103 protein-coding genes, 1 tRNA gene, 2 pseudogenes, 2 riboswitches and 2 other annotated features (2 of these 110 cut by a window edge) are annotated in these 115343 nt (G+C 35.9%); of the genes and pseudogenes, 82 read left to right on the top strand and 24 right to left on the bottom strand.

What is annotated here, in order from left to right; genetic code table 11:
• A protein-coding gene (locus HMPREF2767_RS04930) for an aldehyde dehydrogenase family protein (RefSeq protein ID WP_070622795.1) crosses the window boundary here: on the top strand, nucleotides 1-182 show its final stretch. Its footprint begins 1234 nt before the window's first position; 182 of the gene's 1416 nt are visible here — the last part of the coding sequence; the start codon falls outside the window, past its left edge; it ends in the stop codon at nucleotides 180-182.
• Between the two features lie 51 nt (nucleotides 183-233).
• On the opposite strand, the gene HMPREF2767_RS04925 is transcribed toward HMPREF2767_RS04930, so the two are convergent.
• Complete coding sequence (locus HMPREF2767_RS04925; protein ID WP_068129290.1) at nucleotides 234-734, bottom strand: universal stress protein; 501 nt, start codon at nucleotides 732-734, stop codon at nucleotides 234-236.
• Between the two features lie 199 nt (nucleotides 735-933).
• On the opposite strand from HMPREF2767_RS04925, the gene ald reads away from it, so the two are divergent.
• The gene (gene ald / locus HMPREF2767_RS04920; RefSeq protein WP_040928732.1) at nucleotides 934-2046 is read left to right on the top strand and encodes an alanine dehydrogenase; all 1113 of its coding nucleotides are present in this window, start codon (nucleotides 934-936) and stop codon (nucleotides 2044-2046) included.
• On the opposite strand, the gene HMPREF2767_RS04915 is transcribed toward ald, so the two are convergent.
• Nucleotides 2038-2607, bottom strand: a complete 570-nt coding sequence (locus HMPREF2767_RS04915; protein WP_070622794.1) for a hypothetical protein — start codon at nucleotides 2605-2607, stop codon at nucleotides 2038-2040. The genes ald and HMPREF2767_RS04915 overlap by 9 nt on opposite strands.
• A gap of 89 nt (nucleotides 2608-2696) precedes the next feature.
• On the opposite strand from HMPREF2767_RS04915, the gene HMPREF2767_RS04910 reads away from it, so the two are divergent.
• Nucleotides 2697-3386: a metal-dependent hydrolase gene (locus HMPREF2767_RS04910; RefSeq protein ID WP_070622793.1), complete on the top strand. Its 690-nt coding sequence runs from the start codon at nucleotides 2697-2699 to the stop codon at nucleotides 3384-3386.
• Nucleotides 3387-4051: 665 nt separating this feature from the next.
• Here HMPREF2767_RS04910 and HMPREF2767_RS04905 read toward each other — a convergent pair.
• Nucleotides 4052-4738: a phosphoribosylaminoimidazolesuccinocarboxamide synthase gene (locus tag HMPREF2767_RS04905; RefSeq protein WP_070622792.1), complete on the bottom strand. Its 687-nt coding sequence runs from the start codon at nucleotides 4736-4738 to the stop codon at nucleotides 4052-4054.
• 113 nt (nucleotides 4739-4851) lie between these two features.
• Entirely contained in the window at nucleotides 4852-5190 is a 339-nt protein-coding gene (locus tag HMPREF2767_RS04900; protein ID WP_068129297.1) for a YtpI family protein, read from the bottom strand.
• Nucleotides 5191-5262: 72 nt separating this feature from the next.
• On the opposite strand from HMPREF2767_RS04900, the gene HMPREF2767_RS04895 reads away from it, so the two are divergent.
• The 44 genes from HMPREF2767_RS04895 (at nucleotide 5263) to HMPREF2767_RS04680 (ending at nucleotide 51817) form a co-directional block, all read left to right on the top strand.
• Entirely contained in the window at nucleotides 5263-6222 is a 960-nt protein-coding gene (locus HMPREF2767_RS04895) for a DHH family phosphoesterase (RefSeq protein ID WP_070622791.1), read from the top strand.
• An 18-nt stretch (nucleotides 6223-6240) separates the two neighbouring features.
• Nucleotides 6241-9384: a DNA polymerase III subunit alpha gene (locus HMPREF2767_RS04890; protein WP_070622790.1), complete on the top strand. Its 3144-nt coding sequence runs from the start codon at nucleotides 6241-6243 to the stop codon at nucleotides 9382-9384.
• A 65-nt stretch (nucleotides 9385-9449) separates the two neighbouring features.
• The gene (locus HMPREF2767_RS04885) at nucleotides 9450-9860 is read left to right on the top strand and encodes a FadR/GntR family transcriptional regulator (RefSeq protein WP_068129303.1); all 411 of its coding nucleotides are present in this window, start codon (nucleotides 9450-9452) and stop codon (nucleotides 9858-9860) included.
• Nucleotides 9861-9880: 20 nt separating this feature from the next.
• Nucleotides 9881-10723, top strand: coding sequence for an acetyl-CoA carboxylase, carboxyltransferase subunit beta (gene accD / locus HMPREF2767_RS04880; protein WP_040928723.1), 843 nt, complete (start codon nucleotides 9881-9883; stop codon nucleotides 10721-10723).
• A gap of 10 nt (nucleotides 10724-10733) precedes the next feature.
• Nucleotides 10734-11678, top strand: a complete 945-nt coding sequence (locus tag HMPREF2767_RS04875; protein WP_068129304.1) for an acetyl-CoA carboxylase carboxyltransferase subunit alpha — start codon at nucleotides 10734-10736, stop codon at nucleotides 11676-11678.
• A 75-nt stretch (nucleotides 11679-11753) separates the two neighbouring features.
• Nucleotides 11754-12713 (top strand): 6-phosphofructokinase, encoded by a 960-nt coding sequence (gene pfkA / locus HMPREF2767_RS04870; protein WP_068129306.1) that lies wholly within the window; start codon nucleotides 11754-11756, stop codon nucleotides 12711-12713.
• Between the two features lie 9 nt (nucleotides 12714-12722).
• Entirely contained in the window at nucleotides 12723-14483 is a 1761-nt protein-coding gene (pyk, locus tag HMPREF2767_RS04865) for a pyruvate kinase (RefSeq protein WP_070622789.1), read from the top strand.
• Nucleotides 14484-14498: 15 nt separating this feature from the next.
• The gene (locus tag HMPREF2767_RS04860; RefSeq protein ID WP_070622788.1) at nucleotides 14499-15179 is read left to right on the top strand and encodes a hypothetical protein; all 681 of its coding nucleotides are present in this window, start codon (nucleotides 14499-14501) and stop codon (nucleotides 15177-15179) included.
• A gap of 244 nt (nucleotides 15180-15423) precedes the next feature.
• Nucleotides 15424-16542 carry a citrate synthase gene (gene citZ / locus HMPREF2767_RS04855; protein ID WP_070622787.1) on the top strand — a complete coding sequence of 373 codons (1119 nt, stop codon included), beginning with the start codon at nucleotides 15424-15426 and terminating at the stop codon, nucleotides 16540-16542.
• Between the two features lie 27 nt (nucleotides 16543-16569).
• Nucleotides 16570-17832, top strand: coding sequence for an NADP-dependent isocitrate dehydrogenase (gene icd / locus HMPREF2767_RS04850; protein WP_070622786.1), 1263 nt, complete (start codon nucleotides 16570-16572; stop codon nucleotides 17830-17832).
• Nucleotides 17833-17919: 87 nt separating this feature from the next.
• Nucleotides 17920-18408, top strand: a complete 489-nt coding sequence (queF, locus tag HMPREF2767_RS04845; protein ID WP_070456760.1) for a preQ(1) synthase — start codon at nucleotides 17920-17922, stop codon at nucleotides 18406-18408.
• Nucleotides 18409-18417: 9 nt separating this feature from the next.
• Entirely contained in the window at nucleotides 18418-19059 is a 642-nt protein-coding gene (gene queC / locus HMPREF2767_RS04840) for a 7-cyano-7-deazaguanine synthase QueC (RefSeq protein WP_070622785.1), read from the top strand.
• Between the two features lie 94 nt (nucleotides 19060-19153).
• Nucleotides 19154-20710, top strand: a complete 1557-nt coding sequence (locus HMPREF2767_RS04835) for an AbgT family transporter (RefSeq protein ID WP_070622784.1) — start codon at nucleotides 19154-19156, stop codon at nucleotides 20708-20710.
• Nucleotides 20711-20799: 89 nt separating this feature from the next.
• On the top strand, nucleotides 20800-23397 hold the full coding sequence (polA, locus tag HMPREF2767_RS04830) for a DNA polymerase I (protein WP_070622783.1): 2598 nt from the start codon (nucleotides 20800-20802) through the stop codon (nucleotides 23395-23397).
• 5 nt (nucleotides 23398-23402) lie between these two features.
• Nucleotides 23403-24263 carry a bifunctional DNA-formamidopyrimidine glycosylase/DNA-(apurinic or apyrimidinic site) lyase gene (gene mutM / locus HMPREF2767_RS04825; protein ID WP_070622782.1) on the top strand — a complete coding sequence of 287 codons (861 nt, stop codon included), beginning with the start codon at nucleotides 23403-23405 and terminating at the stop codon, nucleotides 24261-24263.
• Nucleotides 24264-24267: 4 nt separating this feature from the next.
• The gene (coaE, locus tag HMPREF2767_RS04820; protein ID WP_070622781.1) at nucleotides 24268-24858 is read left to right on the top strand and encodes a dephospho-CoA kinase; all 591 of its coding nucleotides are present in this window, start codon (nucleotides 24268-24270) and stop codon (nucleotides 24856-24858) included.
• Nucleotides 24859-24903: 45 nt separating this feature from the next.
• The gene (gap, locus tag HMPREF2767_RS04815) at nucleotides 24904-25911 is read left to right on the top strand and encodes a type I glyceraldehyde-3-phosphate dehydrogenase (RefSeq protein ID WP_070456743.1); all 1008 of its coding nucleotides are present in this window, start codon (nucleotides 24904-24906) and stop codon (nucleotides 25909-25911) included.
• 104 nt (nucleotides 25912-26015) lie between these two features.
• A complete protein-coding gene (gene nrdR, locus HMPREF2767_RS04810) occupies nucleotides 26016-26480 on the top strand; it encodes a transcriptional regulator NrdR (RefSeq protein ID WP_068129326.1) in 465 nt (154 codons plus the stop codon).
• Complete coding sequence (locus HMPREF2767_RS04805) at nucleotides 26473-27750, top strand: replication initiation and membrane attachment family protein (protein WP_070456741.1); 1278 nt, start codon at nucleotides 26473-26475, stop codon at nucleotides 27748-27750. Before nrdR ends, HMPREF2767_RS04805 begins: the two co-directional genes overlap by 8 nt.
• Before the next feature lie 9 nt (nucleotides 27751-27759).
• A complete protein-coding gene (gene dnaI / locus HMPREF2767_RS04800) occupies nucleotides 27760-28692 on the top strand; it encodes a primosomal protein DnaI (RefSeq protein ID WP_070622780.1) in 933 nt (310 codons plus the stop codon).
• Between the two features lie 296 nt (nucleotides 28693-28988).
• The gene (gene thrS, locus HMPREF2767_RS04795) at nucleotides 28989-30923 is read left to right on the top strand and encodes a threonine--tRNA ligase (RefSeq protein ID WP_068129331.1); all 1935 of its coding nucleotides are present in this window, start codon (nucleotides 28989-28991) and stop codon (nucleotides 30921-30923) included.
• 15 nt (nucleotides 30924-30938) lie between these two features.
• Nucleotides 30939-31373 (top strand): PH domain-containing protein, encoded by a 435-nt coding sequence (locus tag HMPREF2767_RS04790; RefSeq protein ID WP_070622779.1) that lies wholly within the window; start codon nucleotides 30939-30941, stop codon nucleotides 31371-31373.
• 52 nt (nucleotides 31374-31425) lie between these two features.
• Nucleotides 31426-31548, top strand: a sequence feature (ribosomal protein L20 leader region).
• Between the two features lie 13 nt (nucleotides 31549-31561).
• Complete coding sequence (infC, locus tag HMPREF2767_RS04785; protein ID WP_179853829.1) at nucleotides 31562-32089, top strand: translation initiation factor IF-3; 528 nt, start codon at nucleotides 31562-31564, stop codon at nucleotides 32087-32089.
• 25 nt (nucleotides 32090-32114) lie between these two features.
• Entirely contained in the window at nucleotides 32115-32318 is a 204-nt protein-coding gene (gene rpmI / locus HMPREF2767_RS04780) for a 50S ribosomal protein L35 (protein WP_040928701.1), read from the top strand.
• Nucleotides 32319-32337: 19 nt separating this feature from the next.
• Nucleotides 32338-32694, top strand: a complete 357-nt coding sequence (gene rplT / locus HMPREF2767_RS04775) for a 50S ribosomal protein L20 (protein ID WP_040928700.1) — start codon at nucleotides 32338-32340, stop codon at nucleotides 32692-32694.
• 130 nt (nucleotides 32695-32824) lie between these two features.
• Nucleotides 32825-33895 (top strand): M42 family metallopeptidase, encoded by a 1071-nt coding sequence (locus tag HMPREF2767_RS04770; RefSeq protein WP_070622778.1) that lies wholly within the window; start codon nucleotides 32825-32827, stop codon nucleotides 33893-33895.
• The gene (locus tag HMPREF2767_RS04765; RefSeq protein ID WP_070622777.1) at nucleotides 33889-34605 is read left to right on the top strand and encodes a TrmH family RNA methyltransferase; all 717 of its coding nucleotides are present in this window, start codon (nucleotides 33889-33891) and stop codon (nucleotides 34603-34605) included. Before HMPREF2767_RS04770 ends, HMPREF2767_RS04765 begins: the two co-directional genes overlap by 7 nt.
• Before the next feature lie 297 nt (nucleotides 34606-34902).
• The gene (gene pheS, locus HMPREF2767_RS04760; RefSeq protein WP_070623020.1) at nucleotides 34903-35955 is read left to right on the top strand and encodes a phenylalanine--tRNA ligase subunit alpha; all 1053 of its coding nucleotides are present in this window, start codon (nucleotides 34903-34905) and stop codon (nucleotides 35953-35955) included.
• Complete coding sequence (pheT, locus tag HMPREF2767_RS04755) at nucleotides 35942-38341, top strand: phenylalanine--tRNA ligase subunit beta (RefSeq protein WP_070622776.1); 2400 nt, start codon at nucleotides 35942-35944, stop codon at nucleotides 38339-38341. The genes pheS and pheT overlap by 14 nt, the downstream gene beginning before the upstream one ends.
• A 119-nt stretch (nucleotides 38342-38460) precedes the next feature.
• The gene (locus HMPREF2767_RS04750; RefSeq protein ID WP_040928696.1) at nucleotides 38461-38718 is read left to right on the top strand and encodes a cell division protein ZapA; all 258 of its coding nucleotides are present in this window, start codon (nucleotides 38461-38463) and stop codon (nucleotides 38716-38718) included.
• Between the two features lie 3 nt (nucleotides 38719-38721).
• Complete coding sequence (locus HMPREF2767_RS04745) at nucleotides 38722-39249, top strand: CvpA family protein (RefSeq protein ID WP_070456726.1); 528 nt, start codon at nucleotides 38722-38724, stop codon at nucleotides 39247-39249.
• A gap of 46 nt (nucleotides 39250-39295) precedes the next feature.
• Nucleotides 39296-40987 carry a DNA polymerase/3'-5' exonuclease PolX gene (gene polX, locus HMPREF2767_RS04740; protein WP_070622775.1) on the top strand — a complete coding sequence of 564 codons (1692 nt, stop codon included), beginning with the start codon at nucleotides 39296-39298 and terminating at the stop codon, nucleotides 40985-40987.
• Nucleotides 40988-40993: 6 nt separating this feature from the next.
• Nucleotides 40994-43315, top strand: coding sequence for an endonuclease MutS2 (locus HMPREF2767_RS04735; RefSeq protein WP_070622774.1), 2322 nt, complete (start codon nucleotides 40994-40996; stop codon nucleotides 43313-43315).
• Between the two features lie 177 nt (nucleotides 43316-43492).
• Nucleotides 43493-43807, top strand: a complete 315-nt coding sequence (gene trxA / locus HMPREF2767_RS04730; protein WP_040928688.1) for a thioredoxin — start codon at nucleotides 43493-43495, stop codon at nucleotides 43805-43807.
• 54 nt (nucleotides 43808-43861) lie between these two features.
• A complete protein-coding gene (gene uvrC / locus HMPREF2767_RS04725; RefSeq protein ID WP_070622773.1) occupies nucleotides 43862-45646 on the top strand; it encodes an excinuclease ABC subunit UvrC in 1785 nt (594 codons plus the stop codon).
• A gap of 92 nt (nucleotides 45647-45738) precedes the next feature.
• Complete coding sequence (locus HMPREF2767_RS04720) at nucleotides 45739-46350, top strand: succinate dehydrogenase cytochrome b558 subunit (protein ID WP_068129345.1); 612 nt, start codon at nucleotides 45739-45741, stop codon at nucleotides 46348-46350.
• Between the two features lie 13 nt (nucleotides 46351-46363).
• Nucleotides 46364-48109 (top strand): succinate dehydrogenase flavoprotein subunit, encoded by a 1746-nt coding sequence (sdhA, locus tag HMPREF2767_RS04715; RefSeq protein ID WP_070622772.1) that lies wholly within the window; start codon nucleotides 46364-46366, stop codon nucleotides 48107-48109.
• Between the two features lie 18 nt (nucleotides 48110-48127).
• Nucleotides 48128-48889, top strand: a complete 762-nt coding sequence (gene sdhB, locus HMPREF2767_RS04710) for a succinate dehydrogenase iron-sulfur subunit (protein WP_040928684.1) — start codon at nucleotides 48128-48130, stop codon at nucleotides 48887-48889.
• A gap of 91 nt (nucleotides 48890-48980) precedes the next feature.
• On the top strand, nucleotides 48981-49427 hold the full coding sequence (locus HMPREF2767_RS04705) for a MarR family winged helix-turn-helix transcriptional regulator (protein ID WP_070622771.1): 447 nt from the start codon (nucleotides 48981-48983) through the stop codon (nucleotides 49425-49427).
• Entirely contained in the window at nucleotides 49417-50217 is an 801-nt protein-coding gene (gene racE, locus HMPREF2767_RS04700) for a glutamate racemase (protein ID WP_070622770.1), read from the top strand. The genes HMPREF2767_RS04705 and racE overlap by 11 nt, the downstream gene beginning before the upstream one ends.
• Before the next feature lie 9 nt (nucleotides 50218-50226).
• The gene (rdgB, locus tag HMPREF2767_RS04695) at nucleotides 50227-50817 is read left to right on the top strand and encodes an RdgB/HAM1 family non-canonical purine NTP pyrophosphatase (protein ID WP_070622769.1); all 591 of its coding nucleotides are present in this window, start codon (nucleotides 50227-50229) and stop codon (nucleotides 50815-50817) included.
• Nucleotides 50818-50825: 8 nt separating this feature from the next.
• Nucleotides 50826-51305: a metallophosphoesterase family protein gene (locus tag HMPREF2767_RS04690; protein ID WP_246828766.1), complete on the top strand. Its 480-nt coding sequence runs from the start codon at nucleotides 50826-50828 to the stop codon at nucleotides 51303-51305.
• 85 nt (nucleotides 51306-51390) lie between these two features.
• A tRNA-Arg gene (locus tag HMPREF2767_RS04685) sits at nucleotides 51391-51464 on the top strand.
• Nucleotides 51465-51607: 143 nt separating this feature from the next.
• Complete coding sequence (locus HMPREF2767_RS04680) at nucleotides 51608-51817, top strand: hypothetical protein (RefSeq protein WP_068129357.1); 210 nt, start codon at nucleotides 51608-51610, stop codon at nucleotides 51815-51817.
• Nucleotides 51818-51853: 36 nt separating this feature from the next.
• On the opposite strand, the gene HMPREF2767_RS04675 is transcribed toward HMPREF2767_RS04680, so the two are convergent.
• Complete coding sequence (locus HMPREF2767_RS04675; RefSeq protein ID WP_068129359.1) at nucleotides 51854-52312, bottom strand: QueT transporter family protein; 459 nt, start codon at nucleotides 52310-52312, stop codon at nucleotides 51854-51856.
• 5 nt (nucleotides 52313-52317) lie between these two features.
• A riboswitch (PreQ1 riboswitch) is annotated at nucleotides 52318-52362 on the bottom strand.
• Nucleotides 52363-52435: 73 nt separating this feature from the next.
• On the opposite strand from HMPREF2767_RS04675, the gene HMPREF2767_RS04670 reads away from it, so the two are divergent.
• The 13 genes from HMPREF2767_RS04670 (at nucleotide 52436) to HMPREF2767_RS04610 (ending at nucleotide 68196) form a co-directional block, all read left to right on the top strand.
• The gene (locus HMPREF2767_RS04670) at nucleotides 52436-53047 is read left to right on the top strand and encodes an NUDIX domain-containing protein (protein WP_070622767.1); all 612 of its coding nucleotides are present in this window, start codon (nucleotides 52436-52438) and stop codon (nucleotides 53045-53047) included.
• Complete coding sequence (locus tag HMPREF2767_RS04665; RefSeq protein WP_070622766.1) at nucleotides 53040-54035, top strand: hypothetical protein; 996 nt, start codon at nucleotides 53040-53042, stop codon at nucleotides 54033-54035. Before HMPREF2767_RS04670 ends, HMPREF2767_RS04665 begins: the two co-directional genes overlap by 8 nt.
• A 77-nt stretch (nucleotides 54036-54112) precedes the next feature.
• On the top strand, nucleotides 54113-55405 hold the full coding sequence (tig, locus tag HMPREF2767_RS04660) for a trigger factor (RefSeq protein WP_070622765.1): 1293 nt from the start codon (nucleotides 54113-54115) through the stop codon (nucleotides 55403-55405).
• Nucleotides 55406-55519: 114 nt separating this feature from the next.
• Nucleotides 55520-56776 carry an ATP-dependent Clp protease ATP-binding subunit ClpX gene (gene clpX / locus HMPREF2767_RS04655; RefSeq protein ID WP_070622764.1) on the top strand — a complete coding sequence of 419 codons (1257 nt, stop codon included), beginning with the start codon at nucleotides 55520-55522 and terminating at the stop codon, nucleotides 56774-56776.
• 49 nt (nucleotides 56777-56825) lie between these two features.
• Nucleotides 56826-57413, top strand: a complete 588-nt coding sequence (gene yihA / locus HMPREF2767_RS04650; RefSeq protein ID WP_070622763.1) for a ribosome biogenesis GTP-binding protein YihA/YsxC — start codon at nucleotides 56826-56828, stop codon at nucleotides 57411-57413.
• A 100-nt stretch (nucleotides 57414-57513) separates the two neighbouring features.
• The gene (hemA, locus tag HMPREF2767_RS04645) at nucleotides 57514-58863 is read left to right on the top strand and encodes a glutamyl-tRNA reductase (RefSeq protein WP_070622762.1); all 1350 of its coding nucleotides are present in this window, start codon (nucleotides 57514-57516) and stop codon (nucleotides 58861-58863) included.
• 7 nt (nucleotides 58864-58870) lie between these two features.
• Complete coding sequence (hemC, locus tag HMPREF2767_RS04640; protein WP_040928670.1) at nucleotides 58871-59794, top strand: hydroxymethylbilane synthase; 924 nt, start codon at nucleotides 58871-58873, stop codon at nucleotides 59792-59794.
• Nucleotides 59772-60473 carry a uroporphyrinogen-III synthase gene (locus tag HMPREF2767_RS04635; RefSeq protein WP_083302057.1) on the top strand — a complete coding sequence of 234 codons (702 nt, stop codon included), beginning with the start codon at nucleotides 59772-59774 and terminating at the stop codon, nucleotides 60471-60473. Before hemC ends, HMPREF2767_RS04635 begins: the two co-directional genes overlap by 23 nt.
• Entirely contained in the window at nucleotides 60463-61443 is a 981-nt protein-coding gene (hemB, locus tag HMPREF2767_RS04630; protein ID WP_070622761.1) for a porphobilinogen synthase, read from the top strand. The genes HMPREF2767_RS04635 and hemB overlap by 11 nt, the downstream gene beginning before the upstream one ends.
• A gap of 2 nt (nucleotides 61444-61445) precedes the next feature.
• Nucleotides 61446-62729, top strand: coding sequence for a glutamate-1-semialdehyde 2,1-aminomutase (gene hemL / locus HMPREF2767_RS04625; RefSeq protein ID WP_070622760.1), 1284 nt, complete (start codon nucleotides 61446-61448; stop codon nucleotides 62727-62729).
• A 262-nt stretch (nucleotides 62730-62991) separates the two neighbouring features.
• Nucleotides 62992-64014, top strand: a complete 1023-nt coding sequence (locus tag HMPREF2767_RS04620) for an AbrB family transcriptional regulator (protein WP_168162122.1) — start codon at nucleotides 62992-62994, stop codon at nucleotides 64012-64014.
• 33 nt (nucleotides 64015-64047) lie between these two features.
• Nucleotides 64048-64258 (top strand) — a binding site (T-box leader).
• Nucleotides 64259-64301: 43 nt separating this feature from the next.
• A complete protein-coding gene (locus HMPREF2767_RS04615; RefSeq protein ID WP_070622758.1) occupies nucleotides 64302-66929 on the top strand; it encodes a valine--tRNA ligase in 2628 nt (875 codons plus the stop codon).
• A gap of 1 nt (nucleotide 66930) precedes the next feature.
• Complete coding sequence (locus HMPREF2767_RS04610; RefSeq protein WP_070622757.1) at nucleotides 66931-68196, top strand: bifunctional folylpolyglutamate synthase/dihydrofolate synthase; 1266 nt, start codon at nucleotides 66931-66933, stop codon at nucleotides 68194-68196.
• A 40-nt stretch (nucleotides 68197-68236) separates the two neighbouring features.
• Here the strand turns inward: HMPREF2767_RS04610 and mscL are convergent, their stop codons facing one another.
• Nucleotides 68237-68641 carry a large conductance mechanosensitive channel protein MscL gene (gene mscL / locus HMPREF2767_RS04605; protein WP_070456671.1) on the bottom strand — a complete coding sequence of 135 codons (405 nt, stop codon included), beginning with the start codon at nucleotides 68639-68641 and terminating at the stop codon, nucleotides 68237-68239.
• Between the two features lie 225 nt (nucleotides 68642-68866).
• On the opposite strand from mscL, the gene acnA reads away from it, so the two are divergent.
• Nucleotides 68867-71560: an aconitate hydratase AcnA gene (gene acnA, locus HMPREF2767_RS04600; protein WP_070622756.1), complete on the top strand. Its 2694-nt coding sequence runs from the start codon at nucleotides 68867-68869 to the stop codon at nucleotides 71558-71560.
• Nucleotides 71561-71599: 39 nt separating this feature from the next.
• On the opposite strand, the gene plsY is transcribed toward acnA, so the two are convergent.
• Nucleotides 71600-72196, bottom strand: coding sequence for a glycerol-3-phosphate 1-O-acyltransferase PlsY (plsY, locus tag HMPREF2767_RS04595; RefSeq protein ID WP_070622755.1), 597 nt, complete (start codon nucleotides 72194-72196; stop codon nucleotides 71600-71602).
• A 195-nt stretch (nucleotides 72197-72391) separates the two neighbouring features.
• Between plsY and parE the strand changes: the two genes are divergently transcribed.
• The 11 genes and pseudogenes from parE (at nucleotide 72392) to HMPREF2767_RS04540 (ending at nucleotide 84985) form a co-directional block, all read left to right on the top strand.
• Entirely contained in the window at nucleotides 72392-74365 is a 1974-nt protein-coding gene (gene parE, locus HMPREF2767_RS04590; protein ID WP_371440759.1) for a DNA topoisomerase IV subunit B, read from the top strand.
• On the top strand, nucleotides 74358-76772 hold the full coding sequence (gene parC, locus HMPREF2767_RS04585; protein ID WP_070622753.1) for a DNA topoisomerase IV subunit A: 2415 nt from the start codon (nucleotides 74358-74360) through the stop codon (nucleotides 76770-76772). The genes parE and parC overlap by 8 nt, the downstream gene beginning before the upstream one ends.
• A 66-nt stretch (nucleotides 76773-76838) precedes the next feature.
• Nucleotides 76839-77639 (top strand): gluconate 2-dehydrogenase subunit 3 family protein, encoded by an 801-nt coding sequence (locus HMPREF2767_RS04580; RefSeq protein ID WP_070622752.1) that lies wholly within the window; start codon nucleotides 76839-76841, stop codon nucleotides 77637-77639.
• Nucleotides 77632-79386, top strand: a complete 1755-nt coding sequence (locus tag HMPREF2767_RS04575) for a GMC family oxidoreductase (RefSeq protein WP_070622751.1) — start codon at nucleotides 77632-77634, stop codon at nucleotides 79384-79386. Before HMPREF2767_RS04580 ends, HMPREF2767_RS04575 begins: the two co-directional genes overlap by 8 nt.
• A 194-nt stretch (nucleotides 79387-79580) precedes the next feature.
• Nucleotides 79581-80453 (top strand): Abi family protein, encoded by an 873-nt coding sequence (locus tag HMPREF2767_RS04570; RefSeq protein WP_168162121.1) that lies wholly within the window; start codon nucleotides 79581-79583, stop codon nucleotides 80451-80453.
• Nucleotides 80454-80670: 217 nt separating this feature from the next.
• Nucleotides 80671-81057, top strand: a pseudogene (locus HMPREF2767_RS04565) (acetamidase/formamidase family protein); the annotation flags it as partial.
• Nucleotides 81058-81148: 91 nt separating this feature from the next.
• Nucleotides 81149-81601 (top strand): hypothetical protein, encoded by a 453-nt coding sequence (locus HMPREF2767_RS04560; RefSeq protein ID WP_070622749.1) that lies wholly within the window; start codon nucleotides 81149-81151, stop codon nucleotides 81599-81601.
• Between the two features lie 340 nt (nucleotides 81602-81941).
• Complete coding sequence (locus HMPREF2767_RS04555; RefSeq protein ID WP_070622748.1) at nucleotides 81942-82385, top strand: LytTR family DNA-binding domain-containing protein; 444 nt, start codon at nucleotides 81942-81944, stop codon at nucleotides 82383-82385.
• Nucleotides 82386-82760 carry a DUF3021 family protein gene (locus HMPREF2767_RS04550; RefSeq protein WP_070622747.1) on the top strand — a complete coding sequence of 125 codons (375 nt, stop codon included), beginning with the start codon at nucleotides 82386-82388 and terminating at the stop codon, nucleotides 82758-82760.
• Between the two features lie 126 nt (nucleotides 82761-82886).
• Nucleotides 82887-83784 (top strand): annotated as a pseudogene (locus HMPREF2767_RS04545) (ABC transporter ATP-binding protein).
• The gene (locus HMPREF2767_RS04540) at nucleotides 83777-84985 is read left to right on the top strand and encodes an ABC transporter permease (RefSeq protein WP_070622746.1); all 1209 of its coding nucleotides are present in this window, start codon (nucleotides 83777-83779) and stop codon (nucleotides 84983-84985) included. Before HMPREF2767_RS04545 ends, HMPREF2767_RS04540 begins: the two are co-directional and overlap by 8 nt.
• Before the next feature lie 36 nt (nucleotides 84986-85021).
• On the opposite strand, the gene HMPREF2767_RS04535 is transcribed toward HMPREF2767_RS04540, so the two are convergent.
• Nucleotides 85022-85993 carry a DUF1002 domain-containing protein gene (locus HMPREF2767_RS04535; RefSeq protein WP_070622745.1) on the bottom strand — a complete coding sequence of 324 codons (972 nt, stop codon included), beginning with the start codon at nucleotides 85991-85993 and terminating at the stop codon, nucleotides 85022-85024.
• Nucleotides 85994-86133: 140 nt separating this feature from the next.
• Between HMPREF2767_RS04535 and HMPREF2767_RS04530 the strand changes: the two genes are divergently transcribed.
• The 4 genes from HMPREF2767_RS04530 (at nucleotide 86134) to HMPREF2767_RS04515 (ending at nucleotide 91328) form a co-directional block, all read left to right on the top strand.
• The gene (locus HMPREF2767_RS04530) at nucleotides 86134-87396 is read left to right on the top strand and encodes a Y-family DNA polymerase (protein ID WP_070456634.1); all 1263 of its coding nucleotides are present in this window, start codon (nucleotides 86134-86136) and stop codon (nucleotides 87394-87396) included.
• A 134-nt stretch (nucleotides 87397-87530) separates the two neighbouring features.
• Nucleotides 87531-88769 (top strand): aminoacyltransferase, encoded by a 1239-nt coding sequence (locus HMPREF2767_RS04525; protein ID WP_070622744.1) that lies wholly within the window; start codon nucleotides 87531-87533, stop codon nucleotides 88767-88769.
• 16 nt (nucleotides 88770-88785) lie between these two features.
• Nucleotides 88786-90063 (top strand): peptidoglycan bridge formation glycyltransferase FemA/FemB family protein, encoded by a 1278-nt coding sequence (locus HMPREF2767_RS04520; protein ID WP_070622743.1) that lies wholly within the window; start codon nucleotides 88786-88788, stop codon nucleotides 90061-90063.
• Between the two features lie 17 nt (nucleotides 90064-90080).
• Nucleotides 90081-91328, top strand: a complete 1248-nt coding sequence (locus tag HMPREF2767_RS04515) for a peptidoglycan bridge formation glycyltransferase FemA/FemB family protein (protein ID WP_070622742.1) — start codon at nucleotides 90081-90083, stop codon at nucleotides 91326-91328.
• 54 nt (nucleotides 91329-91382) lie between these two features.
• Here HMPREF2767_RS04515 and thiW read toward each other — a convergent pair whose 3' ends face one another.
• Nucleotides 91383-91895: an energy coupling factor transporter S component ThiW gene (gene thiW, locus HMPREF2767_RS04510; protein WP_068130025.1), complete on the bottom strand. Its 513-nt coding sequence runs from the start codon at nucleotides 91893-91895 to the stop codon at nucleotides 91383-91385.
• Entirely contained in the window at nucleotides 91896-92567 is a 672-nt protein-coding gene (tenA, locus tag HMPREF2767_RS04505; protein ID WP_070622741.1) for a thiaminase II, read from the bottom strand.
• A gap of 73 nt (nucleotides 92568-92640) precedes the next feature.
• A riboswitch (TPP riboswitch) is annotated at nucleotides 92641-92736 on the bottom strand.
• 502 nt (nucleotides 92737-93238) lie between these two features.
• Between tenA and trpB the strand changes: the two genes are divergently transcribed.
• The gene (gene trpB / locus HMPREF2767_RS04500) at nucleotides 93239-94417 is read left to right on the top strand and encodes a tryptophan synthase subunit beta (RefSeq protein WP_148129003.1); all 1179 of its coding nucleotides are present in this window, start codon (nucleotides 93239-93241) and stop codon (nucleotides 94415-94417) included.
• Nucleotides 94418-94825: 408 nt separating this feature from the next.
• Here trpB and rarD read toward each other — a convergent pair whose 3' ends face one another.
• Entirely contained in the window at nucleotides 94826-95761 is a 936-nt protein-coding gene (gene rarD, locus HMPREF2767_RS04495) for an EamA family transporter RarD (RefSeq protein ID WP_070622740.1), read from the bottom strand.
• A gap of 246 nt (nucleotides 95762-96007) precedes the next feature.
• On the opposite strand from rarD, the gene pepF reads away from it, so the two are divergent.
• Together pepF and HMPREF2767_RS04485 are read left to right on the top strand one after the other, a co-directional pair.
• The gene (gene pepF / locus HMPREF2767_RS04490) at nucleotides 96008-97795 is read left to right on the top strand and encodes an oligoendopeptidase F (protein ID WP_070622739.1); all 1788 of its coding nucleotides are present in this window, start codon (nucleotides 96008-96010) and stop codon (nucleotides 97793-97795) included.
• Between the two features lie 92 nt (nucleotides 97796-97887).
• The gene (locus tag HMPREF2767_RS04485; protein WP_070456606.1) at nucleotides 97888-98646 is read left to right on the top strand and encodes a MarR family winged helix-turn-helix transcriptional regulator; all 759 of its coding nucleotides are present in this window, start codon (nucleotides 97888-97890) and stop codon (nucleotides 98644-98646) included.
• A 39-nt stretch (nucleotides 98647-98685) separates the two neighbouring features.
• Here the strand turns inward: HMPREF2767_RS04485 and HMPREF2767_RS04480 are convergent, their stop codons facing one another.
• Complete coding sequence (locus tag HMPREF2767_RS04480) at nucleotides 98686-99561, bottom strand: CvfB family protein (RefSeq protein ID WP_070456600.1); 876 nt, start codon at nucleotides 99559-99561, stop codon at nucleotides 98686-98688.
• 85 nt (nucleotides 99562-99646) lie between these two features.
• On the opposite strand from HMPREF2767_RS04480, the gene HMPREF2767_RS04475 reads away from it, so the two are divergent.
• The gene (locus HMPREF2767_RS04475) at nucleotides 99647-101254 is read left to right on the top strand and encodes an ABC-F family ATP-binding cassette domain-containing protein (protein ID WP_070622738.1); all 1608 of its coding nucleotides are present in this window, start codon (nucleotides 99647-99649) and stop codon (nucleotides 101252-101254) included.
• Nucleotides 101255-101310: 56 nt separating this feature from the next.
• On the opposite strand, the gene HMPREF2767_RS04470 is transcribed toward HMPREF2767_RS04475, so the two are convergent.
• Nucleotides 101311-101511, bottom strand: a complete 201-nt coding sequence (locus HMPREF2767_RS04470) for a cold-shock protein (RefSeq protein ID WP_040928095.1) — start codon at nucleotides 101509-101511, stop codon at nucleotides 101311-101313.
• A gap of 106 nt (nucleotides 101512-101617) precedes the next feature.
• A complete protein-coding gene (locus tag HMPREF2767_RS04465) occupies nucleotides 101618-101914 on the bottom strand; it encodes a DUF1033 family protein (protein ID WP_068130041.1) in 297 nt (98 codons plus the stop codon).
• A gap of 115 nt (nucleotides 101915-102029) precedes the next feature.
• Here HMPREF2767_RS04465 and HMPREF2767_RS04460 point away from each other — a divergent pair, with 115 nt between their 5' ends.
• Both HMPREF2767_RS04460 and HMPREF2767_RS04455 read left to right on the top strand, forming a co-directional pair.
• The gene (locus HMPREF2767_RS04460; protein WP_070456591.1) at nucleotides 102030-102746 is read left to right on the top strand and encodes a 5-bromo-4-chloroindolyl phosphate hydrolysis family protein; all 717 of its coding nucleotides are present in this window, start codon (nucleotides 102030-102032) and stop codon (nucleotides 102744-102746) included.
• Nucleotides 102733-103884 (top strand): toxic anion resistance protein, encoded by a 1152-nt coding sequence (locus HMPREF2767_RS04455; protein ID WP_070456588.1) that lies wholly within the window; start codon nucleotides 102733-102735, stop codon nucleotides 103882-103884. Before HMPREF2767_RS04460 ends, HMPREF2767_RS04455 begins: the two co-directional genes overlap by 14 nt.
• Nucleotides 103885-103914: 30 nt before the next feature.
• On the opposite strand, the gene brnQ is transcribed toward HMPREF2767_RS04455, so the two are convergent.
• From brnQ to HMPREF2767_RS04405, 10 genes are all read right to left on the bottom strand, one after another.
• Complete coding sequence (gene brnQ, locus HMPREF2767_RS04450; protein WP_070456585.1) at nucleotides 103915-105252, bottom strand: branched-chain amino acid transport system II carrier protein; 1338 nt, start codon at nucleotides 105250-105252, stop codon at nucleotides 103915-103917.
• A gap of 134 nt (nucleotides 105253-105386) precedes the next feature.
• Complete coding sequence (locus tag HMPREF2767_RS04445; protein ID WP_040928100.1) at nucleotides 105387-105587, bottom strand: DUF6501 family protein; 201 nt, start codon at nucleotides 105585-105587, stop codon at nucleotides 105387-105389.
• Nucleotides 105588-105633: 46 nt separating this feature from the next.
• Nucleotides 105634-106860: a 2-oxoglutarate dehydrogenase complex dihydrolipoyllysine-residue succinyltransferase gene (gene odhB, locus HMPREF2767_RS04440; RefSeq protein ID WP_070622737.1), complete on the bottom strand. Its 1227-nt coding sequence runs from the start codon at nucleotides 106858-106860 to the stop codon at nucleotides 105634-105636.
• 16 nt (nucleotides 106861-106876) lie between these two features.
• The gene (locus HMPREF2767_RS04435; RefSeq protein ID WP_070456580.1) at nucleotides 106877-109657 is read right to left on the bottom strand and encodes a 2-oxoglutarate dehydrogenase E1 component; all 2781 of its coding nucleotides are present in this window, start codon (nucleotides 109655-109657) and stop codon (nucleotides 106877-106879) included.
• A 95-nt stretch (nucleotides 109658-109752) separates the two neighbouring features.
• Nucleotides 109753-111078, bottom strand: coding sequence for a sensor histidine kinase (locus tag HMPREF2767_RS04430; protein WP_246827349.1), 1326 nt, complete (start codon nucleotides 111076-111078; stop codon nucleotides 109753-109755).
• Nucleotides 111079-111101: 23 nt separating this feature from the next.
• Nucleotides 111102-111770, bottom strand: coding sequence for a response regulator transcription factor (locus tag HMPREF2767_RS04425; RefSeq protein WP_068130063.1), 669 nt, complete (start codon nucleotides 111768-111770; stop codon nucleotides 111102-111104).
• 97 nt (nucleotides 111771-111867) lie between these two features.
• The gene (locus HMPREF2767_RS04420) at nucleotides 111868-112491 is read right to left on the bottom strand and encodes a GNAT family N-acetyltransferase (RefSeq protein ID WP_083286822.1); all 624 of its coding nucleotides are present in this window, start codon (nucleotides 112489-112491) and stop codon (nucleotides 111868-111870) included.
• A 21-nt stretch (nucleotides 112492-112512) separates the two neighbouring features.
• Nucleotides 112513-113130, bottom strand: coding sequence for a phosphatase PAP2 family protein (locus HMPREF2767_RS04415; RefSeq protein WP_040928105.1), 618 nt, complete (start codon nucleotides 113128-113130; stop codon nucleotides 112513-112515).
• Between the two features lie 2 nt (nucleotides 113131-113132).
• A complete protein-coding gene (locus HMPREF2767_RS04410) occupies nucleotides 113133-114203 on the bottom strand; it encodes an undecaprenyldiphospho-muramoylpentapeptide beta-N-acetylglucosaminyltransferase (protein WP_070622736.1) in 1071 nt (356 codons plus the stop codon).
• 60 nt (nucleotides 114204-114263) lie between these two features.
• Nucleotides 114264-115343 carry the 3' portion of a S41 family peptidase gene (locus HMPREF2767_RS04405; protein ID WP_070622735.1) on the bottom strand. The gene runs 465 nt beyond the window's last position, so the window shows 1080 of its 1545 coding nt (coding positions 466-1545); the start codon falls outside the window, past its right edge; its stop codon occupies nucleotides 114264-114266.

Genomic DNA, 115343 nt, shown 5'->3' with positions numbered 1-115343 from the left:
AAAATGACGAAGAAGCATATGACGTTGCCAAAAAATTACGCACAGGTAGTATCATTATAAACGGTGCAGCAAGAAATCCAGCCGCACCATTCGGTGGTTATAAACAGTCTGGTATCGGTAAAGAAATCGGTTGGATCGGTATCGAAGAATATACAGAAACAAAAGTGTTATTTAAGGAGTAATATAAAAATAAGCCTCTACTTTTTAAAAAGTAGAGGCTATTTTCATGGGAATTAATTTACTTCATTTTGAACGAGCTCATCTGTTGCGACTGTCGGTTCAAAATCTTCAGGTAAAGTTTCAGTTCTTACAACTAATACATCACATGGTGCATGACGTACAATAGCTTCAGAGACCGATCCAATAATGAATCGTTCAACTGCGTTTAAACCTGTAGAACCAACGACAACTAAGTCTGCATTTGTGTCTTTAACAATTTTTTTAGGAATCACTGATTTCGGTGAACCGTATTCTACGAGTGTAACGACATCTAATACACCGTCAGCCAGTGCTTTTTCTTTATAGCCTTGTAAAAGCTTATCTGCAAAGTTTTTAGCACGTGCTGAAATCGTACGATCATACGCTTCAACTGATGCGTAACTTCTCGTATCAATAACGTTTGCGACGATTAAACGTGCGTCCGTTTTCTTAGCTAAGTTAACAGCTTTTTCAAATGCCCACTCTGCTTCGTGTGATCCATCGACTGCGATTAAAATGTTTTTGTAATCTAACATGTCATTTCCTCCTTAACTTTCAGTACACTATACCCTTTAGCGACTAAAAATAATCAAATAGTAATTAAAATTTGCTAACTTGTACTGTTAATTTTATTTTACCAAATTTTGTATGATAACGATAACATTTTTATGAATGAGTATGTTAATATAAAATAAAGAAAGAGTTTTCATAACAAAAGAAAAGGGGTTATACTTCATGATTATTGGTGTACCTAAGGAAATTAAAAACAACGAAAACCGTGTTGGGCTTACGCCGGATGCAGCATATGCATTTGTCCAAGCAGGACACGAAGTGCGTATTGAATCTGATGCTGGTGTTGGTTCTTTCTTCACTAATGAAGAGTATGTAGAAAAAGGAGCAACAATTGTTTCATCAGCAAAAGAAGCATGGGACGTTGATATGGTCGTTAAAGTTAAAGAACCACTTAAAGAAGAGTTCGATTTCTTTAAAGAAGACCAAATTATCTTTACGTACTTCCACTTAGCACCAGAGGTCGACTTAACGAAGGCGTTAATTGATAAAAAGGTTACAGCGATTGCTTATGAAACAATCGTCGACAGATTTGGTGGATTACCACTATTACAACCGATGAGTGAAGTTGCTGGACGTATGGCAACTCAAGTGGCGGTAGAAAATTTATCAGCAATTAAAGGTGGACGTGGTATTTTACTTGCAGGTGTACCTGGAGTAGACCGTGGTAAAGTTACGATTATCGGTGGAGGTAACGCAGGTACAAACGCAGCGAAAATTGCGGTTGGACTCGGTGCGAGAGTTACAATTTTAGATTTAAACCCACATCGTTTAAGAGAGTTAGATGAGTTATTTGGTGATTCAGTGCAGACGTTAATGTCTACACCGATGAACATTAAAAAAGAAGTTGAGTCGAGTGACGTCGTCATTGGATCAGTGTTAATTCCAGGTGCAAAAGCTCCTGTATTAGTGACTGAAGAAATGATTAAAAACATGGGTGACGGTTCAGTCGTTGTTGACATCGCAATCGACCAAGGCGGTAACTTTGAAACATCTGACCGCATTACAACTCACGACGACCCAACGTACGTGAAACACGGTGTAATTCACTACACAGTTGCGAACATGCCAGGTGCAGTACCTAGAACGTCAACAATCGCATTAACAAACGCTACGTTACAATACGGTCTTCAAATCGCAAACTTAGGTGCTGAAGAAGCGGCAAAACGTAACGCAGGACTTAAAGAAGGCTTCAACGTGTATAAAGGTCACGTGACTTATAAAGCTGTTGCAGAAGCACAAGATTTAGAATACGTTGAAATTGATTCATTAATCTAATATACAGACTGTTTGAAAAGGGATGAGTGATAGTAGCTCATCTCTTTTTTCTACGGATTCAACGACTGGGATAATTTCAATACGCTTTCTCGCAAATGACTTTAGTTTTGCGAGCGGCTTTAATTCGTTATAGTTTTTAAAATCTATATTTCTCACATCATACATGACTGCAGTTGCGTTATGTTGAATAGCTATTTCTAAATTCTTAGATTGTAAAAAGTATGGGATATTGGAAAACGACGGGCCGATAATTAGGTGTTTATCCTTAACCATCGTTGACAGTTCTCTTAAAAAGTTACTGTCTAATTCATTCTTGACGATACATTGATCCGTCACGTAACCATCGATGCTATCCGTTTCTTTTATCGTTTCATAATGAATGTTTTGAATAATAAAAGGATCTAATTCATTTAAATAGTTGAGTGAAATTAGAACAGTCGAATTTTGATGCATTATTTTATACATCTTTGCAACGAGTGGATTAGATTCTAATTGGTGATTTGTAAAAAAAACGAAGTCCTCAGATTCAGTCAATGAATTAACTTTAAAAATAGTATTCATAACAACACCTCTAACATAATATAGCACACCTATATGGTTAATCTTTTAAAAATTCGGTTATAAATACAGTATATAAAGGAGGAAATATAATGACAAAAGTAACGTATCACGGACATTCAGTCGTTCAGTTTGAACACGATGGTGTAAAAGGGATTTTCGATCCTTTCATCACTGGAAATGAATTAACAGATTTAAAAGTTGAAGACGTAAAGGTAGATTATATTTTACTCACGCATGCACATAATGACCACGTTGGAGACACGGTTGAAATTGCTAAAAACAACGATGCAACAGTTATTGCGCCAGTTGAATTAGCGGGATATTTAGAAACTCAAGGATTAAACACGGTAGGCATGAACATCGGAGGAGAGAAGTCGTTTGATAGTATCAAAGTAAAATTCGTGCAAGCATTCCATTCATCAAGCTATACAGACGATGACGGAAACGTTCATTACGGCGGAATGCCTACAGGAATCATTTTAACTCTTGGCGATAAAAAGATATATCATGTAGGGGATACAGCAATCTTTAGTGATTTAAAACTCATCAATACATTAAATGGTGAGATCGATGTTGCATTCGTACCAATCGGTGACCACTTTACAATGGGAATTAGCGACGCGATTCACGCAACAGACGAATTAATTCAGCCACGTGTTGTAGTGCCTGTACATTACAATACATTCCCACCAATTGAACAAGATCCGGAAAAATTTAAACAAGCGCTCAAAACAGAGTGCCAGATTTTAAAGCCAGGTGAAGCGGTGACATTTAAATAATCTCGAGGTGAGGTTAAGGTCGGGTGGACTTTGTGTTTTTTCATCTTAATTAACAAAAATTAGTCATGTAGGTGAAAATTTGTTAAATATATTAGGATAATTAACAAAAATCGGCTGTGGCGGGCAAAATTTTGTTAGATAAAAAATTATATTTAACAAAAATGAGACGTGGAGTTTGAAATTTGTTAAATAAATCAGGATATCTAACAAAATCGCGAAATTTTTGTTAATTAAATTTCGGCGAAAGAGCGTTTATATTAATTTAGAGATTAATTACACAATCGAAACCGGGCTTTTCATCCTTATTTACAAAAATGCATCATTTAGCTGAAATTTTGTTAAATATATTAGGATAATTAACAAAAATCGGCTGTGGCGGGCAAAATTTTGTTAGATAAAAAATTATATTTAACAAAAATGGGGCGTTGAGTCTGAAATTTGTTAAATATATCCGGATATCTAACAAAATCAGGAAATTTTTGTTAAATATATTTGGCGGAAGCAGTATTTTCATTCTTAAGAAGAATAAATACACAAAAAGACCGGCTTTTTAACACGAAACACCACAGCAATAGTTTTTTTAAAAAAACAAGATAAAACACCCCATCACCGAGGTGAAGTGTCAGATCACGTCGCTGGTTGGGGTGTTTTTATTGTGAATTAAATTAATTAAATAAAATCTTACCGATATCAAGTGGGTGGATATTTTCGTCGCCTTTATAAACGCGCATGTTTCCACCAGAGATTTCGTCGATTAATAAGATGTCGCCTGTTTCTTTATCTCTACCGAATTCGAGTTTAATGTCGTAGAGTTCTAAGTCTTTTTTGAGTAGCTCGTATTTAATGATGTCACAAATTTGGATCGTGAGTGATTCGATTTCGTCGTACTCTTCGTTTGTGAGGAGTCCTAATATATCGAGCGTTTCTTTTGATGCGACTGGATCTTGTCGTTCATCGTCTTTTAACGTAAATTCTACGACAGGTGATTTTAATACTGTGCCGTTTTCAATGTATTTACCATAGCGTCTGTAGTAACTACCAACCGCAACGTATCGGCAGATGACTTCTAATCCATCTCCGAAGTTTTCGATTTCATTTACGCGCATTTCTTTTTTGTCTAAGTCGCTTGAAATGTAGTGTGTTGGGATTTTTTTATCTTCTAAAATTTTAAAGAAGTGAGAAGTCATTTCAAGACCAGCACGACCTGAACCTTCTACAGTCAGACCAACTTGGTTTTCACCTGGATCAAACACTCCGTCTTTACCTGTCATATCATCTTTAAAATAGAGGACGATATCTCCGTTCGTATCTTTAAATACATCTTTCGTTTTACCAGTATAAATACGTTCCATAACAAACTCCTTACAAATCAGTGATATATTAATCATATAAAAAAATTACGCTATTGTCATTTTAAAATTTAAAAAAACCACCTAACTTTTTGTTAGATGGTTTCTACATAATCTTATTGTTTATTGAGTTTGTCGTATGCTTCATCTTCAATCGGTAAGTTTGATTTAAAGTATTTACGTGCTTTGTTAAAGTGTGTCACGTTAATAATTCCTAAAGCGATAAAAATACCACCGATTATATATGTCACAACCGTATTAAACTGAACGATTGAGTTTGTACCGAAGATGATTAAAAACACGCCAAACCATAATCTAGCCATCGCGTTATAGTAAGCTTTTCTCACGTCACGTTTCGTACGAATTTGACGTACTTTGTAGATGAAGAACATTAAGAAACTTACGATTAGCGCTGTGACTAATGTAGTAATTAACAATTGAAAACCAGTGCTCATTATTACAACTCCATTCTACTGTAGTATAATTGCTTAAAGGGAATATCACAACTATTAATGAGGTGTTTTTATATGTTTAAAAAATTTTTAAATCAATTATCATCACTAAATCAATATAAAAATGAAGCGTTTCAAAAAATTGAATCCGCAAATTCGATTGTGATTTTACGACATATTCGTCCAGATCCAGATGCTTTAGGATCTCAACTCGCTTTAAAAAAGTTTTTACTCAATAAGTTTCCAGAGAAAAAAGTACGCGCTCTCGGAAGTACTGAAGAGAACTTAGAATTTATGGGTGAACTTGACGATGGCGAAATTACTAACGAAGATCTCGTTATTATTTTAGACACGGCTAACGTCGAAAGAATCGACTACGACGGAGATTATAGAAATGGTCAGTACGTTATTAAAATCGACCACCATCCAAATGTCGAGCCATACGGAGATGTTAATATCGTAGAAACATCTGTGTCTTCAACGTGTGAACTGTTATATATGTTTTTATCGTTATTTGATAGTGACGCTATTAATGAGGACGTTAAGTCACTCGCGTATTTAGGAATTGTCGGAGACACTGGTCGATTTTTATATAATTCACATGAAACGACTTATGACGTCATGAGTGACATTTCTAAAGGGGGTTTAGACACGAATAGTCTATTACTAGAACTGTACAAAAAATCGTTAGAAGACTTTAAATTTACTGGGTTTTTAATCAGCAACTTTAACTTAACAGATAGAGGTGTACTCAGTGTCTTTGTGTCGATTGAAGACCGTGAAAAGTACGGGGTAGATGAGGCGAATGCTGCGTTACAAGTGAATGTGTTTAGAGAAGTTGAAGAAGTTAAAGTTTGGTTTATGGCACTTGAAACAGAAAATGATATCCGTGTACGTCTACGTTCTAAAGATGTGCCGATTAATGACGTTGCGCAGCATTTTGGAGGGGGCGGACACAAACACGCAAGTGGCGTTCGTTTCAGAAGAAGAGAAGATTTACAGCTGTTAATTGAAAAGTTAGAAGAAAAATTATAAGAGGCGGAGTGAATACGAATGATCAATTTAAATGTGCATAGTAGCTATGAATTTTTAAATAGTAATATTCAAATTGATCGCCTTATAAATATTTTAAAAGAAGACGACCAGTGTTCTGTTGCGATTACGGACTTCAATAGTATGCACGGTGCATATGAGTTTTTACAAAAAGCACAGACAAATGATATAAAACCTATCGTTGGACTAGAGATTAGTATAGAAGATGATTTTAAGACGAGCGATATTGTGTTGTATGCAAAAAGTTTAAAAGGTTTTTATTTTCTATCTAAACTATCTTCTAGAATTAGTTATAAAAAAACTGAAGTCATTCCATTATCATTTCTAAGCGATATTACAGACTGTATTGCGGTTCTTAAAAATGATGAAGGACTTAACATCTTTGAATATATAAACATCCCTGACGAGGATAAGTATACTGCGCATACTGTGAATAGTACGTATAAAAAAGCCTACATTCGTCCGAGTTACTACTATAAAAAAAGTGATGCTGCAGTCGTTAACGTATTAAATGCTATTAAAGAGAACGAAAAAATAGACTTACAATATTTAAACGAAACAGACGGTGACGACTTTATTAAACTACAAGCGGATATCGTTAAATATAGTGATTATTTAGAAACGAACAAAGAAATCGTCGATAAATGTGACGTCTATCTGCCGAAAGTGGAATATACACTACCGAAGTTTACAGAAGGGTCAAGTGAAGAGTTATTAAAAGAAGAATTAAAAGATGCGGTAAAACGTAAAATAGGACATATGACAGACGCATACCGTGACCGACTAAATAAAGAATATACAACAATCGTCAACATGGGATTTGCAGATTATTTTTTAATCGTTTCAGATCTCGTCAGATATTGTAAAAACAATGAAATTTATGTCGGTCCAGGTCGTGGGTCATCTGGAGCGAGTTTAGTCGCGTATTTACTTGATATTACTGACATTGATCCGATCGAGTACGATTTACTATTTGAACGATTTTTAAACGAAGAGCGTGTCACGATGCCAGATATCGATATAGACTTTGCATCTGTCGATCGTCCGAAAGTAATCGATTATTTACAGCAAAAATACGGCGAAATGCACGTTGCGAACATTTTAACTTATAACAATATGACAGCTAAAAGTGCTGCGCGTGAAGTGGGCCGTATATTTAGCTTTAATGACAGTGAACTAAAAGAAATTTCAAACATTATCGATGAAAATAATGTTGACCTTGAACAAGCATTTAACTCTGACAGATTTAACAACTTAATTGAAACAAATGTTAAATATAAGCTGTTAAAAAAATACGCATTAAAAATAGAAAACTTACCACGAAACACTTCAATTCATGCTAGTGGGGTACTGCTTGGTAGAAATCCTTTAAACGAAGAAATACCAATCATGTTTAATGAAACAGGTGTCATAAGTCAGTGGCCGATGGAAGACTGTGAAAAAGTTGGGCTTTTAAAAATCGACGTCTTAAGTTTACAGACGCTGTCGTTAATTCGCTATATGAGTACTCGTATCAAAACACGTAATCACGATTTTGACGTAAATAAAATACCTTTAGACGATAAAAAAACATTTCGACTATTATCTGCTGGAATGACAGCTGGTATATTCCAATTAGAATCTGATGGAATTACGAAAGTAATCGAACGTTACAAACCGAATAGTTTACTCGATCTTGCGCTCGTTCTTGCGATGTACAGACCAGGTCCGATGGAACAAATCGACCATATCATCGACATTAAACATTCTTCAAAAAAAGTCATTTATCCGCATGATGATTTAAAAGAAATTTTAAAAGATACGTACGGAGTCATGATATTTCAGGAACAAATTATGCAGACGACTCGAAAAATTGCAGGGTTTAGTTTGCAAGAAGCGGATATTACACGACGCGCGATGGCGAAAAAGAACCGCGACGAGTTAATGCGTGAAAAAAGTAAGTTCATTGAAGGCGCTGAGCGGAATCACTATAGCCGTGAAGTGAGTGAACACTTATTTGATTTAATTTTAAAATTCGCTGATTACGGTTTTCCAAAAAGTCACGCGCTCGTCTATGCGTTAATTACGTACAGAATGGCGTATATAAAAGCACATTTCCCGGAAGAGTTTTATGCGGTCATGCTGCTTGACCATAAGACGAAAGAAGAAAAACTTGCAAATACGTTACGTGAGTTAAAACGATTAAAGGTTCATATAAAACGACCAAGTATTCATGAGTCGTTTTATAACAATACGAGCAAAGACGGATTACGTCTCGGATTTTCGATGATTAAATATATAACGAAAGATATCTCAAATGGAATTGTTGAAGCAAGAAAAGAGAAACAGTTTGAAGACGTGTACGATTTTGTATCACGTATGAATCAGTTAGGTATAAGATTAAACGAAAGACAACTTCGCGCTTTAATTCTTTCAGGTGCGTTCGATGACTTTAATCGCTCGAGAAAGTCGTTATTACAACAATCTAAAAAAGCATTAGATTCCATTAAAGATGGCGTAGACCAAATTAATTTACTCGACATGGTGCTCGGTTTAACAATAATTCGCCCTGAGGATGAAGACGTCGAAGAAATGACCCAACAAGAACTCATCGATGGAGAAATCGAAATGCTTGGATTTAATATTTCAGAGCATCCAATCATTACAAAACATAATGATGTTCAATATATTCCGTTTTCATTACTCGATCATAAGTCTAATAAACAACGAGGTATTTTTCTCGTTTCTATACTTAGTGTGAGACAAATAAGAACGAAGAAAAATGACGACATGGCTTACGTATCAATCACAGACGGGCATACTGAAATGGATGCGGTACTTTTCCCGAAAGATTATATGATCAACTTATCAAAACTTCAACAAGATATACTCGTAATCGACGGTCGGATGGATGAGTACAGAGGTAAAAAACAATTAATCATCTCTAGGGTTTATATTGTGGATGATTTTATAAGAAATTATATTAAAGATACGAAGTATGTCTATGTAAGAAATTACGAAGATACGCAGTTTAAAAAGCTGTTGTCATCGGAAGGAATTCCAGTTTTTGATATGGAACAAACGAAACTTGGACACATGCGACATAAGAATTTAAATCGACTTATTAATCTGTTAGGAAAAGAAAATGTACGTTTGATGAAATGAAAATTGCTTGAAAATTTAAATCATGTTATTATCAGTGGTACGACCACTGAAATGGCAGGTATAAAATGAACCAGAAAACTAGATTTGAATATATTTTAACTGAACTAGAAAAAATCATTCGTGAGACGAATATTCAACCTGGAGACCGACTTCCAAGTGAACGATATTTAAAAGAAGAGCTAAACGTTTCGCGTCAAAGTGTACGTGAAGCTTTAAGAGCGTTAGAAATGTTAGGTGTCGTTCACGTGAAAATTGGAGAAGGTACATATCTCGCTGATTTTAAAGAACATCGATTATTTGATATCATCGGACGATTTTTAATTAAAACGGATGCACAACGTGATGAGTTAATGGAAATCAACGAATTATTCGAACGATATATTGATGAAAAATATGACGGCAAAAAAACGGTTGAAGAATCGGATAATTTAATATTATCTACAATTTATACGATCATTAAAAAATATACAGATTAACAAAATGTCGAGGGGAAATTATGTTAAAAGACTTATTTTATAAACTTAACAAAAAAGTAAACGAACCGACCAAAAAAGGAACATATAAAGATTCAGAACCAGTAATGACAAAATGTCCACAGTGTAAAAGCTTACTCTATACAAAAGAGTTAGTAAGTAATGTCCACGTGTGTCCAAAATGTGAGTATCATTTCCCAATCACTAGTGACGAGCGTCTCGACGCATTATTCGATAAAAATAGTAAAAAGTTATTATTCACAAATATTACGTCGAAAAACCCATTAAACTTCCCGAATTACGTGTCAAAATTAGAAAACGATAAACGTCGAACGGGGCTCAATGAAGCGCTTCGTGTTGCACATGGAGAAATTGACGGACACGAAGTCGTGATCGCTGTGATGGATACACGCGTCCGCATGGGTAGTATGGGAAGTGCGGTTGGTGAAATGCTCGCACAAGCATTTAACTATGCAACGGACCATCGTTTACCCGTCATCGTGTTCACAGCAAGTGGTGGAGCGAGAATGCAAGAAGGTATTTTATCGTTAATGCAGATGGCAAAAGTATCTGTAGCGATAGAGCGCCATTCTAGTCACGGGTTATTATATGTCGCATATATGACGCATCCAACAACAGGTGGAGTCAGTGCGTCTTTTGCATCTGTCGGTGATATTAACTTAGCGGAAAGCGGTGCGTTAATTGGATTTGCTGGGCGCCGAGTAATTGAAGAGACGATCAAAGAGAAATTGCCGAAAGATTTTCAAACGGCAGAGTTTTTAATCGAACACGGTCAACTCGACAAAGTGGTAGACCGAACGGAAATGAGATCTGTATTAGCTCAAATATTAAGGTTGCATAGTTAGGGGTGAGTGTATGTCTGAAACGAGAAGAGATACTGTACAAGATTTAAAAGACAGAATCGAAGAGTTAAAAGGTTATGAAGAAAAAAACAATATCGATTTATCAAAAGAAATCGATGCACTAAACGATAAAATTAAGATGATGACACGCACACTAACACCTTGGCAGCAAGTAGAGCTTGCTAGAAAGTTAGAGCGTCCAACGACGTTAGAATACATCGAAGCAATTTGCGATGAATTTATCGAGTTTGCTGGAGACCGTGCGTATGGAGATGACCGTGCAATTATCGGTGGTGTCGCAAGCATTAACGGCACACCAGTGACTGTTATCGGTCACCAACGCGGGATGTCGACAAGAGAAAACATTAAACGCAACTTCGGTATGCCACATCCTGAAGGTTACCGTAAAGCACTCAGGTTAATGGAGCAAGCAGAAAAGTTTAAACGTCCAATCGTTACATTTATCGATACGAAAGGTGCGTATCCAGGTAAAGAAGCAGAAGAACGCGGACAAAGTGAAGCGATTGCTAAAAACCTCGTAAAGATGGCTGGATTTAACGTCCCGATCATTTCTATTGTTATCGGTGAAGGTGGATCTGGAGGAGCGCTAGGAATTGGCGTATGTGATCATCTTTATATGCTAGAAAACAGTACGTATTCAGTCATTTCTCCTGAAGGTGCTGCGAGTATTTTATTTAAAGATGCATCGTTAAAAGAAGTGGCAGCAAAATCATTAAAGTTAACAGCTGCAGACCTTTACGAGTTAGGCGTTGCTGATTTTGTAATTGAAGAACCAGAGGGCGGTGCACACGTCGACAAACCGTTCGTATATAAACAAACAAAAGAAGCGATTATAAATGGTCTTGAACAATTAAGTGAAATCGACGATTCATCACGTCTTGATGTACGATTTGAAAAGTATATGGCGATCGGTGATTTTAAAGTTGAAGATAATTAATACAAATTTAACTCTCTTTTAAGTAGAATACTTAGTAAGAGAGTTATTTTTATAAATAGAAAGAAGCGTGTAATTGTGAAACGTATTGCAGTATTAACTAGTGGTGGAGATGCACCTGGCATGAACGCAGCAGTTCGAGCTGTCGTACGTACTAGTATTAATAGAGGGTTACAAGTATTTGGAATCTCCCACGGCTTTTTAGGTTTGATCCGTGGAGATATTAAACGCATGGAATTATCCGACGTCGGTGATATTATTCAGCGTGGTGGAACGGCATTATATTCTGCTCGCTGTAACGAATTTAAAGATGAAGAAATACAGCAAATGGCAGTTAAAATTTTAAAAGAATTTGAAATAGAAGGACTCGTTGTCATCGGAGGAGACGGGACGTTTAGAGGTGCGTATGCACTTGAAAAACACGGAATTAAAACAATAGCGATTCCAGCAACAATCGATAACGACATTCCGTTTACTGAAAGCTCAATTGGATTTGATTCAGCATTAAACACAGTTGTTGAAGCCGTCGATAGAATAAGAGATACAGCAACGAGCCACGAACGTACATTTATTATTGAAGTTATGGGTAGAGATAGTGGAATGCTCGCATTATATAGCGGCATCGCAAGTGGTGCAGAGTCGGTTTTAATACCAGAAGTACCATATAATATAAACGACGTTGCTACAAAAATTAAACGAGGGATTGAACGTGGGAAAACACATTCGATAATAATCGTTGCAGAAGGGGTTATGTCTGCAGAAAAATGTAGTAAACTATTAAGTGAACAATTAAATATTGAATCACGAATTAGTGTCCTTGGACACATTCAAAGAGGGGGACGACCGTCTTCAAAAGACCGTATACTTGCTTCTAGATTCGGATATGAAGCTGTCAATTTATTACTAGAAGGACAATCTGGACAAATGGTGTACTTAACACAAAACTCAATAAAACATGTCGATTACGATACGGTTTTAAATCATGAAAAGAAAATTGATATATCACTCATTGATATAATTAATGAGTTATCTATTTAGGAGGATATTATGCGTAGAACTAAAATAATTTGTACGATTGGGCCAGCATCAGAAAGTGAAGAAACATTAGAAAAATTAATGCACGCTGGTATGAACATCGCGAGACTGAACTTTTCACACGGTGACCATGAAGAGCATTTAAATCGTATTAAGAGGATTCGAAAAGTTTCAAAAAAACTTGAAAAACACATCGGTATTCTACTCGATACAAAAGGTCCTGAGATTAGAACTCACAATATAAAAGACGGTGTTGTTCATCTTGTTAAAAATCAAAAGCTTGCCGTTCATATGAATGAAGTACTCGGAGATTCTGAAAAAATTTCTATTTCTTATAATGGTCTGATTCACGATGTAAAAGTAGGAGACGAGATTTTAATCGATGACGGAATTATTACGTTAAAAATCGATGAGCTTGACTATGATAACGAAGTCATTCATACGACAGTTTTAAATGAAGGCGAAGTAAAAAATAAAAAAGGCGTAAACGTTCCTCAAGTTAAAGTGAACTTACCGTCGATGACTGAAAAAGATGAAAGTGACATTTTATTTGGTATTGAAAACGAAGTAGATTTCATCGCACCGTCATTTATCCGTAAAAAAGATGACGTATTAAAAATTCGTGAACTTCTTGAAGGAAACAACGGTAGCTACATTAAAATCATTCCTAAAATTGAAAACCAAGAAGGTATCGATAATATCGACGAAATTTTACTCGTATCAGACGGTTTAATGGTTGCTCGTGGAGATCTAGGTGTTGAAATCCCGACCGAAGCTGTACCACTTGCACAAAAAGAACTTATTAAAAAATGTAACTTTGCAGGGAAACCAGTCATTACAGCAACACAAATGTTAGATTCAATGCAACATAATCCGCGCTGTACGCGTGCAGAAGCTAGTGACGTTGCGAATGCAATTTACGACGGAAGTGACGCAGTCATGTTATCAGGAGAAACTGCAGCTGGTGAATATCCAGTAGAAGCTGTAACGACGATGGCAAACATTGCGACGTCAAGTGAAGCAGCACAAGATTATAAGAAGCTATTATCAGATCGTACGAAAGTCCAAGATACTACAGTAACGACAGCAATTGGAGTTTCTGCAGCACATACTGCGTTAAACTTAAACTGTCGTGCAATTGTTGCGGCAACTGAATCTGGACATACTGCAAAAATGATTTCAAAATATCGTCCACAGTGTGATATTATCGCAGTCACTCCATATGATTATGTCGCTAGACAGCTTGAACTCGTATGGGGCGTTCAACCGATTGTTGCTCCAAAGTTAAGTAATACAGATGAAGTACTCAACGGTTCAGTGCAATCTGTCGTTGAAAAAGGATACGCTAATGAAGGTGATTTAATTATTATCACAGCTGGTGTGCCGACAGGACAAGCTGGAACGACAAACTTAATGAAGTTACACGTCGTTGGAGATACGTTAATCACCGCTCAAGGAATAGGAAAATTAACTGGCTACGGTGAAGTAGTTATGGCGAAATCATATGATGAACTTGCCAAAATCGATACTACAGGGAAAATCGTTTTACTAGAAAAAGTTGATGGTATAATGACACCACACTTAGTGAAAGCGGCAGGGTTAATTACTGTTGAAGGTGGTCTAACAAGTCCTGGAGCAATCGTCGGTTTAAATTTAGAGTTACCGACAATCGTTGGAGCAACAGATGCGTTTGACATATTAAAACCAGGCATGAAAGTAACTGTCGACAGTGAACAGCATGTCGTTTATAGTGGACATGCAGACGTACTGTAATTGAGGAGGATACGAATGAAAAAGCTTGTCATAAGCATTTTTTCAGCAACGTTACTTTTAAGTGCATGTAGTAATAGTAATGATGGTGAAGAAGAAGTAAAAGAAGTTAAACAAGATAAATCTATGACGTCAGAATCGTTAATCGACGAAGTTGTCGCGAACAACCAAGATGTGATTTCTTATGAAGAGCGTGGGACGCTTACGATGAACGATGAAGACGAATTAAACTTTATAGTTACTATTGATAATGATGAAAATGTAAAGTTTGAAGTTGATGCCTCTGACTCGGTCTTTACATTATATGATGTAAATGGTGAAAAGAAAGTTTTAACAAATGGTGAATTTGAAACGAGTGACATTGAACTAAATCCATTAACGTATAGCGAGCTCGTTGAAAAACTTAAAGAATTACCAAAAGGCGATCTTAAGACAGATAAAGATGTTTACGTCATTACTTACGATTTACTGACAATTGAAGATTTATCTATATTTAGTAATGAACTTGCATCTAATTTACAAGATTATGATGTTGAAAATTTATCATTAACACTTCAAGTGAATGCCGACTATAAGGTCGTGCGTGCAGATGTCGAAGGTACCTTAAGTGACGATAAAGAAAATTATGATATTAAAGGCTTTGCAACATTTGAAAACATTGGGGAAGTAGAGCAAATAGAAGTACCTAAAGGAGAGTAGTTTATCTACTCTCTTTTTAGTTATAAATTAAACTTATTAAAAAGTATAAGAAACTTAATTTTTAGTTATAGTTAAAAAATATAAATGATTCTATGTTTTAAGCCCGTTCTATATCAACCATCACAATAGTCTTTGATATAAAATTCACAAATAAGTGTATGAATTAAACGTAAGCACCTATATACAAAGTTTGCTATAATGAAATTAAATAAATCGTTTAAAGATATATGGGGGGTTAAATTCTATGCCTGAAATGAAAGCTGGTTTAGAAGGTGTAGTAATTGGAGAGTCAAGAATTAGTTCTATTATCGGAACTCAGCTAACATATGCTGGTTATGAAATTGATGACTTAGCCGAAAATGCAACGTTTGAAGAAGTCGTTTATTTACTATGGAACGACCGCTTACCAAACGAAGAAGAGTTAAAACAATTTGAAGCGGACTTATTTAAATATATGTCACTCGCTCAAGAAGACGAAGAAGTATTTAAAATTTTCGCTAAAACAGGTAATCAGCCGATGGCTGCATTAAGAACGTCAATTTCATATCTAGGTATGCTTGACGATGAAGCGGATATTTTAACTGAAGAAGCAAACAAGAATAAATCAATCCGTATTCAAGGAGCGATTCCTGCGATTGTTGCTAACTTTGACCGCTTTAGAAAAGGTTTAGATGTTGTTAAACCTAAAGAAGAATACGGCTTTGCTAAAAACTTCTTATATATGTTATACGGTGAAGAGCCGACAGATGTACAAGTCGAAGCGATGGAAAAAGCACTTATTTTACACGCTGATCACGAAATTAACGCATCGACATTTACTGCTCGCGTATGTGTTGCGACGTTATCTGATTTATATTCAGGAACAGTTGCTGCGATTGGAGCATTAAAAGGACCACTACACGGCGGTGCAAACGAACAAGTGATGAACATGTTAACTGAAATCGGTAGTTTAGATAAAGTTGACGAATATATCCATAAAAAGCTTGAAAACAAAGAGAAAATTATGGGTATCGGACACCGCGTATATAAAGAAGGAGATCCGCGTGCGAAGTACTTAAAAGAAATGTCTCGTAAGTTAACTGAAGAGACAGGTGAACCTGAATTATACGAAATGTCGACACGCATCGCTGAAATTGTAGAAGAAGAAAAAGGGTTATTACCAAACGTCGATTTCTTCAGTGCATCAGTGTATCACTCAATGGGTATTTCACATGATTTATTTACTCCAATATTCGCTGTCAGCCGTACGTCAGGTTGGCTTGCACATATGTTAGAACAATATGCAAATAACCGACTCATTCGTCCACGCGCAGAGTACACTGGATATACGAGTAGAAAATACGAACCAATTGAAAGTAGATAATTTTATACACATAAAGGAGATTATATAATGGCAGAGAAAATTACTTTAAAAGACGGCGTTTTAAACGTACCAAACACACCAATTATTCCTTTTATTGAAGGAGACGGAATCGGTAAAGATATTTGGCCAGCAGCTAAAAAAGTAATCGATAGCGCTGTTGAAAAAGCGTACAACGGTGAAAAGAAAATTGAATGGTTAGAAGTTTACGCAGGACAAAAAGCATTCGATAAAACTGGCGAGTGGTTACCACAAGATACACTCGACAAAATTAGTGAGTACTTAATCGCAATTAAAGGACCACTTACTACACCAATCGGTGGAGGTATCCGTTCATTAAACGTTGCGTTAAGACAACAACTTGATCTCTACGTATGCTTACGTCCAGTAAGACATTACAGCGGTGTACCGTCACCAGTTAAAAATCCTGAAGACGTCGATATGGCGATTTTCCGTGAAAACACTGAAGACATTTATGCTGGTATCGAGTTTGAATCAGGTAGCGATGATGCTAAAAAGCTGATCAACTTCTTACAAGATGAAATGAATGTGACTAACATTCGTTTCCCAGAAACATCTGGAATTGGTGTTAAACCAGTATCTAAAGAAGGTTCTGAACGCTTAATTAGAGCAGCAATTGAATATGCACTAGTGCATAATAAACCGACTGTTACACTCGTTCATAAAGGTAACATCATGAAATTCACTGAAGGTGGATTTAAAAAATGGGGTTACGAGTTAGCTGAAAGAGAATATGGTGACAAAGTATTCACATGGGATGAATACGATAGAATCGTTGAAAAAGAAGGTAAAGAAGCTGCAAACAAAGCACAAGATGAAGCGGTTAAAGCAGGTAAGGTCATTATCCAGGACTCAATCGCAGATATCTTCTTACAACAAATTCTATTAAATCCATTAGATCACTCAGTTGTTGCAACGATGAACTTAAACGGAGACTACATCTCTGACGCGCTTGCAGCACAAGTTGGTGGAGTAGGGATCGCACCAGGTGCGAACATTAACTACGACACAGGACATGCAATCTTTGAAGCGACTCATGGTACAGCACCTAAATATGCTGGTTTAGACGTTGTGAACCCGTCATCAGTAATTTTATCTGCAGTACTTATGTTAGAACACCTCGGTTGGAAAGAAGCAGCTGAGTTAATTAACAAATCTATGGAAACGACAATTGCTAACAAAACAGTCACATACGACTTTGCGAGACTAATGGACAATGCAACAGAAGTGAAAACTTCTGAGTTCGGTGACTTATTAGTAGAAAACATGTAATAGAGAGTATATAGAACCACATCAGTGGTTCTATTTTTTATTTGTTTCTTATATACTGGATAAGACTATAATTAAAGGAGAATTATAATGAAAGACGACACGATGAAAGACTTAACATTACTCGGAAATCAAAATGTTCAATATCCGACAACGTATGATAACAGTGTGTTAGAGACGTTTGATAATAGTCATCCTGAAATGGATTATATGGTGAAGTTTAATTGTCCAGAATTTACGACACTGTGTCCGATGACGAATCAACCAGATTTCGCAACGATTTATATTAGTTATATCCCTGATATTAAAATGGTAGAGAGTAAATCTTTAAAGTTATACTTATTTAGCTATAGAAATCATGGAGGCTTTCATGAAGCAGCTGTGAACACGATTATGAGAGATTTAATCGACTTAATGGATCCAAAATATATTGAAGTGTGGGGTAAATTCACACCGCGAGGTGGAATTTCAATCGATCCATATGCAAACTACGGTAAACCAGGAACGAAATTTGAAAAAATGGCTGAAAAACGTCTTTTTGAACACGATATGTATCCTGAAAAAATTGACAATAGATAGGAAGTTTATATGTCTAAAGCATTAATTGTATTTAGTGGTGGTCAAGACAGTACGACATGTTTAGCATACGCATTAAAACATTACGATGAAGTAGAAACAATCACGTTTCACTATAATCAAAGACACGCTGAAGAAGTTGAAATCGCTCAAAAAATCGCAAAAGATTTTAACGTAAAAAACACTTGTATCGATGTATCGTTAATTAACGATTTAACAGAAAATGCGTTAACGAGAGATATCGACATAAAATCAGATGGTGACGTGCCGAATACATTTGTCCCTGGTCGAAACATATTATTTTTTAATATCGCGAGTATCGCGGCGTATCAAATCGGTGCTGATACGATTGTAACAGGTGTCAGTGAAACTGATTTTAGTGGTTATCCGGATTGTAGAAGTGACTTTGTTACAGCGTTAGAGCACGCGATACATCTAGGACTCGATCGTCATATTAAAATTGACACACCACTTATGGATAAGGATAAAAGTGAAGTGTGGGAAATGGCAGATGAACTCGATGTATTTGATTATATAAAAAATGAAACGCTCACGTGTTATAACGGTATAAAAGGATCAGGGTGTCGAGAGTGCCCGGCTTGTATTCTTAGAAATGAAGGATTAGAAGAGTACGAGAAAAGGAAGTTCAATTAAACATTTGAATATGAGATATACTTAAACCCCTATTGAAATATTGTATATTTTCTGACAGAATAGACAGATATATACTTTTAATGGGGGTTTATATATGGAGAACATTAATAAAAAGGGTGGCGTTTTCCAGAAGTTTCTCGACTTCGTTGAGAAATCTGGGAATAGGTTACCACACCCTGTGACTTTGTTTTTCCTGCTAGCAGTTTTAACATTAGTCGCTTCTGCGATTTTATCTGCGATAGGAATTTCAGTCGCGCATCCAGGTGACAAAAACGAAATAATTGAGGTCAATAACTTATTAAGTAAAGACGGAATTACATATATATTTGAAAATATGGTCGATAACTTTATCAACTTCGCACCATTAGGTGTCGTACTTACAACGATGCTTGGTATTGGTATCGCAGAACGCTCTGGTTTAATTTCTGCAGCGTTACGTGGTTTCATCTTAGCAATTCCGAAGTCTTTAATTACTGCAGGGTTAGTGTTTGCAGGGATTATGTCGTCACTCGCAAGTGACGCAGGATACGTTGTATTACCACCACTAGGGGCAGTTATTTTCTTAGCACTTGGTAGACACCCAATCGCAGGACTTGCTGCAGCGTTTGCTGGGGTATCTGCAGGGTTTAGTGCGAACCTCTTACTAAGTGGTACGGATGCGATGCTCGCAGAACTTTCAATGGACGCAGCTAAAATGATCGATCCAGCGTACGTTGAGACGATGAACGTCGCGATGAACTATTACTTTATCGCAGCGAGTGTGTTCGTGTTAACGTTAGTCGGTTGGTTCGTTTCAGATAAAATCGTCGAACCACGTCTAGGTACGTATGACTCTAAATATTTAAACACAGATGATTCAGAAGATATGCATGCGTTAAACGATTTAGAGAAAAAAGGATTACTTTACGCATTTATTTCAATTATTGTTTCAGTACTACTTGTTTCTTTACTCGTCGCATTCCCATTCTCACCAATGCGTGGAGATGAAGGAAGTTACATGGATCAGATTATTCAATCTCCATTCATGTCAAGCTTAGTACCAATCATTGCGATTTTATTCTTTATCCCTGGTCTCGTTTATGGTCTTGTTACAAAAACAATTAAAGGTGAAAAAGACGTCGCGCATCAGTTAACAGATACGATGAACACGATGGGTACTATTATCGTACTTGCATTTACTGCTGGTCAATTCGTTGCATATTTCGCCGAAAGTAACATCGGTATGGTAATCGGTGTTTATGGTGCAGAATTACTTGAGAGTTTAAACTTAAAAGGGATTCCTTTAATTATAGGGTTCATTTTAGTTACAGCATTCATTAACTTATTCATCGGAAGTGCATCAGCTAAATGGGCGATGATGGCACCGATATTCGTTCCAATATTAATGCAACTCGGTTACTCACCAGAATTAACGACAATGGCATATCGTATCGCAGACTCAAGTACAAACATCATTACACCATTAATGACGTACTTCGCAGTCATTATCGCGTTTGCCAATAAATATGTAAAAGATATCGGAGTCGGAACATTAATTTCAATTATGCTACCGTACTCAATATTTTTCTTAATCACATGGTCAATATTCCTAATCGTTTGGATGCTACTTGGATTACCACTTGGACCAAACGCTCCGATCGTATATCCATAAAAACACGTCTTCGGACGTGTTTTTTTAATTTGGAAAGAAACTATCCGACTTGTATAATGAAACTAATAACAAATTGAGGGAGACTTACTATGGATAAGTTAATTTTAATAGATGGTAATAGTTTAGCGTTTCGTGCGTTTTACGGACTACCTCTTTTAAGTAACCAAAGTGGACTGCATACGAATGCTATTTTTGGTTTTCAAAAAATATTAGATAAAATTATACGTGAAGAAGATCCAACTCACTTTTTAATTGCGTTTGACGCAGGTAAAAAGACGTTTAGACATGAAAAGTATGGTGAGTATAAAGGTGGACGTCAAAAGACACCACCAGAATTAGGAGAACAGTTTGCGCCGATTCGTAAATTAATTGATGCATACGGTATTAAACGATACGAAGAAACGAACTACGAAGCGGATGATATTATCGGTTCGTTATCTAAATTAGCAGATGAAAACGGCATGGAGACGATTATCGTTACCGGTGACCGTGATTTAACTCAACTCGCAAGTGAACACGTGACGATTTACTTTACGAAAAAAGGTGTCACTCAAATCGATAAATATACGCCGGAGTTTATTGAAGAAGAATACGGTCTTCGTCCGGAACAAATTATTGATATGAAAGGTTTATGGGGCGATACGTCTGATAATATCCCAGGTGTCCCTGGTATTGGTGAAAAGACCGCGATTAAGCTGTTAAAGAAATACGATTCAGTCGAAGGTGTCTACGAACATATTGAAGAATTAAAGGGTAAACAGCGCGAGAATTTAGAGAACTTTAAAGATGATGCGTTTATGTCTAAAGAACTCGCAACGATTTATAGAGATATGACGTTTGATTTTAGTTTAGACGACTTAAAACTTCCACCTGAAGACATCGATGCGAAAATTAAAGTATTTAAAGAATTTGAATTCAATTCGTTACTTGAAAACTTAAATGAGTCGCCTGTAAAGAATACGACGACTTTTGAAGCAAATCGAGTCGACAGCATAGACACGCTCGGTAAAGATGTTTCTTTATATTTAGAGAGTGAAGAAGCGAATTACTTATTAAATGAACCGAATGTACTCGTCGTCACTGATGGTGAAAATAGTTATGTGACAGCTGTTGAAGATGTAGATAAAAACGAACTCGAAGAGTTTTTAAAGACGAGAAAATCAGTGAATACGTATGACTTAAAACGACAAATCGCATTTTTAAATCAATTAGGTGTTTCATTTAATCAATTTACAGAGGATATTATGCTCGGGGCATTTTTACTTGATCCTGGTAAAAAAATTGAAGATGTCAGTTCGACTGTTGAACAATTTAACATTCAAATCGATAGCGACGAGTCTCATTACGGTAAAGGGCGTAGTAAGAAAAACCCAACGATTGAAGAGACGAAAGATTTTACAGAAAAGAAAGCCTTAGCAATCCATCATGCATTACCACTTTTAGAACAAAAACTAAAAGATGATGATATGTTTACGATATGGAAAGAATTAGAAATTCCTTTATCTAAAGTGTTATCTGAAATGGAAATTAAAGGAATCACAGTAGATATTAATACGTTAAAAGAAATGGAAACAGAGTTAGAGGAACGTCTCGATCACTTAAAAAGTAAAATCTATGAAATCGCTGGAGAAGAGTTTAACATCAATTCACCGAAACAACTCGGTGTAGTGTTATTTGAACATTTAGAGTTACCAGTAATTAAAAAGACGAAGACAGGTTACTCAACAGCAGCGGATGTATTAGAAGCGTTACGTCCACAACATGAAATTATCGATTTTATTTTGGAGTATCGTGAAATTCAAAAATTACAATCGACGTATGTCATAGGATTACAAGGACAAATTCATGAAGACGGGCGCATTCATACGAGATTTAACCAAACGCTTGCTCAAACGGGACGTCTATCTAGTGTTGAACCAAACTTACAAAACATCCCAATTCGATTAGAAGAAGGGCGTAAAATTAGAAAAGCGTTCGTCCCAAAAAGTGAAGAGAACGTATTATTATCACTCGACTATTCACAAATCGAGTTAAGAGTCCTTGCATCGATTTCTAAAGATGAAAAGATGATCGACGCATTCAAAGAAGGCAAGGATATTCACACGACGACGGCAGCGAACGTGTATAACGTCGACTCGAGTGACGTTACGAGCACAATGCGTTCAAATGCCAAAGCGGTAAACTTCGGTATCGTGTACGGTATTTCTGATTACGGATTATCTCAACAACTTGGGATCACGCGTAAAGAAGCGAAAGCGTTTATTGATACGTATCTCGATACGTTCGTAAACGTGAAAGAGTATATGAAATATATCGTTCAAGACGCAAAGCGCGACGGTTACGTATCGACATTGCTTGGTCGAAGACGTTACGTTCCGGACATAAACTCACGTAACTTTAACGCGAGAAGCTTCTCAGAACGTATCGCTATGAACTCACCAATTCAAGGAACAGCTGCGGATATTATTAAACTTGCGATGGTGAATTATTATGAGAGTGACCAAAAAGATAAGTTCAATGCCGAATTACTACTACAAATTCATGACGAACTTGTCTTTGATATTCCAAAAAGAGAAGTAGATGATTTCGTCGTCTTCATTAAAGATATTATGGAACACGCATTAGAGATGGAAGTACCATTAAAAGCTGAATATGAATACGGTCCAAATTGGTACACAATGGAGTAGATGATATGCCAGAATTACCTGAAGTTGAACTCGTAAAAAGAAGTTTGACGTCTTTAATCGGTTTAAAGATTAAAGACGTCGTCTTTTCAGACACTGTCATAAGCGGACATAAAAATGACCGAATGACGATCGTGAAAGAACCAATCGAGTCATTTTTAAATATAAGAAATTCAACGATTATTAATATTAAACGTCGTAGTAAATATATGTATTTTGAACTTATGAATGATGAAGGCATATTATATATGATTAGTCACCTCGGTATGAGTGGTGGTTTCTTTATCGTTAACACGCTTGATGAAATTACTGAGGCGAACTATAAAAAACATTGGCACGTTCAGTTTCATTTAAGCAATGGCCAAATTTTAGTCTACTCAGATATTCGTAGGTTTGGAGAAGTAAGAACGATTCGTGATTTAAACGACTTTCTGCCTTTTAAAAATATGGCGCCTGAATATACTGAAGAAACGGCTAAAAACTATTTCGTCGAAACGTTAAAATCTAACCGTTATGACAATTCATATATTAAGGCAATTATTATGGATGCTAAAATTATCCCAGGTGTTGGGAATATCTATGCTTCTGAAGCGTTATATAGAAGTGGGATTTTACCGACGAGGCGCGTCAAAAATATTTCTAAAAAAAGATTAGAACTATTATTTGATAAAATTGTTGAAGTGTTTGAATTATCGTTAAATGCTGGCGGATCGACAATTTCAGATTATAGAAGTACAACGGGAGAATCCGGTAGTATGCAAACAAAGTTCAAAGTATACGGGCAAAAGTTCTGTCCGAAAGGTCATGAAATAAAAACGAAAACAATCGGGCAGCGTAACACGTATTACTGCACGACATGTCAGAGGTGATAATATGTACAAATCAATCGGAATTACAGGCGGCATTGCGAGCGGTAAAAGTACAGTTAGTCATTATTTAAAAGATAAAGGATACGTCGTGCTCGATGCAGATATCTATGCAAGAAACGTTTTAAATAAAGGAACAGAAGGTTTAAAAAAGACCGTCGAACACTTTGGTAATGGTATCTTAAACGATGACGGTACGTTAAATCGTGAGGTATTAGGTCATATCGTATTTAACGATAAAGATGAACTTGCTGTATTAAACTCGATTACGCATCCGATCATTCGAAAAGAGATGAACGCTGACAAAAATAAAAATTTACAAACTGGTCACGTATTTTCAGATATTCCGCTTCTTTATGAAAACAAACTCGAAGACCAGTTTGATTTAGTCATCGTCGTCTATGTCGATGAGAAAACACAATTAAATCGTCTGATGACGCGTAACGATTTTACTGAAGAAGAAGCAAGACGTCGTATAGCGTCACAGCTATCTTTAGAAGAAAAAAAGAAACGTGCAGACATCGTCTTTAATAATAACGACACGAAAGAAGCGTTATATAATCAGATTGATGATTTTATTAAACAACTTAATGACTGATATGCTATAATGAACATGACTAAATTCTAGGAGAGATTATTGACTATGACAAATGTAGCGATTAATGGTTTAGGAAGAATTGGTAGACAAGTATTTCGTATCGTTCATGAATCAGATACGTTAAACTTAGTAGCAGTAAACGCTAGCTATGATGCAAAAGATTTAGCGCACTTACTAAACTATGACACAACTCACGGTAAATGGGAAAAAACTGTTGAAGCTAAAGATAATGACACTTTAGTAGTTGACGGAAAAGAAATCAAAGTCACTCGTGACAGAAACCCAGAAAACTTACCATGGAAAGATTTAGGTGTAGACATCGTATTTGAAGCAACTGGTGCATTTAACCACGGTGACACAGCATCTAAACACTTAACAGCAGGAGCGAAAAAAGTCGTACTTACTGGTCCATCTAAAGGTGGAGACGTTCAAACAATTGTACTAGGTGTAAACGACAAAGACTTAGACGTTGAAAAATACGACGTATTCTCAAACGCTTCATGTACGACAAACTGTTTAGCGCCTGTGGCTAAAGTGTTAAACGACTCATTTGGCATTAAAAAAGGGTTAGTAACTACAGTTCACGCGTATACTTCAGACCAAAGAATTTTAGACAACCCACACAAAGATTTACGTCGTGCGCGTTCAGCAGCTGAAAACATCGTTCCAACATCAACTGGAGCAGCAAAAGCAACTGCACTCGTATTACCAGAACTCGAAGGTAAATTAGACGGAATGGCATTACGTGTTCCAACTGACAACGTTTCATTAGTAGACTTAGTTGTTGAGTTAGACAAAAACGTAACGAAAGAAGAAGTAAACGAAGCGCTTAGAAACGCTGCGAATGGAGATCTTAAAGGTATCCTAGGTGTATCTGATGAGCCACTTGTTTCAAGTGACTTCAACACAGATTCACGTTCATCAATCGTAGATTCTGATTTAACGATGGTTATGGGTGACAACCAAGTTAAAGTACTTTCTTGGTACGATAACGAATGGGGTTACTCAACGCGTACAGTAGAACTCGTTGAACGTGTTGCAAAAGAACTTTAATTCAAAGAACCACTCTCTATAAGACAATCTTATAGAGAGTTTTTTAATCGATTTAATAAATAGTCAATCATGTTATACTAATAAAAAAAGAATTAGGTGATTTGATGCGATGCCCAGTATGTAGTCACGAAAACACAAAAGTCATCGATTCACGTCAAACAGATGATATGACGAGTATACGTCGTAGACGTGAATGTGAATCTTGTGGTGCAAGATTTACAACGTTTGAACGTATTGAATTATCACCTCTTATGGTTATAAAAAAAGACAATACACGTGAACAATTCGATAGAGATAAATTATTAGACGGTCTTATGAAATCATGTGAAAAACGACCGATTAGTTTTAAAGAAGTAGAAAAGTGTGTAGATAATGTAGAGAAGAAACTTAGAAACAAAAACACAAATGAAGTGTCATCGACTGAAATTGGTGAAGTCGTTATGGAAGAATTGATGCAGCTGGATCAAGTGGCATACGTTCGTTTTGCGAGTGTGTACCGAGAGTTTACAGATATTAACCAACTCATGGACGCGCTAAAGCATTTAGAAAAAGGTGAAAAAGGTGAGTAGTTCACTAACGCCACGTACGGAGTTTATCGTCCATAACCAGCAGTATATTTCTGAACATGACCGTACGATGTTAAATGATATATATATGCCGATTCTCGGTAGTGTTGCAGTTTCTATTTATATTTATTTACATGATTCAAGCCGAAAGTTTGAACCGCTAGAAATTAGAATGCATAGCGAAATTATCGATGAAATGAATATGACGTTGTCTATATTTTCATCAGAACTTGAAAAATTAGAAGCGGTTGGCTTGGTTAAAACGTATGTGAATGATGACGCACATATTGATCAACTCATCTACGAAGTAAAACAACCGTTAACAGCAACAGAGTTTTTTAACGATCCGATGCTGAGTATGTTTTTATATACGAAAGTCGGTAGTGAGTTATTTAATAAAAAAAGAGAGTACTGGAAATATCCAAAACTTCCAGATAATATCACTGACGTCAGTCGTAAATTTACTGAAGTATTTTCAAATATTTCTTTAGAATCATTTAAATTACCTGAAGATCATTACGAAGGTAGAAATAATAGTACAGGTAGCAATGTGGAACAGGATGACTTCGATTTTGAAGTACTATTTACTCATTTAAGAGGAACATTTGTCGACCGTAAATTCTTTACTCAGTCTGTGAGAGAAAATATCGTCAAGCTCTCAGAGCTTTTTCATCTAAATGCTTATGAAATGAAAAAAATCATCGTAAAATCAACAGACAAATCAAAAGGTATCGACTTAAATATTTTAAGACGTGCAGCACTCGATTATTATCGACATGAAAAAGAAGATGAAAAATTACAACCAGAAGACACACCTACAAATGAAGATTACTTTACGTCGCTTGACCGTATTAGTCCAGTTACTCGAATTCGTCAGTTAAGAAATAACAACCCATCAAGAAGCGATGAACTAATCGTAACACGACTCGTCACAGAGACGAATTTAAATAACGGAGTAATCAATGTACTGTTAGAGTATGCGTTAATGCAAAAAGACGGACAATTATTTGACAATTATGTATTTACAATCGCGAGAGATTGGGAAAGTAAAGGATATCAAACGGCTGAAGAAGCAAAAGATGCAGCGCTTACTTTTTATAATAACCAATCGAAAAAGAAAAGTAACTATCGTGTAAAGCGTCAAATTGTCGAACCGAAATGGTTTAATGAGCAAAAGAAACAAAGTTCAGACCAGACAATGCATAATAAAAAAGTAACAAAAAAACAATCGACATCGATTCAAGAAGCAATCGACCGATTTAGAAAGTTGTAGGTGAAATAAATGGAATCATTAAGCGATATGATGAAAAACAATCCGCTTTTTAATGCACATAACGAACGTAATGAAGAAACGTACGAAATGATCATCAATTCACCAAAATTTAGACAGTTTGTAAATGATTCTGGTGTCTCTGTGACTCAAGAGATGATTCAAGACGAAATGTTAATGATAAAAAAGTTTGTTGAACAAGATTCAGAATGTGTTCAAGATGAAAATGGTCATTGTAAGTCTCATCCAGACGGTTATGTCATTAACTTAGAAGTTCGAAATGGCAAAATCCATCACTATTTAACACCGTGCAAAGTTAAGGTCGAGAGAGATAAGTACAAAGAAAAACAAAAGCTGATTCAAAGTTTTTTCATCTCTCAAGATATCGTGAACGCTCATTTTGATGACTTAGATATTATCGAAGGGTCAAACCGTGAAGAAGTGATCCATAAATCGATTGAAACGGTCCATAATATTGTGAGTAAAAATGACTATAGAGGGTTATACATTCACGGTAACTTCGGTGTTGGGAAGTCATTTTTCCTCGGGAGTTTTGCGAACGAGTTAAAAGAGAAGAATGTGAGCTCGATGATTATATATGTACCTGAACTGTTACAAGAACTTCGTGCAGGGTTTAAAGACAATACGAGTGATGATAGAATTCGAGCGCTTAAAGAAGCGGATGTGTTAATGTTAGACGATCTCGGTGCTGAAGATATTACTGCATGGAGTAGGGATACAGTACTGACACCGATACTTCAAAGTCGAATGGCAGAAAAACGACCGACGTTTATCAGTTCAAATTATAGTATTGATCAGTTGGTCGATTTATATGCAGTAACGAAAGATGGTACGGTCGATAAAATAAAGGCGACACGTATGGTGGAAAGAATTCGTGCATTGACGTATGAAGTTGAATTAGTTGGGCCGAATTATCGCCATTAGTACTTGGCAGTTTATTCAGAGTAATGTATAATATGCTTAACAATTGATAAACATTAAAAGGACACAATTTTTTTGATTTATTTATAGAGAGTGCATGGTTGGTGAAAATGCATAATAAAGCATTAAAGTTACTACCTTTATTAATGATAGCTTAATCGCTATACGCTTTGGAGCGTTATCTCCTATTTCTGAGGCAAGTCTATTTGTCGACTTGTGAATCAGGGTGGTAACACGGCACTACAGTCGTCCCTATTATTAGGGGCGACTTTTTTTATTAAATTTTTGGAGGAATTACTATGTCAGATGTTAAAGTAAACATTAAGTTTCCAGACGGAAGCGAAAAACAATTTGATAGTGGTATTACAGCAGAAGAAATTGCTGGGTCAATTAGCCCGGGATTAAAAAAAGCATCAGTCGCAGCACGCGTAAACGGAGAAATGTATGATCTCGTACGTCCAATCGTTGAAGATGCAGAAATTGAACTATTCACAGATAAAACTGAAGAAGGCTTAGAAGTGATGCGTCACTCGACAGCACACTTACTAGCGCATGCTTTAACTCGTCTTTATAAAGATGTGAAGTTTGGTGTCGGACCAGTCATCGAAGAAGGATTCTACTATGACTTTGATATGGATGAGAAATTATCTAACGAAGACTTCCCTAAAATTGAGCGTGAAATGAAACAGATTATCGATGAAAACATTCCAATCGAGCGCCGTGTATTATCACGTGAAGAAGCAAAAGAATTATTTAAACACGATGAATATAAATTAGAATTAATCGACGCGATTCCTGAAGACGAGCTCGTCACTGTATACACTCAAGACGACTTCACAGATTTATGTCGTGGTGTACACGTACCGAGAACATCAAAAATTAAAGAATATAAATTATTATCAATCGCTGGTGCATATTGGCGTGGAGATTCTGATAATAAGATGTTACAACGTATTTACGGTACTGCGTTCTTTAAAAAGAAAGATCTTGAAGAGCATTTAAAAATGTTAGAAGAAAGAAAAGAACGTGACCATAGACGAATCGGTCGTGAGATGAAAATCTTCGATACGTCTCAACTCGTCGGTGCAGGTTTACCGTTCTGGCTACCAAACGGTGCGACAATTCGCCGTGAAATCGAACGTTATATCGTCGACAAAGAAGTAGCACTTGGGTATGACCACGTTTATACTCCAATTTTAGCAAACAGTGATTTATATAAAACGAGTGGACACTGGGAGCATTATCAAGACGACATGTTCCCTGCTATGAAAATTGGTAACGAAGAACTCGTTCTTCGTCCGATGAACTGTCCACATCATATGATGATTTATAAAAATGAAAGACACTCATACCGTGAACTTCCAATTCGTATCGCAGAATTAGGAATGATGCACCGCTATGAAGCGTCTGGAGCAGTTTCAGGATTACAACGTGTTCGTGGAATGGTATTAAATGATGCACACGTATTTGTTCGTCCAGATCAAATTAAAGAAGAAATTAAACGTGTACTTCATTTAATCGAAGAAGTATACAAAGACTTTAAGATTGAAAACTACTCATTCCGCTTAAGTTACCGTGATCCAGAAAATACAGATAAGTATTTCGATGATGATAACATGTGGAACACTGCAGAGAGAATGTTAAAAGAAGCGGCAGATGAATTAGAACTTGAGTACGTTGAAGCACTCGATGAAGCGGCATTCTACGGACCGAAAATTGACGTTCAAGTGAAAACAGCTTCAGGAATTGAAGAAACATTATCAACAGTTCAATTAGACTTCCTACTTCCTGAACGCTTTGATTTAACATATATCGGTGAAGACGGACAAAACCACCGTCCAGTCGTTATCCACCGTGGTGTTGTTGGTACGATGGAACGATTTGTCGCATTCTTAATTGAAGAATATAAAGGTGCATTCCCATTATGGTTAGCACCAGAACAAGTGCAAATTATTCCAGTAAACTTAGACTTACACTATGATTATGCACGTGAAATTTTAGATGAAATGAAATCATATGGTATCCGTGCAGATATCGATACACGCGATGAAAAAATGGGGTATAAAATTAGAGATGCACAAACTCGAAAAGTACCATACCAAGTCGTCGTAGGTGATAAAGAAGTTGAAGCACAAGAAGTTAACGTGCGTAAATACGGTGAAACTGAGCAAAATAGTTACGAAAAAGAAGAGTTCTTATATAAACTCGTCGATGAGATTCGACTTAAAAAATAATAGGTAGGTGAGAGTATGACCTATTATTCTAAATACGGGATTAAATTTATAAGGTATAACTTGCTACTACTTCTTATACCGACAATCATCATTGTTTTGGTTGGGTATTTAAGAGATATTCCGCCAAATCGAATATCAGTATCGATTATACTCATTATAATCATCGTACTTGTGAATACGTTTAAGCCGGTGAAATATACGTTTACAAATCATCAGTTAATCATTTATAACGGTTTCAAAAAGTCGAAAATCTTTTACGATGCGATCACAAACGTTTCTGCAACAGACGATATTATCGTCGGTGGAAACAAAGCAGCAAAAAGTGAAGATGCGATACAAATTGATTATATTGGTGGAGTATATGATAACGTAAAAGTGTCACCAAAAGAAAAAGAAGAATTTTTACGTGAACTAAAGAAAAAAACAGTGAAGGCGAAATTTAATATATAAATATGTTTGACATATACAAATAACTACTGTATAGTTATAAGAGTTGAATTGAACGGACAAGTTGAAGCTCCCGCTTCACACCCTTAGCCAACGGTAAACGGGTTTTCGGGAATGGGCACTATTAGTGTCTTTTCAGTGAGCGGGTGCAGCTATGCACTCGCTCTTTTTTGTTCGTTAAATTTTTGGAGGTGTCAACAATAGCAAAAGACCAAGCAATTATTAATAATCGTATTCGTGCAAAAGAAGTTCGATTAATCAGCCAAAATGGCGAACAGCTCGGTATTAAATCTAAGCAAGAAGCACTTGAAATGGCAGAAAGAGTAGATCTTGATGTTGTTTTAGTTGCTCCAAATGCAAAACCACCTGTTGCTCGTATTATGGACTATGGTAAGTACAAATATGAACAACAGAGAAAAGAAAGAGAAGCACGTAAAAAACAACGTGTGATCAACGTTAAAGAGATTCGTCTATCTCCGACTATTGAGGAGCATGACTTTAATACGAAAGCTAACCAAGCGAAGAAGTTCTTATCTAAAGGTGATAAGGTAAAAGCTTCTATTCGTTTTAGAGGACGTGCAATTACTCATAAAGACATCGGTAGAGATGTTCTCGTTAAGTTTGCAGAGGCGCTAAAAGAAGAAGGAGATTTAGAAGTCCGTCCTAAAATGGAAGGTCGTTCGATGTTCTTAGTCTTAGCTCCTAAAAAAGAAAAATAATACTTGATTTTGGAGGAAATTTATTATGCCTAAAATGAAAACTCATAAAGGTTACAAAAAACGTGTTAAGAAAACTGCATCAGGTAAGTTTAAACGTTCACAAGCGTTTACTAGCCACTTAATGGCAAACAAAACTAAAAAACAAAAACGTAAACTTCGTCAACCAGCATTAGTTGCTAAGTCAGACGCAAGAAGATTAAAACATTTATTAGCTAAAGCTGGTAAGTAATTTTTAAGGAGGAACAACAATGGCTCGTGTTAAAAGAGGAGTAACTACTCGTAAAAGACGTAAAAAATTATTAAAACAATCAAAAGGCTACTTCGGTGCTAAAGGAAATTTATATAGAGTTGCGAAGCAACAAGTAATCAAATCAGGTCAATATGCATACCGTGACCGTAAAAATAGAAAGCGTGAATTCCGTAAATTATGGATCGCACGTATTAACGCTGCAGCGCGTCAACACGACATCAGCTACAGCCGTTTAATGAACGGTCTTAAACTTGCTGGCATCGAAATGAACCGTAAAATGCTTTCTGAAATCGCAATTAACGATGAAAAAGCATTCGAACAGTTAGTAAACACAGCAAAAGACGCTTTAAAATAATGTCTATCATCCACATTGAGTAATCAATGTGGATTTTTTAGTTTAGATATATTTTTATTATTTGATTCAGGATTAATAAATCAGATTTTAAATGTGCTAAAATAATGATTATAAAAGAAAGGGGATACATATGGATAAACAATTAGAATTATTAAAGTCTCTAACAGATGTGAATGGAATTTCTGGTTTTGAATATGATGTTAAAAAACTAATGAAAGAATATTTAACACCAGTTTCTGATGAGCTCATTGAGGATAACTTAGGTAGTATTTTCGGTAAGAAAAAAGGGAATGGATCACGCACGATCTTAATTGGTGGTCACTTAGACGAAATCGGATTTATGGTCACACAAATTGACGATAAAGGGTTTATTAAATTTACACCGATCGGTGGTTGGTGGAGTCAAGTTATTTTATCTCAAAAAATGACACTCGTGACAGATGACGGCGAGTATATTGGTGTTGTTGGTTCTACACCTCCACATATGTTATCGCCTGAAGCACGTAAGAAAACAGTCGATATTAAAGATATGTATTTAGATATCGGTGTAAAAGATAAAGAAGAAGCAGAATCTCTCGGAGTTAAGCCTGGAGACATGATCGTGCCTTATACTGAATTTACAGAAATGGCAAACAAAGATTACGTTTTAGCAAAAGCATTTGATAACAGATTCGGTTGTGCACTTGCGGTGGAAGTGTTAAACGAATTAAAAGAAGAAGAAATTGATATTAACTTAGTGAGTGGAGCGACAGTCCAAGAAGAAGTCGGACTACGCGGTGCACAAACTGCTGCACATAAAGTAAATCCGGACCTTGCGATTGCAATTGATGTTGGTATCGCAACAGATACTCCAGGACTTCAAACGAGTGACGGTGTTGGAGTGCTTGGAGACGGACCATTACTCGTCATGTTAGATGCGACAAATATTGGACACGTCGGATTTAGAAAACACGTTCAAAAGCTCGCGAAAGAAAAAGGAATCGACGTACAACTTCAAGCTATCCCTGGTGGTGGAACAGATGCTGGACGTTTCCATACAGTTCACGACGGCGTACCATCACTTGCGATCGGAGTACCTTTAAGATACATGCACTCAAACGTAAGCATCATGCACCGTGAAGACTTTAAAAATGCAGTAAAACTTGTCGTTGAAATCGTAAAATCATTAAATGATGACGTCGTTGACAATATCAAATGGTAATTACGTCTAAAGATAATAAGCGTATCAAAGAAATACGTAAACTATTAACTAAAAAAGGGCGTACAAAAGCACAACAATTCTTAATTGAAGGTGAACACTTAATCGAAGAAGCGATTCAGTTTGGTGCACATATTGAAGAGATTTTCGTGCTTGAAACAGATACGTTTAACTTTGATTTAAAAACGACTGTCGTCACAAAAGACGTCATGTCGTCGCTATCGAAACTGGTGACACCGCCGGGTATTATCGCAGTCGTTCGTATGGAAACAAAAAGTATTGAAAGTGATCGAGTCCTTGCTATTGACGGTATACAAGATCCTGGAAATCTTGGCACTTTAATTCGTACAGCCGATGCCTTTAATTTTAAACGTATTTTAATCGGTAAAAACACAGTTGATCCTTATAGCGATAAAGTACTAAGAAGTAGTCAAGGTAGCCATTTTCACGTCTCACTAGAAGACGTAGACTTGATTGAAGTGATGCAAAATTTCAACGGGACAATACTTACGACAGATCTTTCAGGACAATCACTTACAGATAAAATCACAGATGAAAAAATAATGATTGTTCTAGGTAACGAAGGTCAAGGTGTTAGCCAAGAAGTACTCGAGCATGCGAATTATAAAGTAAAAATTGATATGCCAGGAGACGCTGAAAGTTTAAATGTCGCCGTTGCTGGTGGTATTTTAATGCATCAGTATAGTCTTTAAGTTTTTTAAAAAATCATGTATAATTAAGTCAATCGAATAATAACTTCAAGCGAAGTAGGCATAAATGACAACGTTAGTATGACCAGAGAGTGAATACGATTGGTGGAAGTATTCTCATACTATAGTCAGGGTTCACCTAACAGATGAAGTTAAAGGGTCATTTCCTTATCAAATGAGAGAGCCTGTTTAACAGGAATTTAGGTGGTACCACGGAACTCCGTCCTATTGTTATAGGATGGAGTTTTTTTATGCGAAAAAATAAATGAGGTGAAAGTATTGAGTTATAAAGACATCGATATGCAAGCGATTAAAGAAAAATTTGAATCGCTATTTGAAGATGCCGCGGATCGTAAACAACTCGACGATTTACGCGTTAAATTTTTAGGTAAAAAAGGAACTGTCACGACGTTAATGCAACATATGAAAGACATTCCAAATGAAGAGAAAAAGGAATTCGGACAAAGCGTCAATGCGCTACGTCAATCAATTCAACAAAAATTAGAGCAAGGTATTGAAGAGCTTGAAGCACGTTTACTAAAGAAAAAATTAGAAAATGAAACGATTGATGTTACGTTACCAGGAAGACAACGTCCAATCGGTGGAAAACATCCGCTTCAACATATTATCGACGGTATCGAAGATATTTTTGTCGGTCTCGGTTATGAAGTGTATGAAGGTTATGAAGTTGAAAGTGATTACTATAACTTTGAAGCTTTAAACTTACCTAAATCTCACCCAGCACGTGATATGCAAGATTCGTTTTATATTTCTAACGAAACACTACTGCGTACACATACGTCACCAGTACAAGCACGCGTATTAAATGCAGCTAAAGGTAAAGGACCTATTAAAATTATCTGTCCTGGTAAAGTGTATCGCCGAGATAGTGATGACGCGACTCATTCTCATCAATTTACTCAAATTGAAGTACTTGTTGTCGACAAAAATATTTCTCTTGCAGATTTAAAAGGGACACTCGAATTATTCTTAAAAGAAATTTTTGGTCAAGACCGTGAAATTCGATTACGTCCAAGTTACTTCCCATTTACTGAGCCGAGTGTTGAAGTTGACGTATCGTGCTTTAAATGTGGCGGAAAAGGATGTAACGTTTGTAAACAATCCGGATGGATTGAAATTTTAGGTGCTGGTATGGTGCACCCGAACGTATTAGAAATGGCCGGATTTGATAGTAGTGAATATAGCGGATTTGCTTTTGGTATGGGACCAGACCGTATGGCGATGTTATATTACGGTGTTGAAGATATCCGTCATTTATATACAAACGACTTACGATTCTTAGAACAGTTTAAATATATTGAAGAAAGAGGGGTTAAACATGAGAGTATCTAAAGAATGGTTAGATCAGTTTATCCCGCTAGAAGTTTCAAAACACGAGTTAAGTGAAAAGATTACTAGAAGCGGTATTGAAGTCGATAACATTATCGATTATAGAGAAGAAGTAAAAGACGTAGTTGTCGGTTACGTTGAAGAATGCGAGCAGCATCCTGATGCGGACAAATTGAACGTCACAAAAGTGAATATCGGGGACGAAACAGTACAAATTGTGTGTGGTGCACCAAATATTAAAGCAGGGGTTTACGTCATCGTTGCAAAAGTTGGCGGCACAATTCCAGGACTTAAACTCCGTAAAGCAAAATTACGTGGTGTAGAATCTCACGGTATGATTTGTAGTTTAGAAGAGCTCGGTATAGAGAAAGATTTAACGCCTAAAAAATATGAAGATGGTATTTTCATCTTTAGTGAGAATGAAGATGTGACAGTCGGACAAGATGCGTTAGAAGCACTTTACTTAAATGACTACGTCTTAGAGTATGATCTCACACCAAACCGTAAAGATGCGTTATCAATGATAGGTAGTGCGTATGAAGCGCGCGCACTATTTGGTGGAGAAGTGACAGAACCGGATCAGACGTTTAAAGAACACGAGTCAGCTTCAAAATTATCTGTAACGATTGAAGATAAAGAAAGCGTTCCTTATTACGGTGCGCGTGTCGTTAGAGACGTAATGATTCAACCGAGTCCGTTATGGATGCAGATGCGTTTAATTAAGTCTGGAATTCGCCCAATTAATAACGTTGTTGATATTTCTAACTACGTATTATTAGAATTTGGTCAACCGATTCATATGTTTGATTACGATAAAATTGGTAGTACAGAAATTGTAACGCGTTATGCTAAAGATGGTGAGACGATGACGACTCTTGACGGAAAAGAACGTGAACTGTTAGAGTCAGATATCGTCATTACGAACGGTAAAGAGCCAGTCGCCCTCGCAGGCGTAATGGGTGGAGACTTTTCTGAAGTTAAAGATGACACGAAAAATGTTGTTATTGAATCTGCGCTATTTGATCCGGTCAATGTCCGTAAAACGTCATCTCGCTTAAACCTACGTAGTGAGGCATCACAACGTTTTGAAAAAGGCGTATCGCACGTGTTTGTATTAAAAGCATTAAACCGTGCGGCACATTTACTTGAAAAGTACGCAGGCGGAACGGTAGAGGAAAAAATTATATCTGATGGACAGTTAGATTTAGAGGATACGACAATTAAGACTTCAGTCGACTTTTTAAATCAACGACTTGGATTATCTCTAAGTTCTGATGAGGTTAAAGAAATTTTAAACCGACTTGGCATTAAAGTCGAAGGTGAGAATGAGTTAACGTGTTATATCCCGTCTAGAAGAGACGATTTAAAAATTAAAGAAGATATTTCTGAAGAAGTCGCACGTATTTATGGTTATGATAATATCCCTTCAACATTACCGAAATATAGTAAAATCACGCCGGGTCAACTAACAGATTCGCAAGTGAAAACGAGAAGTATGCGTGAATTGTTAATGTCAAATGGCTATAGTCAGACGATTAACTACGCATTAACGAGTGAAGAAAATATCGGTTTATTTACACCGTTAAAAGAAGGGTTAAAACTTAGCATGCCGATGAGTGAAATGCATTCAGTGTTAAGAACGAGTCTTATCCCACACCTCGTTGATAACGCGACATATAATATGAACCGTATGCAAGAGCGTGTTGAAATTTTTGAAATTGGAAATGTATTTAAATCAAATGGTCAAACAGAGTTACCAGATGAGATTCAAAAGTTAGCAATTTTATCGACAGGTAAAGTAAATGACACGAAATGGTTAAAAACAACACACGAACCGGACTTCTATCACGTTAAAGGAATTGTCGAAGCAATTTTTACAGAGTTTAATTTATTAAGTTCTGTACGATTTGAAGCGACGCAAGACTACGAGGAACTACATCCAGGTCGTAGTGCTCACATTTTCTTAGATGACGTTAATGTTGGAGTCATTGGTGAGCTTCATCCGACGTATCGTAAAACACATGACTTAGGACAAACGACAGTTGCTGAAATTGATCTCGCATATATTTTAGACAATAGTGCATCAATTGAGTACGAACCAATCGTTAAATTCCCTTCGATTTCTCGAGATATCGCTCTAGAAGTGCCGAGAGAGATTACGTCTCAATCGATTATCGATTTAATCTGGTCGTTACGTCCGAATTATTTAGTCGATGTATATCCATTTGATGTGTACGAAGGCGAACATATTGACGACGATAAAAAGTCGATCGGATTACATTTAATTTATCTCAATAAAGAAGACACTTTAAAAGACAGTGATGTAAAAGAAGCACATGATCCAATTATTGAAAAGTTAGAAGCAGAAGGATTTACGATTCGTGAATAATAAAGAGGCATATTTGCCTCTTTTTTCAATGATTTAATTAGATTTGTTGTGAATACGCACATCCTTCAGTATAATTAAAATAAATTTAAATGAATTATTGATGAAAAAGAGAGAGTACTATGGAAAATAAAAAGAATAGAGTATCTGTTAAAATTTACAATAATGAATATACGTTAGTCGGTGCAAATGATAGAGAATACTTAGAGCGAGTTGCTGAAGCGGTCGATGAAAAAATAAGTGAAGTTGCACGTATGAATGCTGGTTTAGATTTACATCGTAAAGCAGTGTTAACGTGTGTAAACTTAATGGATGATTACTTACAACTCGAAGAAAAGTATGAAGATGTCTTAAAGCAATTAAAAGAGTCAAAGGAATAGTCTATGACAATTTTAATTATTATACTCATCGTAATTGGTGGAATTGTAGGCTATAGACGTGGAGGCATCCTTCAGTTTTTACATTTCTTCGGTACGTTATCAGCCATTATTATTGCGCGACTCAATTATAAACAGCTCGGAGACCGACTCGATCTAATTATGCCGTACCCATCTAGCCTTTCTGAAGTAAACAATATCGTCTTTGATGATATTGCGAATTTAGAACAAGCATATTATTATATTTCTGCGTTTTTAATTATTTTTATCGTGTCAAAAATTATAATTCAGATTGTGATTAGTGTATTTGACTACATCAATCAAATTATTTTTGATAGAAAAACGAGTAAAATTGTTGGAACAGTGTTAGGAATTATTGAATGTCTGTACATTTTAGCGATCGTTTTATTTTTCATTGGGACAGTTCCATCAACAACACTACAACAGATGGTCGGTAACTCAAGCTTAGCGACGTTTATAATCGACCATACGTTATTTATTTCTGGCAAGTTAAAAGACTGGTCACAAATATAGCTTATAGTAGGGCCAGAGTGGCCCTATTTTTTATGGAGGTATACAGATGACAAAAAGAGATATTATACGTATGCTCGAAGAAATCGCAACGTATTTAGAATTAAATTTAGAAAACTCATTTAAAGTTTCTGCATATAGAAAAGCAGCAGCAGCGCTCGAAAAAGATCCGCGCGCACTTTCTGAAATTGAATCATTCGACGGGATAAAAGGTATCGGTAAATCGACAAAAGAAGTAATCGAAGAATATTTAGAGAAGAATCAAAGTACAGTGTTAAACGAATTAAAAGAACGTACACCTGTCGGGTTAACATATATGACAAAAATTCCAGGGCTCGGTGCAAAACGAGTCGCAAAGATTTATGAAGAGACAGGTATCGACAATTTAGATGACTTCGAACGGTTTTTACGGGACGGCAAACTTCAACAACTCCCTGGGTTTGGTAAAAAGACCGAAGAAAATATACTAAATGGTCTGATTTCGTTAAGTGATGTTAAGCGCCATCCAATATCTACAGTCATGACGATACAAAAAAACATTGAAAGTTTTTTATCTTCATTAAATTATGTCGAACGCTTTGACATCGCAGGTAGTGCAAGAAGGTTCAAAGAAACGAGTGGGGATATTGATTTTATCGTTCAGTTAAGTGACAGTCACGAATTCATAAAAGACATTGAAGACGCATCCTTTTTTAAGTCGTTTATCACTAAAGGGGATAAAAAGGTTTCGATTCAATATACGGAAGGTTTAGTCAATATACAAGTAGATTTTAGGCTCGTTCAAGGTGACGAATATTACTCTACGTTACAGCACTTTACAGGGAGTAAAGATCATAACGTGAGAATGCGACAAATCGCAAAATCACGTAACGAAAAAATTAATGAATACGGCGTCGAAAGTAACGGAGAAATTTTAACGTTTGATAGTGAAGAGGAGTTTTATAAACACTTTGATTTATCGTATATTCCGCCGGCGATGCGTGAAACTGGTTCTGAAGTAGACGTTAATATGAGTGAGATTATTACGCTCGATGATATTAAGGGAGACCTTCATATGCATACGACGTATAGTGATGGTGCATATAGTATACGTGAGATGGTTGAAGCATGTATAGAGCGTGGGTACGAGTATATCATCATTACTGATCACTCAAAAAGTTTACCCGTTGCAAATGGGTTAAGTGAAGAGCGTTTACTAAAACAAATCGAAGAAATACGTAAAATTAACGATGAATATGATGAAATTGACGTCTATGCAGGTACTGAAATGGATATTCTAAGTGACGGAACACTCGATTATTCAGATGATATATTAAAATCGCTCGACTACGTCATTGCGAGCATTCACTCTAACTTCAATCAGACTGAAGAGGAAATTATGCACCGACTAAAATGTGCAATGCATAATCCATATGTCAGACACATCGCGCATCCAACAGGGCGGTTAATTGGTCGACGTGACGGCTATAATGTTAATATGGAAGAGTTGTTACAAATCGCAAAAGATACGCGTACTATTTTAGAAGTGAATGCGAATCCGAATCGTTTAGATTTATCGAGCGACGCTATTTATGGAAAAGATATCATGTTAACAGTAAATACAGACGCGCATCATATCGATCATTTAGCGTTTATGGAATACGGCATCGCAACACTTCAAAAAGGTCAAGTAAATAAGAAAAACGTGTTAAACACGTTGTCTAGAAAAGAATTTAAACAATTTATAGAAGATGGTAAGTGATAAGAAATGAATGAACGTACAATACGCGCTCTAGAATTTAACAAAATTTTAGAGCGAGTAAAATCGTATGCAATGAGTGAAAAAACGAAAAGTAAAATATCTCCTAAATTATTTGAAACGTCTGTAATAGAAGTAAAAGAAAACCTTGCTGAAACAGATGATATTTTAACGATTTTACGCCATCAAAACTTAGAGATGGCAGGCATTTCAGACATGAAAGGCTATGTAAAACGTGCTCAAATTGGTAGTGTGTTAACGGTCGATGAGTTTTTAAAAATTAAAAGTAACTTATATCGTAAAGATACGTTGAATCGTGTGATCGAATCATTTAAAGAAAACGAAATAGAACTTCAGTCAATTGAACGCTACACGTCACAACTCCCTGAAGATAAAGCCCTCTATAAAGAAATTACGAGTACAATCGATGAAAGTGGCGTATTAGATCACGCGTCAAACGAATTATTAAAAATACGTCAACAAATTACACGTGAAGAAAGTTCAATTCGTACGCGCTTAAACGACATTTTAAGAAAATCTAGCAAGCATTTAAGTGACTCAATTATTACGATGAGAAATAATAGGTTTGTACTTCCAGTTAAAGCAGACTCTCAAAGTTCAGTGCGTGGTATCGTCCACGACGTAAGTGCGACAGGTCAGACGGTATACATTGAACCGATGGCCATCGTCGAATTATCAAATAAAATTGCGAGACTACGTGAACAAGAAAATGTTGAAGTAGAAAAGATATTAATTGAACTTACAGAGAGAGTTGTATTAGAAGCAGAATCGTTAATTCTTATCGATGATATACTTCATCATTTAGATCTCGTGCACGCGAAAGCGAAATACGGTAATGCTATAAACGGAACAATTCCAATTATAAGTGAAGATGAAGAACTCCATTTAACAAAGGCGTATCATCCACTGATTGATATCGATGAAGTTGTAAAAAACGATATTCATATCGGTGATTTGTCGGTCATTATTACAGGACCAAACACTGGTGGTAAAACTGTTACGATTAAAACAATTGGTTTATGTGCAGCGCTCGCTCAAAGTGGGATTCCAATTCCAGCGTTAGACGGCTCAAGACTCCCAGTATTTGATAGTATTTATGCGGATATTGGTGACGAGCAGTCTATCGAGCAATCGTTATCGACGTTTTCAAGTCATTTAACGAATATTAGTCATATATTAGACGTTGCGACAAAAGACAGTTTAGTTATTTTAGACGAGCTCGGTGCAGGAACGGACCCAGAAGAAGGGGCAGCGCTCGCGATCAGCATATTAGAATTTTTACTCGATAAAAATATTAAAACGATAGCAACGACACACTATAAAGAGTTAAAGTCGTTTTCATATAGCCGTGAAGACGTAATCAATGCGTCGATGGAATTTGATGTCGACACATTGTCACCAACGTACCGTTTAATGATCGGTATTCCAGGTAAATCAAACGCATTTAAAATCTCAGAAAAACTAAAGTTAAATTCCTCAGTCATACGTCGTGCTGAAGAATTGTCCGGAAGAGATAACTTTGAAATCAACGAAATGATCGAGTCGTTAGAACGACATACAAAATCTGCGAGAATCCATGAGGAAGAAACGTATCAATTATTAAAAGAAACTAAAGATATTCATAAAACGTTAAACGGATTTATGGCAGACTACGAATATCAGAAAACTCGACTCATTGAAGCGGCTGAAGATAAAGCAAATACCATCATTAAAGATGCAGAAAGAAAAGCATCTGGAATTATCGAAGAGCTAGAGCTCATGAAGTCTCTCGGTGTTGATAATATCGAATCACATAAACTTATCGAAGCTAAAAAGGCATTAACAGATAGCTATTATGAAAAAGATATTAAAAAAGAGGTTACTTCAGAAGATAATACAGAACTTCATGTCGGTGATTCTGTCGATGTTTTATCGTACGGACAAAAAGGTGATGTCATCGAAGTCGATGGTGACGAGGTCACTGTTCAAATGGGTATAATTAAGATGAAAATCCCACGTAACGAGCTTAAAAAGCGTAAAGAGAAAAAAGTAAAACCGGTCATTTCTAGAAAAGTAAGTCGACAAAGTGTTCCGAATAAACTGGATTTACGCGGAGAGCGATATGAAGATGCGGTCATTCGACTTGACCGTTATATAGATCAAGTCGTGTTATCGAATTTAAATGAAGTTGAAATCATCCACGGTAAAGGGACAGGTGCTTTAAAAGAGGCAGTTGAAAAAACACTTAGAAGACATAGTAAAGTAAAATCGTTTAGACAAGGTTTACCGTCAGAAGGTGGATTTGGCGTAACGATTGTGACGATGAAGTAGGTGCTAAATATGGATAATTTTGATATGTATAAGCTCGCAAAAGTACTGATCACATTTGCAGTGATTATGTTTATTGCAGGGATATTATATTTAACTGTATTTCAATAAGCATAATATTTTTCTATATAAAAAAAACTGTTATAATATATTTACAATACAATTTGGAGGCATAATACTATGGCAATTTATGATGTAAATGATTCAGATTTTAAAGAAAAAATTAGCGAAGGTGTAAAACTTGTAGACTTTTGGGCGCCTTGGTGTGGACCATGTAAGATGATTGCACCAGTACTAGAAGAAGTAGCAACAGAAGTTGAAGGTAAAGCAGACATCCTTAAAGTAAACGTGGATGACAACCAAGCAACTGCAGCTGATTACGGCGTTATGTCTATTCCTACTTTAATTCTTATGAAAGATGGAGAAGAAGTAGACAAAGTTGTTGGCTTCCAACCAAAAGAGCAACTCGTTTCATTAATCGAAAAACACTTATAATATACGACTGAGCCGCGATAAGCGGCTTTTTTTATATCAATTGAGGGATTACTTATGGAAAAAGATTCACAGTTAAAGTTAAAACTTTCGGTGTTACCAAAAGAACCTGGCTGTTATTTAATGAAAAATAAGCGCGATGAAATTATTTACGTCGGTAAAGCTAAAAACTTAAGAAATCGTGTACGATCATATTTTACAGGTGCACACGATGAAAAAACAATGCGACTCGTGAGTGACATCGTCGATTTTGACTTTGTTATCACAGATTCTGAAGTTGAGTCATTATTACTAGAAAATACATTAATAAAAAAGCATCAACCACGCTATAACATTTTATTAAAAGACGATAAAAGTTATCCGTTTATAAAAATTACGAATGAACGACATCCACGATTACTCGTTACACGTACTGTTAATAAACGAACAGGTAAATATTTTGGTCCATATCCAAACGCTTATAGTGCACATGAAACAAAACGATTACTCGACCGGATTTATCCGTTACGAAAATGCGATACGATGCCGGATAGATTATGTTTGTATTACCACATTGGGCAGTGCCTAGGACCATGTGTGTATGAAGTAACAAAAGCAGAAAATGATAAAATGATTCAAGGTATTACAAACTTTTTAAACGGTGACACTGAATTAGTCATATCTGAACTTGAAAATAAAATGCAAAATGCAGCAGAATCATTAGAGTTTGAACGTGCGAAAGAATATCGTGATTTAATACATCATATAAATGCGACTATGGAAAAACAAAATATGTTAACGAGCGATATGACAGCGAGAGATGTGTTCGGATTTTACACATATAAAGGTTGGATGGCAGTTAGTGTCTTGCTAATTCGTAACGGTAAACTGATTGAAAAAAAAGCAGAAATGTTTGCAATGAATGATACAGTCGACGAAGAATTTAACCGTTTCGTCTTTCAGTTCTATGAGCTAGATTCGAACTTAAAACCAAAAGAAGTTCACCTACCAGTATCAATCGATCCATCGATTTTAAATAAAGCATTACCGATGAAAACAATCACCCCAAAACGCGGGGGTAAACGTGAAATGGTTGATTTAGCGTGTAAAAATGCCGAAGTTGCAATTAAAAGTCGCTTTGAAATTATCGCGCGAGATGAAAGACGGACGACAGAAGCGATTGAAACACTTGGAGACGTACTGAATATTGAAACACCAAGGCATATCGAAGCGTTTGATAACTCGAACATTCAAGGCGCAGACCCTGTCAGTGCGATGGTCACATTTATTGACGGAAAGCCAGATAAAAAGTCATATAGAAAATATAAAATTCGTACGGTTGAAGGACCAGATGATTACGAATCGATGAGAGAAGTGATTCGCAGACGTTATAGCCGTGTATTACGTGAAGGTTTACCGCTTCCGGATCTCATTATCGTAGACGGAGGTATCGGACAAATGAACGCTGCGAAAAGTATTTTAAAAGATGAGCTCGGCGTATTTATTCCTGTGGCTGGCGTGAAAAAAGACGACAAACATAATACAGCAGAGTTGTTATACGGAGAAACTGCAGCAATCGTTCCTTTAAAAAAGACTTCACAAACGTTTTATTTACTACAACGTATACAAGATGAAGTGCACCGTTTTGCGATATCGTTCCATCGAAATACGCGTAAAAAAACAGCATTTCGTTCTGCGTTAGACGATATTAAAGGGCTTGGTCCAAAGCGTAAACAAGCGATGTTACGTGCATTTGGATCAGTTGAAAATATGAGGACAAAATCCGTTGAAGATTTCCAAAGAATTGGGATTCCCCAAAGCGTTTCAGAAGCAATTGTTGAAAAACTTAACAATAATAGCTGAAAAGGATTTATAGTGTCTTGATTTAACTGATAATGAGTCGTAAAATATAAAGCAAACACTATGATTTGTTAATTTGGTTAGGGGGGACAATAGTGTCTAAACAAGATTCGAGCTTTTTTGTGAGAAGATTGCATTCATTGCTTGGAGTTGTGCCACTTGGTGTGTTCTTAGTTCAACACCTAATTATCAACAACTTCGCAACACGTGGACCAGAAGCATTTAACACGGCTGCTGGATTCATGGGTAACTTGCCTTTTGTTTTAGTTCTTGAAACATTTGTCATTTACTTACCGATTTTATTCCATGGTATTTACGGTGTGTATATTGCATTTACTGCAAAAAACAACGTAGGTCGATACGGTACATACAGAAACTGGATGTTCCTTATTCAAAGAATTACGGGAATTATTGCATTCGTATTTATTGCGATTCACGTCTATCAAACACGTTTCCAAGTACTACTAGGTGCTGAAGTAAACTTTGATATGATGGCAGATATTCTCGGTAGTCCATTTTGGTTTGTATTCTATGTAGTCGGTGTTCTTGCGGTCGTATTCCACTTTGCAAACGGATTATGGTCATTCATGATTACATGGGGAATTACACAATCACCAAAATCTCAGCAAATAATGAGCTATGTTGCGATTATCGTTTTTGTAATTGTTGGATTCATCGGCGTTCAAACATTATTCGCATTTATTTAAAGGAGTGTCACTAATGGCAAATAATAAAGTTATCGTTGTCGGGGGTGGACTTGCAGGTCTAATGGCAACGATAAAAGCAGCAGAAAGCGGCGCACAAATTGATCTATTTTCAATTGTTCCAGTTAAACGTTCACACTCTGTATGTGCACAAGGTGGAATTAACGGTGCCGTAAATACAAAAGGTGAGGGAGATTCACCTTATAAACACTTTGATGATACGGTGTACGGTGGAGACTTTTTAGCCAACCAACCACCGGTTAAGGCAATGACTGAAGCAGCACCAAAAATTATTCACTTACTCGACCGTATGGGCGTTATGTTTAGTCGTACGCCAGAAGGTTTACTCGACTTCCGTCGTTTCGGTGGAACGTTATATCACCGTACGGCATTCGCAGGTGCAACGACTGGTCAACAGTTATTATACGCACTTGATGAGCAAGTAAGAAAATATGAAGTTGAAGGTTTAGTAACAAAATACGAAGGCTTTGAATTTTTAGGTATTGTTAAAGATGATGAAGGTCGTGCACGTGGTATTACTGCTCAAGACATCAAAACGGGTGAAATTCGTTCGTTCGGTGCTGATGCGGTTATTATGGCTACAGGTGGACCTGGTATTATCTTTGGTAAATCGACAAACTCAATGATTAACACTGGATCAGCAGCGTCAATCGTGTACCAACAAGGTGCAGTATACGCAAACGGTGAGTTCATCCAGATTCACCCAACCGCAATTCCTGGTGACGACAAATTACGTCTTATGAGTGAGTCAGCACGTGGTGAAGGTGGACGTGTTTGGACATACAAAGATGGTAAGCCTTGGTATTTCTTAGAAGAGAAATATCCAAACTACGGAAACCTCGTACCAAGAGATATCGCGACGCGTGAAATCTTTGATGTATGTGTAAATCAAAAGTTAGGTATTAACGGAGAAAACATGGTTTACTTAGACCTTTCTCATAAAGATCCACATGAGTTAGACGTTAAACTTGGTGGTATTATCGAAATCTATGAGAAATTTACTGGAGACGATCCACGTAAAGTTCCGATGAAAATCTTCCCAGCAGTACACTACTCAATGGGTGGTTTATATGTAGATTACGATCAAATGACAAACATCCCTGGTTTATTTGCAGCAGGTGAGTGTGATTATTCACAACACGGTGCAAACAGACTTGGCGCAAACTCATTATTATCAGCAATTTACGGTGGTATGGTTGCTGGACCTAATGCGATCGACTATGTGAACTCTTTAGAAACGACTTACGAAGAGTTAGATAGTGCAATTTTTGATGAAGCAGTAAAAGTCGAAGAAAATCGCTGGGAAAACATTCTTAACATGAAGGGTGAAGAGAACGCATATCAATTACACCGTGAACTTGGTGAATTAATGACAAACAACGTAACAGTTGTTAGAGAAAACGCAAAATTAGTTGAAACTGATAAAGAAATCGTTAAATTAATGGAAAGATATCATAACATTAATATGGACGATACGAAGCAGTGGAGTAACCAAGCTGCATTCTTCACAAGACAATTATGGAACATGTTAGTGTTAGCACGTGTAATTACAATCGGTGCATTAAACCGTAACGAATCTCGTGGTGCACACTACAAACCAGAATTCCCTGACCGTAACGATGAAGAATGGCTTAAAACTACAAAAGCGTATTACGAAGGGCCAATGGAAGCACCACGTTTTGAATATGAAGACGTTGATGTAAGCCTAATCCCACCACGCGTACGTGACTATACTAAGTAATCTGAGAGGAGTATTAAAATGGCAGAAACTATTAAATTAAAAATCAAACGCCAAGAAAACCCAGAATCACAAAGCTACTGGGAAGACTTTGAAATTCCTTACAGACCAAATATGAACGTCATCAGTGCGCTTATGGAGATTCAAAGAAACCCTGTGAACGCTAAAGGAGAAAAAACAACACCAGTCACTTGGGATATGAGTTGTTTAGAAGAAGTTTGTGGTGCGTGTTCAATGGTTATTAACGGAAACGCACGCCAATCATGTACTGCGCTAATTGACCAGTACACGCAACCAATCACGTTAGAACCGATGAGCACATTCCCAGTCGTTAGAGACTTACAAATTGACCGCTCACGTATGTTCGATAGCTTAAAACGTGTAAAAGCATGGGTACCAATCGATGGTACATACGATCTTGGTGCAGGTCCTCGTATGCCTGAAAAACAACGTCAAGTTGCATATGAACTTTCTAAATGTATGACTTGTGGTGTATGTTTAGAAGTGTGTCCAAATGTAAACGACAAATCTGACTTTATCGGTGCAGCACCGATTTCACAAGTTCGTCTATTTAACTTACATCCAACAGGACGAATGAACAAAGACGAAAGATTAGATGCGTTAATGGGCAAAGGTGGAGTATCTGAATGTGGTATGGCACAAAACTGTGTTAAAGCATGTCCAAAAGGTATTCCATTAACAACGTCTATCGCTTCTATGCAAAGAGAAACGACATTCCATATGTTTAAATCATTCTTTGGTAGTGACCATGAAGTAGAATAATATACAAAAAGATGTGTTTCGACACATCTTTTTTTATTTCAATTTTTAATTCATGTATAATATAGCCATATAGGTTAAGGTGGGGATAAGTATGCCTTTAAATATGAATAGTGCATCGATTGAAAAATCATTGAGGCATTTATCGGTGCAAGTAAGGCTGTATGGACGTGAAATATTAAAAGAATATAAGCTATCAAAAATTCAATTTATCGCACTACAATGGGTGAGTGATTCGAACGGTCAAACGATCGGAGAGGTAGCTAAAAAGTTAGATCTTGCGTATTCGACAACGACGGATATTATAGACAAACTTGAATGTAGTGGTTTTGTACGTAGAGAGCGTGGTCATAAAGATAAACGTGTCGTTCTCGTAAAAATCGAACAAAAGGGTACGGAACTATTGTCTCAAGTTATTAAAAAGCGCGTACAGTTTATCGAAGAAATTACGTGTGATTTTACTGAAGATGAGAAAGAAATGTTATCCACTCTACTTAAACGAATGATTAGTAAAAGTGAGTCGATGTCATATGAACAATAAGGCGATCGGAGTCATGGATTCTGGGGTTGGTGGATTAACAGTTGTAAAAGAACTCGTACGACAACTACCGAGAGAAAAGATCGTATATTTTGGGGATAGTTTAAGATGCCCGTACGGCGAACGATCGAAAGAAGAAGTGTTATCGTTCACGAAAGAAATATATAATTTTTTAAGTCGTAAAGATATAAAGCTGTTTATCATTGCTTGTAACACAGCGACTGCTCTCGCTATTTCTGAAATTAGAAAGATGATAGATATCCCAGTCATCGGTGTTATTAAACCAGGATCAAGACGTGCATTACAAATTTCAGACAATGACAATATTCTCGTCTTATCTACGCGAGGTACGATGCTTTCACATAAATATAAGTCGACGATACAAAAGATTAATAAATCAGCAATCGTCACAGAGCATGCGTGTCCAGATTTTGTACCACTCATCGAGGCATTTAATTATAAAAATGCTGATATACGAGATAATGTAATTCACGAGACATTAAAGAGCGTTAAAGACACAAATGCAGATACAGTAATTCTCGGTTGCACTCATTATCCGCTAATCAAACAGGCGATTGATGATTATTTTTCAAATAAAAAACATATCGTCGATTCTGGATTAGAGACTGCGAGAGACGTCAGTACGTTACTAGAGTTTAAAGAGTTACTCAGTTCAAACGACGATGAGATCATACACGAGATTTACGTTCACGGTGACCATCAACAATTCGAAGAAATTTTAAACGAATGGATGCCGAATTTTAAATATACGATTCAATCAGTACAATTATAGGAGTATTTTATGAGCAAAATAGTAATTGCAAGTGGTAATAAAGGTAAAATTAATGATTTCAAATCATTTTTTAAACAGTTCGAAGTTGTTGGGATTCAATCTATTTTAGAAGATTTTGATCCTGTAGAAGATGGTGAAACGTTTAAAGATAATGCTTTAATAAAAGCATTAGAAGGTGCAAAACGTACGAATCTACCTGTAATCAGTGACGATTCAGGATTATCAGTAGAAGCGTTAGAAGGTGCTCCAGGAGTAAGATCTGCACGTTTTGCTGGAGATGACGCGACAGATCAAGAAAATAACGAAAAGTTATTACAATTAATGAAAAGTGAAGAAAACAGATCCGCATACTTTACTTCTGTTATTGCGGTCGCATTTCCGGATGGAACAGCGTATACGTATGAGGGCGTTGTATTCGGTGAAATATTAGAAGCACCAGTTGGCACTAATGGATTTGGATACGACCCGCTCTTTCAAACGTTAGATGGTAAAAAGTTTGGCGAGCTATCGACAGATGAAAAATCTGAGATTTCCCATCGAAAACGTGCCATCGACAAGTTATTAGAAGATGAAAACTTATTTAATAGACTTCAAAGTTAGGTGAAATAATGAAAGTATTAATCGTCAGTGATAACCATAGAGAAAAGACAATGATTGAAAAATTGCCTAAAGAAATAGATGCTGATCTATACATCCATCTCGGTGATAGCGAACTATCATCAGAAGATGCTCTACTCGAACCGTATGAGTATGTTAAAGGAAATACGGATTATGATATGAGTTTTAGAACTGAACAATTATATGACGGACTTATTTATTTTACACACGGTCATTTATACCACGTAAATCGTGATCGAAATTTACTCGCTTCAAAAGCGAAAGTACTCGGTGCAATTTATGCGTTATATGGTCATACGCATATCGCTAAAGTAGAAAAAATTAATGACGTTTACTGTATAAACCCAGGATCAATATCCGCTTCTAGAAGTTCTGAGCCAGAAACATATGCAGTATTAGACACTGAAGAGAAAATCGTAACGTTTTATAAAAGAGACGGAGAAGTGTTAAAACAAGTCGAACTCGAGTGAATCAATGAAACACGTATAATTATAAAAAAACATGTTGACATTTAGACGTGCTATTTATTATAATGGTTATTGTGTTCATTGATAGGTCCCGGTAGCTCAGCTGGATAGAGCAATGGCCTTCTAAGCCATCGGTCGGGGGTTCGAATCCCTCCCGGGACGTAATTAAAGCCTGTAACTTCAAAGTTACAGGCTTTTTTATTTTCTTAAATACCTTTATTTATACTTCATGAAAGATTACTTTACTGATTATGTTGGGTATACGATATACACGTATTAAAAAAGTATATAAAGGAGTTTAACGTATGGATAAAAATCATATTATTTTATTGATTAACGAAGATTTAGTCAGTATGGATGAAGAATTTAGAGATGAACCTTATGACATTTATTATCAACCGAATGAAGGGCAAATTTATATGTCTGTAAGTGGTATGGAATACGACGGTTACGATAAAGAGGCGTATATAATTGCTAAAATTGAAAATCAAGAAGTTGTGAATTGGTATATTTAAAAAGCACCCATAATATTGGGTGCTTTACTGCTTATATTAATCTACTAATTTTAGTCTTTCTTTTAGAGCATTAAATATGACTGCACCAATCATACCAACGATTAATGTCGATATGAATATCGCGATGACTGATGGCCAATATGGTATCCCTAATACAGATTTCAGCATGAGTGATACGATAAGCCCACATACAACTGCGTATTGTACGACGTTTATCCATAAGTTTTTAATAAAGTAACTAATTGTATACGAAACGACCGCACATCCTACTCCGACAAGAACGTCGATATACCCGAGTGGTGAAAAGAAGTTTGCAACTGTTACACCTACGATCATTCCAGGTATAAATTTTCGGTTTATAAACGGAAGAATAGCGAGCATTTCTGACACGCGGACTTGTATCATTCCGTGACCGATGGGGTTAATTGTCGTTAAGACGACATACAAAGCGGCGATACATGCATTAATTGCAAGATCTTTTGAAGTAAATTTCATTGTAATTCTCCTTAGTTTTTTATACAGGGAAGTTTTCGAACCTGTTTCAATGTGAAATTATAGCAAAACACATTAAAAATTACTATAGTATAATGAAGACAGTAAAAGATTAGGAGTATATAGATGAGTAAATTTGATGAAATGATTTTAGTAGTAAATAGAAAAGATTTATTTAATGATGAAGCACATGCGTTTAACGGTTTTTTAAGTCAATCTGATGCACGTTTTAATGAAATCACGAAGACGTTAGATGACTATGAAATTAAACGCCGTGGAGATATGGAAGAAGACGAGTCGTATAAACAACTCGTATCATATACGATTGTTGAAAGTGAAGATGAAACGCTCGTTTATAAACGTTTAACAGGTGGCGGTGAATCTCGTCTACATGGACTTCATTCAATCGGTGTCGGTGGACATATGAATGATATTGAATCTGAAGAAAACATTAAAGAAAAAATGTTTGAAAACGCATCGCGTGAACTACAAGAAGAAATTGGCTTAGAAAAGAAAGACTTAAACGCCTTTGAACTAATCGGTTTAATTAACGATGATACAAACGAAGTCGGACGTGTCCATATTGGACTCGTATTTAAAGTAAATGTCGACAAAGAAAAAGTATTTACGAATGAAGAAGACACGCTACAACTTATATGGTCAAAAAGAGAAGAGTTAAAAGAGTTAGGAAACTACGAAACGTGGAGTGAACTCATCATTCGTGATTTATATGAATAATTTAACATCACACCCACGGTTTATTAAAAAAATCGAACGTGATTTAAAAGCACTCTATCATGATAATGATTTTGATTTTTTTATAGATAGATTTGCTGAATATAACACGTTAATAGAACATACAAATATCACTTTAGTCGAAATGTATTATGATGTGTTAATTCAAAAAAACGAATATGAAAAAATGTATAAATACGCACAGCTTTGTTTTCAAACGAAAGAAGTGTCACGCGATGAAGCGGAACTTCATTTGAACATGATCCTTCAAGCGTTATTCAATTTAGAGTTATATGAAGAATTACTCGAATGGTCTAATATCGTTACTGTGACAGGTAAAGAGAGTGGGATGGCAGCCTCACTTATACAATTTGCGACACATTGCAAACATTATGCGACAGAAGAGTTAAAGAAAAGAAATACGATGACGCAACCAAATGAAAATAATGATGAAGTGTTTAATACGGTAGATATTGATATAGATGAGTATTTAAACGCCGAAAATCCGACACTTGTCATCGCTGCGGTTGAGCATTTAATCGATTTAAAAGATGAGACATATGGTGATGATGTTTATAAATTACTTCAATCGGAAAGAGATATGAGTGTAGCATCACTGATGGTCATTTATTTAAAAGAAATAGAGTATGACGGTGTCATTCATCTAGAAAAATTTGGTGAAACGTTTGATGCACATACGAGTGAATTTAAACAATTTGAGAAATCTGCAAAAGTTGAACCGACGATTCGTTGGATCGTCGAAGAGGGTCAGCTTCGCTTTGACCACGAGGAACGCATACAACAAGCGATTGAAATATTTTTAAACATTAGTTTACTATGGTATCCTCTTAAAGTGCCGTTCACACCTAAAGAACTAGCAAAAGGGTTTATATCGTATACAAAAATGTTAAACAACGAATTACCCATGCATTCGTTTAATGGTTTTGTGGCGGATTGGATACTAAAAATTGAAAAAGAAATTCATAAGTAGTCGATACTTTTATTGAAAAATCGATTATGTTACAATGAATAGGTTAATTAAAATGTAAAATAACGGAGGAAATGATTATGTCTCAAACACAAACTTGGGAAAAGAAAGAAGGAAACGTAGGTACATTAACAATTACAGTACCTTCTGAAGATTTTGACAAAGCTTTAGACCAAGCATTCAACAAAGTAAAAAAAGATATTCAAGTACCTGGATTTAGAAAAGGTAAAATTCCTCGTCAAATGTTCGAAAAACGCTTTGGCGTTGAATCATTATATCAAGACGCTTTAGATATCGTTTTACCAGGCGCTTATAGCAAAGCGATTGATGAAACAGGTATTAAACCAGTCGATCAACCGAGCGTTGATGTTAAAGAAATTGAAAAAGGCAAAGATTTAGTACTTGAATTAGAAGTGACTGTAGAGCCAGAAGTAGAGCTTGGTGAATACAAAGGACTTGAAGGTAAAGAAATCGATGCCGAAGTATCTGAAGACGATGTAAACGAACAAATCGAAGCGTTACTCGGTCAATATGCTGAGCTTGTCGTTAAAGATGGCGAAGTTGCTGAAGGTGACGTTGCAAACATCGACTTCAAGGGCTTCGTTGATGGAGATGCATTCGAAGGCGGAGAAATGGAAGGACACGACCTTGAAATCGGTAGTGGTACATTCATTCCTGGATTTGAAGATCAGTTAATCGGTCTTAAAGCTGGAGAAGAAAAAGACGTAGAAGTTACTTTCCCAGAAGAGTATCAAGCAGAAGAACTTCAAGGTAAAGACGCAACGTTTAAAGTAAAATTAAACGAAGTAAAAGAAAAAGAAGCAAAAGAACTCACTGACGAATTTGTTAAAGAAGAATTAGAAGGCTTTGAAGGCGTTGAAACAGCTGACGAAGTTAAAAAACAAATCGAAGAAGACTTAAAGAACTTTAAAGAACAAGAAAGAGATTATGAATTAAGAGAATCTCTCGTTGTTCAAGCAGCTGAAAATGCGAAAATGGAAATTCCTGAAGCAATGGTTGAAAGTGAACAACAAAGAATGCTTCAAGAATACGAACAACGTCTTGCTCAACAAGGGTTAAACTTAGAGTTGTTCGAGCAAATCTCTGGTCAAACGAAAGAAGACTTACTCGAGCAAATGAAAGACGACGCGTTTAAACGTGTACGTACTGGTTTAACTTTACAAGCAATTGCACAAGCTGAAAACATTGAAGCGACTGAAGAAGATGTCGATAACGAATTACAAAAGTTAGCAGACCAATTCCAAATGGCAAAAGACGACATCAAAAAAGTACTCGGTGATTTATCTGTCATTGAAAATGATATTAAAAACCAAAAAGCAATTGAGTTCTTAGTAGATAACAGAAAACAATAAAATCAAGAAAAGCTCTATACATGGATGTGTATAGAGTTTTTTTATCAATACAATTTATTTGAAAGAGTCGGTATAGTATAGTAATATACGTAAGAGCGAAAGGTCGGTGTATACATGTTTAAATTTAACGAAGATGATCAAGATCTAACATGTAGTTTCTGTGGTAAAAACCAAGATCAAGTTCAAAAACTGATCGCAGGAAGTGGCGTTTACATTTGTAATGAGTGTATTGAATTATGCCACGAAATAATAGAAGAAGAATTAAAAGACGCACCACAAGAATTTTTAACTGAGATTCCAAAACCAGGTGAAATTCAAGCAGCGCTTGATGAGTATGTCATCGGACAAGAAAAAGCAAAGCGTGCACTTAGTGTTGCGGTGTATAACCACTATAAACGTATTAACCATGAAAGTGATGACGATGTAGAAATTTCTAAAAGTAACATCGCTTTAATTGGACCAACAGGTTCAGGTAAAACATTACTCGCACAAACTCTAGCACGTACGTTAGAAGTACCGTTTGCGATTGCGGATGCGACAAGTTTAACTGAAGCGGGTTACGTTGGAGATGACGTTGAAAATATTTTACTCCGTTTAATCCAAGCAGCGGATTATGATATTGAGCGTGCTGAAAAAGGAATTATTTACGTCGATGAAATCGATAAGATTGCTCGTAAAAGTGAAAATACGTCAATAACACGCGATGTTTCCGGTGAAGGGGTACAACAAGCATTACTTAAAATTTTAGAAGGAACAGTTGCGAGTGTACCACCACAAGGTGGCCGTAAACATCCAAACCAAGAATCGATTCAAATCGATACGAAAGATATTCTGTTCATCCTCGGTGGAGCGTTTGATGGTATTGAAGAGATTATTAAACGCCGTATTGGTGCGAAAGTAATTGGATTTGGTAGCGGCGAAGAAAATGTCGATATGAATGAAGAGTTAATGGCATTAGTTCGTCCGGACGACTTACAAAGCTACGGGTTAATTCCTGAGTTTATTGGTCGTGTGCCGATTATAGCGAATTTAGAAGAGCTCGATACAGACGCACTGACTTCAATTTTAACAGAACCAAAAAATGCTTTAGTGAAACAATATAAACGTATGCTTGAACTTGATGATGTTGAGTTAGAATTTGATGATGATGCACTCGTTGCGGTCGCGAAACTTGCGATAGAAAGAAAAACAGGTGCGCGTGGATTACGTTCAATTATCGAAGAGCGTATGGTAGACATTATGTTTGACGTACCGTCAAATGATAATATTTCTAAAGTTAAAATTACGAAAGATACGATTGTGAATGAAACAGATCCTTTAGTATATGATGCTGAGGGTAACGAAATTCACTTAAATGAACAGAGTGCATAATTTATTAGGCTGTCTTTTATAAGACGGCCTTTTTTTAGAGGTGGAGTAAATGGAATTAAATCCAAACAAAATTGAATTTTTAATATCGGCAGTAGCAAAAGAGCAATATCCTGAAACAAATTTACCAGAAATAGCGATGGCAGGGCGTTCAAACGTCGGTAAATCGAGTTTTATCAATGCGATATGTGGACGTAAAAATATCGCGAGAATTTCAAGTAAACCAGGTAAAACGGTGACGTTAAACTTTTATAATGCGGATAATCAATTCGTATTTGTCGATGTTCCAGGCTATGGTTACGCAAAGCAATCTAAAAAAGAACGTGAAAAATGGGCATCGATGATAGAGAATTATTTTATTCATAGAGAGACGTTGCATGCGTGTGTTCAAATTATCGATTTACGTCATCCGCCGACAAACGATGACGTTTTAATGTATGACTTTTTAAAGCAACTCGATATACCAACAATTGTCGTAGCAACTAAATCAGACAAATTACCTAAAAGTAAATTACAAAAACACGTATCAATTATCAAAAAAGAATTAGAATTAGAACCTGAAGACGTCATTATCCCATTTTCTTCAACTGAGAAGTACAATGTAGATAAAGTGCTCGATGCAATTGAGGAGAGAATCTAACAAATTATTGAACATTGAGGCAAAACACTCAAAGAAGGTCCTATATTTGATACTATTATATAAGTGAAAATATTTAATTAGTAAGTAAGGGGCAATCTAAATGCATGTTATTGCACTTAGTATAAACTATAGAAAAGCAAGCGTAGATGAACGTGAACAACTTAATTTTAGTGATCATGATATCGTACCAGCACTTCATACGTTACGTGATCAAAAAAGCATATTAGAAGCGGTAATTTTTTCAACGTGTAACCGAACAGAATTATATGTCGTGACTGATCAAGTGCATACAGGATCTTATTACACGAGAAACTTTTTAAGTGAGTATTTTAACATACCACTAGAAACTGTTAAAAACGTGACAGAGTTAAAAGTGAACGATGAAGCAATTCATCACTTATACCGGGTTGCTGCAGGGTTAGATTCAATGGTGCTCGGTGAAACGCAAATTTTAGGTCAAATTAGAGATGCGTTTATACTCGCACAAGAAGAACATACGACTGGCAAGATTTTTAATCGATTATTCAAAGAGGTTATCACAATCGCAAAGCGCGGACATAGTGAAACAGATATTTCTAAAAATGCCGTGTCTATGTCATATGCAGCAGTAGAACTCACTAAGAAGATTTTTACAAATATTCAAGATGTTAAAGTTCTCGTACTTGGTGCGGGAGAAATGTCAGAAGAAACGTTATTAAACTTAACGTCTAATGGTGTGAGTGATGTAACAGTTGTAAACCGTAACAGAGATAACGGCAAACAACTCGCAGAACGTTATTTAGGGCAATTTAGACCGATGGACGAATTAGAAGATGCACTGAAAGATACAGATATCGTCATCTCAAGTACAGGTGCACCGAACTTTATCATTACTGAAGAAATGATTAAAAGAGTCCGTAACGTCGATGATGAGCGTTCACTCATACTTATTGATATCGCTGTACCGCGTGATATCGATCCAAATGTTAATAACGTAAATAACGTCCATCATTATAATGTCGATGATTTAAGTGGAATTGTCGATGATAATTTAAAAAAGAGAAAAGAAGAAGCTAAAAAAATTAAAGCGATGATAGACACATCAATTCAAGAATTTTTAAACTGGGTTGAAATGCAAGGTGTACGACCTGTAATCGAAGCAATGCGTACGAAAGCATTAAACATACATGAAACGACGTTTGAAAGCATCACGAATAAGTTACCAGATTTAACTAAACGTGAAAAGACGATTATATCTAAACATATGAAAAGTATTATTAACCAAATGTTACGTGATCCTATTACGTACACGAAAGAACTCGCGGATGAACGTAAAGGCGCAGTACAGTTAACAGAGCTGGAACATATTTTTGGTATTGAATCTATCGTTGAAGATATTCATAAAAGACATTATGAATCGTTACAAGCGATTGAAAAACTAAGAAAAGAAAAACAAAATGTGAGAAAGTAGGCCAATCATGAAAACAGTTGTAGTCGGGACGAGACGTAGTGGTCTTGCAAAAACTCAAACGATGCAATTAATTGAATCGTTAAAAGAAAAGAATCCAGAAGTAAACTTTGAAGTAAAAGAAATCGTAACTAAAGGAGATAGAATTGTCGACCGTCAATTAAGTAAAGTTGGTGGTAAAGGTCTATTCGTTAAAGAAATCGAACACGCACTAAAAGTTGGAGATATTGACATGGCAGTACACTCGTTAAAAGACGTACCGAGTGAATTACCAGAAGGGTTTAAACTTTCAGCTGTACCAGTTCGTGAAGATAGACGTGACGCATTTTTATCGAATGGAAATGTGTCATTTAAAGATTTAAAACCAGGTTCAATTATCGGAACGTCAAGTTTACGTCGTGCAGCTCAACTTCAACAAATGCGTGATGATATTACGGTGAACTGGGTACGTGGAAACATCGACACGCGTATTCAAAAGATGCGTGACGGTGAGTATGACGCGATCATCCTCGCTGCAGCTGGTTTAAAACGTATGGGCTGGAGTGATGATGTCGTCACTGAATACTTTGATCCTGAAGAATTTATACCAGCAGTTGCGCAAGGCGCATTAGGCGTAGAAATTCGTGAAGATGATAAAGAAATGCACGAAATATTACAGACGATTCACCACGATGAAACAGCAACTGAAACGACAGCAGAGCGTACATTCTTAAAACGAATGGACGGTAGTTGCCAAGTGCCAATCGGAGCAAATGCACAATTTGTAGATGGTGAATTATATTTAACTGGTCTCATTATGAGTGAAGATGGTAATGAGAAGTTTCTCGTTAAAAAATCTGGAGACGATCCGGTTGTACTCGGTAATTTAGTTGCTGACGAAATGGAAAAAATCGGTGCAAAAGAAATTATTGATGAAATCAACAAAAATAAATAAAAGAGTCGTCGTTACTCAAAGTCATTTTAGAGATGTCGAAACATCTTTAGATTTAATTCATCTACCGATTATTACGTTTAAAAAATTACCGTATGATAAATCGATATTAAATAAACAATATGATTACGCCGTAATTACGAGTAAAAACACCGTCCGTTTCTTTAAAGACGAGTTAAATATGCTCGATGTAAAACATATCGCGTCTATTGGTAAAACGACGTCAGAAACGCTCGTCGAAGCAGGATTCCACGTTGACTTTGAACCGAGTGATTATACGCAAGAAGGGTTTAAAGAAGAGTTTAAAGTGGAAAAGGGAATGCGTGTACTTTATCCAGCGAGTAAAGATAAGCGTTCAATTATGCGAGATTACTTTATAAGTGAAGGTGCAGAACTAACGGATTTACCGTTATATGCTCCCGCATCGAATGATATTACGATAAGAGAGTTAAAACGTATACTATGTGATATTGACGGTATCACATTTTCTAGTCCGTCTGGAGTCCACGCTTTTATGGAGCATTTTAATAGAGAAGACTTAACAGACTTAAAAGTAATTTCTATTGGGCACGTCACTCAAAGTGCTTTATTATCTTACGGTGTAAAAACGAAGATACCAAAAGAAGCGACATTAGAAAGTATGATTAACGAAATGGAAAAGGAGTTTCAAAATGAAATTTGATAGACATCGCAGATTAAGAAAATCAGAATTTATGAGAGATTTAGTGAGAGAAACATCATTACGTAAAGACGATTTAATTTATCCGATTTTCGTCGTGGAACGTGATAACGTAAAAAAAGAAATTCCATCGATGAAAGGTGTTTACCAAATCTCGTTAAATTTACTTGAAGAAGAACTAAAAGAAGTTTATGAACTCGGTATTAAATCGGTTATTTTCTTCGGTGTGCCAAACCATAAAGACGACGTTGGTAGTGGTGCATATGATGAAAATGGGATTGTTCAAGAGGCATGTAAACTATCTAAAAAATTATATCCTGATTTAATTGTTATTTTAGATACTTGTCTATGTGAATACACAGATCATGGACATTGTGGTGTCATCGATCCAAACACGAAAGACGTTGATAATGACAAAACATTACCTCTCTTAATTGAAACAGCTGTTTCACAAGCAAAAGCTGGTGCAGACATTATTGCACCATCAAACATGATGGATGGTTTTGTTACAGAGATTCGTAAAGGATTAGATGATGCAGGGTTTTATCATGTTCCGATTATGAGTTACGGTATTAAATACGCATCTAAGTTTTATGGTCCATTTAGAGATGCAGCAGAATCTACACCATCATTTGGTGACAGAAGAACATATCAAATGGACCCGGCAAACCGTTTAGAAGCATTACGAGAGTTAGAGAGTGACACACGTGAAGGTGCAGATATGATGATTGTAAAACCTGCACTCTCATATCTTGATATTATCCGTGACGTGAGAAACAATTCGAATTTACCAATCATTGCATATAACGTCAGTGGTGAATACTCGATGACTGTTAATGCGATCGAACAAGGTTTACTAGATGAAGATGTTATCGTAGAACAAATGTTATCTATTAAACGTGCAGGTGCGGATATGATTATTACGTACTTTGCAAAAGACTTATGTAAAAAAATTAACGAAGGAGCAATTTAACGATGTACGAAAAATCGAAACAATTATTTGATGAAGCAGTTCATTTAATGCCAGGTGGGGTTAACTCTCCAGTTCGTGCGTTTAAATCGGTAAATATGGATCCGTTATTTATCGACAGCGCAAAAGGTGCGAAAGTGAAAGACGTTGATGGTAACGAGTATATTGACTACGTATTAAGCTGGGGTCCGTTAATTTTAGGTCATACTGATGAAGAGGTTGTTGAAGCGATTAAACAACAAGCTGAAAAAGGGTCTTCATTCGGTGCACCTACAGCAGTAGAAAACGAACTCGCAAAACTCGTCATCGACCGTGTACCGTCAGTTGAAATGATTCGTTTTGTATCTTCAGGTACTGAAGCAACACTTGCAGCACTTAGACTTGCTAGAGGTTATACAAACCGCAATAAAATCTTAAAATTTGAAGGATGCTACCACGGGCATAGTGACTCACTGTTAATTAAAGCAGGTAGTGGTGTTGCGACACTTGGTTTACCAGATTCACCAGGAGTTCCTGAAGGTACAGCTAAAAATACGATTACTGTTCCATATAACGATAAAGAAAGCTTAAAAGTCGCATTTGAACATTACGGTGACGACATTGCAGCGGTGATTATGGAACCAGTCGCAGGTAACATGGGAGTTGTTCCTCCAGTAAATGATTTCTTACAATATGTGAGAGACATTACGAATGAATATGGTTCACTATTAATTTTCGATGAAGTAATGACAGGTTTTAGAGTCGGATATAACTGTGCACAAGGATACTTTGGTATCGATCCAGATATTACTTGTTTAGGTAAGGTCATCGGTGGTGGATTACCTGTCGGTGCGTTTGGTGGTAAAAAAGAAATTATCGAACGTATCGCACCGGCTGGAGATATTTACCAAGCAGGTACGTTATCAGGGAACCCACTCGCGATGACAGCTGGATTACACACGTTAAAACAACTCAATAAAGAGAGTTATGACCACTTTAATCATTTAGGAGATATGATTGAAGAAGGACTAACAGAAGTCTTTAAAGAGTTTAACGTACCATTTACAATTAACCGTGCAGGTTCTATGATTGGATTCTTCTTAACAGGTGGTCCAGTTGAAAACTTTGAAGATGCAAATGGATCAGACTTAAAATTATTTGCTAAACTATATCCTGAAATGATTAAAGAAGGGGTATATTTACCTCCATCACAATTCGAGGGAATGTTCCTTTCAACAAAACATACTGAGGAAGATATTAAGTTTACAATTGAGGCGTTTAGAAACGCACTTTCACGTATTATGAAATAGGTATTGCTTTCGTTAGAAAAAATGTGCATAATTTAATATATAAATATGTAAGAGAGTAGGATGACTATGCCAATTCAAAAGAAAGATAAAAGACAACCTGCTTCAGAACGATTAGTATATTGGTTAATGCCTGTAGTAGCGTTTCTTTTACTGTTACCAGTACTTATTTATCATCTATAAGAGACAATACCTCGAGATTTCTCGAGGTATTTTTATATTGAGGTGATGGTGTTTGAGATTTTTAAAATTATTATGTCTTCTTGTGTTTATCGTATTAATAGGTGCTGTATTTAAGTTTTTCTCAATACCACTCGCATACTTGTTTGCGTCAATTATCGGAACGCTATTATTTATACGTATTATCGATAATGATATATATTTTCCAAAACCATTTGCGAATTCCGGTGTATTTGTAATGGGGATTCAAATTGGTACATCATTTACATTACCCGCGATTATTAAAATGACAGATGACTGGTACAATATCGTTATTATTACAATTTTAACGCTTCTGCTCGCTTTACTTTTATCAATACCATTTCGCTATTTAACGAATTCAACGATTGAAACAGCAGTACTTGCAAGTGTTCCAGGTGCTTTAAGTCAGATGATTATAATGGCAGAAGAAAATAAAAACGCCGATTTACTGCTCGTTTCTTTAACACAGACTTCGAGAATCGTTTTTATCGTCATATTAGTGCCGATGATTACACATTTTTCTCAAAGTACTTCTGTCAGTAAAATTACTGAAGTGCCAAACTTATCTGAAGTGTTTTCAGTATATATGTTACTCATACCAATAGCAGGATATGTGATGTATCGTTTATTACGTAGGATAAAATTCCCAGCAGCAATCTTGCTCGGTCCAATGGTCCCAACAATCGTATGGAATTTAATAACGGAAGCACCATTTACGCTAGATTTTGTGCTCATTGCATTTGCACAAATTTTATTCGGTATTCGAATTGGAATGCAGATTACGACGTTATTTAGTCAACTTTCATTACGTGATATATGTGCAATTGTCATACAAAACATCGGTTTAATTGTCGGAAGTATGATACTTGTTATCATCTATACGATGTTTACGTCTCATGAATTTACGAATTTATTTTTAGCGGCAGCTCCAGGAGGTCTCGCTCAAATTATCGTCGTTGCGATGGAGAGTGGTGGAGATATTGCGATGATTTCAAGTTATCACTTGTTTAGAATATTCTTTATCATCCTAATTGTCGTACCGATCGTTCATTATCTTTTAATGAGACCACGTGCTCAGAAAAGTTGACTTAAACGCGTGAATACAATAAAATTAACGTAGTTAAATATGAAGAGTAGAAGTAGTAGTATCATAAATGTCTTCAGAGAATATGCGGTTGGTGAGAGCATAGTCATAGTGATATGAAGTAGTCTACGTGTAGCATTTATCTTGAATGTATAGTAAAGATAGACGTTTAGTGAGCGTTAATCATAATTAAGTGTGGCATATTTATGCCAAATTTAGGTGGTACCACGGTAATCCCGTCCTATTTAGTAGGGCGGGATTTTGTCATTTAAAGAAAGAGGTTGATATAGATGGATATGCCAACGAAGTATAATCCAACAGAAGTTGAAAAAGGAAAATATGAAACATGGGTGGAAGCAGGTTATTTTGAATCAGATGTAACGTCAGATAAACCACCATTTACAATCGTTATCCCACCGCCAAACGTAACAGGTAAGTTACATTTAGGTCACGCATGGGATACGACACTACAAGACATTATTACACGTCAAAAGCGTATGCAAGGTTTTGATACGTTGTACTTGCCTGGTATGGACCATGCCGGTATTGCAACGCAAGCACGTGTAGTACAACGACTTAAAGAAGAAGGCATTGATATTCACGATTTAACACGTGAAGAATTTTTATCTCACGCGTGGAACTGGAAAGAAGAATATGCAGGCCACATCCGTGATCAATGGAAAAAATTAGGTCTAGGATTAGACTATAAAAAAGAAAGATTCACATTAGATGAGGGGCTTTCTAAAGCAGTACGTAAAACGTTCGTTAATATGTATAACAAGGGACTCATTTACCGCGGTGAATACATCATTAACTGGGACCCAGAAACACGTACAGCGTTAAGTGATATCGAAGTTATTCATAAAGAAATCGAAGGTAAATTTTACCATATAAAATATCCATACGCGGATGGTAGTGGTTATTTAGAAATCGCAACGACGCGTCCTGAAACGATGCTCGGTGATACTGCGGTTGTCGTACATCCAGACGATGAAAGATATCAAGATATTATTGGTAAAACAGTAATTTTACCACTGATGGAACGTGAAATTCCTGTGATTACTGACGATTACGTCGATATAGAATTTGGTACAGGTGCAATGAAAGTCACACCAGCGCACGACCCGAATGACTTTGACTTAGGTAATCGTCACAATTTAGAACGTATTAACGTTATGAATGAAGATGGTACGATTAACGAACTCGGTGGGGAATTCGTTGGAATGGACCGCTTTGAAGCACGTAAAGCGATTGTGAAAGAATTAGAAAAAAGAGACCAACTCATTAAAATAGAATCCCACATGCATAGTGTCGGACACTCAGAACGTAGTAATGCAATTGTCGAGCCGTATTTATCGACGCAGTGGTTCGTTAAAATGGCACCACTTAGAGATGAAACACTCGAAAACCAAGAGACGGACAATAGAGTTCATTTCGTACCGAATCGTTTTGAAGGTACGTTTAACCGCTGGATGGAAAACGTTCATGACTGGGTAATTTCAAGACAGTTATGGTGGGGGCACCAAATTCCAGCATGGTACCATAACGAAACTGGTGAAATGTACGTCGGCGAAGAAGCGCCAGAAGATATCGAGAACTGGACGCAAGATAAAGACGTATTAGATACTTGGTTCTCAAGTGCATTATGGCCGTTTTCTACGTTAGGTTGGCCAGAAGAAACAGATTTACTTAAAAAATATTATCCAACGAACGTACTCGTTACTGGATATGACATTATATTCTTCTGGGTATCGCGTATGATCTTCTCAGGTCTTGAGCAAACTGATCAGCGTCCGTTTAACGACGTATTGTTACATGGACTTGTACGTGACGAACAAAATCGTAAAATGTCTAAATCTCTAGGTAACGGAGTAGATCCAATGGATGTTATTGATAAGTACGGTGCAGATGCACTTAGATTCTTCTTATCAACTGGATCAACACCAGGTCAAGATTTACGTTATAGCGATGGAAAAGTAGAATCTGTGTGGAACTTTATCAACAAAATTTGGAATGCATCACGATTTGCGTTAATGAATATCGGTCCAGATTTTAAACATGCAGACATAAATTTAGAGGGCGCAAAAACAGTTGCGGACGAGTGGATTTTAACGCGCTTAAACGATACGATTCGTGAAGTGACTCGTCTATTTGAAAAATACGAATTCGGTGAAGTTGGTCGTATTTTATACCACTTCATTTGGGATGATTTCTGTGATTGGTACATTGAAATGTCTAAAATCTCAATGAACGAAGGTACTGAAGAAGAAAAACAAATGACGCGTTCAGTATTACTTTACACACTTGATAAAATTCTAAAAATGTTACATCCGTTTATGCCGTTTGTCACTGAAGAAATTTACCAAGCGATTGATAATAGTCAATCTATCGTCGTGAGTGAGTGGCCGACGGTTGATGCGTCACTATCTAACGAAGAAAGTAATAAGACGATGAGTTTACTCGTAGACATTATTAAATCAGTACGTCAAACTAGAAATGAAGTGAATACACCACTATCTAAGCCAATCGATATTAAAATTGAGATTAAAGATGCAAACAGTCGAGCGCTTATTGAAGAAAACAAACACTATATTACACGATTTACAAATCCTGAAACGTTAGAAATCAGCGAAAAAGTGAACATTCAAGACGATGCAAAAACTCAAGTCGTTAAAGGTGCGACTGTCGTTTTACCACTTGAAGGTTTAATCGATATAAACGAAGAAATCGAACGTTTAGAAAAAGAACTCGAGCGTTTAGATGGTGAATTAAAACGTGTTAAAGGTAAATTAAGCAATGAAAAATTTGTGCAAAATGCACCGGAAAAAATCGTAAATGAAGAGCGTGAAAAAGAAGCTTCATACAAAGCGCAATATGAAGATGTCGAAGTTCGACTAAACGGGTTAAGAGGTAAGTAACATGAATTATGATGAGACGTTAGAATGGATACACAATAGAGGAAAGTTCGGCATCAAACCAGGCGTTAAACGCATGGTTTGGATGCTGAATGAACTAGATAACCCACAAGACAATATTACAGGCGTACATGTCGTCGGTACGAACGGTAAAGGTTCTGTCGTATCGTATATACGAAGTGCGTTAAATGAAAATGAGTATTCAGTTGGAACGTTTACTTCGCCTTATATTGAAGTGTTCAATGAACGCATTTCAATCGACGGTACGCCGATTTCTAACGAAGATCTCGCACACGTTGCCAATATCGTACGTCCTGTGAGTGAACGAATGGCTGAAGAAACTGAACTTGGACAAGCGACAGAATTTGAAATTATTACGGCGATGATGTTTGTGTATTTCGGTAATGTCCATCCAGTAGATATCGTAGTAGTTGAAGCGGGAATAGGAGCAACACATGACTCAACAAATGTGTTTAAACCAGTCATGACTATTTTAACGAGTATCGGTAAAGATCATACAGATATATTAGGAGAGACCCTCGTTGAAATTACGAAAGACAAAGCTGGGGTCATTAAAGAAGATACTCCGCTTGTGTATTTTGTTGACGATACTGAATCAAAACAAGTCATTTACAAAGTATTAGAAGAAAATCATGCGAAAGGTATAGAGCTCGGAAGAGATATTATTTTACTAGATAATGAACAGGAGTTTTCGTTTAAATATAACGATTATGATTTTAACGATATACAGTTAAAAATGCTCGGATACCATCAAATGCAAAACGCGAGCTTAGCACTAGCAGCACTTCTTGAAATGCATGATTTAGACATTGTAAATTTAGATATGAATAAAACAGTCCACGGTGTAGAAAACGTGACGTGGGTCGGGCGAATCGAAGTATTACAAGAAGATCCGACGATTATTATAGACGGAGCGCATAATAAAGAAGCGGTTGATGTTTTAATTAAAACGATCAAAGATAATTATGCGGATAGAAAGATTACAGTTCTATTTTCATGTGTCGACGGAAAACCAATTCAATATATGGTCGATGAACTCGCATCAATTGCAGATGAATTTGTCGTGACTGAATTTGATTTTTATCGTAAAAAACCAGTTCAAGACATTTATGATGCCGTGAATCATCCGAATTTAAAACAAGTCGATGATTATATAAAATTTGTCGATCAGTTTGATGGTGATGTATTGCTTTGTACAGGTAGTTTATATTTCATCAGTTATATTAAACAACACTTTTCTAACAAATAAAAAAATCCCAAATTAGTATTTACTAATTTGGGAATTTTTTTTACTCTTCATCACGTAAATATTTTTGTTCTTCTTTAGCGTCTTGAAGTTTAAGTTCTTCTAAGATTTCACGTAATAATAATACTTCTTCTGCAGTTTCTGGTTCTTCTTCTTTTTCTTCAAAGGCACCGAATGTAGCTTTGTTTACGATTTTAACAAACATAAACACAGCAAAACCGATGATTAAGAAGTCGATAATTGATTGAATGAATACACCGTAAGTAATACCGTTCCATTCCCATGCAGATGCGAAATCTGTGTTACCAAATATTAATGCAATAAGTGGCATGATAATATTCGCTACAAGAGAATCGACGATTTTACCAAATGCTGCACCAATTACGACCGCTACTGCTAAATCTAATACGTTTCCGCGCATCATAAATTCTTTAAATTCTTTAATCATTAAATACACTCCTAAATTAAAACCTTTATATATTATACATTAAAATGATGAAAAGTATATGTTTACATCCATAATAAACGAATTGTTATTGTTTTATTCTTTTCCATAACTAAATCTTATACTTAGATATAGGTAGTTCGTATTGAAAAATAATGTTTATATGTTTCAAAATGAGCTGTAAACAGTTACAATTAAATTAACGTATATATTCTGGGGGGAAATTTTATGGCAAACAATTTACAAGAAAATGCAAAGCGCACATTGAATGTAAATGGGGTTGAGAAGACATACTACTCACTCAGATCTTTAACAGATGCTGGGTATAGCGATGTTGAACAGCTACCATATTCTATTCGTGTATTATTAGAATCTGTGTTACGTCAATACGATGGACATTCTATTCAAGAAAAACATATCGAGTCTCTTGCGAACTGGGACAAAGGTGATTTACAAGGTAAAGAAGTACCGTTTAAACCATCACGTGTAATTCTTCAAGACTTTACAGGTGTACCAGCTGTCGTGGACTTAGCGTCATTACGTAAAGCGATGAATGACAAAAACGGTGACATTCAAAAAATTAACCCTGAAGTACCAGTGGACTTAGTCATCGACCACTCAGTACAAGTTGATGCATACGGTACACATAGTGCACTCGTTAAAAACATGGAATTAGAATTTGAAAGAAATAAAGAGCGTTACGAATTTTTACGCTGGGCAGCTGAAGCGTTTGATAACTATCAAGCAGTGCCACCAGCTACAGGTATCGTTCACCAAGTAAACTTAGAGTACTTAGCAAACGTCGTACATGACCGTGATGATGTCGTATTCCCTGACTCACTCGTTGGTACAGACTCACATACGACAATGATCAACGGTTTAGGAGTACTTGGATGGGGTGTTGGCGGTATCGAAGCTGAAGCAGGAATGCTCGGTCAACCAAGTTACTTCCCATTACCTGAAGTTATTGGTGTTAAATTAAAAAACCAATTACCAGAAGGTGCAACAGCAACAGACTTAGCATTACGTATCACTCAAATGTTACGTGAGCACGGCGTTGTTGGTAAATTCGTTGAGTACTTCGGTGAAGGGGTATCAAACTTACCACTTGCTGACCGTGCAACGATTTCAAACATGGCGCCAGAATACGGTGCAACGAACGCATTATTCCCAGTCGATGAGGAAACGTTAAACTATTTAAGACTGACAGGTCGTTCTGAAGATCATATTGAATTAGTTGAACAGTACTTAAAAGAAAACGACTTATTCTTTAATCCAGATAAAGAACCGACATATTCAGAAGTGCTTGAGCTAGATTTATCAACAGTAGAGCCTTCATTATCAGGACCAAAACGTCCTCAAGATTTAATCTTACTTTCAAAAATGAAAGAAGAATTCGAAGCATCTGTAACGAGAGAAAACGGTAACCACGGTCACGGATATTCTAAAGAAATCTTCGACCAAAAAGTCGACGTTGAGTATAACGACGGTGGAAAAGAAACTCTTAAAACAGGTGACTTAGTCATCGCTGCGATTACATCTTGTACGAACACATCTAACCCGTACGTAATGTTAGGTGCAGGATTAGTTGCTAAAAAAGCAGTGGAAAAAGGATTATCAGTTCCTAAGCACGTGAAAACTTCACTTGCACCAGGTTCAAAAGTAGTTACTGGTTACCTTGAAAACTCAGGTCTTCAAGAGTATCTAGATAAGCTAGGGTTTAACACTGTTGGTTACGGTTGTACGACATGTATCGGTAACTCAGGTCCATTACGTGACGAAGTAACAGAAGCAATTACTGAAAACGACATGCTCGTGTCATCAGTATTATCTGGTAACCGTAACTTTGAAGGGCGTATCCACCCACTAGTTAAAGCGAACTACTTAGCGTCACCACAGCTCGTAGTTGCTTACGCTTTAGCAGGTACAGTTGATATCGACCTTTATAACGATCCGATTGGACAAGATAAAGACGGTAACGACGTATTTATGAAAGATATCTGGCCATCAATTCAAGAAGTTAGAGATACTGTGTATGAAACAGTAACACCAGAATTATTCAAACGTGAATACGAGACAGTGTTTACTTCAAACGAAACGTGGAACAACATTAAAGTAACAGATGCACCATTATACGACTTCTCTGATGATTCAACGTATATTCAAAACCCAACATTCTTCGAAGATTTACCTGAAGAAGCGGGCAAAGTTGAAGCATTAAATGACCTTAAAGTTCTTGCGAAGTTCGGTGACTCTGTAACGACAGACCACATTTCTCCAGCAGGTGCGATTGGTAAAGATACACCAGCAGGTAAATGGTTAATTGAACAAGGTGTATCACCACGTGACTTTAACTCATACGGTTCTAGACGTGGTAACCATGAAGTAATGGTACGTGGAACATTTGCGAACATTCGTATTCGTAACCAAGTTGCACCAGGAACTGAAGGTGGATACACAACTTATTGGCCAACTGGCGAAGTAATGAGTATTTACGACGCAGCTATGAAGTATAAAGAAGACGGCACTGGTTTAGTTGTACTTGCTGGTGACGACTACGGAATGGGATCAAGCCGTGACTGGGCAGCTAAAGGTACAAACTTACTCGGTGTGAAAGCAGTACTTGCTGCATCATACGAAAGAATTCACCGTTCTAACTTAGTTATGATGGGTGTATTACCGCTTCAATTCGTTGAAGGTAAACACGCTGAAGACTACGGTTTAGAAGGAAACGAAACGTTTAACATCCCTGTAAACGAAGATGTTAAACCAGGAGATATCATTACAATCACTGCGACTAAAGAAGATGGAAGCACTGTAGATATCGATGTTAAAGTGAGATTTGACTCTGAAGTAGAAGTAGACTATTACCGTAACGGTGGTATCTTACAAATGGTACTTAGAGACAAACTTAAAAACTAATTTGTCGAATATAAAAGGCCAAGACATTTGTCTTGGCCTTTATTTCTTTTTAAATAAGTATGCTTTTGGTTCAGTTTTGTTTTTAATCCGCTTCATGTTTGGTATGTGTTTAAAGACGATAAGTATAAATAGTATTCCTGATACGATTTTAAGTGCTAAGTTATTTGTAAACAACGATAGTATAAAGAGCATCGTTACGCCAGATACACTTGCAAGTGATACGTAGTGGAATACAGTTAAGACGATTAAAAAACAGAGTAAAATAATTAAAAAGATGAGAGGCGCAACGGCCATGATCACACCGGCACCAGTTGCGACAGCTTTTCCACCTTTAAACTTTAAAAATATAGAATATACATGGCCAAGTGCTGCACATAATCCAAATATAATGACCGGTATATCTACGTTCGCCCACATCGCTACATATACTGGAATTGCACCTTTTAAAAAGTCTAATATTAAGACGATAACCCCTGATTTCTTACCTAAAATTCTAAACGTATTCGTCGTACCGATATTACCGCTTCCGTGTTGTCTTATATCGACGTTATAAAACACTTTTCCGATAATGTAAGCAAACGGAATCGCGCCAAAAATATATGAAGCAATAAGTAAAACGATTGTTGATAATTCCATTTGACACCCTCATTTTTAATAGTAGGTAATAATATTTTAACACATCTCGCTCGTGTGTATATAATTATTAATGAAGCGTCTATAATAATGTTATGTAAACTTATAAAATATGTTAGAGGTTTTCAAATTGAGGGAAGTACTATAAAATATAAGAAGAGATTTTAATTCGAACGTATGTTTGTAGGAGGTACGCGGTTGGCACATTCAAATTACTCAGATGACTCAATTCAAATATTAGAAGGCCTAGATGCAGTTCGTAAACGTCCAGGTATGTATATTGGATCTACAGACGCAAGAGGTCTTCATCATTTAGTATATGAGATTACAGATAACGCAGTAGATGAAATTATTAACGGCTATGGTAATAAAATAGAAATTACAATCAATAAAAATGGAAGTATTACTGTGAGTGATAACGGACGTGGATTACCGACAGGCATGCACCAAAGTGGTAAGTCGACGCCAGAAGTTATTTTTACTATCCTCCACGCTGGAGGTAAGTTTGGCTCTGGTGGATATAAAACGTCTGGAGGACTTCATGGTGTTGGTGCGTCCGTCGTAAACGCATTATCAGAATGGCTAGAACTTGAAATATGTAGAGACGGTAAACGATATAGTATGTCATTTAAAAACGGTGGAGAAGTTGACGAGCCGTTAAAAGAAATTGGCAATACGAATCAAACCGGAACGCGTGTTACGTTTAAGCCAGATCGTACGATTTTTAAAACGGGTACACAATTTAATTTCGAGACAATCGTTGATCGTATGAGAGAATCAGCATTTTTAGAAAAGAATTTAGAAGTGAGTATTACCGACTTAAATACAGATAAACATGAATTGTTTCATTACGAAGATGGCTTACTTTCTTTTATTAATTTCTTACATGAAGGTAAAGAAAACTTCGGATCACCGATCGCGTTTTCTGGTAATCTAAACGGTATGCAAGCAGATGTTGCATTTCAATATAATGACCAGTACACAGAAACGGTCATGAGTTTTGTAAACAATGTCCGTACGAAAGACGGCGGTACGCACGAGGTTGGCTTTAAATCATCATTTACACGTATTTTTAATGATTTCGCGCGTAAAATTGGCGAATTAAAAGATAAAGACAAAAACCTCGAAGGTAACGATATTCGTGAAGGGCTAACAGCTGTCATTTCCGTTAAAATTCCTGAAGAGTTACTTCAGTTTGAAGGACAAACAAAAGGGAAGCTCGGTACACCTGAAGCGAGACAACTAATGGATCACGTTTTAAGTGAGAATTTACCATATATTTTAGAAGAGAACGGTGTTTTATCAGCTGAACTCGTTAAAAAAGCAATTAAAGCTAGACAAGTACGTGTCGCTGCACGTAAAGCACGTGAAGAGATGCGTAACGGTAAAAAATCGAAACGTCGTGACGTTTTACTATCTGGTAAGTTAACACCAGCTCAAAGCAAAAACAGAAAGAAAAACGAACTCTTTTTAGTAGAGGGGGACTCTGCAGGAGGTTCGGCGAAACTTGGACGCGATAGAAAATTCCAAGCGATTTTACCGTTAAGAGGTAAAGTGATCAATACAGAACGCGCACGTTTTGAAGATATCTTTAAAAATGAAGAAATAAATACGATTATCCATACGATCGGAGCAGGTGTCGGTAATGAGTTTGATATCGATCAAGTGAACTACGATAAAGTGATCATTATGACAGATGCAGATACGGATGGTGCACACATTCAAGTGCTACTTCTTACTTTCTTCTTTAATTATATGCGTCCACTTTTACATGCAGGTAAAGTGTATATCGCGTTACCTCCGTTATTTAAATTAGAGAAAAAACGTGGTAAAAAACAAGAGACTCGATATGTGTGGACAGAAGAGGAACTTGAAGCAATGAAAGAAGAACTCGGTGATAACGTTGAAATTCAGCGCTACAAAGGTCTCGGGGAAATGATGGCAGACCAGCTTTGGGAGACGACGATGGATCCAGAAAATCGTACACTCATTCAAGTTCTAATTGATGATGAGGCACTTTCGTTAAAACGAGTATCAACTTTAATGGGTGATAACGTTGAAATTAGACGTGACTGGATTGAAGAGAACGTCAGCTTTACGTTAGAAGATGACGCGTCAATACTCGATAGTGATCGTATTGACATTTTAGAGGACGGTGATAGTTATGCATAAACATATTCAACAATTAAAACTTGAAGACGTAATTGGTGACCGCTTTGGTCGATATAGTAAATACGTTATACAAGACCGTGCGATTCCAGATGTACGTGACGGATTAAAACCCGTACAGCGCCGTATTTTATATGCGATGTATAAAGACGGAAATACGTTTAACAAAGGATATCGTAAATCTGCGAAAACTGTCGGTAACGTAATTGGTAACTACCACCCACACGGTGAATCGAGTATATATGACGCGATGGTACGTTTAGGTCAAGACTGGAAGATGCGTGAAGAGCTCGTTCAAATTCACGGTAACAAAGGTTCAGTCGACGGAGACCCACCAGCAGCAATGCGTTATACTGAAGCGCGTCTGTCTGAATTATCGGGTGAGTTATTAAACGATATCGATAAAGATACTGTCGACTTTATGGACAACTTCGACGACACGGCAAAAGAACCGACAGTATTACCGTCAAAGTTTCCGAATATTTTAGTGAATGGTTCAACTGGTATTTCAGCGGGTTACGCAACAGATATTCCACCGCATAATTTAGAGGAAGTCATTAACGCCACGCTAAAAGTCATCGATAAACCGACTGTAAAAACAAGTGAATTACTTGAAATTATGCCAGGACCTGATTTCCCAACAGGTGGGATTATTCAAGGTAAAAAGGAACTTCAAAAAGCATATGAAACAGGACAAGGTAGAATTGTCGTGCGTGCAAAAGTCGACGTTGAAACTAAACGTGGAGACAAAGTGCATTTAGTCATTACAGAATTACCGTTTGAAGTAAATAAAGCAGCACTTGTTAAAAAGATCGATGAGATTATATTAGATAAAGAAGTCGACGGTATGTTAGAAGTACGAGATGAAACAGACCGTGACGGTTTAAGAGTAATCATCGAATTACGTAAGGACTCTAATATCGATGCGATACTCAATTACTTATATAAAAAGACGAATTTACAAGTGTCTTATAACTTTAATATGGTCGCGATTAATAACCGCCGACCAAAATTATTAAGTTTAAAAGAGATATTAGAAGCATATATCGCACATCAAAAAGACGTCGTTTTACGTCGTTCTAGATATTTACTCGATGCAGCGTCAAAACGTATGCACATTATCGAAGGATTAATGCGTGCGTTATCGATACTCGACGAAGTTATTCGAATTATTCGTGAATCAGAAAATAAAAAGAATGCGAAAGAAAACTTAATGAGTGCGTATGATTTTACTGAACGACAAGCAGAAGCAATCGTCATGCTTCAGTTATATCGTTTAACAAATACTGATATCGTAGATTTAGAAAACGAACATGTCGATTTAGAATTCGAAATCAATACGTTAAAAGAAATAATAGATGATGAAAACACGCTTAAAAAAGTGATTAAAAAAGAGTTACGTGACGTGAGACAACAATTCAAATCAGAGCGCTTAACAGTCATCGAAGACAAGATACAATCACTTGAAGTCAATCGTGAGATGTTAATTCGAGAAGAGGATACAGTAATTACTGTGACACGTGACGGATACATTAAGCGTACAAGTCCGAGAAGTTTTGGAGCGAGTCCATTTGACGAACTCGGTATGAAAGATGACGATGAGTTACTGTTCTTTAAAGAAGGACATACGCTAGAAACGTTACTCGTATTTACGAACCGAGGAAATTATATGGTAATCCCTGTCCATGAACTAGAAGAGATTCGTTGGAAAGACCACGGCGTACATTTATCAAGTAAATATAATATCGAAAGTAATGAGTATCCACTGTTTGCGTATGCGATTGAGTCGTTTGAGGAAGCGGCTTCTATCGTCATTACGACAAAACTTGGTCAAGTGAAGAAAACACCGTTAAAAGATCACGAAATGACACGCATTAACCGTGTGATTACAGCAATCAACTTAAGCAAAGACGACGCGGTTGTTAGCGTGGACGTTGTCACGGACAATACGAACATATTGTTGCTGACTAAAAACGGTATCGCACTGATGTTTAATATCGATGAAGTATCAGAAACTGGTCTTCGAACAAAAGGTGTTAAAGGCATATCGTTAAAAGAAGACGACAAAGTAGTATTAGGACAACTCGTAAAAGACAATGATTACTTGTTATCTGTGACGAATAGAGGAGCCGTGAAACGTACGAGTATCGACGTATTCGAACTCGGAAAACGTAGTCAAGTTGGTAAAATGTTATATAAAACAGTGAAGTCAAAACCGCATGAAGTAGTGCGTGCTACCCTTTACAAAGGGAACTTTAAGATTTTCTTATTTAATGAAAATGATCATACTAGTATTGAAGCAATGGATATTCGTTTATCCGACAAATACTCAAACGGATCCTTTGTGATTGACGAAGACAAATTTGGGGAGATAGAAACCGTAAACTTTTCTAAGTACTTAATACCTTAATCGTATTGTATTTTAGATGTAAGTTGTTAAAATAGAGATATGATAATGTAAAGGGGGAAAATTATCATGGCTGAAAACAAAAATGAAAAACAGTTTTCAAGACGTGACTTCCTGAAGACAACAGGTGTTGCTACTGGTGGTATTATCGGTGGTTCGTTACTTGGTGGACTCATTGGGTTCAACTTAGATGGCGGTAAATCTGATGCACCGACTGTCGGAGGAGGCGATTCTGGTGAAGGTGGCGGCCAATCGGCTGAATCACTTCCAATTAAAGATGCGAGAACATACTTCAGTCGTCAAGACGACTTTAAAAATCTTGCTGCAGCTGCAGATATTATTTATCCAGAAGATGATAATGGACCGGGTGCAACTGAACTCGGTGTACCATATTTCATCGATAGACAAATGTATGGTCATTACGGACACAACGCAACAGACTACCGTTTTGGACCATTTGAACCGATGCGTTCAGACACTCACGGGCGTCAAGAAAGAATTACACGCGGTGAGATGATGATTATCGGTTTAAGAAAATTAACTGATGTCAGTCAAGAATCTCACGATAAAAAGTTCCATGAACTTGAAGAGAAGCAAATGATTGATATTTTAAAACAATTTGAAGCAGGAGAAGTTGAAACACCAGGTATGCGTTCAGAGGCATTCTTTGAATTATTAAGAAGCCTTGTGATCGAAGGTGTATATTCTGACCCGGCTTATGGTGGAAATAGAGATATGGCAGGTTGGAAGATGATCGGTTACCCAGGACCACGCATGGGATGGGAACACGATATTATGTCTGAAGAGTTCTTAGAACTTGAACCTGAAAGTTTAAGAGATTATCAAGGAGGCGGCGTAACTTATGGCTAAGAAATTAGATAAAGTCGACGTAGTTGTTGTAGGTACCGGCTGGGCTGGTGGAGTAGTAAGTGCTGAAATGGCGAAAGCTGGTAAAAAAGTAGTTACACTAGAGCGTGGTGGAGACGCGAACCGACAAGACTATATCGGTGTAAAAGACGAGCTTCGTTTTGATAATCGTTTCCAAATCATGCAAAATCTAAAAGGTGATACAGTAACATCACGTAACGAAATGGACGAAACAGCATTACCTGTTCGTACGATGAAAGACTTCCAATTAGGAGTTAACGTCGGTGGAGCAAGTGTGCACTGGGCAGGTAGTACATATCGTTACTGGCCATATGACTTTGAAATTCGTAGTATGACTGAAGAGCGCTACGGAAAAGATAAAATTCCTGAAGAAATGTCAATTCAAGACTGGGGAATTACTTACGAAGAGCTTGAGCCATATTATGAAATGTGGGAGAAAACAGCAGGTATTGGTGGGGAGCAAGATCCATTAGCTCCAGAACGCAAAATGGAATGGCCAAACCCACCAATGGAAGAAACTCCTCCATTAAAATTATTTAAAGATGCAGCGAGAGAACTCGGATTACATCCGTTCCAAATGGCATCAGGAAACATGTCTCAAAACTATGAGAACCCTGATGGAGAAAAAATGAACGCTTGTATGTACTGTTCATTCTGTACACGTGCAGGCTGTGACTTCAGTGCAAAATCTGACCCACTCGCAACTGTTATTCCAACTGCTTTAAAACACGATAACTTTGAATTACGTACAAACTCTCTTGCTCGTAGAGTACTGTACAACAAAGATTCTAAAAAAGCAGAAGGTATTCTATATACAGACTTAGTAACTGGTGAAGAATATGAGCAACCAGCAGACGTTGTTGTACTTGCAGCATTTGCGATTTCTAACAACCGTCTACTTATGCTTTCAGATATCGGTGAACAGTACGATCCAAAAACTCGTAAAGGTGTAATTGGACGTAACTTCAACGGTCAATACAACTCTTCATTCAACGGTGCAAGAGGATTCTTCGACGATAAGAAGTTTAACTTATACATGGGTGCAGGAGCACTTGGTGCATGCTTAAACGACTATCAAGCGGATAACTTTGACCACACTGATTTAGACTTCATCGGTGGTGGATGTATCGAATTACGTCAATACGGATTTGGTGCGATCGCTAGTGGACAAAATATTAAAGGCGATACACCAACTTGGGGTAAAGAATTCAAGGAAGAGTCACTAAAATATGCATACAGTATGCTACACGTTTGGTACTCTGCATGTACTTTATCTTACTACCACAACTACACGGATTTAGATCCAACATATAAAGATGAGTTCGGTGACCCATTATTACGTGTAACGTATAAATTTGGTGACAACGAACGTAACATCGCGAAGTTCGGTGTAGAAAGATGTCATGAAATCCTAGAAGCGATGGGCGCAGACCACATCGAAGACGACCAAGTACCTGAAGAATTTGACCACAAGTATCAAGGTGGACACTACACAGGTGGAGTTATCATGGGTGAATCAAGTGAGAACTCAGCAGTCAACAACTACCTACAAATGTGGGACGTTGACAACCTATTCGTAGTCGGTGGATCAGCATTCCCTCAATTCGGAGGACACCACCCAACACCAACAATCGGTGCACTCGCATACCGTGCGTCAGAAGGTATTCTAAAATACTTAGACGACGGTGGCGGACAATTAGTAAAAGACAAAGAAGCGGCGAACGCATAATATAAAATTTAATTCGCACACCCTCTAATGTTAGATGAAATTCTAGTTTTAGGGGGTTTTTATTCTTAAATAAAAATCATTTGTATAGACAAAGTGAAATAAAAAGCTTATTATATAAGTAACAGAACCCACCACGCCTCTTAACAATGCGTACCATGGTGGGACTTTTTTTATATCTTGATAAGGGGGACCTTATGGTAAACGGTGATAATATGCATATAAAACAGCCAAAAACATATGAGGAACAAATCGATTTATTAAAAAAACGTGGACTTATTATAGAAGATGAATCATATGCTATAGATATACTTAGTAATATTAATTATTATCGTTTTAGAGCCTATACTTTAACTTTAAAGAGTAATGATATATTTTATGAAGGTGCTTCATTTAATCATATATATAAATTGTATGAATTTGATAGAAAGTTACGTTTAGAATTACTATCATTATTGGAGAAAATTGAAGTTTCCTTTCGTACTAAAATCTCCTACTATTTGGCCCATAAATATGGTTCAACATCATATCTAGATGAATCTAACTTTAAAAATTTAGACTATTTCAACGATATGAGAACTCAAATTAATCATGAAGTACATAGAAGTAAAGAACTATTTATTATTCATCATAAAGAAAAATATAAATCCATATTTCCAATTTGGGTTGTAATTGAAGTCACTTCATTCAGTTTACTTTCAAAAATATACTCGAACTTACATGATAATGATCAAGATGGAATTGCAATTACTTTTAACAACAACCGTTTTTATATTAGAAACTGGTTATATGCTTTATCTACTTTAAGAAATATCTGTGCGCACTTTGGTAGACTATATAACAGACATTTACCTATTCATTTTAAACTATCAAAAGCGGATCGAAAGAAAATAAAATATGGCAATACTACTTTTGCAGCTATTTATGTGATTTGTAAAATTTTAAATGATAAAGTTTTAACGAAAATACTATTAACAAATATCTCAGAACTTTTTAATGAGTATGAAGAAGTGGATATTACTCAATTAGGTTTTCCTGAAAACTGGACAAATATTTTAGAAACCATATAAAAGTATCGTAATAAATTAGGTTTAATAAATTCATTTATTACGGTGCTTAATATTATGAACTTTTAGTTATTTAGGCGTTTATCTAACATAAATTATGCGATTTTGTTAGATATCCGCGGATAATTAACATATTTTAGTTTTTCGACCCGGTTTTTGTTAGATATATCCAGATATCTAACATTTTGTGAGTTATTTTGTTAAATAACTCCCAGTTTGTACAGAAGGTGCGTTATTATGCTTAGGTGATTTTCACGGTGCGATGGGTGACGGTGAAATTTGTGGTACTGGCGTTGAAATTGCCGGTTCTGCCGTTTTAAAGGTTGAAGTGATTAAAGATAATGTTATCGAGCATCCAATCGTCAAATATGATGAAGGACTTTCTTTTATCGTTTCAAAAGAAACGCTCGATGAGTCAGTGAAAGAAGCTACAAAACAAGCGGCTCATTACCTAGCTAAATATACTGACTTAGAGTTAGACGAAGCTGCGATGTTACTAAGCGCAGTTGGTCAAGCACAAATCAGTCAAGTCGTCGATCCACTCATGACAACGCGGTTTTTAATCCCACAATTTGTGTTAGATACGTATGACTTAAATTTCTATTAAGATAAAGAACTCGAGGCACTTCTCACTATAAAGAGAAGTGTCTTTTTGTGCTATCATTATAATTAATAGTGTTTCAGTAGAGGTGAGTAGAATGGGGAAGTTTTTAGATTTTTTCTTTTCTAAGAGAAGCCGTGAGGATCGTGAGCGTGCGGGTGTTTTATCGCTTAGAGAAAAACTTGAACAAGATTATCGTGAAGATGGATACGATAAAATTCCGTATATTGTGTCTGAAGGTGATGCGCATGATCTGTTAAAGCAAATTAAATTATCTAAAACGTTATTGCCACATAAATCGTATATGACGTTTATTAATGACGACAAGTTAGTGTTTGGTCACGTCATTATGCTTTGGTGGATTAAAAATGTGAATCGTAAACGTTCACCGAAGTTCTTCTCACAAGAGTACGGTTTAAACTATAAAGAAGAATTCGAATGGCTGAAGGAAAATGGTTATGTAGATGAAAATACGTTGACGTCAAAAGGAGAAGAGGTTTTATCTCGTCATCCGGATATTATAGATCATCATCAGGAGAAGTTTAGGTAGTATAATTAGCTGATGATGCGGATATTTAACAAAAATTTTCGGAATATGTTAGATATCTCAGGATAATTAACAAATTTTGGTTGTTCGAGCTGATTTTTGTTAGATATATCATTTTATCTAACAAAAAAGCGACGAAACAACGTAAAAGTGTTAAATAACGGCACTTATCACGCATATCAAAACTAAAATTAAACAATATTGAACAATATCAAGCACTTCTCACTATTAGAGAAGTGCTTTTTTACCGGTTATACCGATATTTTTACCACTTACGAATTTTTTAACTGTAATTTTAAATATAATTGTATACTGAATTTAGCAAGAGAGGGAGGGGTCGAAAGTGAAGATTAATCTTATTATCGATAGTAGTTTAGAAGAAGATGAAGTGAAAGTGCATGCACATAATGCTACTACTGGCGCACGGGTCTTGTCATATGTCGATCATTTTACGAAAGACAAAGAAAACATCACTGTGAAATATGATGATGAATTCACCGTCATTAAAAAGATGGATATCGTTTGTGCTGAGATTCATAACAAAGTGTTGACGATTTATACGAATAAAGAAACTGTACAGACTTACAAAAGCCTCTCGACATTTTTAGATGAACTGAATTCTAATACGTTTATGCAAGTATCTAAGTCAGAGCTATTGAACATACAGAAGATTAAAAAAGTCGAACCGTCTTTTTCTGGGAATTTAATTGCAGTCATGTCGAACGGACAAAAGGTCAATATTTCAAGACGATTTGTATCAATTTTAAAAGAAAGGTTGGGGATTTAAATGTTAGGAAATGCTTTAAAGTTTATGGTTCAATCTGTACTAATCGGAAGCTTTATCTATTTAGTTTCACTTATGATTTTAGAACCTTCTAAGGAGATTATGTCAGTATGGATTGCCTCTTCACTTATCGGACTCGCAACGTGTGCACATTTAACAAAAATGCCACCACCTCTTGCTAGACTCATTCAACTCATTGTCGGTACAGTCGCTTTTACAATTGTTGCGGTGATGAACGGATGGATATCAGCTACTTTATCGGACATATTATTATACGCCGCTTCAATCATTGTCATTATTTTAATCATCCAAAGTGTATATATAATCATGGCAATTCGCGATAGTAAAGAAATCAACAAAAAATTAAATGATAAGTAACATACTGCCACTGAGCTTCTCGGTGGCAATTTTATTTCTCATTTACTGCTCATATATACTATATACGTTGAAAAACACAGTTTTCATAATGTAGTATTATACACATAACGAATATAGGAGGCACTTATGGGACTAAATATTAATCATCTATCAAAACAGTTCGGCGATTTTACAGCTGTTGATGATTTAAACTTTATGGTTCAAGAAGGGGATATGTATGGTTTACTTGGTGGAAATGGCGCAGGTAAAACGACAACGTTTCGTATGATCTTAAATATATTAAAACCAACGAGTGGTTCTGTGACGTTTAACGAAAAAAATCGATTATAACTTTACAGACTACATCGGTTATTTACCTGAAGAGCGTGGATTACATCCGAAACTAACTGTTGAAGAGCAAGTGATGTATCTTGCGCAACTTAAAAATATGTCTAAACAAGACGCAAAAAAGCAATTAGAATATTGGCTAGAGCGCTTTAAAGTATCTGAAAACATGAAGAAAAAAATTGGAGCGTTATCTAAAGGGAACCAGCAAAAGATTCAACTCATTGCGAGTATTATCCATAATCCAAAGTTACTCATACTCGACGAGCCGTTTTCTGGATTAGACCCGGTTAACGTAGAATTATTAAAAGAAGCGGTCAAAGAGTTAAACAAAAATGGTGCGACGATTATTTTTAGTACACATCGTATGGAACACGTTGAAGAGTTATGTGAATCAATTTGTATTTTAAAACGTGGGAAACAAGTCGCAGAAGGCTCTATTAAATCTATTAAAGATGACTTTAAGCAAAAAACGATATTCATTCGTGGAACGCATGACGTATCGTTCTTAAAAGATCATCCAGGTGTTTTATCTTACAACAAAAAGAATGATTTAGTAACACTAAAAATTGAAGATGAAACATTCGCTCAACCGATTTACGATCGCGTAACACCACTTGGTTATTTTAGTGAGTTTAGCGTAAAAGATCCGACGTTAAACGAAATATTTATAAGTAAAGTGGGTGAGCACGATGAATAAATTTTTAGCTACGTTATTGTCGACGTATAGACAAAAAATTAAAGCGAAATCGTTTATAATTACGACGCTATTACTCGTTCTGTTCGTATTTGCAGGCATGAACTTCGACAAAATTTTAAATCTATTTGATAGTGAAGATGAAAAAACAGTAATAACGATAGAAGCGACAGAAGAAGATAAAAAAGTCGTTACGGATGTTATTACATCGTTCGACGATACGATTCTAATAGAGCCAGATGCTAAGAACGTATTAGAAATCGATTCTGAAGAGTTACCAATCAAAGCAACGCTAACTTCTGACGGCGAATTATCTAACGATAACCGTCAAGCGATAGAGTTTGCTCTTGATGAGTTAAATAAAATCTACGTGACAAATGCGATTGATATCTCTGAAGAGGATTTAGCGTTACTTGATTCACGTGCAGATTTAACTGTCAAAAGTAGTGACTCTGACGGTGAAGGGGAAGTAGAAGAAGGCGGATTTTTCGAAAGTGAGAACTTACTGAATTTAGTTATTATTTATGCCGTCATTATGCTTATGTTCTTTATCATCATTGGATATGCGAGTCAAATCGCAACGGAAATTGCTCAAGAAAAATCATCACGAGTCATTGAAATGATCGTATCAAGTATATCTCCAACGCAGCACGTATTAGCGAAAGTAAGTGCGATTATACTCGTATCTTTCACACAGATATTGATTGTGATTGGTCTAGGACTCATTGCATTTAAAACGTCTTCTTTACAAGAGACGTTATCAGAATTTGAATTAGTTTCAAATGAACACACTGTACCAATTATTGTTTACTCTGTTGTATTTTTAGTGCTCGGATTATTACTATATTTAATATTTGCAGCATTACTTGGATCGTTTATATCGCGTATGGAAGACTTACAGCAAGGACTCATGCCATTATCATTTATTTCAATCGGTGGATTTTATATCGGTCTATTTAACATCATGAATAGTGATGGAACTTTACTCAAGATAAGTAGTTATGTCCCATTCTTTACACCGTATACAATGCCAGTACGACTTCTTAACTTAGATACGCCGATGAGTGTCATATATATCGGTGTCGCAATTCTCGCTATTTCAATCATATTATTGCTGTTCTTAACGACGACAGTGTACAAGCGAAACGTGTTAATGAATGATTCTAATATGTTAAAATCGATTAAAAAATTGAAAAATATGTAAAATAAATGCCGATGGGATATCCCATCGGCATTTTACTTAGTTAAATAAGTTTTTAATGGATTCAAATAGTGATCTAAAGAATGATTTAATAGACTCGATGAGCCCTTGTCCTTCTTCACTTTCAGCGAAGTCTTTAATATCGTTACCTAAGTTTTTCGCTTTATCTTTTGCGTCTTTAAAAGCATCACTATCTTTAATTTGGTTAAGTAAGTTTTTAGAACTTTCTAAGATTTTTGTTGCAGATTCTTCATTGAAAAATCCTGAGTTTTTAATTTGGATAATAATGTTAATGATTTGAGTTTTTTGTTCTTCAGTCACGATGCCATCGAGTCCGTTGTCTTTAATTTTTTCATCGACAATTTGACGGATGTCGTCTTCTGTGAGGTTTGCACCGTTGTTAATTTGGTTAATGATCGTAATTTTGATTTCGGTAATTGCTTTGTTTAATTGTGCTTCACTAAAGCCGTCTTTACCTTCGTTTTCAGACGTGATGTCTGAGATTGTGTTTAATTCATCCTGAGCGTTTTTTGTATATTCAGGATTTAAACTATCCCCTTGGACTTCATACGCTTTATAAATTCCTGTTAACGCTGATTCTCCTGTAACGTCGTGTGGTGCAGCGATTACGACATCTGCATTAGTCACACCTGCTGTAATCAGTGCGTTTTGATAAGTTTGTGGACTAATTTGAGTGATTTTACCGTACGTTTCGTCGATATCAATTTTTAGTCCGCCAGAGTTCTTCTCCATAATGCGAATACTAGAGAATAAAATACTGTCGTCATATCGATAGTTAATATATTTTTCAGTGTCGTTACCATATACGTAATCGACGATGTCATCATCTTTAGTTCCTAATAATTTTGCTATTTGCTCTTGTTGGGGTGAATCTTTAAGACCAGCACCATAAATTGTGACGCTTTCTTTCCATGCGCTTGCAGCGAGAGTTGGTGTTGCGAGTGTAATCGTTAATAAAAGCGATGCGATTACTGCTATCCACTTTTTCATATATAAACATACCTCTCTTACTTCTAAATTTGTTTTAAGGATACTATATTCATTGTCGTTATACAAAAGATAAGGTATTTACGCTTCGTAAAAATATGTTATTCTAATATAGAACATATGTTCGTATTAGGAGGTAGCGTATGTACAATTATCATTTATGTCCAAAGAGAGATATATTTTGTATCGATCAGAAAAGTTTCTTTGCGAGTGTATCTTGTATTATGAATGGATGGGATCCGAATACGACGTACCTCGCGGTCGTTGGTGATGTTGATTCGATGGGGTCTGTCGTATTAGCAGCAACACCAAAGATGAAAGAACTCGGTATTAAAACAGGATCGAGACATTTTGAAATACCAAAAGGCGAACATATTAAAGTTATTAATCCTTCGATGAAAACCTATTTAACGTATTCAAAGCGTATTACAGAAATTGCTTTACAATACGTTGCACCTGAAGATTTTCATCAATATTCGATTGACGAATTTTTTATGGATGTGACAGATAGTTATCATTTATTTGCTGAAACACCGTATGCGTTAGCTGAAATGTTAAAAGCACATATTTATAGAGAAACGAAAATTGACTGTGCGATTGGGATTGGAGATAACGTGTTGTTAAGTAAAGTATCTTTAGATATTGAAGCAAAGAAAATGCCGAGCGGTATTACAGAGTGGCGCTATCATGACATTCCTGCAAAACTGTGGCCGATTACACCGTTAAGAGATTTTTTTGGTATTAATAAACGTTCAGAAAAGAAATTGAATCAGCGAGGTATATTTACTGTTAAAGACTTAGCACTTTATCCGGTAGAATATTTAAAAAGAGATTTTGGCGTGATTGGAATCGACTGGCATATGCACGCAAACGGTATTGATTTTAGTAAATTAAGTGAAAAATACAATGCGAAAAGCCCGACAATCGCAAAAAGTCAAATACTAATGAGAGATTATCAATTTCACGAATTATATGTCGTCTTACTCGAGCACGTGGATGAGGTCATCCATCGACTTCGTTTAATGAATAAGCGCGCACGAACGATACATTTTCAAGTGTCGACAAAATTCGGGAAATCGTACGGGAAACAATTTACAATTGATGAAGGGACACATGACGAAAACGAAGTGATGTTTGGTATTTGGATGCGACTGACAAAAATTGCTGATACAGACGCACTGTATCGTACGATTAGTGTTAGCTTAACGAATTTAATTCGTAATGATTATATACAAGGTAATTTATTTAAAGATAATGAAAAAGAGTATAAACGAGATCAACTGTTAAAGACAATCGATGAATTAAAAGTGAAATACGGAACACTTAGTGTGATGCGTGCGTTAAGTATGACAGAAGCCTCGACGTTAAAACTAAGAGAAGGGTTAATTGCGGGTCATAAACGCTAAAAAAGCGTTATAAATTATGCTATAATGATAGATTGATATTAAGTTATGCAGAAAATGGTATGAATAGAATACTATAGTAAAAAAATGCTATACTTTAACCGATGAAACGAGTATACGATAAAGGATTGAAACGCATGGAGTTTGTAGAACTTACACAAGAAGAATTTGGACAATATACGAAAGAAAACTTTAGTCATTTTACACAGACGTTAGATAACTATCGTTTAAAGCAAGATGAAGGCACAGAGAGTTATCTCGTCGGTTTAAAACATGATGGTGAAGTAAAAGCAGCGTGTTTAGTTACGCTCGGTCGTGTAATGAAATTCTTTAACTTTGCTTATACGAACCGTGGTCCAGTGTTAGATTACAGTGACGAAAAAATCGTTAAAGCATTTTTTAGAGGTCTAGAATCATTTTTAAAAAATAAAAAAGTCGTGTATCTTCGTGTAGATCCATATGTCGTACTAAATGTACGTGATCACGACGGAAATATTCTAGAAGAAAAAGATAGTCATCAATTATTTGATACGTTTAAAAATCTCGGGTATGACCATGACGGATTTACAGTTGGCTTTAGCCCAGACACTCAAATTAGATGGCATTCAACATTAGATTTAAAAGATAAGACTGAAAAAGAAATATTTAATGACTTTGATCAACTACGTAAACGTAATATTAAAAAAGCTGAAAAAGATGGAATTAAAGTTAAATATCTCGATTTAGATGACATCGATATATTTACTGACTTTATGGAAGATACAAGTGAGATGAAAGAATTCTTTGACCGTGGACCGAAGTTTTACAAGTCACGTAAACAATATTTCGGTGACAACGTTATGATTCCACTCGCATATGTTGATTTAAACGAGTATGTGGATACGTTACAGTCTGACGTCCAAAAAATGCAAAGAGATTTAAACAAAGCAGAAAAACAGTTAGAACGTCATCCAGATAATAAGAAAGCACAAAACAAAGTAAAGAACTTTAAAGAACAACTTGCTAACATTGAAAAGAAATTAGAGGAAGGTCTAAAACTTCGTGAAACTCACGGTGAAGAGTTGCCGGTTGCAGCGAGTTATTATATCAATACACCACATGAAGTTGCATATTTAGCTGGAGGTACTGCAAATGAATTTAGACATTTTGCAGGAAGCTATAGTATCCAATGGGAAATGATTAAATACGCTATAGAACATGGCGTAGATATATATAATTTCTACGGAATTAGTGGGAAGTTTACAGAAGATGCTGAAGACTATGGTGTTATTCAATTTAAAAAAGGGTTTAATGCAACGGTCAATGAATATATTGGAGATTTTGTAAAGCCAATCAATAAAACATTAGATAAGTTATATCACCTGTTAAAAAGATAAGGAAAGAGAGAAAAGTATGAAGTTTGTACAATTAACTGATGAAGAATATAAAAATTTCATTGAAAACGATGGGCGTGAAAGTGCCTTTTTCCAAATGATTGAAAATAAAGCAAATCGTTTAGTCGACGGACGATGGGAAGTAGAACTGCTCGGTCTTAAAGACAAAGAGGACAAAGTCATTGCAGCAGGACTATTTACAAAAGAACCGAGTGTATTAGGCAAATACTTTTACTATTCAAATAGAGGACCTGTCTTAGATTACGATAATTTAAATATCGTTCGTGCTTACTTTGCTGGCTTAACTGAGTACTTAAAGCAAAACGATGCATCACTCGTTAAAGTGGATCCAAACTGGATTTATAAAAAATACGATAAAGATGTAAAACCTTATGATGATTATGAAAACCGTGACGAAGTCATTCAACTATTAGAGAGTATGGGGTATGTTCACCAAGGATTTACACGAGGCTATTCTAATACATCACAAGCACGTTGGATGAGTGTGTTAGACGTGAGTCAATTTAAAAATGAAGATGAGCTTGTAAAGTCGTTTGATAACTTACGCAGAAGAAATATGCGTAAAGCCAAGCGTTACGGGGTAAAGGTTCGCTTTTTAGAAGTAGATGAGATGGACATTTTTGTCGATATGTATCTCGATACTGCAGAGCGCCAAGACTTTTTTGTCAACGAAGATCCTAGAACTTACTTTAAACAATTCAAAGAAACTTACAAAGACAAAGTGCTCGTACCTTTAGCATATATCGAGCTCGATCCTTTTATCGAACAAACAGAAAAAGAAGTCAACAAACTTCAAAAACAAAAAGAAAAGCAAGAGAAAAAAGAAAATCAAAATCAAAAGACGTTAAATAGAATTAACGAATTAGAGAGAAATATCGAAGGACATTTAAATGACCTTGAAAAAGCGAAAGAGTTTAGAGAAAAATACGGCAACGTATTAAATCTCGGTAGTGGGGTATACTTTGTAACACCTTACGAACTCGTATATAACGCAGGTGCTTCAAGCGAGGAATTTAACATGTTTGTTGGTCCATACATGATGCACTTAGAGATGATGAAGTATGCGATGGATCACGGAATTGCACGTTATAATTTCTACGGCGTATCTGGGGACTTTAGCGAAGACGGTGAAGACTACGGAGTATATCGCTTTAAGAGAGGATTTAATGCTCAAATCGAAGAATTAGTCGGAGATTTTGTGAAAGTCATTCATCCACTTGCAAATAATGTAAACAAGGTTAAAGCAAAGTTAAAACAAAAGCTCGGAAAAAGATAGTAAAGGATGCATTGTAAATGAAAGTTGAAGAGATTTCAGAACAACAATTTTATACGTTTATGAAAACATATAAAGATATGTATCATTTTATGCACAATGAACTATATTATGACTACATGAAAAATAACGCAACAGTCTACCTATTAGGTTTAATAGATGACATGGATAATGTAATTGGGGTATCAATGCTGAGTGAATATCCGCTTGTCAGATTCTTTAAAGCGATGACTACACATTCTGGACCTTTAATTCTCGATTATACTAACGATAAGCTAGAATATTTTATTCAAGAAATCAGTTCATTTGCAAAAGAAAAAGGCGCGGCAAGTCTAACATTTTCACCTTATATGATATATCAAGTGAGAGATTCTGAAGGAAATGTCATAGAAAACGATGAGCGAAATAATCATGAAGTCATTCATCTTTTTGAAAGAAATGGATTTAAACATCACGGGTTTACAAGGCAAATGATCTTTGAAGAAAATATACGATTCCAATCTGTAGTAGATATAAGCGGTAGTTTAAAAGATATTTTAAAAAATATGAACTCGTCTACACGATATAATACGAGACAGTGTGAGAAACTCCCTCTGAAACTAAAATATTTAGATGAATCAGAATATGATAGATTCATTGAAATCTATAAAGATACTGAAGAACGATTACAATTCGATCCAATCCCAGAACATCGTATAAAAGCACAGTTGAGAAATTTAAAAGATAAATCATATATCGTCATGTCTCAAATTAATTTAAACGAATATATCGAGTCTCTAGAGAAAGAGTTTGATGAATTATCTAAAGAGATTGAAGTATTAGAAAATAAAGAGAATAAATCAAACGGTGAAAAACGCCGCTTAAATGAAAAGAAAAACCTAGTGAAAAGTAGAGAAAAACGATTAAATGAAGCAATCACACATCGTGATAAATATGGTGGTTTAATCGATTTATCTGTCGGTATGTATTACTACAATAATAATGAGATGGTATATCTATATAGTGGTAGTTATCCAGAGCACTCACAGTATCTAGGTACGAACTTTGTGACGTGGGAAATGATTAAAAAAGCAAAAGAACTCGGCCTCGAACGCTTTAATATGTTCGGAATTACAGGTAACTTCCATGAAGGTGCGAGTGATTACGGTGTATTTAAGTTTAAGCAAGGCTACAATGCTTATATCGAAGAACTCCCTGGCACATTTACAAAAGTATTTAAACCGATCGTTTTAAATGCTCAAAAGTTAATCGATAAAGTTAGAAAATAATGAAAAAGAGAAGCACAGATGTTAATAATAATCTGATGTGCTTCTCTTTTATATTCATTTCGATGTGGTTGATTCTTTATCGAATAACTGTTGTATGTCCTTAAATACTCTTGAATGTTTAAGTCTAGAGTAGATCAGTACTGCGATAATTCCACCAATGATTGTCGCGCCGACGAATCTCGGCGTATATAAGAACCAAACTGCATTTGAGTCTAGGTCCATAAAGAATTGCATAATAGGTACGGATACAATCGATCCGATGATTCCTGTTCCAACGAATTCCCCGAACCATGCTCCAAATATGGATTTTGTGAATTTGTAACATAATCCGGCTAAAATCGCACCAAATAAAGCGCCTGTTATAGCAAGCGGTGGAATGTTAAAGATAAACATTCTTAATATTGCTGTGACGAGGGCGATTAGTGTGACATAAAATGTACCAAATGTTGCAAATATAATGTTAAACACCGTTGACATAGGTGCCATACCTTCGATTCTAATCACTGAAGATAAGACAGTGTTTAATGCTATACATATTGAAATGATTGTAAGTTTCTTTGTCGACAATTAAATTTGCACCCATTCTTCTTGTTTATATGACATATCGAAGAATAAGTACTCGAATCTAACACTCATGTAAAATGCGTTTAACATTCTTTCTTTTTGATCTTCAGTTGCTTTATCGTATAATTTGTCGCAAAGCTCGATATGTCTTTCAGTTAAGTTGTTAAACTCGTCTGTCACGTACGTATCGATCCAGCTTTGGTAGATCGGTACTGGAGACTTATGTTTCACTAATTCAGCACCGATATCTTGGTATAACCAAGGGCAAGGTAACATCCCCGCAACCGCAACGCCAATGTAGTCTTCAGACTCTACAATTTGTCTATACATATGAGCGATGTAGTGATCAGCTGTCGGCGCAACTTCTGTGTTGTCGAATTCCTCATCTGAGATATTTTGGTCTTTAAAGAAATCTTCACGAACTGCGATTTCTCCTGCTTCTAAATCTTCTCTGTTACGCGTCATAATATCTTTAGTTTCTTTATCTTCTGCGCGGTCTGCAATTTCACCAAATAGGCGAGAGAAGTGGATTAAGTAATAGCCATCTTGTATTAGATAATATCTAAATGATTCATCGCTTAACGTACCGTCAGCTAAACCTTTTACAAACGGGTGCGTGTGGCTACCATCCCAGAATTTCTTTGATAATTCGCGAGCTTTCTCACTAAACTTCATAAAATAATTCTCCTTTTATTTGCACAAAAAAAGCTCCATTAGAGGAGGCTTGTGAAATAAATACATGTAAAATAAACATGCATATACACAACACCTACGCTAGCATTACCTAGATCAGGTTGTGGGTCAGGTCTTATCTTTCTCAGCCGAAGCTCCCCATGTGCTTAATATTTGATTATATCCGAAGTATACTATACTTTTTACATTTTGTCTTATAAATATAAAAAGATGAAAAAATGTTGACAATTTAAAATAGAGCGTTTAATATAATAATTACTTATTCGTAAAAGTAAAAGTAGTTGTTGTAGCAGTCAGAAAACATGTGGTAGATGCGAACATGTACAATGCTATTTTGAATTGGGCGAATAATGTTTAACCAAATATAGATAAGAGAAGCAATTAAGGTGGCACCGCGAAATAATATCGTCCTTACGAATATTATTACGTGGTGCTTTTTTGATTGAATGAGTGAACAGTATTTACTGTTAATATAGGTGGCACCGCGCATTTTGCGTCCTTTTTTAGGATTCAAAGTGCGCGTTTTTTTATAAGGAGAGTGATGACAGTGTTATTAAATAATTATTGTGAGTTTAAATTTAAGCGATGGCGTCATCGTGATAAATCTAAATAATATTAAAAATAAGGAGATTATAATAATGAATATGAATACAATAAATAAGATTCAAACTGAAGCAGATCACAACGGATTTTTTGGAGAATATGGTGGTGCATTTGTACCTGAAGAATTAAAAGCGGCTATGACAGAATTAAAAGAAGTGTACAACGAATTAAAACATGATGAATCATTCCAAGAGGAATTTAATTATTATTTAAAAGAATACTCAAGTCGTGAAACACCACTGACATACGCTGAAAATTTAACGAGAACACTTGGCGGCGCTAAAATTTATTTAAAGCGTGAAGACTTAAACCATACAGGTGCTCATAAAATTAACAATGCGATTGGGCAAGCGTTAATTGCACAACGAATGGGTAAAAAACGACTCGTTGCTGAAACAGGTGCTGGACAACACGGAGTTGCAAGTGCAACTGTCGCTGCGATGTTCGATATGGAAATCGTAATCTTTATGGGTGCTGAAGATATGCGTAGACAACGTTTAAATGTCTTTAGAATGGAACTTCTTGGTGCAAAAGTTGTCGCTGTTGAAGAGGGGAATCGTACGTTAACTGAAGCAGTCGATGCTGCACTGGAATACTACGTTAAAAACGTCGATAACACACATTATTTACTCGGAAGTGCATTAGGCCCAGATCCATTCCCAACAATTGTCAGAGACTTCCAAAGCGTTATCGGTCGTGAAATTAAAACTCAAATATTAGAAAAAGAAAATAGATTACCAGATGCGATTGTTGCATGTATTGGTGGCGGATCAAACGCAATTGGCACAATGCACCCATTTATCCTCGATGAAACAGTTAAGTTGTACGGTGTAGAAGCTGCTGGTAAGGGATTTGAAACGAATCAACACTCAATGGCCATAAATAAAGGAAAAGTAAATATATTACATGGTACTAAAATGTATTTAACTGATGATGATGCATACAGTATATCCGCTGGATTAGATTATCCAGGAGCTGGACCTGAACATTGTTATTATCATGACATTGGACGTGTTTCATACGAATACGCAACAGATGAAGAAGCATTAAACGCACTCCAAGTACTATCTAAAATAGAAGGAATTATTCCTGCTTCAGAAAGCTCACATGCCGTCGCACATGCATTAAAACTAGCACCAACGATGAATCAAGACGAAATACTCGTCGTAACAATCTCCGGACGTGGCGACAAAGATATGGAACAAGTTATGGAATATTTAAATCAATAAACACTATAATACGTATCCTTATATATGCTATATTTGGATATGTATTTGTTTTTATATATAAAGTTTACATAACATATATTATAGGAAGTTATATGTATTGTAGGATACGAACAAGTACTCACTATCCTTTTTACGTTAACGTATCGAAAATTCGTTTATGCAAATTGCTTTATCGTTCATATAAATTATTTAATTTAATATAATGCTCTTTTGTGTAAACACAGTTATCGTTTCTTTAACGCAAATCTTCTAATCGTTCACATAATAACTCAGTCGTTTACACAAATTCAATTTGCGTAAAATTAACACAAATATCAGCATTTACCGTTCTATAATACAATAAAAAGATGAAAAACCTCGTGTCACCGAAGCTCTTCATCTTTTAAATGATATGATACATATCTCATGTTAGTCATATAGTTCTTCTTTTCGACGCTTATATTGACCAGAATCATATGCACGTTGTGCGATTTTACCTTCATTGTATTTCGTGTAGATGTACAATATCATTGCAATCCATATAAAAATGAACCCAATAAATTCGTCCATACTAAATGGTTCTTTAAAGACAAATATACCTAGAATAAAAATTAGCGTCGGATCGATATATAGTAAAAATGCCATTAGTGATAACGGCACTTGTTTTGCACTTGCACTGAATAATACTAACGGAACACTTGTTACAGCTCCTGCTAACAGTAACCAGTAAGTTGAACTGTTCATACCTATTGTTAAGCCGTAATTCACATGCATATAGATTAAGCCGGCAATTGCAAATGGTAGTAACGCAAGTGTTTCTAGCGTAATACTGCTAAGTGCATGTATGCTTAACGATGATTTTATTAAACTGTAAAATGCGAATGATAATCCGATAATAAATGCAATATACGGTACAGTACCTAGTTTTATGATCATATACATAATACCTATGACTGTAATTCCGATGGCTACCCACTCTACTAGCTTGTATCGATCTCGTAAAAATAAAAATGCTAATATAATCGTAATTAACGGCGTTAAGTAAAATCCGATACTCACTTCAACTGCGTGGCCAGAATTTACTCCGTATACGTACATTCCCCAGTTAATTGAGATAACGAAACCAGCGAGTATTACCGTAAAAATCTTACTTTTATTTTCTTTTAAATATTTTAAATCCTTCTTAAATTGAGACGTATGATTAAAAATTGGTATGATTAAAATCATAAATAAAAACGACATAATCGTTCGAACTAAAACGACTTCAATTGGATGAATATCTTCTAATAATGCCCAATATAAAGGCGTTAACCCCCATAATGTATATGCTAAAATCGCAGTTAAAATGCCATGTCTTTCAGTCATTCACTTCACCATCCATTATTAAATTTGTACATTTTAAAACCCCTTATATAGGTATATAAAGGGCCAACAAATAGCAAAGCTTTTTCGCTTTATTTATATAATATTTATATGTTCAATTGCATGAACTTAATTTTAATATAAACAATATGAATAAGCAATATGATAGAAGATTAAATTTTCTGTATTTTTTAGAAATACAATGTATAATAAGAATATAATTCGAAAACCGAAAGGAAGATAAAATATATGGCATTACCTTTAAGAAGCGAAGTAGATGTGAACTACACATGGAACTTAACGGATTTATGTAAAAATGACGAAGAAGCAAAAGAGAAATGTGTTGCTTTAAAAGAAGAAATTCAAGCATTTAATTCAAAGTTTGAAGGCAACTTAAATGACGTTGACACTGCAGTCGATGCAATTGATGCGTATCGTTCACTACTAGAGCAACTCGTAGTTGTTAGTACATATTCGAGTTTAAAACTATCGAGTGACCAAAGCGATGCTGAAGCACAAAAACTTTCTAGCGTTGTCGGTACGACGTCTACTCTATTTTCAACAGAGACATCATTTTTAACGAGTGATTTACTAAGTAAAGATGAAGACTTTTTAACTCAAATAAAAGAGAATAAAGAAGAATATACAGGTTATATCGATCACTTACTACGTTTTAAACCGTATCAACTCGATCCAAAAGTTGAAAAAGCACTTGCTAGTTTTAGTAATGTATTTAGTGGACCATACGAACTGTATTTAAAAACGAAATTACTCGATTTAGACTTCGGTTCGTTTACTGTGGACGGTAAAGAGTACCCACTTTCTTATTTATCATTTGAAGGTGAATTAGAATCACACCGTGACGAAGAAGTTCGTCGTACAGCATTTAGACAATTTAGCGACGTACTAAGAAAGTATGAGCATACGACGGCTGCGACATATGATTTACATTTGAAAAAAGAAAAAGCAGAAGCAGACTTACGTGGATTCGATTCAGTCATCGACTACCTACTCCATGATCAAGAAGTGCCACGTGAGTTATATGACCGTCAAATTGACACGATTATGAAAGATCTTGCGCCACATATGAGACGCTATGCTAAACTTTTACAAAAAGAAAACAATATCGAACATATGAAATTTGAAGACTTAAAAATTTCACTTGATCCTGATTCAGAACCAGAAATTACAATTGATGAGTCTCGTAAATATATACTCGACGGCTTAAGCGTTATGGGAGAAGACTATATAAACATGATCAACCGTTCATACGATGAACGCTGGATTGATTTTGTATCGAATAAAGGTAAATCAACAGGTGCATTTTGTTCGAGCCCATATGGTGTACACCCGTATATTTTAATTACATGGACGTCACTTATGGAAGAAGTATTCGTTCTTGCACATGAACTTGGTCACGCAGGGCACTTCTATAATGCAAATAGAGAAAACAATATTTTCGATACACGCCCTTCTCTATACTTTATAGAAGCACCATCAACATTAAACGAAATGTTAATGGCAAATCACTTATTAAAAACAAGTGATAACGATAAATTTAAGCGCTGGGTCATTAGTTCTATTATTTCTAGAACGTATTACCATAACTTTGTGACACACTTACTTGAAGCCGCATATCAGCGTGAAGTGTACAAAATGGTCGATAACTACGAAACAGTAACCGCTGCAGATTTAAATCGAATTAAACGTGAAGTACTAGAGGAATTCTGGGGTGATGATGTAGAAATCACTGAAGGTGCTGAACTTACATGGATGAGACAACCACACTACTATATGGGATTATATCCATACACGTATTCTGCAGGACTTACGATCTCAACAGAAGTATCTAAGCGAATTTTAAACGAAGGACAACCAGCAGTGGATGACTGGTTAGAAGTATTAAAACTCGGTGGTAAGAAAAATGCAGTAGAACTTGCAAAACATGCAGGTGTTGATATTACAACAAGTGAACCACTTGATAATACAATTAATTATATCGGTGAACTCATCGACGAATTAGAAAAATTATCATAATTACACTACCCCTTTAGACAAACTAAAGGGGTATTTGATTTCATCAACTAATTTTAATATAATTGACCTACTCAATTATATTAGGTGATGTTATGGATAATAAATTAAAAGAGACGATTTATGAATTTATACAATTTTATGAGATCCTTAATCACAGTCAGAACCCTACTAAAATTGGTTTAACAAAAGCTGAAATAGATGTAATTGACTATGTCGGTCAAAATGAGCAAGTCACAGCACGCCAAATCGAGAAAGCACTTCATATAGATAGAGGCTTTTTAAGTAGAACAATCAAAAGTCTTGTTAATAAACAGTTAATCGATCGTTTGCAGTCAAAACACGATAAGCGAAGTTTTGTTTTAAAGCTAACTAAAGATGGAGATGTAAAGAGAAAACAAATTGAAATAGAACAAGAACAGTCATTTACTGAAACGTTCAAACATCTATCCGAAGAGGAAAAAGAATTATTTAATGATGCATTATTAAAAGTCATTAAAATTTATAACAAAGAAGCATTAAATGTAGAGTCAGTAGAAAAGAAGAAAATAGATAATGATATAAAATCGTTTGATAAAGAGGATAAAGTGTGGCAAACGAGTGATGGTGCTACCCTACTCTATAAAAAACACGATGAATGGATGGCTGAATTGATACTTTCTGAAAATTTACTGAAGGAAGATGCGTTAAATGCAATTTTAAAAAATGTTATATCATATGCATATGATGACTATGCGAACCACTTATATGTCAATGTGCCTAAAGAAGCTAATTACGAGAGCGTATTAGAAAAACATGACTTTTTTGAAACAGAAAATCAAGATGATCATATTCGATATGACTTATTCTTATAAAAGTTAACATAATATTATTGGTGTAAACAAAAAGAGCGCTTATTCGCGCTCTTTTTTAATGTATGCGCCTTTTTTATCTTGAGTAATTTTACCATCTTTCATTAAGCTACCTAATGCGCGCTTAAAGCTCGCTTTAGACATGTTAAATATTGATTTAATATCTTCTGGCGATGATTTATCGTTATAGACCATCGATCCGCCATTAAGAAGTAAATACTCGTAAATTTCATCAGCATCGGTATCTATCTTTTTGTAAGCTTTTTCGATAAATGAACCGTTCATTTCGTTATGCTCATTAAATCCAATGACTCTTACTTTTACAGCTTCACCGAGTCTTGGCTCTTCTTTTCGTTCTGATTCATGGACGAATACTTTGTATCCATCGTCAGCTAATAAGAATGTACCAACCTTTAATAAGCGGTAAGGTCTTGCGTTTAACCATGTGTTACGGTGCGTTTTAAACGCTTCTTCATCAAACGGTTGTGACATCTCTCTTGCTTCTGTCTCTGTAATTAATCGACCGTATATTTGGTTGTCACTTTCTACACGTAAAGTTGCCATCACTTTATCGCCAGGTTTTGGCCAAACTTTTTTAAGTTTTGGTAAATCTTCATAAGGGATTAAAAAATCTTTCGGTGCGTCGATATCGATGTACACACCGTCATACGTCACTTCACTCACTGGTACGAAATCAAATTTGTCTCGAGTAATTTTTGGAATGACTGGAGAAGCGAATAACTCTCCACGCGTATTTGGATATATGAATACCGCAACGTCCTGTCCGACTTCATACTCCTCTTGTTGTAATGATTTGTTCATACGAATTACTTCATCGTCTTCAGTTTTAAAGTATAACGTTGACCCCTCTACTCTATCTAACGTTAAAAATTGAGTCGTTCCTGATAATCTCTTCATAAAATCTCCTAATCGTCGTTATAATATATTAATCATAGCATATGTATAGTATAATTACGTGTAATAATAATTAAGGAGAATGCACATGTTACAAGTTAGTGATGTGAGTTTACAATTTGGAGATAGAAAATTATTTGAAGATGTAAACATAAAATTTACACCGGGTAACTGTTATGGACTTATTGGTGCAAACGGTGCAGGTAAATCGACGTTTTTAAAGATCTTATCTGGAGAAATCGATTCTCAAACGGGTCACGTAACGATGGGACCAAATGAACGTATGGCGTTTTTAAAACAAGACCATTATCAGTACGAGGATGAGACAGTTTTAGACGTTGTATTAATGGGACACGAAGAGTTATGGCAAATTGCAGAAGAGAAAAATGCGATTTACATGAAACCAGACTTTAATGATGAAGATGGTATGCGGGCAGCTGAGCTCGAAGCGTTATATGGTGAAAAAGGTGGGTATACTGCAGATAGTGATGCTGAAAACTTATTGCACGGTTTAGGTATTGATCAGGATCTCGTTAATAAAAAGATGTCTGAACTAGAAAACAGCCAAAAAGTAAAAGTATTACTCGCACAAAGTTTATTTGGTAACCCAGACGTGTTACTGCTCGACGAGCCGACGAACGGTTTAGATATTAAAGCGATCCAGTGGTTAGAAGAGTTTTTAATCAACTTTGAAAACACTGTAATCGTCGTATCACACGACCGTAACTTCTTAAATAACGTCTGTACACATATCGCAGACTTAGATTACGGTAAAATTCAAATTTACGTTGGGAACTATGACTTCTGGTATCAGTCAAGTAAACTGGCTAAAGAGTTAATGCAAGAACAAAACAAGAAAAAAGAAGAACGTATCGCTGAGTTAAAAGAGTTTATTGCGAGATTTAGTGCAAACGCTGCAAAATCGAAACAAGCGACGAGTCGTAAAAAGATGCTCGAAAAAATTGAACTCGATGATATTAAACCGTCAAGCAGACGTTATCCATACGTTGGATTCACGCCAGAAAGAGAAATTGGGAACGATCTTTTACAAGTTAAAAATTTATCACACTCTATTGATGGAACTGAAATTTTAAAAGATGTAAACTTTACAATTAACCCGAACGACAAAGCGGTTATCGTTGGAGATAGTGAAATTCAAAAGACAGTTCTACTCGACATTTTAGCAGGCGTCATTGAACCTGACGAAGGTGAAGTCATTTGGGGTGTAACGACGACACAGACGTATATGCCTAAAGATAATAGTGAGTACTTTGAAGGCGTAGAATTATCACTCGTTGACTGGCTAAGACAATACGCACCTGAAGACGAACAAACAGAAACGTTTTTACGTGGTTTCTTAGGACGTATGTTATTTAGCGGTGAAGAAGCAAAAAAACACGCACACGTTCTTTCAGGTGGAGAAAAAGTACGAGCAATGCTGTCTAAAATGATGTTATCTAAAGCGAACGTTTTACTACTCGATGAACCGACAAACCACTTAGACTTAGAAAGTATTCAAGCGGTGAACGATGGTCTCATTAAGTTTAAAGGATCGGTTTTATTTACATCACATGACTTTGAATTCATCAACACGATCGCAAACCGAGTCATTGAACTAAACGAAGTCGGAGCAATGACTAAAGAAACATCTTACGAAGAATACTTAATTGACAAAGGTATTTTAAACAAATATTAAACAAAAGAACCTCTACCAGTTGGTAGAGGTTCAATTTATATTGAAAGCTATTAGTATTATAATTTAACTACGTTTGTCGCTTGTGGACCACGGTCGCCTTCAACGATTTCGAATTCAACTGCTTGGCCTTCTTCAAGAGATTTGTAACCTTCCTCTTGAATTGCTGAGAAGTGTACGAATACGTCATCTTCTCCTTCGATTTCGATAAAGCCAAAACCTTTTTCAGCGTTGAACCATTTTACGTTACCTTGTTTCATTTAAAAAATCCTCCAAAAATATGTTCAATATTCAAATAAATATCGACAGTCATATTATATATCAATGAAAGCGTTTGTGTAAAGACCTACTTAAAAAGTGTAACATTTATTTCATTTCTAATATCGTATCATTTTCTAACGCGATTAAAGAGTGATATATTTGTACATCATCATCACAATCTTCGCAGTATTGAATCTCACAACAATTAAAAAATGCTGGGATATGATACTTTCCGATTTTTACGGATGTATATTTGTCCTGTAATAATTGATAGATTTCATCATATTTTATTTTCATCGTTGGATAATCATTAAATATGAACGACTCTGTAACATCATCCCTCCACTCTTCAAATAACCACCAACCTTCATAATCGGCTGTAATTATGACTATTTCATACATATGAACACCCCATTTTAAGTCAATGTTCTAGTGAGTTTATTATAGTCCTATTATTCGCAAATTCAAGGACAAAGACTTATAATTATAGTAAGAGATAAATGAATGGAGAAGTTTTATGAAGGATTACCTCACACATTTGTACGGCGTGTTGATTGCGAGTCCTGTTGCGCTTATTACGTGGCTAATGTCGTTAATGGTGTTCGATTTAGCGACTTTAACGTCAGCGATCGCAACGAGTGTTGCTGCACTCTTAACGTATGTTACAACACAGCAATTTACGTTACAAAAGTATTTAAACGAACACGAGCTTGCACGCAGTGAATATAAATATATAAAACAAGAGTTAAAGGTCGCTAAGGGAAAACAGAAGCGGCTTTTAAATAGCTTTAAAAAGATTAGAAATTTAAATGATATTAAACTTATCTTTGATATAAATAGAGTCGTACGCGCGATTATGAAACGTGTAGAAAACGAACCTAAACTATTTTATAATGGTTTACAATTCTTTCACTCTAATTTAGATTCAGCGGTAAACATGGTCGAAATATATTTAGACTTATATCGTTTACCAGGTAAAACGAAAGAAGAAAAAATTGAACTCAATACGGCAAGGTTACGCCTACTCGATTTAAAACGAAATTTAGAACTCGATTTATCAGAAATAAACAAACGAGATTATGAGCGGCTTAAAATAGAGCGTGATGTATTAAAACGCACCGAAGGAAATAATAGAAAAAGACAGTTAGAAATGAAGGAAGATGAACGCCTTCCTGACTTTTCAAAAGTGATTCAAGAGAAAGAAAAAGCAGGTGAATATATTGACAGAAAGTAATAAAAAAGATGAATTATTAAACAACCCTTTTCAACCCGTTACGGAGTTACAAAAAGAAGAACACTCACAAAATGTGACAACAACATTTAAAGATGATGAATTTACAGCAGAAGAATTAAAACAGATAGAAACGATCAAAAATCAAATACAACCACTCGACAACGATGCACTCATTTCATATGGTGCGAACGCTCAATCCCAACTGTCACAGTTTTCTCACGATATGTTAAATCAAGTACAATCTAAAGAGATAGGACCTGTTGGAGACTCTTTAAAACAGTTGATGAGTAAATTAAAAGAAATTGATCCAGAACAATTAACGAAGCAAAATAAGAATGTATTTCAGCGTATGTTTGGTAAAGTCAATCGATCAGTAAATGAATTACTCGCTAAACATAAAGGTGTTGCGAGTCAAGTAGATAGAATTAGTGTACAACTGGAAAACTCAAAAGATTTACTCGTTAGAGATGTTCAATTATTAGACAATCTCTATGAAGAAAATAAAGCGTATTTTGAAGCGCTAAACATTTATATACGTGCTGCAGAGCTTAAAAAGAATGAAATTGAGACAGAAACACTACCTGAGTTAAGACAGCGCGCAACAGCGTCTAACAATCAAATGGCAACGCAAGATGTAAACGATATGATTCAGTACATGAATCGATTAGATAAACGTATTCACGATCTTAAATTATCTCGACAAATTACGTTACAATCTGCGCCACAAATTCGTATGATTCAAAATATTAACCAGTCACTCGCTGAAAAAATTCAAAGTTCGATTTTAACATCTATCCCACTGTGGAAAAACCAAATGGCGATTGCGTTAACACTATTAAACCAAGAATCGGCGTCAAAAGCACAAAAAGCTGTAACGGACACGACGAATGAATTGTTAAGTAAAAATAGTGAGATGTTAAAACAAAACGCACTCATGACAGCAGAAGAAAACGAACGTGGTATCGTAGATATCGAAACGCTTAAATACACGCAAGAAAACCTACTTGAGACGATTGAAGAAACGTTACGCATTCAAACAGAAGGTAAAGCAAAACGTCAAGCTGCTGAAAAAGAATTACTTCAAATGGAAGAAGAACTTAAAACTCGCCTATTAGATATAAAAGATAGATACAAATAAAAGGAAAGGAGTCCCCTCCTTTCCTTTTTTCTATTCGTATACAATTTTTTCTTGTTTTGAACCGAGTATATATCCGATGATATAACCGATAACTAATAATGGAATCCATTCAAACTGTGTAGAGAATAATGGTAAACTTTCTAATACTTGAAGCGGTAGCTTTTCTAATGCTGCTACTCCAAAATATTCTGATCGATACACGACTGCAAGAATTGAAACAACCGAAATTAGGTATACTGGAACTTGCATTGAAAGCTTTGGTGATGGTACAAAATACGTGATAATTACTAACGCTACGACAGTCATTGCGATTGGATATAAGATCATAAGTACTGGAACTGACCCTTGGATAATTGTACTTAAACCTTGGTTAGCAAGTACTAATGATACGAGTGTCCAAATTGCTGCCCATGCTTTATAACTTAATTTAGGGATTAATTTATTGAAATACTCTGCAACTGCTACGATTAATCCGACACAAGTTGTTAAACAAGCAAGGAATACAATCGTTGCTAGTATAAATACTCCAAATCCTCCAAGAACATCTTCAGCTACAAACGTTAAAATATAAGTTCCTAAGTTTTGACCTTCAGGTAATGCTCCAGGTAAAGCAACTCTGTTACCAATCCATGCGAGTGATACATAAATCACTCCAAGTAATGATGCGGCAATGAGTGCAGATTTAATTGTTCCATTAAGTAAATCTTTTTTATCTGTGAATCCGAGTCCACGTATTGCATTTATAACGATTAAACTAAATACAAGTGCTGCAATTGCATCCATCGTTAAATAACCTTCTGTAAATCCTACTGAAAAGGCGTTCTTTTCTAAAAATGCACCAGCCGTTGGATTTGGCGTTAAACCTAAGTAGCTCACAATACCCATAACGACTAATAAAATAATAGTAATTAATAAAATAGGTGTTAATGCCTTACCAATAGTATCTACCAGATATCCTGGCTTTAAAACAATTAAGAAAACAATAACAAAATATAACACCGAGAAGATGAGTAAACTTAATGAGCTTGTACCACTTAAGTATGGTAATACTGACATTTCATACGCAGTTGTTGCCGTTCTCGGAATCGCAAAGAATGGTCCAATTGTTAAAAAGATAGCGACCATAAATACGACTGAGAACCACTTACTTATATGATTAAGTGACTCATCGTACCCACCTTTTGAAATGGCACCTGCAATTACTGCAATGAGTGGTAACCCTACTCCAGTAATTACAAATCCTAATATTCCAATCCAAAAGTGATCGCCGCTTTCATGTCCGATTGACGGTGGGAAAATTAAGTTTCCGGCCCCGAAGAACATCGCGAACAGCATGAATCCTACGACAAATACATATTTAGTATTCATTTCTAAACCTCCAAAAAATTAATTTATCTTTTTGCATAAACAACATATTACATGACTTAATTCATTATGTCTATATGTTTTTCGAATTATCAGAAAACTTTTTTAAAAAAATTAAGATGTGCTTAACGCACATCTTAAACTTCTTCAAAATATTCTTTATAATAGCCGCCGACTTTATTAGAATTATCGATGACAAACAAATATTCTTCAGTTTCATTAACGACTTTATACGTTTTACCAACTGTTAACATATCAGATACTTTAAACTTTTTTGCATCTGTATGAACGACTTTGACATCTTTAATATGATTATCTTTCCAAGTTTCGTGTAACATATATTCTCTCCTTAAAAAGAAAGAGGTGCATATTGCACCTCTTCTATTAACCTTCTAATAGTAAGTCTTCAGGGTTTTCAATTAATTCTTTAATTGTTTTTAAGAATCCAACAGACTCAGCACCATCAATGATACGGTGGTCGTAACTTAATGCGACATACATCATTGGACGAATTTCTACTTTACCATCTACTGCTACTGGACGTTGTTGAATCGTGTGCATACCTAAGATTGCAGCTTGAGTACCGTTAATAATCGGCGTAGACATTAATGAACCGAATACTCCACCATTTGTAATTGTGAATGATCCACCTGTCATTTCATCAAGCGTTAATTTCTTATCGCGTGCACGTGTCGCAACATCGATAATATCATTTTCAATTTCAGCAAAGTTTTTACGGTCACAATCTCTAATTACTGGTACAAGTAGTCCCTCATCAGTTGATACTGCAATCGCAATATCATAGAACTGTTTGTAAACTAAATCTTTACCGTCGATTTCAGCGTTAACTGCTGGATATTTTTTAAGTGCAGCGACTACAGCTTTTGTAAAGAATGACATGAAGCCAAGTTTCGTTCCGTCATTTCTTTCCATAAACTGATCTTTTTTACGTTTACGTAAATCCATAACAGCTGACATGTCGATTTCGTTAAACGTCGTTAACATTGCTGTAGATTGAGAAACTTCTAATAGACGATTTGCAATCGTTTGACGACGACGTGACATCTGTTCACGCACTACAGGTTTTTCAAAAGTAGCTTGTTCTTTAGCTTCTGGTTTTGCTTGTTCTGCCTTAGGTGCTTCTTTAGGTGCGTTGATATGATTATTAACGTCATGTGAACGTACTAGACCTCTTGGATCTGCAGCGTTAATGTCAGCTAAGTCGATGCCTTTTTCACGTGCTAATTTACGCGCTGAAGGCGTTGCAACGATTTGTGAATCTTCTTTAGATTCAACTATTGTTTCTTCTTTAACTTCTTCTTTTTTCTCTTCTTTAGCTTCTTCTGCTTTAGTCTCTTCTGCTTTAGGTGCACCACTGCCTTCACCAACTACAGCAACAACTTGTCCGACTTCAACAGTGTCTCCTTCTTCAGCTTTCACTTCAGAAATTACACCATCTTCTTCACTGACAATTTCAACGTTGACTTTGTCAGTTTCAAGTTCTAAAACAGCTTCCCCTTTTTCAACACTGTCTCCAACTTTTTTAAACCAAGTCGCAATCGTACCTTCTGTAATCGATTCTGCGAGCTCTGGAACGATAATTTCACTCATTCTCTATCTTCTCCTCTTATTTCAATGCTTCTTTAATGATTCTATCTTGAATTAATTTATAAATACCTGCGTTTCCTTCTGCAGGAGATGCACTTTCGTTTCTTCCAACATAGCTTAAAGCGATTTTGTCATCGAGTAGATCGCGTAAGTACGGTTCTACGAAACGATATGAACCTTGGTTTTTAGGCTCCTCTTGTACAAATCTAACTTCTTCTAATTTTGGTAGAGTACTTAGAACTTCTTTAATTTCTTCCTCTGGGAATGGATATAGTTGCTCTAATTTAATTAATAACTTAGAAGTGTCTTCTTCTTTTTTAAGATTTTCTTCTAGTTCAACTGCTACTTTACCACTAGCGATTAAAACCGTTTTAACTGATTTAGGCTGTTCGTTATTATAAATGATTTCTTTAAATGTACCATTTACAAACTCTGAAACTGGTCTAGATGCTGTTTGGTTTCTTAGTAAACTTTTCGGTGAAGTAAGTACTAATGGACGCATTAAATCAGTGTTTAAGTTTTGTGCTTGTCGTCTTAATAGATGGAAGTAGTTCGCACTTGATGATAAGTTCGCCACGATCATGTTGTTTTCTGCACATAACTGTAAGAATCTTTCAATTCTTGCACTTGAGTGTTCAGGACCTTGTCCTTCTTGTGCATGAGGAAGTAACATCGTTAAGCCTGTCGTTTCTCCCCATTTAGAATGCGCTGCAGAAATAAACGTATCAATGATTGGCTGTGCCATGTTTACGAAGTCACCGTATTGTGCTTCCCAAATTGTTAAGACGTCTTTATTTTGAACGTTATAACCATATTCATATGCTAATGCTGCAAGTTCTGATAACGGTGAGTTATAAATATCAAATGATGCTTTCGCGTCACTAATATTTTTTAACGGTGTATATTTTTCTCCGCTTTCAGGATCATGTAACACAGCGTTACGGTGTGCGAACGTACCACGTTCTGCATCTTCACCTGTAAAGCGAATTGGTGTACCGTCTTGAAGTAATGTAGCAAACGCAAGTGCTTCAGCGTGACCCCAGTCGATACCAGCTGAGTCATCTTCAAATGCTAACTTTCTTCTTTCTAAAACTTTAGAAAGTCGTTTGAATACTTCAAAATCACCGTTATAAGTTAATAATTCTTCAGTAATTTTTTCTAAACGTTCTTTCGTAATCGTTTCGTCAGCTTCGTTTTTCTGTTTACCGAACACGAATTCAGGATGTTCGATTTCACCACTTACAATCGTATCGTTTTTATCGATTTTATCGTGTGCTGAACGAATTTCTTTTTCAACATTATCAATAATTTCTGATTTTTGGTCTTTAGAAATTACTGATTCCTCAACTAATTGATCACCATATAAGTGTTCAATTGTTGGATAGTTTTTAATTTCATTGTAAAGCATTGGGTTCGTTGTCATTGGTTCATCCATTTCGTTATGCCCCATACGACGGTATCCGATGAGGTCGATAACGATATCACGGTTGAATGTTTGACGGTATTCAAATGCTAGTTCAATTGCTTTTAATACATATTCTGGTTTGTCGTTGTTAACGTGTAATACAGGGATATCAAATCCTTTTGCGATATCACTTGAGTAAAGCGTTGAACGACCGTCCCATTCTTCTGTTGTGAATCCGATACGGTTATTCGTAATGATGTGAATAGAACCACCGACAGTGTAACCATTTAGGTCACTCATGTTCATTGCTTCAGGGTTTACACCTTGAGCTGGAAACGCAGCGTCTCCATGAACAACTACTGCAAATGATGCATTTTTGTCTTGTACACTTTCGCCGGCTACATCGTTTTGTTCTTGTGCTGCACGTGTTTTACCTTGTACGACAGGTCCAACGATTTCTAAGTGAGACGGGTTATTAGCAAGTGTAACTGTTTGCTCAAGATCGTTATCATTTAATGTTTTAACCCCACCGAGGTGATATTTAACGTCTCCCATCCAACCGTTAGTAATTGCTAGAGATTCATCAGTTGGTAAGAATTTCATAGCGTCCGTTGACATGAATTCACTTAACATCATTTCGTATGGTTTTTGTAATACGTGAGTTAAGACGTTTAGGCGTCCACGGTGTGCCATCCCAATTTGAAGGTGTTGTAATTTATCTTCGGCCATTTTCTTAAGTAGATGATTTAACATCGGTACTAAAGAGTCTACACCTTCAATAGAGAAACGTTTTGCTCCTACGAAGTTTTTTTGTAAATATTTTTCGAAACCTTCAACTTTTGATAATTCTTTAAATAGTGCTATTTTTTGATCGTTATCATAATTCGGTTGCCCTTTTGTTTCTGTATACTTTTTGAACCATTCTCTTTCTTCTTCGTTGTTAATGTGTGAGAATTCAAAAGATAATGGTGAAGTATACGTATCTTTTAAATGATGAATCGCATCGAGTGCATTATCAAAAGTATCTACTAAATATGGACTAATCGTTTCAACAGAAACGTTTTTAAGATCCTCTTCAGTAAATCCATAACTTTCAAAACTGAAATCAGGTTTGTTTTTAATTTCAGGAGGATACACCGGATAAACGTCAGCCACTAAATGACCGTAAGTACGAATATCAGTTACCCACTTAATAATGTTCTCTAATTTGCTACTTGAGCTACCTGTTCTCGGAGCGCTAAATTGAGTATCATTGTTTAAAATTGACTCAAATAAAATTTGCATCTCCTCAGAAACACTATTCGGGTCCTCTAAATACATATCGTAGTATTCTAAGATTAACCCAAGGTTTGTTCCGAAACTAACAGGCGCGTGATCATACGCCTTCTCTTTCATATAAGACACCTCTTCTGTGTATTTGTTACTCGCTATAAGTTTACCATTTTAAAGCTATTCTTTAAAGTAAATGACCTGTCTTAAGCGATATAATTTTACTTTAAAGGAAATTCAATATGAATTGTCGTTCCTTCATTAATTTTACTTGTGATATACACGTTTCCACCGTTTGCTTCAATAATTTTTTTAGCAATCGATAATCCAAGTCCATTACCACCGAGTTCACGACTTCTTGATTTATCGACTCTATAAAAACGGTCGAAGACTTTATTGACCTCTTCTTTAGGAATCCCGACTCCTTTGTCAGATATTTCAATTTTAATTTTATTACTCATTTGTTTAGATACGATATGAATTGATTTATTTTTATTATCGTATTTTACGGCATTATCTAGGAAGATAACGAGTATTTGTTCAAACTGATGCTGACTTATAGCGTAATATAAATCATCTTTTAAATCAGTAGTAAATGTATAAGACGGATGAAGTTGCCTCATCGCATTGACGCGACTTATAATTTCATTGTTTAAATCAATTGGCTCAAGGACGAGTTTTTGTTTGTTTTCATTTTTTGTTAACTCTAACAATTCTTCAATTAATTTAGTAATACGCCCCATCTCATCGATAGAAATTTGAAGTGACTCTTCAAGTACCGCTTTATCATTTTTACCCCATCGGTTTATTAAATTTAAATGCCCTTGAACGATCTGTAGAGGCGTACGTAGTTCATGTGATGCATCTTCTACAAATTGCTTTTGCTGATTAAATGACTCTTCAAGTGTATCCATCATTTTGTTAAATGAAACAACCATGTAATCAATTTCTGATAAATTCGTTCGTAAATCGAGACGTTCAGAAAACCCATTATTTTCAACGTACTGAAGTTGCTTTGTAAATCGGTATATTGGACGTACCATTTGTCCAGAAATAAAGTAACTAATGACAGATGTCACGGATATCGACATAAATGCGATAATCGTTGCGATAATAATTATCATTTGTAAAATTGTATAATACTCTTGCATCGGGTGAATGATTGCAATATATCCATTCCAATATTCTGATTCTATCATGACAGTTTTTACGATATATTTTTTGTCATTGATTTCCATCGGATAAAAATCCGGGTTAATAATTTGTTCACGTGGTACATTATAAGACTGATCCTTACTCGGCCAACGGTACACTTCTTCACCGCTCATCGTAAAGAGTACAAATTTTTGATTATCATAAAGACTCGTATAAATATCGCGTTCAGTAATCGCGTTGATCGGTGTCGTTGAATACAAAGAATGTAATTCAACAGCACTTCTATCAGCTGCACGGTACTGTAAATCTTTTAAATATATACTCGTTGCATAAATTAAGAACGTACTGAACATAATAAAAGAACCCGTGATTATCAAAATTGCTAACCGCATCCACCTTGATCTTAGAGAGGTTTTCATTCTCGAATCACATACCCAACACCCCGAACAGTTTCGATAATTTTATCGAGGTCATATTGTTTGAGCTTATTTCGTAAATAACGAATGTAAACGTCAACGACGTTCGTTTCAACTTCGTTATCGTATCCCCAAATTTGATCTAGAATCGTCTCACGTTTTAATACAATATTCTCGTTTTCAATGAGTAATCGTAATAATTCGAATTCTGTTTTTGTTAAGTCTAGTTCTGTTTCATTGACGAGTACTTTATATGCTGATAAATCAATTGTTATACCGTTTGATTCTAATATATTCGACTCGTGTACTTTTCTGCGTCTCATAATGACGCGAATGCGTGCGAGTAGCTCTTCAATTTCAAATGGTTTAACGATATAATCGTCTGCGCCATAATCTAAGCCAATTACCTTTTCATATGTTGTATCTTTTGCTGTAATCATAATAATTGGTGTGTCTTTTTCTTTTCTAATTTTACGACATACTTCTAATCCATTTAACTCTGGCAACATTAAATCGAGTAATATACAGTCGTAATCTTTGTCTAAAGCATGTTCTAGCCCACTTAATCCGTCGAACGTTACTTCTACGTCATAGCCTTCATAAGTGAGTTCAAGCTCTAGAAAACGTGCTAAATTTTGTTCATCTTCGACAACTAAAATGTTTGGCATCGTCTCACCTCAAGTTAACTATATCATTTTGAATATTATCTCTAAAATTATCATAAAAAATACTCCGATTAAAGCAAAAACTTTAACCGGAGTTCTATTACACACCAGAAACTTTACCTGGAGTATCATTACTATAGCTTTGTTGTCGTATGATTAAGTTCTTTTTCACTTCTGGCCATTCATCATCAATTATTGAATATACGACTAAGTTTCTAGGTATGCCATGGAGTGCACGTTCTTTTCTTAAAACTCCTTCTTTTGTAAATCCGAGTCTCTCGATTGCTTTATTTGAACGCACATTTCTTTCATCAGCACGAATTTGAACACGCATCATACCCATTACTTCAAAACAAAATTCGAGCAGTAAAAACTTTGAGTCAGAGTTGACAAAAGTACGTTGTGCACTCGTTCCAAACCAACTGGCACCAATTTCACAACTTTGTCGTTCATAGTCGATATGCTGAATTCTTGTACTACCGAGCACTTCATCTGTTGATTTTAAAATGACGACAAATGGAATTGCCTGCATGTTATTGCGTGAATCTATTGCACTTGAGACCCATTCAGTCATCTGCTCTTCAGTGATTGCTTGATATAACATATACGTCCATATACTTTCATGGTTTACCTTTTGTAAATCTTTTGCGTGGGACAACTGCATCGGAATTAATTTAATTCTGTCATTCTCAAGTGTGATTGATTCATATAAATGAGTAATCAATAGATCCACCTACTTCATGAATTATTTTATATCTTTAAATTTTCCATGGAATATCCATGATACTAAAGAAACTGTCGCCGCTCCGATCGCCATGCCTGCGAGAACGTCTGTTGGAAAATGGACACCGAGATATACGCGTGACGAGCAAATAAGTAAAATTGCGACAGCACAAAGTGCATACAGTACAGCTTTATGATTTAAATTCGTATGTTTTATTAATACCATCAAGCTTCCGAAAAATATGGTAGAACCGAGACTGTGTCCGCTAGGGAAACTAAATCCACCAATTTCAATTAATCGTAAGAACGCTGGACGTTCTCTGTCGAATGAATGTTTCAGAACAGGAATTAAAATGCTAGACATTAACATTGAGACGACCAAAAACAACGCGTGAATGTTCATTCTGTATAACAGTAAAATCGCAATGACAATGATTGAGAGAATAATCATTGAGATGACTTCACCGAGTTGAGTGACCCCTAAAAATAATGCAGTTGTTAAAAAACTTTCTGAAGCGTAGATAAACTCATACACTTCACGGTCGATAAAACGACCGACACGTGACTCGTGAAACACTGCAATCACACCAAATATTAGAGTAAATACGATAAACAATGATATTTTCTTTGCACGACTAATATTTACTCCTCCTTAAGTAGATGTTCTGTTAAGCGTTTTGGTGTCATACCCGCTGTAAATGTCTCCATATTTTTAATGTATTCTAGTTTATTATTTTCGATTTTCCTAATAATGTCAATGATTCGTTTTGGAGTTATAGATTCATCTTCGATCGTTTCAGCATAACCTTTACTTTTAAAATACTCAGCATTTTCAATTTGGTCTCCCCGACTTTGAGATAACGGTAATGGGATTAAAAGCATCGGCTGCTTAAGGAGTAGTAATTCGTAAATAACGTTAGCACCACTTCGTGAAATAACGACGTCGGACATTTTATAAAAATGCGCGAGCTCATGTTGAACGAATTCATATTGACGATAGTTAGGATGACTAATATCTTCACGAATGTTATCTGGACCAGTTATATGAATGACTTGGTATTGGTCTACAAAAGTATCTAAATGGTTATGCACTAAATCGTTTATAGATTTTGCCCCTAAACTCCCTCCGATAAACATAATTGTCGGTTTATTCGGATCTAGTCCAGTAATGTTCTCTGCAATCTCTTTACTACCATGTAGCAATTCTTCACGAATGACAGGTCCTACATACTCAGATTTATTTGAATCGACAAAGTTTAACGTCTTTTCGAAAGTGACAAATATCTTTTTAGCAAATTTACCAGCAATTTTATTCGCTAGTCCTGGAGAAATATCTGACTCATGAATATAGACGGGTATATTCAAACTTTTAGCTGCCAGTACAACTGGTACTGACACAAAACCACCTTTTGAAAAGACGAATTTCGGTTGTAACTTTTTTAATATACGTCTCGCATCAAAAATGCCTTTTGTCACCTTAAATACATCTTTAATATTTTCAAATGATAAATAGCGTCGTAACTTACCACTTGAAATGCTGTAGTATTCGATACCGGATTTTTCGATAATTTCTTTTTCAATACCTGTTTTAGATCCGATATAATATGGCTTTACGTTATCATTTAACAGTTCTGGTGCGATTAACGTATTGAGCATAACATGCCCGATTGTTCCTCCACCTGTTAATACGACTACATCATCCTTTAATTTCATATGTATCCTCTTTCTTTAAATAATGATAAACACCATGCATATGCACGGTGTTTATATGAATTATTCATCGTCTTGATTTGAACGTTTACGAGAATCATCGACAGGAATGTACTTAGACTCTTCTTTCATTTCTTTTGTAATATCTTCTTTAGACTTTTCGCCTTTAATATAATCTAATAGATAATCGTATTGAGTGTCATTATCTTGGATGTGCTCACGAATATCTTTCATTAATTGAGATGTTGTATCCCCTGTAACGATACCATTTTCATCTAGGTTATTGTCTTTTTGATAATTTTTAACAGCGTCTGTTAAATTAGCGTCAAAGACGTTATCCATTGTTTCTATGTTATAACCTAACGCTTCTAACATCACTTTAATCGTAATAATATCATCGTTCTCTTGTGTTTCAATATAGGCATCTTCTCTATCTAAGAACTTCACTCGATAGAAATCTGGATTGTTAATTACAAAGTCAGGTTCGATACCTTTTTCGTGAATCCAGTCGCCATTTGGTGTTAACCATTTCGTGTTCGTATATTTAACTAATGATTGATCTTTGAATTCACTAGTTCTTTGTACGATACCTTTACCAAATGATTTCGTACCGACGATTTCAGCTTTCGTTAAATCTCGCATCGCTCCAGCAAATACTTCACTCGCACTTGCTGAACCTTCATTAAGTAAAATATAGATGTTGTCAAAGTCATCTTCTTTTACTAATCGATCATTTTCAGCATATATCTCTTCACGGTCACCATTTTTATGCTCGAGATATAAGACGAGTTCGCCTTTATCTACGAAGAAATTAATCATCTCAACAGCTTCGTTTAATAGGCCACCTGGGTTTGAACGAAAATCTAGTACGACGTCTTTAACTTTTTTCTCTTTAGCATCCTCAAGCGCAAGTTTTAATTCTTTCGCAGTATCTTGTTGGAAACGATTGATACTAATATGAGAAACATCATCTTTAATTTCTGAAGTGACACTATCGATATGAATTTTTTCACGAGTAATAACAAGGTCAAATGGTTTGTCAGAACCTCTTTGAATCGTTAACGTGACATCCGTACCCTCTTCACCACGAATAAGTTGAACAGCTTCGTGTGAAGACCAACCTTTAATTGACTCTCCGTCAAT

It is taken from the genome of Nosocomiicoccus sp. HMSC067E10, from assembly GCF_001810835.1.
Classification (GTDB): Bacteria; Bacillota; Bacilli; order Staphylococcales; family Salinicoccaceae; genus Nosocomiicoccus; species Nosocomiicoccus ampullae_A.
This window is presented reverse-complemented; position numbering and strand designations above follow the sequence as displayed.

Coding starts and splice junctions, on each gene's coding strand:
- HMPREF2767_RS04925 (WP_068129290.1), bottom strand. CDS start 734: ATGTTAGATTACAAAAACATTTTAATCGCAGTCGATGGATCACACGAA.
- ald (WP_040928732.1), top strand. CDS start 934: ATGATTATTGGTGTACCTAAGGAAATTAAAAACAACGAAAACCGTGTT.
- HMPREF2767_RS04915 (WP_070622794.1), bottom strand. CDS start 2,607: ATGAATACTATTTTTAAAGTTAATTCATTGACTGAATCTGAGGACTTC.
- HMPREF2767_RS04910 (WP_070622793.1), top strand. CDS start 2,697: ATGACAAAAGTAACGTATCACGGACATTCAGTCGTTCAGTTTGAACAC.
- HMPREF2767_RS04905 (WP_070622792.1), bottom strand. CDS start 4,738: ATGGAACGTATTTATACTGGTAAAACGAAAGATGTATTTAAAGATACG.
- HMPREF2767_RS04900 (WP_068129297.1), bottom strand. CDS start 5,190: ATGAGCACTGGTTTTCAATTGTTAATTACTACATTAGTCACAGCGCTA.
- HMPREF2767_RS04895 (WP_070622791.1), top strand. CDS start 5,263: ATGTTTAAAAAATTTTTAAATCAATTATCATCACTAAATCAATATAAA.
- HMPREF2767_RS04890 (WP_070622790.1), top strand. CDS start 6,241: ATGATCAATTTAAATGTGCATAGTAGCTATGAATTTTTAAATAGTAAT.
- HMPREF2767_RS04885 (WP_068129303.1), top strand. CDS start 9,450: ATGAACCAGAAAACTAGATTTGAATATATTTTAACTGAACTAGAAAAA.
- accD (WP_040928723.1), top strand. CDS start 9,881: ATGTTAAAAGACTTATTTTATAAACTTAACAAAAAAGTAAACGAACCG.
- HMPREF2767_RS04875 (WP_068129304.1), top strand. CDS start 10,734: ATGTCTGAAACGAGAAGAGATACTGTACAAGATTTAAAAGACAGAATC.
- pyk (WP_070622789.1), top strand. CDS start 12,723: ATGCGTAGAACTAAAATAATTTGTACGATTGGGCCAGCATCAGAAAGT.
- HMPREF2767_RS04860 (WP_070622788.1), top strand. CDS start 14,499: ATGAAAAAGCTTGTCATAAGCATTTTTTCAGCAACGTTACTTTTAAGT.
- citZ (WP_070622787.1), top strand. CDS start 15,424: ATGCCTGAAATGAAAGCTGGTTTAGAAGGTGTAGTAATTGGAGAGTCA.
- icd (WP_070622786.1), top strand. CDS start 16,570: ATGGCAGAGAAAATTACTTTAAAAGACGGCGTTTTAAACGTACCAAAC.
- queF (WP_070456760.1), top strand. CDS start 17,920: ATGAAAGACGACACGATGAAAGACTTAACATTACTCGGAAATCAAAAT.
- queC (WP_070622785.1), top strand. CDS start 18,418: ATGTCTAAAGCATTAATTGTATTTAGTGGTGGTCAAGACAGTACGACA.
- HMPREF2767_RS04835 (WP_070622784.1), top strand. CDS start 19,154: ATGGAGAACATTAATAAAAAGGGTGGCGTTTTCCAGAAGTTTCTCGAC.
- polA (WP_070622783.1), top strand. CDS start 20,800: ATGGATAAGTTAATTTTAATAGATGGTAATAGTTTAGCGTTTCGTGCG.
- mutM (WP_070622782.1), top strand. CDS start 23,403: ATGCCAGAATTACCTGAAGTTGAACTCGTAAAAAGAAGTTTGACGTCT.
- coaE (WP_070622781.1), top strand. CDS start 24,268: ATGTACAAATCAATCGGAATTACAGGCGGCATTGCGAGCGGTAAAAGT.
- gap (WP_070456743.1), top strand. CDS start 24,904: ATGACAAATGTAGCGATTAATGGTTTAGGAAGAATTGGTAGACAAGTA.
- nrdR (WP_068129326.1), top strand. CDS start 26,016: ATGCGATGCCCAGTATGTAGTCACGAAAACACAAAAGTCATCGATTCA.
- dnaI (WP_070622780.1), top strand. CDS start 27,760: ATGGAATCATTAAGCGATATGATGAAAAACAATCCGCTTTTTAATGCA.
- thrS (WP_068129331.1), top strand. CDS start 28,989: ATGTCAGATGTTAAAGTAAACATTAAGTTTCCAGACGGAAGCGAAAAA.
- HMPREF2767_RS04790 (WP_070622779.1), top strand. CDS start 30,939: ATGACCTATTATTCTAAATACGGGATTAAATTTATAAGGTATAACTTG.
- rpmI (WP_040928701.1), top strand. CDS start 32,115: ATGCCTAAAATGAAAACTCATAAAGGTTACAAAAAACGTGTTAAGAAA.
- rplT (WP_040928700.1), top strand. CDS start 32,338: ATGGCTCGTGTTAAAAGAGGAGTAACTACTCGTAAAAGACGTAAAAAA.
- HMPREF2767_RS04770 (WP_070622778.1), top strand. CDS start 32,825: ATGGATAAACAATTAGAATTATTAAAGTCTCTAACAGATGTGAATGGA.
- HMPREF2767_RS04765 (WP_070622777.1), top strand. CDS start 33,889: ATGGTAATTACGTCTAAAGATAATAAGCGTATCAAAGAAATACGTAAA.
- pheS (WP_070623020.1), top strand. CDS start 34,903: ATGCAAGCGATTAAAGAAAAATTTGAATCGCTATTTGAAGATGCCGCG.
- pheT (WP_070622776.1), top strand. CDS start 35,942: ATGAGAGTATCTAAAGAATGGTTAGATCAGTTTATCCCGCTAGAAGTT.
- HMPREF2767_RS04750 (WP_040928696.1), top strand. CDS start 38,461: ATGGAAAATAAAAAGAATAGAGTATCTGTTAAAATTTACAATAATGAA.
- HMPREF2767_RS04745 (WP_070456726.1), top strand. CDS start 38,722: ATGACAATTTTAATTATTATACTCATCGTAATTGGTGGAATTGTAGGC.
- polX (WP_070622775.1), top strand. CDS start 39,296: ATGACAAAAAGAGATATTATACGTATGCTCGAAGAAATCGCAACGTAT.
- HMPREF2767_RS04735 (WP_070622774.1), top strand. CDS start 40,994: ATGAATGAACGTACAATACGCGCTCTAGAATTTAACAAAATTTTAGAG.
- trxA (WP_040928688.1), top strand. CDS start 43,493: ATGGCAATTTATGATGTAAATGATTCAGATTTTAAAGAAAAAATTAGC.
- uvrC (WP_070622773.1), top strand. CDS start 43,862: ATGGAAAAAGATTCACAGTTAAAGTTAAAACTTTCGGTGTTACCAAAA.
- sdhA (WP_070622772.1), top strand. CDS start 46,364: ATGGCAAATAATAAAGTTATCGTTGTCGGGGGTGGACTTGCAGGTCTA.
- sdhB (WP_040928684.1), top strand. CDS start 48,128: ATGGCAGAAACTATTAAATTAAAAATCAAACGCCAAGAAAACCCAGAA.
- HMPREF2767_RS04705 (WP_070622771.1), top strand. CDS start 48,981: ATGCCTTTAAATATGAATAGTGCATCGATTGAAAAATCATTGAGGCAT.
- racE (WP_070622770.1), top strand. CDS start 49,417: ATGAACAATAAGGCGATCGGAGTCATGGATTCTGGGGTTGGTGGATTA.
- rdgB (WP_070622769.1), top strand. CDS start 50,227: ATGAGCAAAATAGTAATTGCAAGTGGTAATAAAGGTAAAATTAATGAT.
- HMPREF2767_RS04690 (WP_246828766.1), top strand. CDS start 50,826: ATGAAAGTATTAATCGTCAGTGATAACCATAGAGAAAAGACAATGATT.
- HMPREF2767_RS04680 (WP_068129357.1), top strand. CDS start 51,608: ATGGATAAAAATCATATTATTTTATTGATTAACGAAGATTTAGTCAGT.
- HMPREF2767_RS04675 (WP_068129359.1), bottom strand. CDS start 52,312: ATGAAATTTACTTCAAAAGATCTTGCAATTAATGCATGTATCGCCGCT.
- HMPREF2767_RS04670 (WP_070622767.1), top strand. CDS start 52,436: ATGAGTAAATTTGATGAAATGATTTTAGTAGTAAATAGAAAAGATTTA.
- HMPREF2767_RS04665 (WP_070622766.1), top strand. CDS start 53,040: ATGAATAATTTAACATCACACCCACGGTTTATTAAAAAAATCGAACGT.
- tig (WP_070622765.1), top strand. CDS start 54,113: ATGTCTCAAACACAAACTTGGGAAAAGAAAGAAGGAAACGTAGGTACA.
- clpX (WP_070622764.1), top strand. CDS start 55,520: ATGTTTAAATTTAACGAAGATGATCAAGATCTAACATGTAGTTTCTGT.
- yihA (WP_070622763.1), top strand. CDS start 56,826: ATGGAATTAAATCCAAACAAAATTGAATTTTTAATATCGGCAGTAGCA.
- hemA (WP_070622762.1), top strand. CDS start 57,514: ATGCATGTTATTGCACTTAGTATAAACTATAGAAAAGCAAGCGTAGAT.
- hemC (WP_040928670.1), top strand. CDS start 58,871: ATGAAAACAGTTGTAGTCGGGACGAGACGTAGTGGTCTTGCAAAAACT.
- HMPREF2767_RS04635 (WP_083302057.1), top strand. CDS start 59,772: ATGAAATCAACAAAAATAAATAAAAGAGTCGTCGTTACTCAAAGTCAT.
- hemB (WP_070622761.1), top strand. CDS start 60,463: ATGAAATTTGATAGACATCGCAGATTAAGAAAATCAGAATTTATGAGA.
- hemL (WP_070622760.1), top strand. CDS start 61,446: ATGTACGAAAAATCGAAACAATTATTTGATGAAGCAGTTCATTTAATG.
- HMPREF2767_RS04615 (WP_070622758.1), top strand. CDS start 64,302: ATGGATATGCCAACGAAGTATAATCCAACAGAAGTTGAAAAAGGAAAA.
- HMPREF2767_RS04610 (WP_070622757.1), top strand. CDS start 66,931: ATGAATTATGATGAGACGTTAGAATGGATACACAATAGAGGAAAGTTC.
- mscL (WP_070456671.1), bottom strand. CDS start 68,641: ATGATTAAAGAATTTAAAGAATTTATGATGCGCGGAAACGTATTAGAT.
- acnA (WP_070622756.1), top strand. CDS start 68,867: ATGGCAAACAATTTACAAGAAAATGCAAAGCGCACATTGAATGTAAAT.
- plsY (WP_070622755.1), bottom strand. CDS start 72,196: ATGGAATTATCAACAATCGTTTTACTTATTGCTTCATATATTTTTGGC.
- parC (WP_070622753.1), top strand. CDS start 74,358: ATGCATAAACATATTCAACAATTAAAACTTGAAGACGTAATTGGTGAC.
- HMPREF2767_RS04580 (WP_070622752.1), top strand. CDS start 76,839: ATGGCTGAAAACAAAAATGAAAAACAGTTTTCAAGACGTGACTTCCTG.
- HMPREF2767_RS04575 (WP_070622751.1), top strand. CDS start 77,632: ATGGCTAAGAAATTAGATAAAGTCGACGTAGTTGTTGTAGGTACCGGC.
- HMPREF2767_RS04570 (WP_168162121.1), top strand. CDS start 79,581: ATGGTAAACGGTGATAATATGCATATAAAACAGCCAAAAACATATGAG.
- HMPREF2767_RS04560 (WP_070622749.1), top strand. CDS start 81,149: ATGGGGAAGTTTTTAGATTTTTTCTTTTCTAAGAGAAGCCGTGAGGAT.
- HMPREF2767_RS04550 (WP_070622747.1), top strand. CDS start 82,386: ATGTTAGGAAATGCTTTAAAGTTTATGGTTCAATCTGTACTAATCGGA.
- HMPREF2767_RS04540 (WP_070622746.1), top strand. CDS start 83,777: ATGAATAAATTTTTAGCTACGTTATTGTCGACGTATAGACAAAAAATT.
- HMPREF2767_RS04535 (WP_070622745.1), bottom strand. CDS start 85,993: ATGAAAAAGTGGATAGCAGTAATCGCATCGCTTTTATTAACGATTACA.
- HMPREF2767_RS04530 (WP_070456634.1), top strand. CDS start 86,134: ATGTACAATTATCATTTATGTCCAAAGAGAGATATATTTTGTATCGAT.
- HMPREF2767_RS04525 (WP_070622744.1), top strand. CDS start 87,531: ATGGAGTTTGTAGAACTTACACAAGAAGAATTTGGACAATATACGAAA.
- HMPREF2767_RS04520 (WP_070622743.1), top strand. CDS start 88,786: ATGAAGTTTGTACAATTAACTGATGAAGAATATAAAAATTTCATTGAA.
- HMPREF2767_RS04515 (WP_070622742.1), top strand. CDS start 90,081: ATGAAAGTTGAAGAGATTTCAGAACAACAATTTTATACGTTTATGAAA.
- tenA (WP_070622741.1), bottom strand. CDS start 92,567: ATGAAGTTTAGTGAGAAAGCTCGCGAATTATCAAAGAAATTCTGGGAT.
- rarD (WP_070622740.1), bottom strand. CDS start 95,761: ATGACTGAAAGACATGGCATTTTAACTGCGATTTTAGCATATACATTA.
- pepF (WP_070622739.1), top strand. CDS start 96,008: ATGGCATTACCTTTAAGAAGCGAAGTAGATGTGAACTACACATGGAAC.
- HMPREF2767_RS04485 (WP_070456606.1), top strand. CDS start 97,888: ATGGATAATAAATTAAAAGAGACGATTTATGAATTTATACAATTTTAT.
- HMPREF2767_RS04480 (WP_070456600.1), bottom strand. CDS start 99,561: ATGAAGAGATTATCAGGAACGACTCAATTTTTAACGTTAGATAGAGTA.
- HMPREF2767_RS04475 (WP_070622738.1), top strand. CDS start 99,647: ATGTTACAAGTTAGTGATGTGAGTTTACAATTTGGAGATAGAAAATTA.
- HMPREF2767_RS04470 (WP_040928095.1), bottom strand. CDS start 101,511: ATGAAACAAGGTAACGTAAAATGGTTCAACGCTGAAAAAGGTTTTGGC.
- HMPREF2767_RS04465 (WP_068130041.1), bottom strand. CDS start 101,914: ATGTATGAAATAGTCATAATTACAGCCGATTATGAAGGTTGGTGGTTA.
- HMPREF2767_RS04460 (WP_070456591.1), top strand. CDS start 102,030: ATGAAGGATTACCTCACACATTTGTACGGCGTGTTGATTGCGAGTCCT.
- brnQ (WP_070456585.1), bottom strand. CDS start 105,252: ATGAATACTAAATATGTATTTGTCGTAGGATTCATGCTGTTCGCGATG.
- HMPREF2767_RS04445 (WP_040928100.1), bottom strand. CDS start 105,587: ATGTTACACGAAACTTGGAAAGATAATCATATTAAAGATGTCAAAGTC.
- odhB (WP_070622737.1), bottom strand. CDS start 106,860: ATGAGTGAAATTATCGTTCCAGAGCTCGCAGAATCGATTACAGAAGGT.
- HMPREF2767_RS04435 (WP_070456580.1), bottom strand. CDS start 109,657: ATGAAAGAGAAGGCGTATGATCACGCGCCTGTTAGTTTCGGAACAAAC.
- HMPREF2767_RS04430 (WP_246827349.1), bottom strand. CDS start 111,078: ATGCGGTTAGCAATTTTGATAATCACGGGTTCTTTTATTATGTTCAGT.
- HMPREF2767_RS04425 (WP_068130063.1), bottom strand. CDS start 111,770: ATGCCAAACATTTTAGTTGTCGAAGATGAACAAAATTTAGCACGTTTT.
- HMPREF2767_RS04410 (WP_070622736.1), bottom strand. CDS start 114,203: ATGAAATTAAAGGATGATGTAGTCGTATTAACAGGTGGAGGAACAATC.